General features: G+C 38.2%; 120 protein-coding genes, 3 pseudogenes and 1 riboswitch (2 of these 124 running past the window's edge). Of the genes and pseudogenes, 38 read left to right on the plus strand and 85 right to left on the minus strand.

What is annotated here, in order from left to right:
* The 6 genes from H131_RS14110 to H131_RS14135 all read left to right on the plus strand — a co-directional run.
* Positions 1–217, plus strand: the 3' end of a protein-coding gene (locus H131_RS14110) for a hypothetical protein (protein WP_230491901.1). 269 nt of this gene lie to the left of the window's left edge; only the last 217 of its 486 coding nucleotides appear in the window; the start codon falls outside the window, past its left edge; it ends in the stop codon at positions 215–217.
* 151 nt (positions 218–368) lie between these two features.
* Positions 369–1,559 carry a YbfB/YjiJ family MFS transporter gene (locus H131_RS14115; RefSeq protein ID WP_010859852.1) on the plus strand — a complete coding sequence of 397 codons (1,191 nt, stop codon included), beginning with the start codon at positions 369–371 and terminating at the stop codon, positions 1,557–1,559.
* 257 nt (positions 1,560–1,816) lie between these two features.
* The gene (locus H131_RS14120) at positions 1,817–2,158 is read left to right on the plus strand and encodes a MerR family transcriptional regulator (protein WP_230491902.1); all 342 of its coding nucleotides are present in this window, start codon (positions 1,817–1,819) and stop codon (positions 2,156–2,158) included.
* Positions 2,159–2,190: 32 nt separating this feature from the next.
* Positions 2,191–3,522 carry a hemolysin family protein gene (locus H131_RS14125; RefSeq protein ID WP_010859854.1) on the plus strand — a complete coding sequence of 444 codons (1,332 nt, stop codon included), beginning with the start codon at positions 2,191–2,193 and terminating at the stop codon, positions 3,520–3,522.
* A gap of 158 nt (positions 3,523–3,680) precedes the next feature.
* A complete protein-coding gene (locus H131_RS14130; RefSeq protein WP_010859855.1) occupies positions 3,681–4,085 on the plus strand; it encodes a hypothetical protein in 405 nt (134 codons plus the stop codon).
* Positions 4,086–4,269: 184 nt separating this feature from the next.
* On the plus strand, positions 4,270–4,713 hold the full coding sequence (locus H131_RS14135; RefSeq protein WP_010859856.1) for a helix-turn-helix transcriptional regulator: 444 nt from the start codon (positions 4,270–4,272) through the stop codon (positions 4,711–4,713).
* Positions 4,714–5,250: 537 nt separating this feature from the next.
* Here H131_RS14135 and H131_RS14140 read toward each other — a convergent pair.
* Both H131_RS14140 and H131_RS14145 read right to left on the minus strand, forming a co-directional pair.
* Positions 5,251–6,207: a hypothetical protein gene (locus tag H131_RS14140; RefSeq protein WP_010859857.1), complete on the minus strand. Its 957-nt coding sequence runs from the start codon at positions 6,205–6,207 to the stop codon at positions 5,251–5,253.
* Positions 6,200–6,709, minus strand: a complete 510-nt coding sequence (locus H131_RS14145; protein WP_010859858.1) for an RNA polymerase sigma factor — start codon at positions 6,707–6,709, stop codon at positions 6,200–6,202. The genes H131_RS14140 and H131_RS14145 overlap by 8 nt, the downstream gene beginning before the upstream one ends.
* Positions 6,710–6,993: 284 nt before the next feature.
* Between H131_RS14145 and H131_RS14150 the strand changes: the two genes are divergently transcribed.
* The gene (locus H131_RS14150) at positions 6,994–7,728 is read left to right on the plus strand and encodes a metallophosphoesterase (RefSeq protein WP_010859859.1); all 735 of its coding nucleotides are present in this window, start codon (positions 6,994–6,996) and stop codon (positions 7,726–7,728) included.
* Between the two features lie 38 nt (positions 7,729–7,766).
* Here the strand turns inward: H131_RS14150 and cyoE are convergent, their stop codons facing one another.
* On the minus strand, positions 7,767–8,717 hold the full coding sequence (gene cyoE / locus H131_RS14155) for a heme o synthase (protein WP_010859860.1): 951 nt from the start codon (positions 8,715–8,717) through the stop codon (positions 7,767–7,769).
* A gap of 307 nt (positions 8,718–9,024) precedes the next feature.
* Here cyoE and proC point away from each other — a divergent pair, with 307 nt between their 5' ends.
* Entirely contained in the window at positions 9,025–9,825 is an 801-nt protein-coding gene (proC, locus tag H131_RS14160) for a pyrroline-5-carboxylate reductase (protein WP_010859861.1), read from the plus strand.
* Between the two features lie 548 nt (positions 9,826–10,373).
* Here the strand turns inward: proC and H131_RS14165 are convergent.
* From H131_RS14165 to H131_RS14180, 4 genes are all read right to left on the minus strand, one after another.
* A complete protein-coding gene (locus H131_RS14165) occupies positions 10,374–11,027 on the minus strand; it encodes an alpha/beta hydrolase (RefSeq protein ID WP_010859862.1) in 654 nt (217 codons plus the stop codon).
* A 183-nt stretch (positions 11,028–11,210) separates the two neighbouring features.
* Positions 11,211–11,768: a hypothetical protein gene (locus H131_RS14170; protein WP_010859863.1), complete on the minus strand. Its 558-nt coding sequence runs from the start codon at positions 11,766–11,768 to the stop codon at positions 11,211–11,213.
* Between the two features lie 291 nt (positions 11,769–12,059).
* A complete protein-coding gene (locus H131_RS14175) occupies positions 12,060–12,761 on the minus strand; it encodes a tetratricopeptide repeat protein (RefSeq protein ID WP_010859864.1) in 702 nt (233 codons plus the stop codon).
* Between the two features lie 963 nt (positions 12,762–13,724).
* Entirely contained in the window at positions 13,725–14,204 is a 480-nt protein-coding gene (locus tag H131_RS14180; protein ID WP_010859865.1) for a thioredoxin family protein, read from the minus strand.
* A gap of 197 nt (positions 14,205–14,401) precedes the next feature.
* Between H131_RS14180 and H131_RS14185 the strand changes: the two genes are divergently transcribed.
* Both H131_RS14185 and H131_RS14190 read left to right on the plus strand, forming a co-directional pair.
* A complete protein-coding gene (locus H131_RS14185) occupies positions 14,402–16,714 on the plus strand; it encodes a YhgE/Pip domain-containing protein (protein ID WP_010859866.1) in 2,313 nt (770 codons plus the stop codon).
* A gap of 80 nt (positions 16,715–16,794) precedes the next feature.
* Complete coding sequence (locus H131_RS14190; protein ID WP_010859867.1) at positions 16,795–17,304, plus strand: PCYCGC motif-containing (lipo)protein; 510 nt, start codon at positions 16,795–16,797, stop codon at positions 17,302–17,304.
* A gap of 308 nt (positions 17,305–17,612) precedes the next feature.
* On the opposite strand, the gene H131_RS14195 is transcribed toward H131_RS14190, so the two are convergent.
* Positions 17,613–18,149, minus strand: a complete 537-nt coding sequence (locus H131_RS14195) for an isochorismatase family protein (protein WP_010859868.1) — start codon at positions 18,147–18,149, stop codon at positions 17,613–17,615.
* A 259-nt stretch (positions 18,150–18,408) separates the two neighbouring features.
* Between H131_RS14195 and serC the strand changes: the two genes are divergently transcribed.
* Both serC and H131_RS14205 read left to right on the plus strand, forming a co-directional pair.
* A complete protein-coding gene (gene serC, locus H131_RS14200) occupies positions 18,409–19,497 on the plus strand; it encodes a 3-phosphoserine/phosphohydroxythreonine transaminase (protein ID WP_010859869.1) in 1,089 nt (362 codons plus the stop codon).
* Positions 19,498–19,932: 435 nt separating this feature from the next.
* Entirely contained in the window at positions 19,933–20,304 is a 372-nt protein-coding gene (locus H131_RS14205; protein ID WP_010859870.1) for a hypothetical protein, read from the plus strand.
* Between the two features lie 219 nt (positions 20,305–20,523).
* On the opposite strand, the gene H131_RS14210 is transcribed toward H131_RS14205, so the two are convergent.
* The 3 genes from H131_RS14210 to H131_RS14220 are packed head-to-tail and all read right to left on the minus strand — an operon-like array spanning position 20,524 to position 22,573.
* The gene (locus tag H131_RS14210; protein ID WP_010859871.1) at positions 20,524–20,952 is read right to left on the minus strand and encodes a Fur family transcriptional regulator; all 429 of its coding nucleotides are present in this window, start codon (positions 20,950–20,952) and stop codon (positions 20,524–20,526) included.
* Complete coding sequence (locus tag H131_RS14215) at positions 20,949–21,812, minus strand: metal ABC transporter permease (protein WP_010859872.1); 864 nt, start codon at positions 21,810–21,812, stop codon at positions 20,949–20,951. Before H131_RS14215 ends, H131_RS14210 begins: the two co-directional genes overlap by 4 nt.
* A gap of 14 nt (positions 21,813–21,826) precedes the next feature.
* Complete coding sequence (locus H131_RS14220; protein ID WP_010859873.1) at positions 21,827–22,573, minus strand: metal ABC transporter ATP-binding protein; 747 nt, start codon at positions 22,571–22,573, stop codon at positions 21,827–21,829.
* Positions 22,574–22,678: 105 nt separating this feature from the next.
* Between H131_RS14220 and H131_RS14225 the strand changes: the two genes are divergently transcribed.
* On the plus strand, positions 22,679–22,915 hold the full coding sequence (locus H131_RS14225) for a hypothetical protein (RefSeq protein WP_010859874.1): 237 nt from the start codon (positions 22,679–22,681) through the stop codon (positions 22,913–22,915).
* An 81-nt stretch (positions 22,916–22,996) separates the two neighbouring features.
* Here H131_RS14225 and H131_RS14230 read toward each other — a convergent pair whose 3' ends face one another.
* Complete coding sequence (locus H131_RS14230; protein WP_010859875.1) at positions 22,997–23,890, minus strand: deoxyribonuclease IV; 894 nt, start codon at positions 23,888–23,890, stop codon at positions 22,997–22,999.
* A gap of 12 nt (positions 23,891–23,902) precedes the next feature.
* Entirely contained in the window at positions 23,903–25,204 is a 1,302-nt protein-coding gene (locus tag H131_RS14235; protein WP_010859876.1) for a DEAD/DEAH box helicase, read from the minus strand.
* A 301-nt stretch (positions 25,205–25,505) separates the two neighbouring features.
* On the opposite strand from H131_RS14235, the gene H131_RS14240 reads away from it, so the two are divergent.
* Positions 25,506–26,561, plus strand: a complete 1,056-nt coding sequence (locus H131_RS14240; protein ID WP_010859877.1) for a 2,3-butanediol dehydrogenase — start codon at positions 25,506–25,508, stop codon at positions 26,559–26,561.
* 97 nt (positions 26,562–26,658) lie between these two features.
* Here the strand turns inward: H131_RS14240 and kdpC are convergent, their stop codons facing one another.
* From kdpC to kdpA, 3 genes are read right to left on the minus strand one after another with little or no spacing between them, the layout of a single operon-like run.
* Positions 26,659–27,300, minus strand: coding sequence for a potassium-transporting ATPase subunit KdpC (kdpC, locus tag H131_RS14245; protein WP_010859878.1), 642 nt, complete (start codon positions 27,298–27,300; stop codon positions 26,659–26,661).
* A 12-nt stretch (positions 27,301–27,312) separates the two neighbouring features.
* The gene (kdpB, locus tag H131_RS14250) at positions 27,313–29,376 is read right to left on the minus strand and encodes a potassium-transporting ATPase subunit KdpB (RefSeq protein ID WP_010859879.1); all 2,064 of its coding nucleotides are present in this window, start codon (positions 29,374–29,376) and stop codon (positions 27,313–27,315) included.
* Between the two features lie 15 nt (positions 29,377–29,391).
* A complete protein-coding gene (kdpA, locus tag H131_RS14255; protein WP_010859880.1) occupies positions 29,392–31,086 on the minus strand; it encodes a potassium-transporting ATPase subunit KdpA in 1,695 nt (564 codons plus the stop codon).
* A gap of 371 nt (positions 31,087–31,457) precedes the next feature.
* Between kdpA and H131_RS14260 the strand changes: the two genes are divergently transcribed.
* The 4 genes from H131_RS14260 (at position 31,458) to H131_RS14275 (ending at position 37,010) form a co-directional block, all read left to right on the plus strand.
* Complete coding sequence (locus H131_RS14260) at positions 31,458–34,166, plus strand: sensor histidine kinase (protein ID WP_230491854.1); 2,709 nt, start codon at positions 31,458–31,460, stop codon at positions 34,164–34,166.
* Entirely contained in the window at positions 34,159–34,863 is a 705-nt protein-coding gene (locus H131_RS14265) for a response regulator (RefSeq protein WP_010859882.1), read from the plus strand. Before H131_RS14260 ends, H131_RS14265 begins: the two co-directional genes overlap by 8 nt.
* A 429-nt stretch (positions 34,864–35,292) precedes the next feature.
* Positions 35,293–35,850 carry a VrrA/YqfQ family protein gene (gene vrrA, locus H131_RS14270; protein ID WP_010859883.1) on the plus strand — a complete coding sequence of 186 codons (558 nt, stop codon included), beginning with the start codon at positions 35,293–35,295 and terminating at the stop codon, positions 35,848–35,850.
* A gap of 191 nt (positions 35,851–36,041) precedes the next feature.
* Complete coding sequence (locus H131_RS14275; protein WP_010859884.1) at positions 36,042–37,010, plus strand: 4-hydroxy-3-methylbut-2-enyl diphosphate reductase; 969 nt, start codon at positions 36,042–36,044, stop codon at positions 37,008–37,010.
* A gap of 130 nt (positions 37,011–37,140) precedes the next feature.
* Here H131_RS14275 and H131_RS14280 read toward each other — a convergent pair whose 3' ends face one another.
* The gene (locus H131_RS14280) at positions 37,141–38,229 is read right to left on the minus strand and encodes an IS3 family transposase (RefSeq protein WP_010859885.1); all 1,089 of its coding nucleotides are present in this window, start codon (positions 38,227–38,229) and stop codon (positions 37,141–37,143) included.
* A 418-nt stretch (positions 38,230–38,647) separates the two neighbouring features.
* Between H131_RS14280 and H131_RS25460 the strand changes: the two are divergent.
* Positions 38,648–38,782 (plus strand): annotated as a pseudogene (locus H131_RS25460) (IS5/IS1182 family transposase); the annotation flags it as partial.
* Between the two features lie 25 nt (positions 38,783–38,807).
* Here the strand turns inward: H131_RS25460 and H131_RS14285 are convergent.
* Both H131_RS14285 and H131_RS14290 read right to left on the minus strand, forming a co-directional pair.
* Entirely contained in the window at positions 38,808–39,509 is a 702-nt protein-coding gene (locus H131_RS14285; protein ID WP_010859886.1) for a response regulator, read from the minus strand.
* Positions 39,510–39,552: 43 nt separating this feature from the next.
* Positions 39,553–41,133 (minus strand): ATP-binding protein, encoded by a 1,581-nt coding sequence (locus H131_RS14290; RefSeq protein ID WP_230491903.1) that lies wholly within the window; start codon positions 41,131–41,133, stop codon positions 39,553–39,555.
* A gap of 111 nt (positions 41,134–41,244) precedes the next feature.
* Here H131_RS14290 and H131_RS14295 point away from each other — a divergent pair, with 111 nt between their 5' ends.
* From H131_RS14295 to H131_RS14310, 4 genes are all read left to right on the plus strand, one after another.
* Positions 41,245–42,294, plus strand: a complete 1,050-nt coding sequence (locus tag H131_RS14295) for a TRAP transporter substrate-binding protein (RefSeq protein ID WP_010859888.1) — start codon at positions 41,245–41,247, stop codon at positions 42,292–42,294.
* A 263-nt stretch (positions 42,295–42,557) separates the two neighbouring features.
* Positions 42,558–43,820: a dicarboxylate/amino acid:cation symporter gene (locus H131_RS14300; RefSeq protein WP_010859889.1), complete on the plus strand. Its 1,263-nt coding sequence runs from the start codon at positions 42,558–42,560 to the stop codon at positions 43,818–43,820.
* Positions 43,821–44,195: 375 nt separating this feature from the next.
* Positions 44,196–44,732, plus strand: coding sequence for a tubby C-terminal domain-like protein (locus H131_RS14305; protein WP_010859890.1), 537 nt, complete (start codon positions 44,196–44,198; stop codon positions 44,730–44,732).
* Between the two features lie 51 nt (positions 44,733–44,783).
* Entirely contained in the window at positions 44,784–44,981 is a 198-nt protein-coding gene (locus H131_RS14310; RefSeq protein ID WP_010859891.1) for a YwbE family protein, read from the plus strand.
* A gap of 142 nt (positions 44,982–45,123) precedes the next feature.
* Here the strand turns inward: H131_RS14310 and lepB are convergent, their stop codons facing one another.
* The 13 genes and pseudogenes from lepB to H131_RS14370 all read right to left on the minus strand — a co-directional run bounded on the left by lepB (position 45,124) and on the right by H131_RS14370 (position 56,106).
* On the minus strand, positions 45,124–45,693 hold the full coding sequence (lepB, locus tag H131_RS14315) for a signal peptidase I (RefSeq protein ID WP_010859892.1): 570 nt from the start codon (positions 45,691–45,693) through the stop codon (positions 45,124–45,126).
* 174 nt (positions 45,694–45,867) lie between these two features.
* Entirely contained in the window at positions 45,868–46,467 is a 600-nt protein-coding gene (locus H131_RS14320; RefSeq protein WP_010859893.1) for an NADPH-dependent FMN reductase, read from the minus strand.
* Between the two features lie 324 nt (positions 46,468–46,791).
* Positions 46,792–46,956 (minus strand): DUF2164 family protein, encoded by a 165-nt coding sequence (locus H131_RS14325; protein ID WP_419185167.1) that lies wholly within the window; start codon positions 46,954–46,956, stop codon positions 46,792–46,794.
* A 194-nt stretch (positions 46,957–47,150) separates the two neighbouring features.
* A complete protein-coding gene (locus tag H131_RS14330) occupies positions 47,151–47,375 on the minus strand; it encodes a hypothetical protein (protein WP_010859895.1) in 225 nt (74 codons plus the stop codon).
* Positions 47,376–47,389: 14 nt separating this feature from the next.
* Positions 47,390–48,511 carry a Nif3-like dinuclear metal center hexameric protein gene (locus H131_RS14335; RefSeq protein WP_010859896.1) on the minus strand — a complete coding sequence of 374 codons (1,122 nt, stop codon included), beginning with the start codon at positions 48,509–48,511 and terminating at the stop codon, positions 47,390–47,392.
* Position 48,512: 1 nt separating this feature from the next.
* The gene (locus H131_RS14340; protein WP_010859897.1) at positions 48,513–49,205 is read right to left on the minus strand and encodes a tRNA (adenine(22)-N(1))-methyltransferase; all 693 of its coding nucleotides are present in this window, start codon (positions 49,203–49,205) and stop codon (positions 48,513–48,515) included.
* A gap of 153 nt (positions 49,206–49,358) precedes the next feature.
* Positions 49,359–49,709 (minus strand): cytochrome c550, encoded by a 351-nt coding sequence (gene cccA / locus H131_RS14345; RefSeq protein ID WP_010859898.1) that lies wholly within the window; start codon positions 49,707–49,709, stop codon positions 49,359–49,361.
* 538 nt (positions 49,710–50,247) lie between these two features.
* Positions 50,248–50,811, minus strand: a complete 564-nt coding sequence (locus H131_RS14350; RefSeq protein WP_010859899.1) for a hypothetical protein — start codon at positions 50,809–50,811, stop codon at positions 50,248–50,250.
* A 209-nt stretch (positions 50,812–51,020) separates the two neighbouring features.
* Positions 51,021–51,216: pseudogene (locus tag H131_RS24555) on the minus strand (transposase); the annotation flags it as partial.
* A 228-nt stretch (positions 51,217–51,444) separates the two neighbouring features.
* Positions 51,445–52,572 carry an RNA polymerase sigma factor RpoD gene (gene rpoD / locus H131_RS14355; protein WP_010859900.1) on the minus strand — a complete coding sequence of 376 codons (1,128 nt, stop codon included), beginning with the start codon at positions 52,570–52,572 and terminating at the stop codon, positions 51,445–51,447.
* Positions 52,573–52,604: 32 nt separating this feature from the next.
* A complete protein-coding gene (gene dnaG / locus H131_RS14360) occupies positions 52,605–54,437 on the minus strand; it encodes a DNA primase (protein WP_080647672.1) in 1,833 nt (610 codons plus the stop codon).
* Positions 54,438–54,644: 207 nt separating this feature from the next.
* Positions 54,645–55,457 carry a pyruvate, water dikinase regulatory protein gene (locus tag H131_RS14365; RefSeq protein ID WP_010859902.1) on the minus strand — a complete coding sequence of 271 codons (813 nt, stop codon included), beginning with the start codon at positions 55,455–55,457 and terminating at the stop codon, positions 54,645–54,647.
* A gap of 16 nt (positions 55,458–55,473) precedes the next feature.
* Complete coding sequence (locus H131_RS14370) at positions 55,474–56,106, minus strand: transcriptional regulator CcpN (RefSeq protein ID WP_010859903.1); 633 nt, start codon at positions 56,104–56,106, stop codon at positions 55,474–55,476.
* A gap of 496 nt (positions 56,107–56,602) precedes the next feature.
* On the opposite strand from H131_RS14370, the gene H131_RS14375 reads away from it, so the two are divergent.
* Positions 56,603–57,988, plus strand: a complete 1,386-nt coding sequence (locus H131_RS14375; protein WP_010859904.1) for a glycine--tRNA ligase — start codon at positions 56,603–56,605, stop codon at positions 57,986–57,988.
* Between the two features lie 139 nt (positions 57,989–58,127).
* On the opposite strand, the gene H131_RS14380 is transcribed toward H131_RS14375, so the two are convergent.
* Positions 58,128–59,846: an HD-GYP domain-containing protein gene (locus H131_RS14380; RefSeq protein ID WP_036131529.1), complete on the minus strand. Its 1,719-nt coding sequence runs from the start codon at positions 59,844–59,846 to the stop codon at positions 58,128–58,130.
* Between the two features lie 795 nt (positions 59,847–60,641).
* Between H131_RS14380 and H131_RS14385 the strand changes: the two genes are divergently transcribed.
* Positions 60,642–62,063, plus strand: a complete 1,422-nt coding sequence (locus H131_RS14385) for an S-layer homology domain-containing protein (RefSeq protein ID WP_010859906.1) — start codon at positions 60,642–60,644, stop codon at positions 62,061–62,063.
* Between the two features lie 34 nt (positions 62,064–62,097).
* On the opposite strand, the gene recO is transcribed toward H131_RS14385, so the two are convergent.
* The 13 genes from recO to rpsU all read right to left on the minus strand — a co-directional run bounded on the left by recO (position 62,098) and on the right by rpsU (position 73,825).
* Positions 62,098–62,892 (minus strand): DNA repair protein RecO, encoded by a 795-nt coding sequence (recO, locus tag H131_RS14390; protein WP_010859907.1) that lies wholly within the window; start codon positions 62,890–62,892, stop codon positions 62,098–62,100.
* Between the two features lie 161 nt (positions 62,893–63,053).
* Positions 63,054–63,971: a GTPase Era gene (gene era, locus H131_RS14395; RefSeq protein ID WP_010859908.1), complete on the minus strand. Its 918-nt coding sequence runs from the start codon at positions 63,969–63,971 to the stop codon at positions 63,054–63,056.
* On the minus strand, positions 63,958–64,371 hold the full coding sequence (locus H131_RS14400) for a cytidine deaminase (RefSeq protein WP_010859909.1): 414 nt from the start codon (positions 64,369–64,371) through the stop codon (positions 63,958–63,960). Before H131_RS14400 ends, era begins: the two co-directional genes overlap by 14 nt.
* A 242-nt stretch (positions 64,372–64,613) precedes the next feature.
* Positions 64,614–64,964 (minus strand): diacylglycerol kinase family protein, encoded by a 351-nt coding sequence (locus H131_RS14405; protein WP_010859910.1) that lies wholly within the window; start codon positions 64,962–64,964, stop codon positions 64,614–64,616.
* On the minus strand, positions 64,965–65,438 hold the full coding sequence (gene ybeY, locus H131_RS14410; protein WP_010859911.1) for an rRNA maturation RNase YbeY: 474 nt from the start codon (positions 65,436–65,438) through the stop codon (positions 64,965–64,967).
* An 8-nt stretch (positions 65,439–65,446) separates the two neighbouring features.
* Complete coding sequence (locus H131_RS14415) at positions 65,447–67,567, minus strand: HD family phosphohydrolase (protein ID WP_010859912.1); 2,121 nt, start codon at positions 67,565–67,567, stop codon at positions 65,447–65,449.
* 428 nt (positions 67,568–67,995) lie between these two features.
* Positions 67,996–68,952, minus strand: coding sequence for a PhoH family protein (locus H131_RS14420; protein WP_010859913.1), 957 nt, complete (start codon positions 68,950–68,952; stop codon positions 67,996–67,998).
* Positions 68,953–68,954: 2 nt separating this feature from the next.
* Positions 68,955–70,067, minus strand: coding sequence for a sporulation protein YqfD (locus H131_RS14425; RefSeq protein ID WP_010859914.1), 1,113 nt, complete (start codon positions 70,065–70,067; stop codon positions 68,955–68,957).
* Complete coding sequence (locus H131_RS14430; protein WP_010859915.1) at positions 70,057–70,317, minus strand: hypothetical protein; 261 nt, start codon at positions 70,315–70,317, stop codon at positions 70,057–70,059. The genes H131_RS14425 and H131_RS14430 overlap by 11 nt, the downstream gene beginning before the upstream one ends.
* A gap of 55 nt (positions 70,318–70,372) precedes the next feature.
* Complete coding sequence (locus H131_RS14435; RefSeq protein WP_010859916.1) at positions 70,373–70,873, minus strand: hypothetical protein; 501 nt, start codon at positions 70,871–70,873, stop codon at positions 70,373–70,375.
* 26 nt (positions 70,874–70,899) lie between these two features.
* On the minus strand, positions 70,900–71,904 hold the full coding sequence (gene floA, locus H131_RS14440; RefSeq protein ID WP_010859917.1) for a flotillin-like protein FloA: 1,005 nt from the start codon (positions 71,902–71,904) through the stop codon (positions 70,900–70,902).
* Positions 71,905–73,236, minus strand: coding sequence for an NfeD family protein (locus tag H131_RS14445; protein ID WP_010859918.1), 1,332 nt, complete (start codon positions 73,234–73,236; stop codon positions 71,905–71,907).
* A 415-nt stretch (positions 73,237–73,651) separates the two neighbouring features.
* Positions 73,652–73,825: a 30S ribosomal protein S21 gene (gene rpsU, locus H131_RS14450; protein WP_004227078.1), complete on the minus strand. Its 174-nt coding sequence runs from the start codon at positions 73,823–73,825 to the stop codon at positions 73,652–73,654.
* A gap of 227 nt (positions 73,826–74,052) precedes the next feature.
* A riboswitch (cyclic di-AMP (ydaO/yuaA leader) is annotated at positions 74,053–74,192 on the plus strand.
* A 170-nt stretch (positions 74,193–74,362) separates the two neighbouring features.
* Here rpsU and H131_RS14455 point away from each other — a divergent pair.
* Entirely contained in the window at positions 74,363–75,700 is a 1,338-nt protein-coding gene (locus tag H131_RS14455; RefSeq protein ID WP_010859919.1) for a TrkH family potassium uptake protein, read from the plus strand.
* Between the two features lie 25 nt (positions 75,701–75,725).
* Positions 75,726–76,382 carry a potassium channel family protein gene (locus tag H131_RS14460; RefSeq protein WP_036131533.1) on the plus strand — a complete coding sequence of 219 codons (657 nt, stop codon included), beginning with the start codon at positions 75,726–75,728 and terminating at the stop codon, positions 76,380–76,382.
* Positions 76,383–76,830: 448 nt separating this feature from the next.
* Here the strand turns inward: H131_RS14460 and H131_RS25465 are convergent.
* Positions 76,831–76,992, minus strand: a pseudogene (locus H131_RS25465) (group II intron reverse transcriptase/maturase); the annotation flags it as partial.
* Positions 76,993–77,067: 75 nt separating this feature from the next.
* Here H131_RS25465 and H131_RS14465 point away from each other — a divergent pair.
* Both H131_RS14465 and H131_RS14470 read left to right on the plus strand, forming a co-directional pair.
* A complete protein-coding gene (locus H131_RS14465) occupies positions 77,068–77,577 on the plus strand; it encodes a DUF3231 family protein (protein WP_036131536.1) in 510 nt (169 codons plus the stop codon).
* Positions 77,578–77,606: 29 nt separating this feature from the next.
* Entirely contained in the window at positions 77,607–78,464 is an 858-nt protein-coding gene (locus tag H131_RS14470) for a manganese catalase family protein (protein WP_010859922.1), read from the plus strand.
* A gap of 127 nt (positions 78,465–78,591) precedes the next feature.
* On the opposite strand, the gene H131_RS14475 is transcribed toward H131_RS14470, so the two are convergent.
* Positions 78,592–78,894 carry a hypothetical protein gene (locus tag H131_RS14475; RefSeq protein ID WP_010859923.1) on the minus strand — a complete coding sequence of 101 codons (303 nt, stop codon included), beginning with the start codon at positions 78,892–78,894 and terminating at the stop codon, positions 78,592–78,594.
* A 331-nt stretch (positions 78,895–79,225) separates the two neighbouring features.
* Between H131_RS14475 and H131_RS24560 the strand changes: the two genes are divergently transcribed.
* Positions 79,226–79,378: a hypothetical protein gene (locus tag H131_RS24560; protein WP_155242464.1), complete on the plus strand. Its 153-nt coding sequence runs from the start codon at positions 79,226–79,228 to the stop codon at positions 79,376–79,378.
* Between the two features lie 506 nt (positions 79,379–79,884).
* On the opposite strand, the gene H131_RS14480 is transcribed toward H131_RS24560, so the two are convergent.
* From H131_RS14480 to H131_RS24565, 13 genes are all read right to left on the minus strand, one after another.
* On the minus strand, positions 79,885–80,202 hold the full coding sequence (locus H131_RS14480) for a hypothetical protein (RefSeq protein ID WP_010859924.1): 318 nt from the start codon (positions 80,200–80,202) through the stop codon (positions 79,885–79,887).
* Positions 80,203–80,205: 3 nt separating this feature from the next.
* Entirely contained in the window at positions 80,206–80,424 is a 219-nt protein-coding gene (locus H131_RS14485; RefSeq protein ID WP_010859925.1) for a hypothetical protein, read from the minus strand.
* Positions 80,424–80,621 carry a Holliday junction resolvase RecU gene (locus H131_RS26155; RefSeq protein ID WP_080647673.1) on the minus strand — a complete coding sequence of 66 codons (198 nt, stop codon included), beginning with the start codon at positions 80,619–80,621 and terminating at the stop codon, positions 80,424–80,426. The genes H131_RS14485 and H131_RS26155 overlap by 1 nt, the downstream gene beginning before the upstream one ends.
* A complete protein-coding gene (locus H131_RS14490; protein ID WP_010859926.1) occupies positions 80,621–80,959 on the minus strand; it encodes a Holliday junction resolvase RecU in 339 nt (112 codons plus the stop codon). Before H131_RS14490 ends, H131_RS26155 begins: the two co-directional genes overlap by 1 nt.
* A gap of 22 nt (positions 80,960–80,981) precedes the next feature.
* Positions 80,982–81,227 carry a hypothetical protein gene (locus H131_RS14495; RefSeq protein ID WP_036130361.1) on the minus strand — a complete coding sequence of 82 codons (246 nt, stop codon included), beginning with the start codon at positions 81,225–81,227 and terminating at the stop codon, positions 80,982–80,984.
* Between the two features lie 20 nt (positions 81,228–81,247).
* Positions 81,248–81,508, minus strand: a complete 261-nt coding sequence (locus H131_RS14500) for a hypothetical protein (RefSeq protein ID WP_010859928.1) — start codon at positions 81,506–81,508, stop codon at positions 81,248–81,250.
* A 47-nt stretch (positions 81,509–81,555) separates the two neighbouring features.
* Positions 81,556–82,527 (minus strand): ParB/RepB/Spo0J family partition protein, encoded by a 972-nt coding sequence (locus H131_RS14505; protein ID WP_010859929.1) that lies wholly within the window; start codon positions 82,525–82,527, stop codon positions 81,556–81,558.
* A 36-nt stretch (positions 82,528–82,563) separates the two neighbouring features.
* Positions 82,564–83,325, minus strand: a complete 762-nt coding sequence (locus tag H131_RS14510; protein ID WP_010859930.1) for a ParA family protein — start codon at positions 83,323–83,325, stop codon at positions 82,564–82,566.
* Positions 83,297–84,220: a rolling circle replication-associated protein gene (locus tag H131_RS14515; RefSeq protein ID WP_010859931.1), complete on the minus strand. Its 924-nt coding sequence runs from the start codon at positions 84,218–84,220 to the stop codon at positions 83,297–83,299. The genes H131_RS14510 and H131_RS14515 overlap by 29 nt, the downstream gene beginning before the upstream one ends.
* A 236-nt stretch (positions 84,221–84,456) precedes the next feature.
* Entirely contained in the window at positions 84,457–84,651 is a 195-nt protein-coding gene (locus H131_RS23800; RefSeq protein ID WP_080647674.1) for a DUF6906 family protein, read from the minus strand.
* 91 nt (positions 84,652–84,742) lie between these two features.
* Complete coding sequence (locus H131_RS14520) at positions 84,743–85,093, minus strand: hypothetical protein (RefSeq protein WP_010859932.1); 351 nt, start codon at positions 85,091–85,093, stop codon at positions 84,743–84,745.
* Between the two features lie 265 nt (positions 85,094–85,358).
* Positions 85,359–85,598 (minus strand): helix-turn-helix domain-containing protein, encoded by a 240-nt coding sequence (locus H131_RS14525; RefSeq protein ID WP_010859933.1) that lies wholly within the window; start codon positions 85,596–85,598, stop codon positions 85,359–85,361.
* 34 nt (positions 85,599–85,632) lie between these two features.
* Positions 85,633–85,791 carry a hypothetical protein gene (locus H131_RS24565; RefSeq protein WP_155242465.1) on the minus strand — a complete coding sequence of 53 codons (159 nt, stop codon included), beginning with the start codon at positions 85,789–85,791 and terminating at the stop codon, positions 85,633–85,635.
* Between the two features lie 182 nt (positions 85,792–85,973).
* On the opposite strand from H131_RS24565, the gene H131_RS14530 reads away from it, so the two are divergent.
* The 3 genes from H131_RS14530 to H131_RS14540 all read left to right on the plus strand — a co-directional run bounded on the left by H131_RS14530 (position 85,974) and on the right by H131_RS14540 (position 88,551).
* Positions 85,974–86,468: a helix-turn-helix domain-containing protein gene (locus H131_RS14530; protein WP_010859934.1), complete on the plus strand. Its 495-nt coding sequence runs from the start codon at positions 85,974–85,976 to the stop codon at positions 86,466–86,468.
* Positions 86,469–86,615: 147 nt separating this feature from the next.
* On the plus strand, positions 86,616–87,281 hold the full coding sequence (locus H131_RS14535; RefSeq protein WP_010859935.1) for a Fic family protein: 666 nt from the start codon (positions 86,616–86,618) through the stop codon (positions 87,279–87,281).
* Positions 87,282–87,411: 130 nt separating this feature from the next.
* Positions 87,412–88,551 carry a tyrosine-type recombinase/integrase gene (locus H131_RS14540; RefSeq protein ID WP_010859936.1) on the plus strand — a complete coding sequence of 380 codons (1,140 nt, stop codon included), beginning with the start codon at positions 87,412–87,414 and terminating at the stop codon, positions 88,549–88,551.
* Positions 88,552–88,678: 127 nt separating this feature from the next.
* On the opposite strand, the gene lepA is transcribed toward H131_RS14540, so the two are convergent.
* The 4 genes from lepA to gpr form a co-directional block, all read right to left on the minus strand.
* Positions 88,679–90,505: a translation elongation factor 4 gene (gene lepA / locus H131_RS14545; RefSeq protein ID WP_010859937.1), complete on the minus strand. Its 1,827-nt coding sequence runs from the start codon at positions 90,503–90,505 to the stop codon at positions 88,679–88,681.
* 184 nt (positions 90,506–90,689) lie between these two features.
* Positions 90,690–92,612 carry an acyltransferase family protein gene (locus H131_RS14550; RefSeq protein ID WP_010859938.1) on the minus strand — a complete coding sequence of 641 codons (1,923 nt, stop codon included), beginning with the start codon at positions 92,610–92,612 and terminating at the stop codon, positions 90,690–90,692.
* Positions 92,613–93,303: 691 nt separating this feature from the next.
* Positions 93,304–94,134: a stage II sporulation protein P gene (spoIIP, locus tag H131_RS14555; RefSeq protein ID WP_230491855.1), complete on the minus strand. Its 831-nt coding sequence runs from the start codon at positions 94,132–94,134 to the stop codon at positions 93,304–93,306.
* Between the two features lie 51 nt (positions 94,135–94,185).
* Entirely contained in the window at positions 94,186–95,202 is a 1,017-nt protein-coding gene (gene gpr / locus H131_RS14560; protein ID WP_010859940.1) for a GPR endopeptidase, read from the minus strand.
* Between the two features lie 163 nt (positions 95,203–95,365).
* Here gpr and rpsT point away from each other — a divergent pair, with 163 nt between their 5' ends.
* Positions 95,366–95,614: a 30S ribosomal protein S20 gene (gene rpsT, locus H131_RS14565; protein WP_010859941.1), complete on the plus strand. Its 249-nt coding sequence runs from the start codon at positions 95,366–95,368 to the stop codon at positions 95,612–95,614.
* A 119-nt stretch (positions 95,615–95,733) separates the two neighbouring features.
* On the opposite strand, the gene H131_RS14570 is transcribed toward rpsT, so the two are convergent.
* Both H131_RS14570 and holA read right to left on the minus strand, forming a co-directional pair.
* Complete coding sequence (locus H131_RS14570; RefSeq protein WP_010859942.1) at positions 95,734–96,768, minus strand: acyltransferase; 1,035 nt, start codon at positions 96,766–96,768, stop codon at positions 95,734–95,736.
* Positions 96,769–96,822: 54 nt separating this feature from the next.
* A complete protein-coding gene (gene holA, locus H131_RS14575) occupies positions 96,823–97,833 on the minus strand; it encodes a DNA polymerase III subunit delta (RefSeq protein ID WP_010859943.1) in 1,011 nt (336 codons plus the stop codon).
* 160 nt (positions 97,834–97,993) lie between these two features.
* On the opposite strand from holA, the gene H131_RS23805 reads away from it, so the two are divergent.
* Positions 97,994–98,131, plus strand: coding sequence for a YqzM family protein (locus tag H131_RS23805; protein WP_010859944.1), 138 nt, complete (start codon positions 97,994–97,996; stop codon positions 98,129–98,131).
* A 32-nt stretch (positions 98,132–98,163) separates the two neighbouring features.
* Here the strand turns inward: H131_RS23805 and H131_RS14585 are convergent, their stop codons facing one another.
* The 4 genes from H131_RS14585 to H131_RS14600 all read right to left on the minus strand — a co-directional run bounded on the left by H131_RS14585 (position 98,164) and on the right by H131_RS14600 (position 103,037).
* Positions 98,164–100,377, minus strand: coding sequence for a DNA internalization-related competence protein ComEC/Rec2 (locus H131_RS14585; RefSeq protein WP_010859945.1), 2,214 nt, complete (start codon positions 100,375–100,377; stop codon positions 98,164–98,166).
* Positions 100,378–100,454: 77 nt separating this feature from the next.
* On the minus strand, positions 100,455–101,024 hold the full coding sequence (locus H131_RS14590) for a ComE operon protein 2 (RefSeq protein WP_010859946.1): 570 nt from the start codon (positions 101,022–101,024) through the stop codon (positions 100,455–100,457).
* Positions 101,025–101,137: 113 nt separating this feature from the next.
* A complete protein-coding gene (locus tag H131_RS14595; protein ID WP_010859947.1) occupies positions 101,138–101,785 on the minus strand; it encodes a helix-hairpin-helix domain-containing protein in 648 nt (215 codons plus the stop codon).
* A gap of 85 nt (positions 101,786–101,870) precedes the next feature.
* A complete protein-coding gene (locus tag H131_RS14600) occupies positions 101,871–103,037 on the minus strand; it encodes a DUF4085 family protein (protein ID WP_010859948.1) in 1,167 nt (388 codons plus the stop codon).
* 135 nt (positions 103,038–103,172) lie between these two features.
* Here H131_RS14600 and H131_RS14605 point away from each other — a divergent pair, with 135 nt between their 5' ends.
* A complete protein-coding gene (locus tag H131_RS14605) occupies positions 103,173–103,703 on the plus strand; it encodes a GNAT family N-acetyltransferase (RefSeq protein ID WP_010859949.1) in 531 nt (176 codons plus the stop codon).
* A gap of 77 nt (positions 103,704–103,780) precedes the next feature.
* On the opposite strand, the gene H131_RS14610 is transcribed toward H131_RS14605, so the two are convergent.
* The 10 genes from H131_RS14610 to H131_RS14655 form a co-directional block, all read right to left on the minus strand.
* Positions 103,781–104,311 carry a GNAT family N-acetyltransferase gene (locus tag H131_RS14610; RefSeq protein ID WP_010859950.1) on the minus strand — a complete coding sequence of 177 codons (531 nt, stop codon included), beginning with the start codon at positions 104,309–104,311 and terminating at the stop codon, positions 103,781–103,783.
* Positions 104,312–104,392: 81 nt separating this feature from the next.
* Complete coding sequence (locus H131_RS14615) at positions 104,393–105,133, minus strand: class I SAM-dependent DNA methyltransferase (RefSeq protein WP_010859951.1); 741 nt, start codon at positions 105,131–105,133, stop codon at positions 104,393–104,395.
* Complete coding sequence (gene rsfS, locus H131_RS14620; RefSeq protein WP_010859952.1) at positions 105,134–105,478, minus strand: ribosome silencing factor; 345 nt, start codon at positions 105,476–105,478, stop codon at positions 105,134–105,136.
* Positions 105,475–106,047, minus strand: a complete 573-nt coding sequence (gene yqeK, locus H131_RS14625) for a bis(5'-nucleosyl)-tetraphosphatase (symmetrical) YqeK (RefSeq protein WP_010859953.1) — start codon at positions 106,045–106,047, stop codon at positions 105,475–105,477. Before yqeK ends, rsfS begins: the two co-directional genes overlap by 4 nt.
* Positions 106,037–106,606, minus strand: coding sequence for a nicotinate-nucleotide adenylyltransferase (locus tag H131_RS14630; protein ID WP_010859954.1), 570 nt, complete (start codon positions 106,604–106,606; stop codon positions 106,037–106,039). Before H131_RS14630 ends, yqeK begins: the two co-directional genes overlap by 11 nt.
* A gap of 9 nt (positions 106,607–106,615) precedes the next feature.
* On the minus strand, positions 106,616–106,918 hold the full coding sequence (yhbY, locus tag H131_RS14635; RefSeq protein WP_010859955.1) for a ribosome assembly RNA-binding protein YhbY: 303 nt from the start codon (positions 106,916–106,918) through the stop codon (positions 106,616–106,618).
* A 5-nt stretch (positions 106,919–106,923) separates the two neighbouring features.
* Positions 106,924–107,754 (minus strand): shikimate dehydrogenase, encoded by an 831-nt coding sequence (gene aroE / locus H131_RS14640; protein WP_010859956.1) that lies wholly within the window; start codon positions 107,752–107,754, stop codon positions 106,924–106,926.
* Positions 107,755–107,785: 31 nt separating this feature from the next.
* Positions 107,786–108,889 carry a ribosome biogenesis GTPase YqeH gene (gene yqeH, locus H131_RS14645; RefSeq protein WP_010859957.1) on the minus strand — a complete coding sequence of 368 codons (1,104 nt, stop codon included), beginning with the start codon at positions 108,887–108,889 and terminating at the stop codon, positions 107,786–107,788.
* Positions 108,886–109,407 carry a YqeG family HAD IIIA-type phosphatase gene (locus H131_RS14650; protein ID WP_010859958.1) on the minus strand — a complete coding sequence of 174 codons (522 nt, stop codon included), beginning with the start codon at positions 109,405–109,407 and terminating at the stop codon, positions 108,886–108,888. The genes yqeH and H131_RS14650 overlap by 4 nt, the downstream gene beginning before the upstream one ends.
* Positions 109,408–109,443: 36 nt before the next feature.
* Positions 109,444–110,226, minus strand: a complete 783-nt coding sequence (locus tag H131_RS14655; protein ID WP_010859959.1) for a phosphatidylserine decarboxylase — start codon at positions 110,224–110,226, stop codon at positions 109,444–109,446.
* A gap of 136 nt (positions 110,227–110,362) precedes the next feature.
* Between H131_RS14655 and pssA the strand changes: the two genes are divergently transcribed.
* Entirely contained in the window at positions 110,363–110,863 is a 501-nt protein-coding gene (gene pssA / locus H131_RS14660; RefSeq protein ID WP_051112205.1) for a CDP-diacylglycerol--serine O-phosphatidyltransferase, read from the plus strand.
* Between the two features lie 86 nt (positions 110,864–110,949).
* Positions 110,950–111,657, plus strand: a complete 708-nt coding sequence (sigK, locus tag H131_RS14665) for an RNA polymerase sporulation sigma factor SigK (protein WP_010859961.1) — start codon at positions 110,950–110,952, stop codon at positions 111,655–111,657.
* Between the two features lie 901 nt (positions 111,658–112,558).
* Here the strand turns inward: sigK and mtnN are convergent.
* The 4 genes from mtnN to udk form a co-directional block, all read right to left on the minus strand.
* A complete protein-coding gene (gene mtnN, locus H131_RS14675) occupies positions 112,559–113,251 on the minus strand; it encodes a 5'-methylthioadenosine/S-adenosylhomocysteine nucleosidase (RefSeq protein ID WP_010859962.1) in 693 nt (230 codons plus the stop codon).
* Positions 113,252–113,312: 61 nt separating this feature from the next.
* A complete protein-coding gene (locus H131_RS14680; protein ID WP_010859963.1) occupies positions 113,313–113,960 on the minus strand; it encodes a YrrS family protein in 648 nt (215 codons plus the stop codon).
* Positions 113,961–114,069: 109 nt separating this feature from the next.
* Positions 114,070–114,558, minus strand: coding sequence for a transcription elongation factor GreA (greA, locus tag H131_RS14685; protein ID WP_010859964.1), 489 nt, complete (start codon positions 114,556–114,558; stop codon positions 114,070–114,072).
* A 187-nt stretch (positions 114,559–114,745) separates the two neighbouring features.
* On the minus strand, positions 114,746–115,343 hold the 3' portion of the coding sequence (gene udk / locus H131_RS14690) for a uridine kinase (protein WP_010859965.1). The gene runs 41 nt beyond the window's last position; 598 of the gene's 639 nt are visible here — the last part of the coding sequence; its start codon lies beyond the right edge, outside the window; it ends in the stop codon at positions 114,746–114,748.

The raw sequence follows: 115,343 nt of genomic DNA on the forward strand, positions 1-115,343 counted from the left end.
TTGGCAACCACCATTATTTTCTGAGCAAGGCTGGGACGATACTATACAGAAACAGCTTGCTGAAACTGGTTTGGTCACTGTTACATGCACGATTAAAGGCGATAAAATCGACCGTGCCCTCACCGAGTTAAAGCTTGTCTATAATAATGAAATAATGTACCAAATGAATGGCGAAGAGGCTCTTCATTATCTATATGATACATACTTACAAAAGTAAATTTCTTAGCTTTTCTAGCGATTATTTCGCCTAGAAGAGCTATTTTTATGTAATGGCCTACTACGTAAAGTTTAATTTCAATACCCCTCCCTTCTCATCTCCTATATACTAAAATAATAGCTTTATATTTTTTCACAAAGGGGTTTTGGCTATGAATAAAAAGCATGCTGGCGTTTTACTGGGGGGTGTCCTGTTGCTTGTCATTGCGATGGGCATCAGTCGTTTCGCGTTCACACCGATTTTACCGTTTATGCGGAGAGACGCGGGTTTCACACTAGAAACAGCTGGGTATTTAGCATCTAGCAATTATGTTGGCTATTTTTTGGGGGCTTTATGGGCAGGATTTTTGTTTAGACGTAAAAAATACTTATTATTAGTTAGTGTTATAGTGAATATCCTATCGGTTATTTGGATGGGTCTTACAGAGGCATTTTTTATATGGATGTTGTTGCGCTTTGTTGCAGGTGTTACAGGCGGACTTATTTTTGTCTTAACGTCCAGCATTATTATGGATTACCTAGCGCAGGTGATTTTAACAAAATGGTCTGGCTATTTATTTAGTGGGATTGGGCTTGGTATCGCCATTTCAGGCTTACTTGTGCCTTACTTAGAGCTTTCTTATACATGGAAAGGCGCATGGCTAGGACTTGGGTTTCTTTCACTTGTCTTTTTCTGTATCACCCTTGTCACATGGCGCAAGTTAACCATTCAAGATGGGGTAAAGAAAGTGTCTACGGCTAGCGGAAAGATGACAGCTGGTTTTATGCCATGGCTGATTGCTTCATATGGTTTAGAGGGGCTTGGCTATATTATAACGGGTACATTTTTAGTAGACATTATTCATAATATCCCTACATTATCAGCCTATTCTTCATATAGCTGGGTAGTGGTTGGTTTAGCTGCTGTGCCATCTGCCCCTGTATGGATTATGCTGTTATCGAAATATTCACCTGTAACCATATTATCGGTTGCATATGTGATGCAGGTTGTCGGCATTATTCTGCCAGTCTTTTCACAAACCGTTCCTAGCGTACTCATTTCAGCGTTTTTATTTGGTATGACCTTTGTTGGTATTGTAACGATGACCACATCCTATGCTAGACAAGTATTTCCTAGCCAGAGTAACGCAGTGGTTTCTGTGTTAACAACATTTTATGCATTCGGACAAATTATCGGACCGATTATTGCGGGTAAATTGGCCGCTTATTATGATAGCTATAAAGCAGCCTTACTTTTCGCTGGGATTATGGTTTTTGCAGCCCTTGTGATTATGCTCATCGGCCATTACAAAACACATGTACGTATGGACAGTCACAATAATGGTATATCCATCGAAACATAGAAGCTACGCTGTGCCATGTGCACAGCGTAGCTTCTATGTATTTACATATCAAAATTGGTATGAACCAGCCATGAAATCAGTGCATACTTTCTCAAAAAATCTTACAATTTTGAAATATACGAGCCTATTATTTGAATTCTATTAAACCATCACGTTATAATCAAAGTATCACGTGATGGTTCGGAGGTGTTTGTATTGGGACAGAGAAATTAAGAATTGGCGAATTTGCAGAAAAAACAGGCATTACTAAAAGAACAATTGATTACTATACAAATATTGGTCTGTTAGTAGCTGAACGATCTGCATCGAATTATCGCTACTATGAACCTACTATGATTGACCGGCTCCATTATATCGAGCAACGCAAACTGGAGGGTCTGTCACTTGAAGAAATACAGCACGAACTAAATATCACACCGTATGAAGAAATTGATGTCCAAACGCTTCGCTTAAAAATGCAAGATTTGGAGCATGATGTCACGTCTCTACTTGCGCAGATGGACAAACAAGACCAAAAAAATATACAAACAATCAAAAAAAATGTTTCGCCTGAAAGTATTGCACTTATGCAATCTTTACTACTACTCATTAATAATTAGGAGGTGACGTTCTGTTTTAACAGAACGACTATTTGGAGACCATACTTAACTTATCGATTTTTACCATTTTATTAGCATTAACAGGCTTTTTCGTGGCAACAGAATTCGCTATCGTAAAAGTACGTTCCTCAAGGCTTGACCAACTGATCGCAGAGGGCAATAAAAAAGCCATTTCTGCCAAGCATGTCGTCGATCACTTAGATGAGTACTTATCGGCCTGCCAGCTTGGTATTACGGTTACAGCACTTGGTATCGGGATGGTCGGTGAAAAAACCTTTGAATTTATGCTACATCCACTTTTTGAAATGGTCGGTATTTCCGATAAGTACATGACAATTTTTACAATTGGTTCAGCTTTCGCCATCGCAACATTCCTACATGTTGTTGTCGGAGAATTAGCACCTAAAACAGCTGCCATCCAAAAAGCAGAAACGATTACACTACTTTTTGCAAAACCAATTATGGCTTTCTATAAATTAATGTATCCATTCATTTGGTTTTTAAACGGCTCTGCCCGTGTTCTCGTTGGCTTATTTGGCATGAAGCCCGCTTCTGAGCATGAACTATCACATACAGAGGAAGAATTACGTCTTTTGCTTTCTGAAAGCTTTAAAAGCGGTGAAATCAATAAAAACGAGTTAAAATTCGTTAATAATATCTTTGAATTTGACGAACGCATTGCACGCGAAATTATGGTGCCACGAACGGAAATAGTAGGTATAGAAAAAAACGAATCATTTACAGATATCATTCACTTTATCGCCTCAGAAAAATATACACGATACCCCGTTTATGACGGTGACCGTGATAATATTTTAGGCTCACTCAACTCAAAGGAATTATTCACCCATGGATTGATTGAGCAGTTAACAGACGAATCATTAGTGCTTGAAAATTTTATTAATCCCGTTATTCGTGTTATTGAGACAATCCCAATTCATGAATTACTCGTTCGTATGCAAAAAGATCGTATTCATATGGCGATTTTAATGGATGAATATGGCGGTACTTCTGGTTTAGTAACGGTAGAGGATATTTTAGAGGAAATCGTCGGTGAGATCCGTGATGAATTTGATGGTGATGAAATTGCTGAAATTCGAAAAGTAAGTGAAAATCATTATATATTAAATGCAAAAATGCTTGTAGAAGATGTTGAAAATTTATTGCAAGTCAAACTTGATGCAGAAGAGGTAGAAACACTAGGCGGCTGGTTTTTAACAGTTAATAATGCCAATAAAATAGCCAAAAACATCGAGCTTGCTCCCTATGTATTTAGCGTCTATGAACAACAAGGTCACCAATTACATTATGTAGAGGTTCGACCTTTACGAAAATCAGCAGCAATTGTGACAGAAATTAAATAATCCTGCTACTGTTTTATTGATAGTTTTTATTAAATATGCCTTAAATCACACTATACTAATAGGCTATTCTATCCAAATGTGCTTGTCTTGTTCCATTATTAGCCATCCCCCTATATAATGAAACTATGAATTTGATTTTATTCTCAGGGGGCAATGCTATGAAATTATTCAAGCTTTATCATTCGGACGGTATTCACATTATTACCGACGTAAAAAAACACAAAACAAATATCGAATTAAAAACTATTACAGGTGAAGTATTATATATAATCGTTGTAACTGACGAAAATTATACAGTGTATGATGACCGTTTTGCTGGTGCTTCTAAGCAGTTAAATTCTGTAGAGGCATTTGATATTGACGGTAGCTTCCGAAGCCTAGACTTCGATAATATGCGCACACTATTCAAAGAGGCCTTCACAAAACTGTTACAGGAAATCGCTGAGTGCGTGAATGATAAAGACGAGCTAGTAGATATTGATACACTTCGTCATAAAGTAAGTGCTCAAATTAAAGGCATTCACTTCAGAGTCATCTCTGACACGAAAAAATACGAATATTAATAGCCTTTTCTCATGATTAACATCAAATAGACTGCTCAATGTGGATTATTCCATTGAGCAGTCTATTTATTTTTTTGTGCGTATTCTATCAATCTTAATACATGTTCCATCGGTCATAGCCGCTCCCACTTTTTCAACTTTCATGTATAATGGAGCTTAACAACCTGAAAGAAAGGGTGTTTGGATGAATCGGGAACAACTAATCACACTCGTTACAGAAAAACTAAAATTAATTCGAACAGAAAAAGCGTTAACACAGGATCAGATGAGTGATTTGCTGGGTCTTTCAAAAAAAACACTTGTCCAGATTGAAAAGGGACGTATTCAAACAGGCTGGACAACAGCCGTAGCCATTTGTGCCCTATGCCGTGACAGCTCCATTTTACAACACGAACTCGGAGGTGATCCTCTCGAGGTCATCGATTTAATCGCCAATCACGGGACATTACAACCGAAAGATAAAACAATGGGTGGCTACATATGGTGGAAAAATCTTAGTGAACGCAATGGCTATCGCCTACAGCAAAACGTTATCAGTAATCACTATCGAATTTTAGATACCAACAACTACCGCCTTCTCTCTTCGTTTGACGAGCAAATCACCATGCAAGTATGGGAGAAACTATAAGGTTCCTTTGACTGAGTCAAGATAGTCCATAACAAGGTCTATCTACTAGAACTGTATCTAAAAAGTCCTTCAAACAATAACGCCGTCCGCCTATTATGGTAAAAATCCGCTTCACTTTCCGCAGGCAAGGCATGAGCCGCATTGCGCACTGCTATCTCATGCACTTGCCATACCTTTTCCTGTCGCTATTTTTCACTCACGTTTTCATCGTAAAACCAATTCGTAGGAGTCTACTGGTGATTATTATCCTTTTATCGAAAAATAGCATACTGAATCAATCAATTTCATAATTCACTTTCATATCAATAAAGGCGAAGATGATGAAAGAAAACAAAGCAATTGTTCCTATCACATAAGTATATTCCGCTACAGGCGGACGCTTTCCGCGGAGCACCGATCCTTTGCTTTTTTCTCGCTGGAGTCGCCTCTTTACGCTCCTACCAAAAATGTTCGTGTTTCTTTATAGAAAAAATATTTATGAAATGACTTCTAATAGAAACCTAAAACTTCTTGCTTTACTTTTGGGACAGCCTCATATTAAGAAAGCATGTAAAATAAAATGACAAAAATATATGCAACATATAAATAACGCAATAGTAAATAGCCAGATTGCGGAGTTAGCTTTCGATTAATCCAATACTGCCAATAACATATCATGATTACACCTGGCGTGATGCATCCAATAAATAACGGTTGAGCAAATTTGAATAAATGTAGCATCCCCAATATGAACAAGAGGGTCACCCAAATTATATCCACAGCCACCCATTTTTTTTGTGGGAATAGCTCTGGCTTTTTCGGAAGCTTGTATTTTTTCAATATTAATCGAGTCAACAAAGCGTTTAGTAAAACCGCCACAATTAATATGATAGGTCCCTTAATTGAAATGTGTGAAAAATCTTTCTGGAGCTGCCATATCTCTTCTCTTACTTCTAATGCAGTTGCCTCAGGAATCATGTGAAAAACTTTTGTATCCCAATCCAACATTAATAGTTCGCCGTCAGTAGCAGCATAGTGATACCACTTTAGACGTTGTTGATGCCCATCTTGAAATGTAATGACCAAATCATAAGCTTCGCTGTCAAGATCCTTTACCACATTTGCGGGCAATTGCGTGTTTTGCTGTAAAGCTAAAAGTTTTTCTAGCTGTTGATAGGCTGTTGATGTGAGCTTTTCTACACCAAAATATAATCTTGAGTCCTTGCCATTAAATTGATTGGGTGTATCTGTTTCATAAAAATGAACCGTACGAATAGCATTCGACAAAGGTAGGGTCGCATTTTTATTCGAATAGTTACTTTCAGTTATTAGCATCGTCATAATCAGTACTAACATCGCAAGTACCACTGTAAACACCGTCCGATATTGCCAGTGGTTGGATCTTGTCTTCTTCTGCAATCTCCCCTGTAGTTTTCTCCAGGTTTCCTCCTTTTCTGCATCGTTTCGCTTAACTTCCTGCATTTCCTGTAACAAATGATTTAGCTTTTCATTCATAAGTTAACCCCTCCTCCCCTAAGTGTTTTCTTAGTGTCTGTAAGCCTCTTGCTGTATTATTTTTCACCTTGGCCTCGCTCCACCCAAGTAACTTCGCCGTATCTTTTACTGAAAGTTCTTCTAAATAACGTAAGATAATTGCTTCTCGATATTCGAGCTTAATTTTATAAAGCGCTAGGAATAATGCTGAAAAATCTTCCCCTTTTATTAGAAATTCCTCTGGTAGTACAGTTTCATCTCGAATACATTCGTTATGAACAAACGGGATAAATCGCAAAATTTTCTTGCGCCGAAAATGGTCGTATACTAGGTTTCTTGCTATTTTACGTAGCCACGTATGAACGTTTGATTCTTGTCTGTATGTATGTAAATATTGAAAGGCTTTATAGAACGTTTCCTGCGTTAAATCCTCGGCCATCTCCTTATTGCCTACTAAATAATAAATGTATTTATAAATGGCATCACTATGCATCTTATAGTCCTGTTGAAATTGTTGTAGCACATATTTCCCTCCTTTCCTACCTCAACTCTATAGACGAATGAATAAAGAAATGGCATCACCCCGACATATGATAAAGTGAAACTATTATCAGTAGAGATACACACTGACTATTAGTTAATACATATGGACGGGGTCACTGTTACTTGGATGTCTTACTTACTCATAGTTAAAAATCGTTGATGTAGTAACCGTCAAACATGCTCAAAGTAGAACAGTCGAATTTTGAAGAACATTTCTCTATACTTAATAGTAACCGCGTTTATACTGGAAAGGATGCTGTTTTTATGACACGAATACTAGCAATTAGTGATATCCACGGGGAATTAGACCTTTTTGAAGAATTATTAGTAAAGGTAAAGTATGATGCTACTCAAGATCAGTTATTTTTACTTGGTGATTATATCGACCGAGGACCTTCTTCTAGCGGGGTTTTAAATTTAGTAAGTGAACTACAAGCAAAGGGTGCTCGTGTTTTGCTTGGCAATCATGAAGCTATTATGTTAAAAGCCTGTCGCTCAGGCCTTCCTAAGTCTTGGAAGCATTGGATTAGTCTTTGCGGGGGAGATGCAACACTGTCAAGCTATGGCTTTCAGGCAGAAGACTTTGAAGAGGCCCTTAACAGCGATACATTACCTAGTTTTATTCAAACTTTACCTAAGCTCGAAGAACATTTACAGTTAATTGAAACGTTTGAAACCTATATTGAATTAGAAGATGCTATTTTTGTCCATGCCGGAGTGGTGCCTGGTATAGCTATAGAGGATACTGATCCCTTGCAGTTATTATGGATTCGAGAAGAGTTTCATGCAAACTATGCAGGGGAAAAAACCGTGATTTTTGGGCATACCTCAACTTATAGGCTTCACCACGATCCAACCAATTTCAATGTCTATTTTGGGGAAAATAATATAATAGGAATTGATGGTGGAGCTGTTTTTGGTGGTCAACTACATGCCTTGGAATGGCCGAGTTGCCACATAACCTCCGTGGAAAGGGAAAAGCCAACAAGCGAAGAATAACTTGTTGGCCTGTCCTTTTCTATACAATTTCAATATCCTTAATATAATTTAAATATAACGCCTACCAATGAGTAAATAATAACCGTTGAAAATAGGATTGTCATATGAAATAGAGAGAAGACAAACATTTTCGTCGCCCACTTCACTTGATCCTTATTGCTATGATAGCCGTAAATACTCATCACAAGCCATGCTACACTTAATAATAACGCAACGAGCATGATACCTACGCTCAATGAACCGAATAAAAAACTAGATAAAATGAGTAAAATCAAATAAAAGTTCGTTTGATAGTAAGTGCGACGCATTCCTTTAACAACAGGTAACATCGGTACACTTGCCGCTTCATAATCAACACGCTTACGAATGGCAATGGCGTAAAAATGAGGCATCTGCCATATCACCATCACAAAAAATAAACCCATTAAGGCTGGGTGCGTAATATCAGATGCTACAGCGGACCAACCGATTAACGGAGGTACAGCTCCCGATATACTACCAATTTCCGTATTATAAATTGTGCGACGTTTTGTCCACATTGTGTAAGGCACTACATATAAAAAGAGGCCTAGGAAGCCAAATAGTGCAGCAAGTGGTGAAGCAAGTGCTAGTACTCCTACCCCAACAATGAGCATAGCAATAGCAAGCATCAACGTTGCTTTCGCTGACATTTCCCCTGTTACAGTTGGGCGATTTTTTGTACGTGGCATAATGGCATCAATATCACGATCATACACATTATTAAATGCTCCTGCTGCCCCTATTACGAGAGCAGAACCGATTGTTGCAAAAATTATTTCTGGTATATTACCCATTAATGTCATTTTATTTTTATACATACCTAGCGCCAATCCAGCCCACATGGGAATTAAATTGGACTTAATAATCCCAGTTTTCACTGTCTGCGCCAAAATATCAGAACGCGAATGCTTCTCTAAAGTTGTTTCTACAGATTGTGGATTGTGCTCCGTTTTTAGATTCTGTTCCATTCATCTTAATTCCTTTTCTCTCATAATTTCTACACGCTTTCCTCCCCCGATAGAAAGCGACAAATTTTGCATCAAACATATCAAATTATTATTTTACCTCTTTTGGAACGAGTATGTCTCAAAGTTCACATAAAGTACATGATTTCGTAAATAAACGATGCATGTCCATTTCACAACTCCTTCTATGATACCACCGACTGTCATGAATTTGAACCGTATTGCCTTCATTCCTGCATATTGCTATTCAAGAAAAACTTTCTGTTCTATACTTATATGTATGTTCTACTAAACGAAGGAGTGTTACCCAGTGAAATACGGATTTATTGGCCTAGGAAATATGGCCACTGCCATTATTAAAGGGATGTGCAAAAGCGGTGATTTCCAGTCCAATTTTATATACGGCTATAATCGTACAAAAGCAAAAACAACAAAATTAGCAACCTCTTATGGCATACAAGCAACTGACTCTATAGAAGAGTTAATGTCAACTTGTGATGTTATTATTTTAGGCGTCAAACCACAAATGTTACCCGATGTTTTACCTGAAGTAAGAACGTATTTGCAAGAAAAGCATGTGATTGTTTCTATTGCCGCAGGAAAAAATTTAACGTACTTACAAGGGTATTTATCAGAGGTCACACCCATTATTCGTGTTATGCCAAACATCAATGCTCTGATCGGTGCTTCTACAAGCTGTTATATGGCAAGTGAACAAGTCACAACAACACAGCTTCAATTTGTCACAACTTTATTCGAAACTGTTGGTACCATTATCGAAGTACCAGAACATTTATTTTCGATTTTCACAACCATTGGCGGTGCTTCACCAGCATTTACCTATATGTATATTGATGCTTTAGCTCGAGCGGCAGTACGTGAAGGTATGCCTAAAAATATGGCGCTCGAAATCGCTGCAAATGCAGTACTTGGCAGTGCGAAAATGATATTACAATCACAAGAACACCCCTGGTCACTTGTCGACCAAGTATGTTCACCTGGTGGTACTACTATTCAAGGTGTATCCTCCCTACAAAGTAATCATTTTGAAACAACGATTCATGATGCCGTTGCAGCGGTAACGGATAAAGATCGTAGCTTGTCAAAATAACGCAGAACGTCTTTCTCTGATAGAATTCGGCTCCGTTCGAAGAAAAAGGTCTTGAAAACACTAAGTATTTTCGAGACCTGAGATGCTACAAATGAATAGATAAAATTAAAATCAATAGCAGCTTCCAATTTACGTACTAACTGGTCTTCAGGCACCATTTGGTCCATTGTCAGCATTTCTAATGATATGTCGTTCACTATTACTATTGTTCGTCAACCTATCCATCACCTCCATCATTTATAGACGTACACGAGTTGATTGGCGCGTAGGCGGCGACTTCTGCAAAGAATAGCATGAACTGAATGCCCCGCAGGAGCGTAGCGACGAGGAGTCTGAAGCCATAGTCTGAAGCCATGCCCGCGAAAAGCATCCTCCGTAGCTATAGCAACGGGTTCATTTAGATACTTCTATATTTAAAAGAAGAGAGACTGTAAACAAACTCAGTTTTTTGAGGTTGTCTATTATCCATTAATAAAAAGAACACCACTATCACATAAAAACAGAGTATCTCAAATCATAATCATTTGAGACACCCTGTTTTTTGTCATTTAATGCACGTTGTCTAGTAATTCTTTTGCTAAAAACACACCTAAATCCTGCATATTTTCTGGTGTGACACCGTGCCCATCTGGATACTGCTTGAATGTTACACGTGCACCAAATTGTTCAAACATTTCCTTGCTCTCAACGCCCCACTGAGATGGTATAACGTAATCATAATCACCATGTGAGATAAATATTTGTAGATGATTGATTGGACGAATAGCGTACTCTTCTGTTACAAATTTCGGCATGTATCCACTAAGTGCTACAACACCACGAATTAAATTCCCCATGACGAAAGCCAGGGATTGCGCTAAAACTGCACCTTGACTAAAGCCTACTACGTAAACTTTATGTGGATCGATTTGATATTCTTCAATCGCTTCAAGCATAAAACGTTGTAGAGCCACTAACACCTGATCGAAAATTGCACGATCTGGCTTACCGACTTCTTGTATCGTAAAAAATGCATAGCCTGGCTTTTGTGTAATTGGACCACGTAAGCTAAAAATATGGCACTGCTCTTTGAAATTTTGCACTAATTGCGGCAAGTCATGCTCATTACTGCCCATACCATGCAGTAAAAAGATTGCTGGGTATTTTTTATGTGGGTCCATATTGGACGGTTGTGTATGTTTAAATGTAAATGGTGTATTCATGGGCAAAATTCCTTTCAAATAACATTACTACTATCTTACCATACTCAATTATTGTCCTGCACAAATGTTGGTTTATTTACTTCTTATCTCATCTAAAAACGTAAATCTTACTCCTACTTCAGCATTTGTAAGACTCACTGCAATAAAAAGACTCCACTGCACAAAGGAAGGGAGTCAATATCATTACATTAATTTGGTTTTGTTGATGAGACCATCTGTATGATAAGCAATATAACCATTGATAATACGAATTGTTTCCTGTGGCTCGGCATCAAAAAGTACCTTCGATTGTTCTGGAGTAGATACTAGCACCGTCAATAAATCCATGCGCATTGAATGTCCTGCTGAACTATAGGCATAATCATAAACGATATCTTCTTCTGTTAAGCCTTGCGTTTCATACTGTTGATGGAACAATTCCTTTGCTGTATCCATTTGTTCAGCAACTTGCTGACGAATACGCATTTGGTGCATCAGTAGCTCTTCTTCAAGTACAGTTGGCTTTAACCACTGTTTTTTTACAAGCATTTTTAAAAATTCTTTTTCCCAAATTTGCTCATTTTCTGTGAAATATAGCATATTCATCATCAGCATATCCCAAAAAGCGGTTTGTGATTGCACAGACTCTCGCTGCATTGTAATGGTCTCTTTAAAATGCTGTTCGACCTGGGTAATATTCATGTTTCGAACTAAATGGTTACATACATTTTCTATAAATTTATTCGCCACTTCTTGTGCCATTATAAAAACCCGTCCTTTATATCTACAAATCATTTCACATCTATCATACCATGATTGTAGGACATAAATAAACGGGCAACGTTTAGGCTTGTACACATGGTTGTTGGAATAACAATGAAACTCAAGGACATCCTGGCTCATCTCAACCAAATAGCTGACTCAATAAAAGGTCAACTGCTTAATCGACGGTAATCCTGCTTGTTTCTATTGTCTTACTCGCCTACAAGCGTTTCTATGTACGCATTGTCATGATAACCGTCCAATATTTTTGGACAGTCATGGCGCTTTAATTTATGAAAATACATAGCTATCCATATTGGTAATGGTATTTTGGATAGCCTCTTTTAACGATAGCTGATGCTCAACACAATCAGCAAGTGCTTCCTCTAATGTAATAGCGGCATTCGCTATAAAAGGAGCCATTTGTAAATCTTTTGCTAATTGGATAAGAACGAGTGCCTTATTCCACTTCCAACGTGCATTTGTTGGATCAAGAATAATTGCTTGCTCTAAATAACCGAGTGCATCAAACGGCATCCAGCCAAAGCGATGCATCGTTTGACCCGTTATCCCCCAATATAATCCCTTATTTGGATTCTCCGTCACTGCCTGTTTGAAACAATGCACACTTTCATTATAATGATGGGCAAATAGGAATAGCTCGCCCTGAGTAAAGAAGGATTGCGCCTTTTCGTTCGCTGTGCCCGTTTTCGCCATTTCCTCAAGTTCTTTCACACGCTTCGCAAATGCAGCCTCATCCTTTATAGCACGAATTTCTACGACAACAGCTGATTCAGGATAGCTTTCATCAGCTCGTTCACCATGCTGTATTTCTACTGAAAGTGTTGGCTTTGGATATTTCGCAAAATCATACCCCTCAAGTAAAGCAATATATTTATCAGCTAATGCCTTGTCAGGTCCTTCAGCTACTTGCTTTGCCATTTCATAACATCTCATCAACTCTCCATTGTAAAAATAATCATCCATTGTCATACATCTTTCCCCCATTTTACAATTCATCAGTATGTATAGTATACACTACAAAAAACATGACAAGATAGAATGCTTTTTACAACTAAAAGTCCAAGCAATCTCCACACATTCCACAATCAACAGGTCTATTCTAGCTTACTCTATCATTCTTTAAAGTGACGCCAAAGAAAGAGCCAGCCTTCAAAAGGCATCGACAATGGTACTCTCGTCTTTTGTGGTTAGTTTTTCGAAATTTCCTGGAAATAAAAGGACACATATCCTGCATACACGATTTCTTTTAAGATGCGATAGAAAATCTGTTTAAATATAGCTGAATCTTTAATGCGACGTTCATAATTGTCATCGATAGACCTGCACTAGTTGGTTGGAGCGCAGGTGGAGGAGCGACTAGGAGACTGAAGCCATCATAGCTGTCAACTTAACAAAAATGTGTACTCTTTCGAAAAAGATGGTATGGATAAATACAAATCTTTTTTGGAAGGAGTCATTTTTATGAAGACACCGAAAAATATACAGTTACTCCAAAAGAAATAAAACACACCATTCTTCTTGAAAAATTAAACAAATGAATGGTTGGAAATCTAAAGTTGACAGATATGGACTGAAGCCATGCCCGCGAAAAGCGTTCGCTGTAGCGGAAAGAAACGGGTTCATATAGAGTCTTCAGTCACCATTTGATCAATTGGGCAGCATGTCTAATTGATCAAATGGTGCTATTTTTCATCATCCTATCCATCACCACAATCATTTTTAGACGTACACGAGTTGCTTGGAGCGCAGGCGGCGACTTCTGCGGGAATAGCATGAGCTGAAGGCCCCGCAGGAGCGTAGCGACGAGGAGACTGACGCCATGCCCGCGAAAAGCGTCCGCCGTAGTGAAAAGCAACGGGTTCATATAGATAGTTCTATTTTAAAAGAAAAAAGACTGTCCAAAAGTAAATTTTGGACAGTGACTTTGTAAAGCTATTTTTTTAATACTTCTGAATTAAAGAATGCACGTAAGTCTTCCTCTTGTAACGCACCTTCGAAACGATTTACCTCTTTGCCATCTTCAAAACGGATGAATGTTGGTGTTGCTTTAATGCCGTATTTATCCCATAACTCATCATACTCATAGACATTTATTTGCGCAATATCGACACCAAGCTCATCAGCAATTGGCATTAACTTAGGTGTGAAAGCTTGACAGTGCACACAAATTGGACTGAAGAAATAAGCATTCACATCTTCACCTGCTTCGATTTTTGCTTCTAGCTCGTCAGGGAGCATAATGTTTTGGTAATTTTCATCATCCAATTGGTCAATTGTTTCTTGTTTTAATTTTTTGTCACCGTATGGGTTATTTCCACTCGATAGTTTGTTATTGTTAGACACATTTGTTAGCACAATCACCGCTGCAAATAACACAACAATAATCGATCCGATAATTAATAGCTTTTTCAATGGACAAGCTCCTCCTTTTTCACACTAAAACATCCTAGTTTTAGTGTATCCGGAATTGATTATAAAGTGTTTTGAAATCCTAGTAAACTAATTAGTCTTTGAACTTAAGATTTCTCACTATTCAAACATAATTAAGATGTTTTTTGGAAAACTACTACCTATAAATGCTCAAAATGAATTTGGAGTGAAATGTAGCTATGAAACACACTTTCCATCATGTTTTCAAAATTTATAAAAATGATATCCATAACATATTAACAAACTGGGTAGTTGCTGTCATTATTGGTGGACTCATCTTTTTACCTTCTCTTTATGCCTGGCTTAATATTTACGCCTCGATGGACCCTTATGCTCATACAGCAAATATGAAGATTGCCGTTGTCAATGAAGACACCGGAGCAACTGTAAAGGGAGAAGATATAAATATCGGAAAGGAATTAACCGTTAATTTAAATGCCAATAAAAATTTTGCCTGGCAATTTACTTCAAGGCAAAAGGCTGTCGCTGACTTAAATAACGGCGACTATTTTGCAGTCATCATTGTTCCAACTGATTTTTCCGAAAAGCTGACGTCAATTCTTACTGATAAACCGACAAAAGCGCACATCGATTATTATGTAAATGAAAAAATTAATCCGATTGCGCCCAAAATTACTAGTAAAGGAGCCAGTGTTTTAACCCAACAAGTTTCCAGTGAATTTATATCCACCGTCAATGGAACACTTTTTTCTATTTTCAATACACTTGGCGTTGAAATGGAACAAGACATCCCAGACTTTAGAAAATTTGAAAACTATATTTTCACCATCGAACAACATCTGCCAGATATTGAATCATTTCTAACTCAAACATCCAAAGATGCGCAAAAAGCAGAAAAATTAATGAATCAAGCTACAACGCAAATCCCCGAAGTTCAAAAAATGACAACTGACGGACTTACTACTGTTCAAAAAGGATTACAACTTATTAATGAGGCTGAAGCGGTGTTCAATAAATTATCTCCAATTGTCAAAAAGGATTTACAAACCGTACAAAATATAGCAAATCAATTTACCCAACTTTTTGAAAAACTAGAACATGCCAATTTAGATACATCTGGCTTAACGCAAGCCAAAGAGGACCTTCAAAACCAAGTAAATTTGTCTCTGCAGAAAGTAAATAGCAGCATTCAAACACTCGAGGCATTAAAAAAATTAACCCAAGCGGAGACTGCGACTCGACAACAACTTGAAAAAGATTTACAAAACGTGCTTACTTCACTTCAACAAACTGATTCACAAGATGTCATTCATCCGTTAGCAAGTAAGCAAATTATACAACAGCTTGAAACCCTTCAAGGCAATTTGCAAGTTAATCCTAGTATAAGCGATTATTCCTTCAGCTCACTAACTGCCTTAAATCAGCTAAAATCTAACCTAATAGAGCTATCTGGAAATTTACAGCAGTTGGGTCATGTAGATGAGGAGACCATAAAAAAAGACATAGCTGATGTACAACTAGTCGCACAAAACGCAGCAAATCGAATAAATGAATTTCTTAGTTACTACGTTAATCAGCTAGAGCCACAAATTCAAACGACTTTGACAACTGCAAAAAATACATTAACAAATGCCTCCTCCATGCTGACAAAGGTACAAACAATTATTCCACAGGCCACACAATTATTAACCAATGCGCAAAAAACATTAGCTACCGCAAATAATACCCTTGCTGTTGCACAATCAGATTTTCCTACGTTAAGCAAAAAAATTATCGAACTGGCAAATAAGCTCAGAACACTTGAAAATGAAGCAGATCTATCCGAAATCGTGCAATTATTAAAAAATGATGTTAATGCCGAACGAGATTTCTTTGAAGAACCCATTAAACTAGAAGAACATAGAATGTTCCCCATCGCTAATTACGGAACAGCTATCACACCTTTTTATACAGTGTTATCTATTTGGGTTGGTTGTTTATTATTGATATCACTTCTTGCAGTGAATATCCACCAGACAGAGCTCTATAGTGTGCGTGAAGTATATTTTGGCCGCTTACTAACATTTACTACTCTTTCCTTTATTCAAACACTTATCATTACAATTGGTGATGTTATCATGCTAGACGGTTCAATCAGTGCGCCCTATTATTTTATATTATTTGGTCTTGTTATTAGCATTGTATTTGTCACAGTGGTCTACACGCTTGTGTCTGTATTTGGAAATGTGGGCAAAGCATTAGCGATTGTTATGCTGGTCTTGCAAATTGCAGGTTCAGGTGGCACATACCCTGTTGAATTATTACCAAAGTTTTTTCAATCCCTAAACCCATTTTTACCTTTTACCTACGCAATTGAAATGATGCGTGAGGCAGTTGGTGGCATCATATGGACAAAAGTTTGGATAGATCTCACTTTTTTACTAGGGTTTTGGTTATTCTTTATACTGTTTGGTTTCTTCTTAAAAAAATTATTGAGCGAAAAAATGGAACTTTTAATGAACAAAACACGTGGTTCAGATATATTTCATTGATAATCGTCCTTGTCTTCTATATATGTTCAGTCGAACGATGATATAATGGAAGCATTGTAAACATGTAGGAGGCGCTATCTTTGAAAAAACTTACATCTATTTTTGTTATGGCATTACTCGTTTTAAGTGCATGTGGAGAAGAAAAACAAGTAATTGAACAACAACCAACCGAATCACAAAGTGAAAGCTCACATGACGGGCATGATCATGCTTCTGGAGATATTCAGGAGGAAACTGCCGGTGCTGATGTGCTACCATCTTTTTTAGATAGTCAGTCAGAAAATATTCGACTGGTGTATCAAATTGCTGGTCAATCAACAGAGATTCTAGAATGGATGCCATGTTACTGTGGTTGCGGTGAATCCGCTGGGCATAAAAGTAATTTGAACTGCTTCATTCAAGAAAAACGTGAAGATGGGACAATGGTGTGGGATGATCATGGTACCCGTTGTATGGTATGTTTAGAAATTGCCCTACAATCAGCAAAAATGCATAAAGACGGTATGAGCCTAAAAGAAATTCGTCAAACGATCGATGACACTTATAAAAATGGCTATGCCAAACCAACTCCAACAGAGATGCCCGCTTAAAATACAAAAAACTCATCGTATTGATGAGTTTAAACTATAGACAAACTCAAAAAATTGAGTTGTTTACAGTTTTTTTCTTTTAAACATTGAAGTATATATGAACCCGTTGCTTTCCGCTACGGCGGACGCTTTTGCAGGCATGGCTTCATTTTGGACATCGCAAAGACCAAAAATGGAAGAAAATAGTTATTCGTAGCGTACTACTGTCGTTGCTAATAGGGGTTATTCAAACTACTATTTCTGATAAAATTTCAAAAGGTATTCGGCATGTGATCATTCCGAATACCTTTTGTCATCAATCTAAAAACTTATTTAATGAGTTGTAATACTGTTTTAAAATGTGCATGATCCGCTCTTTGAAGTAGCTCATATAGAATCATTTCTGTACTCGTCGGCAAAATCTCTAGTGCCTTCAATTTTTCAAGGCCAATCTCTTTGTTCGCCTTTGTTCGTGAAGATACGGCATCCACTACAACCTCGACCTCAAAGCCCTGCTCTTTTAACTGTCTTGCTGTTTGGTACACACAAATATGTGTTTCGATACCTGTCACAATAAACTGTGTACGGCCGCTTGCCTTCATTGCATCGACAAAAACATCCTCCTGACATGCACTAAAGGCTATTTTAGCAATCGGTTGCCCCTGTAGGTGCTGTGCAATGTCTAGCGCTGTGCCACCTAAACGACTTGGATTTTGTTCGAGCCATAGAATGGGTACTTCCAGTGCGTTCATAGCCTGTACTAATTTTGCTACATTTTGAATGACAGCCTCACTGTCATCTACAATTGTCGCTAATTTGCCTTGTACATCAACCACAACAAGACAAGCTTCCTCTACTGTAAACATTAAAACACCCCTTATCTCAATATTCACAGTTAATTATACCGAAAATTTTATGTTTATGTTGAGTTTTATGCTATTCCTTCAAGAGTCGGCGAATTGTCCAGAAGTAGCGCAAACCCTAAAAACGTATCGATTGTGTTTGAATTGTGTGCGTGCCTGGCACTATTATGCTCAAATATTGAGAATTTTATTTTTTCTCTTGAAAATTAAGTTATAATCCTATAAAGTGCATTTATCAAACAAAAATAAGGAGTGTACCATTTTGACACAACGTGCATACAATTTTAACGCAGGCCCTTCTGCACTACCGCAAGAAGTATTAGAAAACGCTCAACAACAATTAGTGAACTTCCGTGAATCAGGTATGTCGATCATGGAGATGAGCCACCGTAGTGCAATTTTTGATGATGTACATAACGAAGCAATTGCTCTTTTGAAAAAACTTTATGCCATCCCCGAAAACTATGAAGTACTATTCCTACAAGGTGGGGCAAGCCTTCAATTCACGATGGTGCCAATGAACTTCTTACAGGCTGATCAAAAGGCTAGCTACGTATTATCAGGCTCTTGGTCTGAAAAAGCAATCAAAGAAGCGAAATTTTTCGGTTTAGCTGTTGAAGCAGCAAGTACGAAAGAAAACAAATACCGCAATATTCCTGCATTGGCTGATATTCAATTCAATGAAGATGATGCTTATGTCCATATCACGTCAAACAACACAATTTACGGTACACAGTGGTATGATTTCCCTGAAACTGGTAATGTTCCATTAGTAGCCGATATGTCTAGTGACATCCTTTCTAAACCAGTTGATATCAGCAAATTTGGTATTATCTATGCGGGTGCACAAAAAAATCTTGGTCCCTCTGGTGTTACAGTCGTAATTATTCGCAAAGATTTACTTGAAAAAGCAAACAAAGAGATTCCAACAATGTTAAAATACACAACACATGCTGACAGTAACTCTTTATACAACACACCTCCGACATTTGGTATTTATATGTTAGGTGAAGTGTTGAAATGGGTTGAATCTAAAGGCGGCGTTGAAGCAATCGCGAAGCACAATGAAGTTAAAGCAAAAGTCATTTACGACGCCATTGACAATAGCAATGGCTTCTATACTGGACATGCAACGCCAGAAAGCCGTTCATTAATGAACATCACTTTCCGTGTCGCTGATGAGGAGCTAGAAAAACAATTCTTAGCTGAAGCAAAAGCAGCTGGTTTCGTCGGGTTAAACGGTCACCGTTCAGTTGGAGGCTGCCGCGCATCTACTTATAACGCAGTACCTTTAGAAGCTTGCGAAGCACTACGCGACTTTATGGTAGCATTCCAAAACAAACATCTATAATTTAACCAGCGGCGAATGATTATCTTAAAGAAATCATTCGTCGTTTTTTGGCATTATTATAACAATCAATTACACCTCTATGTCGTTTCTCCATTCGAATTTTGTATCCCCCATTAAATATTAAAAAATCTAAATGCTCCATCTCCCACTTTTAAGATGTGTGAAGCTTCTGTGCCTAGCACCCTATTTTCAGTACAATAATACAATTGCTAAACGAAGGTAAACTTTACAAGGAAGAAAGAGGTAGGAAAACAAATTCATTTTATAGCATCCTTATCAGCTTGGGGATTCATACAACAGAATAATTTTTTAGAAAAATATAGTTTTTTAAATGCTTTATCGGACATATTACCAATCTCCTTTCTTTCATAAATCATAGATTATAAGTGTAAGGCCTTAGCTTTACATTTACTATGGAGAAGGGAGGTCTTGTAAATGGAGGATAGACGATATGGAACACATATGAACTGGGATCGTTGCAAATGCCAAAAACCTAGCAATTGTTGTAAAAAAGAGGAAAAATGTCACTGTAAAAAAGAAGACAAATGTCACTCTCATAAAGAAGACAAATGCTCAGACAGATTTGCTAACAATTGCAGAAGTTGTATTTGCGACCAACTAAGAAAATTAGAGGCTGGAACTCTAGTTGATATCTTCTTGTCAGGCGGTGGTAGCTTCCTTGGCTTGACTTTTATCAGCTTCAGTCCGCAAAATTGTTGCGCTTATTTCCTTGAGAATGGAACAGCAACTTCACCGCTTATTATAGACTGTAAAAAAATTGACGCTCTTCGCAGATTGTCTAATTAGTTTTTGAAGAGGCTGTTTAATTAGTCTTCAAACAACAATGCACGTCTTCCTATATGGTAAAAATCCGCTTCACTTTCCGCGGGAGTCTACGCGGATTTTTACCTTTGTATTAATAACAGATTACGCTTAGCCTATTTTACAGCTCTTTCGACGCTGGCTGACAACATCGATAACTATTTTTTCACAACCCCTTTTCCAAATAAAAAACCCTGTCAAAGTTTATTTTGACAGAGTTTCGTGCTTACAATTTGGACATTTTCCGTAAATCTCAAATTTATGGTTTTCAATTTCATAATTAGGCAGTTTTTCTCCGAGCATTTCCATCGGGCAAAGATGCAGCTCTTTGACATTGCCACAGTCCATACAAATAAAATGATGGTGATGATGTTCCGACTCGCATTGCATACGAAAATTTCGTTCGCCTGATAATTCCGTTTCTTCTAAAATGCCAAGCTTCACAAAAGTCGCCAGATTGCGATAAATCGTATCAAAGCTCATGCCAGGAAATTCTTTTTTCAGCACGTCTAATAAATCACGAGCGGTTAAATATTTATCCGTTGCCGCAAACATGTCTAATATTAATTCACGCTTATCTGTTTTTTTATAGCCGTTTTCTTTTAAAATTTCCCACGCTCTTGAAATATTCACAGTGCTGCCTCCCCTTGTTTTGCAGATAATTTGAATACTACTTTCTTAACTACGATTACCAGTAATAAAATCAAAATCGAAGTGACTACAATTGTACCACCGGGTGCTAAATCCAAATAAAATGCACTCACTAAACCAATTAACACAGCTGTTTCACCAAAAACAATAGCATAGATGATTGTTTGCTTAAAACCTTTTGCCAGGCGCATTGCTGCTGCAACAGGTAATGTCATGAGAGAAGATACCAGTAAAATACCCACGATTCGCATGCTTGCAGCAATAACGAGCGCTGTTACAATCATAAACAATAGATGTACCCAACGTGCAGGCAGGCCGCTAGCTTTCGCATATTCTTCGTCAAACGACAGCACAAATAATTCCTTAAAGAATAAAAATAAAAAGACAATGACAACAACAGCAATCCCCACAACCACCCATAAATCCTGGCGTGATACAGCTGACACCGAGCCGAATAAATAACTCATTAAATCCGTACTAAAGCCACTTGCAAGTGAAATGAATATCGCACTAATCCCAATCCCACCTGACATAATAATCGGAATCGCTAGCTCTTCATAATGCTTATATAACCGTCGCAAGCGTTCTATTAAAATAGAGCCACTTACCGAAGCCAAGATACCTAAATAGATAGGATTAAGCATAGCAAACATTGCAAACGATTGACTTACATACAAGCTACCTGCAATCCCAGCCAGTGTCACATGTGATAAAGCATCTGCAATTAACGATAATCTGCGCACTACAATGAATACACCGAGAAGTGGTGCAATTATGCCAATTAAAAGCCCTGAGAAAAAGGCGTTTTGTAAAAATTCATAGTTTAAAATTGCTTCAATCATTACGCCTTCTCCTTTTAGTGAATCTTTCTCACGGAATGGCCGTACCAAGCATCGAGCGCATCCTGTGAAATTGTATCAAATTCATTTTTATAGCCATGGAAGTGAATCGTTTGATTTAAACACGCTACATGACTGATACGGTTCGAAACTGTATCGACATCATGTGTGACAAGAATCATCGTAATTCCCTGTTCCCGATTCAATTTCGCTAGCATATCATAAAACGACTGCACATTCTCGTGGTCGATGCCAACGGTTGGCTCATCAAGAATTAGTAGACTTGGCTCACTCACCAAAGCTCGTGCAATAAAGACGCGCTGCTGTTGTCCACCCGACAATTCACCAATATTACGATTCATAAAGTCTTCCATCCCTACTGCTTTTAATGCTTCTTGCACTCTATCTTTTGCATCTCGCGCGGAACGCTTAAAAAGCCCTATTTTTTTTGTTAATCCACTTTTAACTACCTCTTGTACAGTTGCCGGAAAACCTGAGTTGAAGGCATTGGATTTTTGTGACACATAACCAATCCATTCTCGGTGCTTGAATGTTGCACTTGGCTCACTAAATAATTTTATTTCACCCGACATTGGCTTCAGTAAACCTAAAATAATTTTTAGTAACGTTGACTTACCTGAACCATTAGGACCAAGTAATGCTAAAAAATCTCCTTCCTCCACTCGAAAAGAAATATTTTTTAATACTTGTGTATAGTCATATTGAAATGACACGTTTTCAATTTCAATTAACGTTTTTTTCATATCTTCGCTTCTTTCTAATTCAAAATCATTACGATTTACAAGTTGTAATTATAAATGATAGTTCAGTTTTTGTAAAGAAAACAAAACTTAAAAGGAGGGTTAGCTTTGAGTATTCAATTTTTACAGCAATTATCTCAAAGTAGTGATAAGGAAATTGTGGCGATTGCACGTGCTGAAGGCTTTGAAATTAGTAGTTCCGAAGTGAAAAAACTTCGTCCTTATTTAGAGCAATTCTCATTTTCTTGGCTTTTTTTAGGTATTCCTAAAGACATACTTGTAGAAGTCGAAGCAGTGTTGGGAAGAAAACGTTCTCGCCAACTTATAGCCCTATTTACAAAGTAATGTGATGTTTACACGCTGACCATTATAGACAAAGCAAAGCCCAAAATCAGTACATCTACTGATTTCGGGCTTTTTCTTTACCTATCCACGTAATACATCGATCAGTTCAGGTTTGAATTCTTCACTTCGCAACATATCAATTTCGTATTTATAAGGTGCTGACTTTGATTTCGCATCACTATTTAATGGGACAAATGGTGTTTCTAAAATTTTTGGTATCGTCATTAATTGAGGGTGATGCACTACATATTTTAATGCATCGAAACCGATATGACCAAAACCAATATTTTCGTGGCGATCTTTACCGGCACCACGAACATTTTTGGAATCGTTAATGTGCAGTACTTTAATGCGATCCACACCGATGATTTTATCGAACTCATTTAACACACCATCAAAATCTTCTACGATATTATAGCCAGCATCATGCGTATGACATGTATCAAAACATACCGAAAGTCGTTCGTTATGTGTGACACCATCAATGATTTTTGCTAGTTCTTCAAAGGAACGACCACATTCTGTACCTTTCCCTGCCATTGTTTCTAAGGCAATTTGCACGGGGAAATCCTGTGCTAATACTTCATTCAAGCCTTCAATAATCTTAGCAATCCCTGCATCTGCCCCTGCGCCAACATGTGCACCAGGATGCAAGACAATTTGTCTAGCTTCCAAAGCTGCAGTACGTTCGATTTCAGATTGCAAGAAATCGACACCAAGGCGAAACGTTTCAGGCTTTTCTGTGTTCGCAATATTAATAATATAGGGAGCATGCACAACGATATTAGACATGCCATTTTCTTTCATATGCAGTAAACCATTCATAATATTAAGATCAGAGATCGGTTTACGACGTGTGTTTTGTGGAGCACCAGTATAAATCATAAAGGTATTGGCTCCATAAGAGAGCGCTTCTTTACTAGAACCGAGTAGCATATCTTTCCCACTCATTGAAACATGTGAGCCAAGTAGCATCAGTATACCTCCTTATTTTTTGCCGCGTGCCTTTATACGACGTTCACGTTTTTTAATTTTATCCATTTCCCATTTCATGTTACGTTTATAGCCAGGCTTCACTTTCTTCGGCTTACGTACCATCGATTTGGCTTTCGCATCAATTTCATTTTCATGCTTGACGCGATTTTTACGGGCATGACGTTCTTTTAGTTCTGTCCATTCCCCATCTTTTACGTCCTTTTGTACGAAAGGAATACCCATTTTTTCGACACGTGCTAATGCATCCTCATCAGACGGCTCAAATAATGTAATGGCTGTTCCTTTATTACCTGCACGCGCTGTACGGCCAACACGGTGGATAAAGAACTCTAAATCTTCCGGAATTTCATAGTTAATAACATGGGAAATCCCTTGAATATCGATTCCTCGAGCAGCAAGGTCAGTGGCTACAATATATTGATAATCTAAATCGCGAATTTGCTTCATCATACGGCTACGTTCACGTGGCGCTAAATCACCATGAATTTGTCCACACCGAATACCATTTTCCGTTAAATAGCCCGCTACGTGCTCAGCTGTTTTACGTGTATTCGTAAAGATAACCGCTAAGAATGGGTTGATGCCTTCAAGAACATCTAGTAAACGTTTGTTACGTGATTTTGAACGAATTGGTACTAATACAAAGTCAATGCCTTCTGCTACAGGGCGTTTATCGTTCATATGCACGTGAACTGGTGCTTCCATATATTTTTTCAAGAATGGTTGCAAACGTTCTGGAATAGTTGCTGAGAATACATACATTTCAAGCTTGTCCGGCATTTGAGAAGCAAACCCATCGATATCTTCTATAAAGCCCATATCGAAAGCTAAGTCTGCTTCATCCACTACTAAAATTGGTGCGGTATGCACAAATAACGCTTGCTCTTTCACAAGATCACGAATACGTCCTGGTGTACCAACAACGATTTGTGGTTGCGTTTTTAACTTATCAATGGAGCGTTGTTTGTCCGTACCCCCAATAAATAATTTCGCTTGAATATCTGTTCCTTCAATTAGTTGAGTTAATGCATCAAAGATTTGTTGCGCTAATTCACGTGTTGGTGAAGTAATAACAGCTTGTACCTCTTGTTTTGCCACATCGACACGTTGCACTATCGGAATTAAGAAACTATGTGTTTTCCCTGTACCTGTGTGGGCTTGGCCAATTGCACTTTTCCCTTTAAGAATAAGTGGAATGATTTCTTTTTGTATCGGCGTTGGTTCTGTGAAGCCAAGTTTTGCTACTGCGTCCTGCAAAAATGGCTGAAAATTATAATCTGTATATTTTGACATATTTCGTACCTCCTAATATCTAACCTATTGTACCATGATTCGTACATTTAGGTATCTTTACGTTCTATAAACACAAGGATTATCATTAATCTCTTGTTTTTATCACCGTTTCAACGCTAACCCTTATCAAACTTACTTTAAATACAGCTATTATGCAATTAAAAATGTGCTGTGTGTAAAATGTAAAAGAGTGTAGGTAAACTTTTAGTAGTTTTTATGTCAATTTTCACATACTAATGATTTGTAGAATTACCACATGTTATGATAGAAAATGTAAGATAATAGAGGAGGTTGATTTTTGATGAAAGCAGCAAGATGGTATAAAGCAAAAGACATCCGAGTAGAAAACATTGAAGAACCAGCTATTGCACCTGGAAAAGTGAAAATCAAAGTACATTGGACTGGTATTTGTGGAAGTGATTTACATGAGTATGCAGCTGGGCCAATATTTATTCCAGTGGAACAACCTCACTATGTAAGTCAAGACATTGCGCCAATTGTTATGGGCCATGAATTTTCTGGCGAAGTTGTAGAAATTGGTGAAGGTGTTACAAAAGTAAAAACAGGTGATCCTGTAGTTGTAGAGCCAATTCTTGCATGTGGCGAATGTGCAGCTTGTAAGAAAGGAAAATATAATATTTGTAAACACTTAGGATTCCACGGTCTTTCTGGCAGTGGTGGTGGTTTTTCTGAATACACGATGGTAGCCGAACACATGGTACACAAAATGCCACAAGGTCTTTCCTATGAACAAGGCGCTTTAGTTGAACCAGCAGCAGTAGCCTTACATGCAGTGCGTCAAAGTAAACTAAAAGCTGGGGACAAAGCGGCGGTTTTTGGCACAGGTCCAATCGGTCTACTTGTTATTGAAGCCCTTCACGCAGCGGGCGCATCTGAAATATATGCAGTAGAGCTTTCAGCAGAGCGTGCAGCAAAAGCCATGGAATTAGGCGCTACGGCAGTCATCAATCCAAAAGATGAAGATGCAGTGGCTCGACTGCATGAGTTAACAAATGGAGGCGTAGATGTTGCATTTGAAGTGACAGGCGTGCCTGTCGTATTACAACAAGCCATTGACGCTACTACATTTGAAGGCGAGACGATTATCGTTTCGATTTGGGAATCGGCGGCTTCCATACTACCTAACAACATCGTTCTGTCTGAGCGAAATGTAAAAGGAATTATTGCGTATCGTGATATTTTCCCAGCAGTAATGGAGTTAATGACACAAGGTTACTTCCCTGCTGACAAGCTTGTGACAAAACGCATCAGCCTTGATGAAGTTGTCACAGAAGGATTTGAAGCATTAATGAAAGAAAAAAACCATATTAAAATACTTGTAAATTCACAAGAGTAGCCGGGCTGAAAACTCGCTTATCCATATAAAAGCCGGTAGAGAAGTGACATATTTTCTCTACTGGCTTTATTTTTGTGGCTTTTTCTACATTAGCTTACTAGTCATTTTGTGTCATTTTTTTATATAGATCCACGTTTGCCTTAAGGAAGTTTACTTTGTCCTCACCAAATACACCTAAATCACGACTTTCGGTATTAGCCTTGACAATTTCTCCTATCTCCTCTAGCGAAAGTCCGCTTGCTCGAGCAATGCGCTCTATTTGAATTTCAGCTGCCTTCACGCTGATATGCGGATCCAGACCTGACCCAGAGGCTGTTAACAGATCAGCAGGAATATCTTCACGTTTGACAGTCGAATTAGCTTGTAAAAATGCTGTAATATCCAACTCCATTCGTTTTTTTAGCTCAGGGTTGGACGGGGCATAGTTAAAAGTCCCAGAGCTGATACCACTATAGGCTGTTTCGCCATTTTCATTTGGAATGGTATCTTCTTCTGTATAAACATTATAGTTAATAGAAGATACTCGACCCCAAAAGTACTCTGGTGATGTAAAGGCCTGACCTAACTTCTCAGAACCAACTACTTTGCTATCGATTTCTACTAAACTACCATTTGCCTGATGATAAAATAGCCCTTGGGCAATTCCAGTTACGGCAAATGGATAAAACAACCCACATAATACGAACATTGTAAAAGTAATCATCAGCGCTTGTTTCGAGTTTTCAATAAATTTATGCATATAACTGCCCTCCTATAAGCCCAATATGTGTAATAGTGGCCCGATTAATAAATCAATCACCTTTATACCAATAAAGGGAGCAATTATGCCACCTAGTCCATAAATAAGTAAGTTCTTGTTTAATAATTTGGATGCACTCGTAGGCTTATACTTTACCCCTTTCATAGCAATAGGGATTAAAAATGGGATAATCACCGCATTAAAAATTAAAGCTGCAATGATTGCACTTGTTGGCGAATTGAGATTCATGATATTTAGTGCATTCATCTCCGGTACCGCTACCATCAACATTGCTGGGATTATGGCAAAGTATTTAGCTACATCATTAGCAATACTAAAAGTAGTCAATGCCCCTCTAGTCATCAGTAATTGCTTGCCTATCTCCACAACTTCGATGATTTTAGTTGGATTGGAGTCTAAATCTACCATATTTGCTGCTTCTTTTGCTGCATTAGTCCCTGAATTCATCGCAAGACCAACATTCGCCTGAGCTAATGCCGGTGCATCATTTGTACCGTCCCCAGTCATGGCTACTACTTTGCCAAGTGCCTGTTCATCCCTTATAACCTTGATCTTGTCTTCCGGCTTACTTTCCGCGATAAAACTATCCACTCCCGCCTCTTTAGCAATAGCAGCCGCCGTGAGTGAGTTATCTCCAGTGCACATGATAGTTTTTATGCCCATTGCTCGAAGCTGATCAAAACGCTCCTTTAAGCCACTCTTTACAACGTCTTTAAGATAGATAACACCTAAGATTTTGTTATTCACTGCCACAACAAGTGGTGTTCCGCCAACAGAAGATACTTGATGAACAAGCTGTTCCAAGTTTGCAGGCATTCTATGACCTGCTTTAATACTTTCTTGTTTGATCGTATCGTAAGCACCTTTACGAAGTATTGTGCCATCCTTCATATTCAGGCCACTCATCCGAGTCTGCGCTGTAAACGGAATATGCTCACTTGATTGAATAACATGCTCTTCCACTTTTGTCTCCACACCTAAATCATAAGCCAATGATACTATCGACTTACCTTCTGGTGTATCATCTGTTAGTGAGCTAAGCCATGCAGCTCGCATCAATTCCCTTTGGTCGACACCTTTCACAGGTAAAAATTCAGATGCCATGCGATTGCCATACGTTATAGTTCCTGTTTTGTCTAATATCAGCGTATCTACATCACCACAAGCTTCCACAGCTCTTCCTGACATAGCAATGACATTAAATTGTGTCACCCGGTCCATTCCTGCAATCCCAATCGCAGACAGCAATCCACCAATCGTTGTCGGTATTAAACACACTGTAAGTGCAATCAACGTAGCAATTGAAATATGCACATTTAAATACGCAGTCATTGGATAAAGTGTAACGACCACTAATAAGAAGATCATCGTTAAACTTACTAAAAGTGTATTCAGGGCAATTTCATTGGGCGTTTTTTTACGACTAGCACCTTCTATGAGCAGAATCATTTTATCTAAAAAGGACTCCCCAGGCAGTGAGCTGATTACAATCATTAGCCAATCACTTGTTACAGTAGTTCCCCCAGTTACAGAACAAAAATCACCACCACGCTCTTTTACAACGGGTGCAGATTCACCTGTGATGGCTGATTCATCAACTGTGGCAATGCCATCAATTACTTCGCCATCATTGGGAATAACTTCACCTGCCTGAACTAACACAATATCTCCTTTTTTAAGTTCGTGAGCCTGTTTCATGATTTCTGAGCCGTCTTCTAAAAGGACACGTGCTTGTGTAACTGTATTTGTCTTTTTTAACGTTTGTACCTGTGCCTTCCCCCTGCCCTCAGCAATAGACTCTGCGAAATTAGCAAAAAGAATCGTAATGAAGAGAATAATCGCGACAATGGCATTATAAAGCCGATCATGTTCTCCTTCCCCGCTTCCTAGAAGGCTAGGGAAAATCGTTAACAATAGAACAAATAAAAAACCAATCTCGACTACGAACATAACAGGATTTTTAATCATATATACTGGATTAAATTTTTTAAATGACTCTATCATAGAGCTTTTCAGCATATCACTCGTAATAAAACTTTTTCTTGCCGTTTCCATAAGTGACTCTCCTCATCAAGAATATATTTGTAAATGTTCTGTAATTGGGCCAAGTGCCAATGCAGGTAAAAATGTTAAAGCGCCGATCATCAGTACAATGGCAACAAGTAAGATTGTAAAGGTCGTATTGTCGGTTTTCAATGTGCCCACCGAATCACCATGCCACATTTTTTTAGCCAAAAGTGATGCAATAGCTAGTTGAATAATAATCGTTAGATAGCGCCCAAAGAACATCGCTAGACCTGTCGTAACATTCCAAAAGGTCGTATTATCAGCTAACCCTTCAAAGCCCGAGCCATTATTGGCAGAAGCTGAAGCAAATTCATATAGTACTTGAGATAATCCATGTGCCCCCGGATTCGTTATGCCTGCCACGCCAGTTGTAGTGGCAACTGCCAGTGCTGAAAATAACAAAATAATGGCAGGATGTATTAAAATACAAAGTGCTATTAACTTCATTTCCTTTTCCTCAATTTTCTTCCCTAAAAACTGAGGTGTTCGACCAATCATTAGGCAGGCAATGAAAATCGTCAATATCACATACATCATCATGTTCATCAGCCCGACTCCTTTGCCTCCAAATACTACGTTTAACATCATGTTAAACATCGGCACAAGTCCACCAATTGGCGTTAACGTGTCATGCATATTATTAACAGATCCTGTTGTAAAAGCAGTTGTTACCGTTGTGAATAACGCAGATTGCGCGATACCAAAGCGCATCTCTTTCCCTTCCATACTGCCAAGTTCCTGTGAAATGCCAAGCTCACTAATGATTGGATTACCCGTGCGCTCGGCTACATAGACAGTAACTAGCCCCATAAGGAACAGCATACTCATGGCAACAAAAATAGATAGCCCTTGCTTGCCAAATATTGTTTTCCTTTTTCTATAAGCAACCATCAAGCTAAAAGCTACAACACAAGCCCCAGGCAACAACATCATAGAAAGCATTTCAATTATGTTAGAAATAACCGTAGGGTTTTCAAAAGGCGTTGTCGAATTAGCACCATTAAAACCACCACCATTTGTACCTACGTGTTTAATAGATTCAAGCGATGCCACAGGCCCTAGCGCAATATCCTGAAACTTTCCTTCAATCGTTTCCACAGTCTTGTTCGAACTTAAAGTTTGAGGCGAGCCTTGCGATACTAAAATGATTGCAACTAGCATTGAAATTGGCATTAGTACACGTGTAATGACACGTACAAAATCTATAAAAAAATTACCTAATGTATCAGTTTTAGCTACTAAACGACGACAGAATGCCATGCAGGCTGCATAGCCAGTAGCAGCAGACGTAAACATCATAAATATAATCACCAGCATCTGAGACAAATAACTAAGTCCTGATTCACCACTATAGTGCTGAAGGTTGGTATTAGTCATAAATGAAATGATTGTATTAAAGGAAAGTGTAGCTTCCATATTGTCAATATCATTTGGGTTTAATAACAAAACCGATTGAATCCGTAATAGAATATAGCCAATAAACACCATAAAAGCATTTGACAGTATTAATGTCAGCACATATTGTTTTCCTGTCATATCGACTTGCTTAATACCACATATTTTATAAATAGCACCATCGACTTTATCCAATACTGGATCAAGCCATGTTTTTTTTTGCATCGTTACTCGAAAAAGATAATGGCCCGCTAATATGACAAGCGGTAAATAAATGATTAAAACAATGGCAATTTGCCACATACCCTACCCCTCCTAAAAGCCTATTAATAGTTATCTGGATACAATAATGCATGCCCCAGATAACCAAAAAGCAATACAATCGTAATTCCCATGACTATCCACATACTGATTCCTCCTTTATTTTTCATTGACTAGCTTATAGCACCAAGCCGTTAACGCATAAAGACTGGCAAAACAAATAATCAGCAAGCCAATCATTAAAAGATCCATCAATCGAAACTCACCCTTCCTGCTATTTGATGTTTTCATCATACTGACTTTCAAATTAATGTAGTGTTAGGAAATAGCCTCTTGGTATTAAGAAATCATAAAGGTGAAATCTTTATACTTTCTTAATGGAAGTTAGCGCTATAATACAAATGAGGTGAAGGATGATGGAAGATGTACGCCCCTCTCCAGAGACGTTTTTAGCGAAGATACGTGAGGAAGACGCCACTGCTGGTAAACTAAAGATATTTCTTGGTTATGCCGCTGGCGTAGGAAAAACTTATGCTATGCTTGACGCTGCACATCAAGCAAAGCAATTAGGAAAAGACGTGGTGATTGGCTATGTGGAGCCACATCCTCGTCCTGAAACATTAGCTTTAATGGAAGGGCTTGAACAAATACCAACCAGAAAAATCAATTACAAAGGGAAAATCTTTCAAGAATTAGATATCGATGCGGTACTTAAACGTAAACCAGAGATTGTCTTAATCGATGAGCTAGCCCATACAAATGTTCCGACTATGCGCCATTTAAAGCGTTTTGGGGATGTAGAAGAATTACTTGCAAAAGGTATTCATGTTTATACAACTGTCAACATTCAACATATTGAAAGTCTCCAGGATATAGTTGAAGAAATTACAGGCGTAAGAGTGCGAGAACGTATACCTGATTACTTAATTGATCACGCAGCACTAATAAAAATTGTAGATATAGAACCAGATGAGTTAATCCAACGTCTAATAGATGGAAAAATTTATCATATCCAACAAGCAAAAAAAGCTATGGAGTCTTTTTTCCGTAAAGAAAATTTAATAGCACTTCGAGAAATTGCTCTTCGAAGAACAGCTGATACCATCAATTACAAACAAGTAATGGATAACCCTTCTTTTAAACAATGTACACACATAGAAGAGCATATTTTAGTTGGTATTAGTAGCTCTCCTACCAATGCCAAAGTGATTAGAACTGCTGCCAGACTCGCACAAGCCTTACATGGTAAATTTACTGCACTTTACGTCCAAAAGGGAAAAGATGACAAGCGGAACGAAGCGAATACCGAACGATTACAACAGCATATCAAGCTAACTGAACAACTTGGTGGGCATGTCGTGATTGTTCAGGAAGACGACGTAGCAGTAGCCCTTGCCAACTATGCACAAATTAGCGGCGTAACAAAATTAGTAATAGGCAGAACTGCTGTGAAAAGGAAATGGTGGCAACCTAATGCTAAAATCAGCGATCGGCTCAATGAGTATGTACCAAACTTAGCCATCCATATTGTACCTGACCATGACAACGAACCAATTTACCTTCCAGAAGTAAGAAATCAACTGACATTTGAATGGTTGGACTTGCTGAAAATGTTTGTAGTATTCAGTTTGGTTTCGCTATTAAGTCTCTATTTCTTCACGATAGGGGTCAGTGATTCAAATATTATCACCATCTACATTTTAGGTGTGTTAATTCTTGCCATCTGGTCGTCTGGATGGATGATAAGCATTATTAGTTCAGTAATAGCAGTGCTCCTTTTTAATTTCTTTTTTACGGAGCCTCGCTTTTCATTTGAAGCTTATCATCGCGATTACCCTATGACTTTTTTAATTATGTTCATTTCAGGAGTCATCACAAGTAGTTTAACGAAAAAGATAAAGAAACAAGCTTCAATTGCAGTTCGAAAATCTTATCGTATGGAAGTACTCCTTGAAACAAATCGAAAGTTACAGCATGCCAAATCAATGGACGATATTATTTACGAGGGTATGTCACAAATTGTTAAATTAGTGGAAAAACCCGTTCAATTTTATGAAATAGAACATAATTTGATAGTCAAATCGATTTTTTATAGAACGGAAAGTATGACAAACAATGAGAATAATGAAATCGCGGCTCTCTTTGAAAATACCAATGAACGAGGTGTCGTAAATTGGGTAGTTAATAATCAGCATGTAGCTGGCGTGACGACAGACATTTTCCCAGAGGTCAATGCTTACTATTTGCCGATTGTTTCTAGTGGTAGTGTAAGAGGGGTAGTTGGTGTAGCTCTTTCAAAAAATTCACCATTACCTGCATTTGAACGCAATATTCTACATGCCATTATGAATGATTTTTCATTTGCTCTAGATAAATGGTATCTACAAAAATTAAATGCAGAAGTTGCAAAAGAAGCGGAACTAGAACAAATGAGAGCCAACCTTTTACGAGCTGTATCCCATGATTTACGAACGCCATTGACGACGATTTCTGGCAACGCAGATATCTTGATGACCAATACAGCTGACATTTCAGAAACTGAAAAGCTTCGATTATATGAAGATATTTATAAAAATTCGAAATGGCTTGTACAAATGGTCGAGAATTTACTGGCCGTTTCTAAGTTAGATGATGGGCAGTTTGCTATAGAGATGCAACTAGAGCTTGTAGAGGATATTATTCAAGAAGCATTTTCACATGTTATTCCCATTAACAACACACATAAAATAGCCTACCATGTCGAACCAGAATTATTATTGGCAGTGATGGATGCACGCCTTATTATTCAAGTAATCATTAATATCATGGATAATGCGTTGACCTATACACCATCGGATAGTCACATAACCTTCATTGCAAAGGAAGTTGGAGAATCCGTACACTTTAGTATCATGGATAATGGACCAGGTATTGATGACGCTTTAAAAGAGACATTATTCGAACCATTTGTAACAGGTAAGGTACAACGAAGTGATAGTCGAAGAGGTCTAGGGTTAGGTTTAGCTTTGTGCCAGACTATATTACGATTACATGGAAGTGAATTAACGGTTTCAGACAATAAACCACAGGGGACGATTTTTAATTTTTCACTTAAAAAAGGAGTAATGAATATCCATGAATAAACGAATTTTAGTAGTGGAAGATGATGTGGCGATTGGTAATTTAATAAAAATGACATTAACAACACAGCATTATGCATTCGACATTGAACGTGATGGTACAAGTGCCGTGCAAAAAGTGCTGTCAATGAAGCCGGATGTCATTATTCTTGATTTGGGTTTACCAGATATGGATGGTGTAGATTTTATTCATAAAGTGAGAAGTTGGACACAAACGCCTATCATCGTGGTTAGTGCTCGAAGTGAAGAACAGGATAAAATTAATGCGCTCGATGCTGGAGCCGATGACTATGTAACGAAGCCATTTAGTGTGGAGGAGTTACTAGCACGTATTCGAGTAGCCTTACGGAGAACTGCAAGCGAGCATCATTTAGGTAGTGAGCAGTCCGTATTTGTGAACGGACATTTAGAAATTCATTATTTAGCAAATACCGTGTTAGTGCATGGTGAAGAAGTGCATTTGACACCCATCGAATATAAGCTATTGGTCGTATTGTCAAAGCATGTTGGCAAAGTGCTAACACATAATTTTCTATTGAAGGAAATTTGGCAAAATGTTCTTCAGTCAGACGTTCCAAGCCTACGCGTGTTTATGGCGACACTACGCAAGAAAATAGAAGATAATCCATCTCACCCACAGTATATCCAAACACACGTACGTGTTGGATACAGGATGCTACGTATTAGTGACGACGGCTAATGTTTCAAAAATTTAATGAAGAGTGGATTTCAAAAAAAGACAATACACTTTCACGAAAAATAGTAGCAGGAGTAAAAACTTCTCCTACTACTTTTTATTTTTGTTTATTTTAATAAAAAGGTCCACATCTTTGCTAGATTTCAAATTTTTTTATGTCTTCTTTCATTGACAATACCTACCACGTTAAGTTCATGTATGATTGCTACGTGTTTAAGACATTTCATGTACAGATGCAGCCACTTCTTCAATACTCCCTCCAAGTCAACACATCACATACATCGCGTTCCTGACGCATGAACTGTGGAAATGAAAACATGACGTTCTATCGTGACTTTAAGTGCATTTGTCGAACGCTAATCTAAGTATCTGCATATCATATCTATAATCAGGTATGTCATCAACGATAAACTTGTATGAAAGGAGATCAACATGGTATTTCGACCACCTTATCCGTTTCAAATGTATCCCGGCGGCATGGGGATGCCCATGCAAATGCCAATGCAAATGCCTACACCTACACCAATGTCACCACAATCCTTTTACCCACCCGGAGGCTTCCCTATTCAACCAAGAATGCCAGGTGGCTTTCAACCAAGAATGCCAGGTGGCTTTCCAATGTCTAATGGGATAGGGTCATTTGGAGGACAAATGCCCATGCCACCTGCGCAGGAGCCTTCAAAAATAGGTTCTTTTTTACAATCAGCGAATAGTTTATTTAACTCTGCCAAAACGTATACCCCTTATATTCAACAAGCAATGCCGATGGTAAAAAATATCCCTTCCCTTTTAAAATTGTATAAAGGGTTTCAGGGTCTCCCGGCTGCCGGTGCTGTTGCAGGGGCCAGTGCCGTTGCAGCCGAGGCAGCTACTGCAGGCGAGAAAGTAAGTTCACCTAGAAGTAGGCGTTCTTCACAGCAGAATGCACCATCATCTACACCACGTGAACCGCTTCCTTCAAAACCTCGTATTTTCCAGCCACCTTTGTAGTTTAGAAGTTTTTAATATTGCAAGATAGTAATAAAACAACCTCATATTCTTTCATATCGGTTGTTTAGTCGATACAAAAACAGTCTTGGTGCAATTGCATCAAGACTTCATTGATAGATAGAACGTTTCTTTGTATTCGCCGTGCCTGTCCGTTATAATGTAGATACGTAAGCTTGAAAGGAGTCACAACCATGCAAGTATTAAAAATTAATCCACGTGGCTATTGCTACGGCGTTGTTGATGCGATGGTAATCGCACGTAATGCCGCACTAGATAAATCATTACCAAGACCTATCTACATTTTAGGGATGATCGTACACAATAAACATGTCACTGATGCCTTTGAAGAGGATGGCATCATCACATTAGACGGCGACAATCGCTTAGAAATTATTGAACAAGTTGAAACAGGCACTGTGATTTTCACTGCGCATGGTGTTTCACCTGAAATTCGTGAGATTGCGAAGCGTAAAGGCTTAGTATCGATTGATGCCACATGTCCTGACGTAACAGTTACCCACGATTTAATTCGTGAAAAATCAGCTGAGGGCTACGATATTATTTATATTGGTAAGAAGGGGCATCCCGAACCTGAAGGAGCAATTGGCGTTGCGCCAGACCATGTCCATTTAGTCCAGTCGTCCACTGATATTGATTCTTTAAACTTAACGAATGATAAATTACTTGTCACGAACCAAACAACAATGAGTCAATGGGATGTTGTACATTTAATGGATGGTTTAAAAGAGAAGTTTCCTCATATAGAAGTGCACAAAGAGATTTGTTTAGCTACACAGGTACGTCAAGAGGCTGTTGCTAAACAAGCAGGAGAAGCCGATTTACTAATTGTTGTTGGCGACCCAAAATCAAATAATTCGAACCGTTTAACGCAAGTGTCAGTTGAGATTGCTGGAACACCATCTTATCGTATCGCAGACGTTTCTGAGCTGAAAATCGAGTGGTTAAAAGGGATAAATAACGTAGCGGTTACCGCTGGAGCATCTACACCAACACCTATTGTGAAAGAGGTTATTAATTTCCTTGAGCAGTATGATGATAATGACGAAACAACACATACCATTAATCGGACAGTCACACTTGATAAAATCTTACCAAAAATCAAAACACCAAAGCCTGTTGAGAAAATAATGCCCTACTAAATTTCTCCAACTAAACTTTAAAAAGAAGCTGTCTAAAAAGTGACAAGACATACTTTTTAGACAGCTTTTTTTTCTGGAAAAAAGTTATTTATAGTTAGTTGATCTGACCCAAAAAAGTTAGACAAATATTTTAAGCAGCTTCTAAGATTTGAGTCCGGTATTGTACCGGACTCAGATCTTTTAATTTTGCCTTCATACGATTGTGATTATAGTAATGAATATAGGCATCCAATTCTTTTTCAAAGTGCTCCATACTTTCAAATTCTTGCAAGTAAAGCAACTCAGACTTTAATAAGCCAAAGAAATTTTCCATGACAGCGTTGTCTAAACAATTTCCCTTACGGGACATACTTTGTATGATGGCATGCTCCTTTAATGTCCTTTGATATTTTTTCATTTGATAATGCCAGCCTTGATCGGAGTGAAGGATGACTTGATCTTCAGGTTTTAAACGCTTAACTGCTTGTTCTAACATATCACCTACAAGTTGATAAACCGGTCGTTTCATTACTTTATAGGCAATGATTTCCCCATTGCATAAATCAATGATTGGTGATAAATAGCGCTTCTCTCCGAATAAATGAAATTCGGTTACATCGGTTACCCATTTTTGATGCATCTTCTTTGCTTTAAAATCTCGCTGGATTACATTTGGGGCAATGCGTCCAACATTCCCTTTGTAAGAGCGATACTTTTTCAATCGAACGAGGCACTTTAAGCCCATTTCATTCATTAAACGGTTGATGGTCTTGGGATCATGAGAAAATCCAAGTTTCTTTAATTCTTTTGTGATACGACGATAACCATAACGTCCTTTATGTTCATGATAAATGGATTGGATAGTTGTCTTCACTGCAGAATATTTATCTTTTCGGTTCAAACGCTTTTCCCAATAATAATAGGTGCTACGTGGAATACCAGCGACTTTGATAAGGGCCACGACATCATAGGTTACCTTTAGTTCATAAATTACTTGCGCTTTGATTTTGGATGTAATTTTTCCTGCATTTGAATTAAGTACATCCATTTTAAACTCCGCAGAATAACTTGTATAGGATTTCTTAAATCCCTCTTCTCCTTGTACTTGATATAAACAGACCCATCCTTGAATCATTTGATAAGAAACCTTATATAAATCTTGAAGTTCCAAATAACTATGTTTCCCCTCAAGGTAAAGACGAGCCATGAATACTTTCTCTTCGGCAGTAAAGTTTGCCATAAAAAAACACCCCTAAATCGTTAGATTTGGTGTCTAACAATTTAGGGGCAGTTCATATAGAAGTATCTATATGAACCCATTGCTTTCCGCTACGGCGGACGCTTTTCGTGGGCATGGCTTCAGTCCATAGCTGTCAACTTAACAAAAATGTGTACTCTTTCGAAAAAGATGGTATGGATAAATACAAATCTTTTTTGGAAGGAGTCATTTTTATGAAGACACCGAAAAATACTAGTACCCTTTTTCAAAAGAAATAAAACACACCATTCTTCTTGAAAAATTAAACAAATGAATGGTTGGAAATCTAAAGTTGACAGATATGATGGCTTCAGTCTCCTCGTCGCTAAGCTCCTGCGGGGCCTTTTCACTCATACTATTCTTTGCAGAAGTTGCCGCCTGCGCTCAAATCAACTAGTGTACTTCTATCGGTGACAATTATGAACGTCGCTTTCAAGACTCAGTTATATTTGAATAGATTTTCTATCGCATCTTAAAAGAAATTGCGGATCAAGGATTATTGAGCGCTGACCATGTCTTCATTGATACGATACATAATGACAGGTGTGCAACTCCTTTTACTATTTACTAAAGTAATAATTTATAGGTCGTCCGATGCCTCCATAGTGCACATCCATTGTTATTTCTTCTTGCTTATCTAGATAATCTAAATAACGCCTTGCCGTTACACGTGCGATACCGACGCCACTGGCGACTTCTTCTGCCGAAGCACCGTCCACTGATTGTAAATAATGTAAAACCTTTTCAAGGGTTGAGCGATTAAAACCCTTCGGCAAATTCTTTTCATATTTCAAGACATTTGTATGCTCTCCCTCTTCATAGCCACCATGATAATGGAATAATTGATCGAGCTCCCCTTGTGTTAACGCCCTTTCCGTCTGTATCCTCTGCTTAAAACGCTTATAATTTTCGAGTGTTCCATGCACGCGCTCAAACGAAAATGGTTTCATAATATAATCAAAGACACCGAGATGCAATACCTGTTTCACCGTTTCCATATCATTAGCCGCAGTTACAGTAATGACATCGACATGCATCTTTTGTTCACGAATTTTATGCAAGCTTGTAATCCCATCCTGCTCCGGCATGAATATATCCATAAATACTAAATCTGGCTTGAGGGTACAAATTTGCTGTAAACCTGTAACTCCATTTGCCGCTTGTCCAATGACCTCAAACCCCTCAACCTTTTCAATAAACTGGCGATTGACCTCACGTACCATGGGATCATCTTCTATTAATAATACTTTTATAAGTGTCACTGTCAGCCCTCCTTACACTACGCTTTCACGAAAAAACCTTTTGTTAATGCAGATAGAATGTTATTAAAAAACTTGTGCCTTTATTTGACTCACTAATCACTTCAATATCGCCATGTCCTTTTTGAACAATTTCTTTTATCAAATAGAGTCCAATGCCTCTACCCTTCTTTTCCTTCGTTGAAAAACCATTATCAAAAATTCGAGCTTTTACTTTTTCTACCATGCCAACGCCATTATCTGTGACTAATATCGCAAGTACATCGTCTTCCTCAGCAACTGAAACATGCACAGTTTTTTCTCCAACAGGCATGTCTCTTAATGCATCAAAGGCATTTTCTATTAAGTTGCCAAATAAAATGACAAAATCATGATGATCTAAATTTTTCGGAAATGTTGAGAGATGACTCGCTCGATCAATTTCCAACGTAATCCCCTGTTCTTTTGCATAAGAAATTTTACTAAGCAGCAGTCCAGAAATATTTTCGTTTTTAATACGTTCATTTAGAAAATTGGTGATTTCATCATGTTCTTCCTTCACTTGCGTTAAATAGGAAAGCGCTTGTGCATGATGACCAAGCTGTAAAAGCCCCGCAATGGTATGCAGTTTATTTTTATGCTCATGTGTTTGCACACGAAGAGCTTGTACAAACGCCTTTACGCCCGTTAATTCCTCTGCAAGTTGTTTCACTTCAGTACGGTCCTTAAACATAGCGACAGCTCCAACCGTGTCGCCGTTTACCTGTATCGGAATTCGATTACTCATAATACTATGATCATTAATATATAGCTCACGATTGTAAATTGGACGATCTAATTCTAAAATTTCGGGTAACCGTGTGTCGGGTAACACCTCAAAAATTTTCTTGCCAATTAGCGTAGTATGTCGCCCAGATACCCCTAAAATATCACAGGCCTTTTCATTGAAAATTGTAATAGTCAAATCATTATCAATAGCAATAATTCCTTCATGCATGGCGTTAAATGTTTCCGTTCGTTCCACATACATTTTGGCAATTTCATGCGGCTCTAAGCCAAACATTTGCTTTTTCATGTGAAGTCCTAAAGTATGTGCACCCCAGGCACTAAATAACAATGACAATAGTATTGTAATGAACAGCTCTTTTTGGATAGATTGAAGTAACTCAGCGACCGTTAAAACACTATAACCAACAACGACTACGCCAATTTGGTGGCCATCATTGCTCATAATCGGTACGAAAGCACGTACCATCTCTCCGTATTGTCCATGTGCGATTGATGTATAATAATGTTCAGAAAACGCGGCGTTTAAATCGCCCGACTGAGAGATACCACCAATCTCTTCGGCACTTGGATGCGTGTATTTGCGTCTTTGCATATCGAGCACAACAATATACTGTGCCCCATTTATATCTCGAATTTCTTCCACAACAGGATTAATATACTGTGTTGCCTTTACAAAATCATCATTGGAAATATTGCTTTTCAGTTCTGGCAACTGCGATACTGTTTTTGCCACAAGTAAAGCTTGATTTTCAAGCTTATCTTTCTGCTCATTCATTACAAATCCTAACAAAAAAGTACCACCTATACTAAAGGAAACAATGAGGATAAAAAAAGTAAGAGACATGATTTTTCTCTGCATTGATAACTTATGAAATTTCAAGATCATCGCCTCCCCCTACTATATTTTAGCTTACTCCATATGTTAGAATAACAAAAACATAAGAAAATACGAATCAATCGGGTGTAATATATGAAAAAATTTATTATTGGAACAATAACCACTGCATTACTGTTAACAATTGCAATAAGCATACAGCAAGGTTTACTATTTGCAAAACCTCTCCCCTATGACGATGAACAAAAGGGCTTAGATACACAAATCACGATTCACTTAAGTCATGTTGTTGCTGAAAACACACCGAAAGGGTTAGCAGCAAGTAAATTTGCTGAGCTCGTCGAAGAAAAAACAAATGGTGAAGTCAAGGTACATGTCTATCCAAACGCCTCGCTCTTTAATGATGAAAATGAGTTTAATGCACTACAAAACGGTGAAGTTGAGATGATTATCCCCACGTTTTCTAAAATGACCTCATATGTACCAGATTGGCAAGTGCTCGATTTACCCTATCTTTTCAATACGGATGATGAGGTGCAAAAGGTACTAACAGGCGCAATTGGTGAGCAATTATTAGAAGAGCTTGAGCCCTTACATGTCAGGGGTCTTAGTTTTTGGCATAATGGCTTCAAGCATTTAACAGCAGTCGATTATCCTATTCAAACTTTTGAAGACTTAAAAGGTTTACGCGTACGTACAATGCCTAGCAAAGCCCTTGAAAAACAATTCGAGGCAGTCGGTGCGACCCCCATTCCGATTTCCTTTAGTGAGGTCTTTACTGATTTAGAAGCACACGCTATTGATGCACAAGAAAATACGGCGTCCAATATTTTCTCAAAAGGTTTTTACAAAGTACAGCAACATATGACTTTAACAAAGCATGGTATTTTAGGATACGCTGTGTTAATAAACGAAAAATTTTGGAAGTCACTACCAATAAAAATCCAAAAGGAAATTGAGGAAGCTATGGAAGAAACGACGGATTGGCAATTTGAGCAAGCTGTTCTGATGAATGACACCGATTTACATAAACTAGAGCAGCAGCAAGGCTTTGATATTTATGATATGTCTGAACAGGAGCGTAAACGTTTTAAAGAAAAACTATCTCCTGTCTATGACTATTACCGCGCAAATGTCGAAAATAATCATATACTCGCTGAAATCCAAAAGATTGTTTCTCCTTAATACTTTTGGTCATTTATGATAAAACCTCACTTTGAAGTGGGGTTTTTTCTTTTGTATTATAATAGCTCCCCTAAAAAACCTCTACTATAAAACAGCCTCAAACCCTTGCTATTCTTTGTTTTTAATAGCTATTCTCAAAAAATGAACAAAATGAACAATAGAAACTTTTCGGTCATAAAAACTATTGTCGGAAAATTTCAGCTATGATAACGACATGAAAACGTTCACAAAATATTCATCGACTTTTTAAGGGGGAGAGTTTAATGCGTATAAATTTTAAAAATTTAACTGTACAAGTACTGATTGCAATCGTGCTCGGTATTGTTGTCGGTGCTATGTTCCCAGAATTCGGAGCTAGTTTAAAAATATTAGCAGATATTTTCATCAAATTAATTAAAATGTTAATTGCACCTATCATTTTCTTAACAGTTGTTATTGGGATTGGTAGTATGGGTGACTTAAAAAAGGTTGGTAAAATCGGCGGAAAGGCACTTATTTATTTTGAAATTGTGTCTACGTTTGCACTCGCAATCGGCTTACTCGTTGTTAATATTGTCCAACCAGGTAAAGGCTTTGATACAGATGCTGCAAATGGTGCAGATGTATCACAATACACGGAGCAGGCCGCTGCTGCAGAGCATGGTTTTGGTGCATTCATTATGCAGATTATTCCTGATAATGTTGTTGGAGCACTTGCTAATGGTGAGTTATTACCGGTGTTATTCTCGGCTGTATTATTCGGTTTAGCGGCAGCTGCTATTGGCGAACCTGCCAAACCAGTCATTAAATTTTTTGAACAAGTAGCCGATATCTTCTTTAAAATTGTCAACATGGTGATGAGAATTTCACCAATTGGTGCATTCGGTGCCATGAGTTATACGATAGGAAATTTTGGGATAAAATCACTTGGTAATTTAGGTTTCTTAATGTTATCTGTATACATTACCATGTTCCTATTTATTACGTTAATCATCGGTGTGATCACACGTTACTTTGGCTTTAGCATTTTTAAATTTATTAAATATATTAAAGATGAAATTTTCATCGTCATTGGGACATCCTCTTCTGAATCGGCGCTGCCTTCTATGATGCGTAAGTTAGAAAATTACGGCTGTTCTAAACAAGTAGTTGGACTGGTTGTACCAACAGGGTACTCATTTAACCTAGACGGTACATCCATATACTTATCAATGGCGGCTATTTTTATCGCACAGGCGTATGGTGTCGATTTGGATATTTGGCATCAGATTACGTTGCTTGCTATTCTCATGTTGACTTCTAAAGGAGCTGCAGGTGTAACAGGTTCTGGATTCATCACACTTGCTGCTACACTTGCTGCATTCCCTATGATTCCAGTTGAAGGTATTGCACTATTAATTGGTGTAGACCGCTTTATGTCAGAAGCCCGCGCCGTAACAAACTTAATCGGGAATGGCGTCGCTGCAGTAGTCGTTTCTAAGATGGAAAAAGAGTTTGACCCCGAACAGGAAAAACGCGCGTTATCTGGCGAGGTAATGATAAAGTGAAACTTCAATCAGTGGGGGGTCTTCCCTACTGATTGTTAGTTGAACCAATCGGGCTTTTACGGTCAGTTGGTCGTCCACCTCTTATCTTTCAACTTGAGGTGGCGGCTTACTGACCATTCAAAAAATGTTACATTAAGGCTGTCCAAAAGAGCCATTTTAGCTTGATTGGACAGCTTTTTTTATGTAGAAATAGTCCTTCGTTGTCGTATTAGCTACTGTTAAATAATCGACTTATAAAATTCTCTTTTATCGTTTGTATCATTGAACCAGTTGGTACTGCGATCCTTATCTTTAATGGTAAAAAAATAAATGAAAATAAAGCGAAACCTCCAATCTAGGTTAGCCGTATATAGTAAGTAGATTGGAGGCTTTTCCATGGCTACATTTTCACTTACATATCCAAAATCATTTGATAGACTTTCTAATTTGCCGATTGTTAATGAGCACGACGAAGCAGTTTGCGTACTTCAAAAAATCGAACGTTCAACTATAGGGAAAGTGCTTAATACAATGCTCTTGATTGCAACGCAGGATTCACTACCACAACATTATGAAACACGTACTACACAAGGAACTCCACTTTTTCGAGTGCAATCTACACTATTCACTAAAGGCATAAGTCACCAGCTAATTATGCCTGATGGTAGCATTTTGCCCATCCAACGGAAAACTGTTCAACTTTTAGAATCTTCCTATTCTTTTACGATGGATAGTCTTATCTTCCGCTTTGAAAAGGACTTCACTTCAACTGCTTATTTATATTGCAATGATGAAAAAATTGCGAGTGCATGTTATGTAGAAAATAGCATTGTACGGGAAGGTATCGTCTATAAACTCTTCCATTCAGACGATACTTTATTCGTGGCATTATTGGCTTCACTTTACCAATCTCTATTTGTAGGGAGTAACTAACTTCACTTTATGTTATAATTCAAATCATTCTACAGAGTTGTGAGGCGTAATATGAACGGACAACATCGAAAAGACATCCACCCTGGTCTTGAGGTCAACATTATCCTCAAAAAAGATCAGCGGTCAGGTGTAAAAACAAAGGGCATTGTAAAGGATTTATTAACAAACGCTGCTTTCCATCCACATGGAATCAAGGTCCGCTTAACTGATGGACAAATCGGCCGTGTTTGTGACATTCTGCAAAAATAAGATAGCTGGTTATCTCTTATCGAGGTAGCCAGCTTTTTTACTTACTAATGGCTACTTAGCGATGAACGATAAATATTTTCATAAGCTTCCCTACCTTTTCATTATGTTAAATGATAAATTATTGCAGGCTTAGCCTGAACTCTTAACTATCTGAACAGACACTTCCCAGTTTTACAAAAGGCCACAATGTGACTGTTCCTACTATGGAATCTTGAGAAATAAAACCAACATTTTGGTGCCGACTGTCTATACTTCTACGACGATTATCGCCTAGTACGAAAAAATGTCCTTCTGGTACAGTCATTTCACCTAATTGCTCTTCTAAAGTGAAATCATATGTAAAATCCCCTTTATCTTGTAGGGCTTCTTTGTATTTCATTAAATATGGCTCTTCATACTTCTCACCATTTATATATAAATCATCATCTTTATACGAGATATGATCTCCAGGTAAACCTATTATTCGTTTAATATAATTCGTATCTTCATTTTCTTCAAAGACAATAATGTCAAATCGGTTATAGTCCGTTAATCGAGGGCCTATTTTGTTGATTAATACTTTTTCTCCATCTTTAAAAGTAGGCATCATGGAAGCACCATCTACAATTACGGGCGACAGGATGAAATAACGTACTCCCATCATAAAAATTACCGTCAGACCTATGATCTTTACCCATGCCCATACTTCATGTTGATCTTTCTTCTTTGTCAAAGTAAACACTCCCATCCTTTAATGAGGATATCCCATTATACGTCAATAGTGTATACGATTTACTAAGCAAAAAGTTCCGGTAAGTCTTCGCTTGAAATACCCCATTAGCAATTGCATGTCACAAAATAAAAAAGCAATATGTACAAATTGAAATATACATATTGCTTTTTGTTATTAGCGAATTGTTTTTAAAGCTGTTGTCCATGGAATGACTTGATCTAACATTTGGTTTACTGAATCAGCTTGCACATCTTTTGGCTTAAATACTGAGCCGTTTTCGAAGTCAGTAAATAAAGATAGTGCTGGATGTACACGAACATCAGCTACTAATAACTCTCCAAGGATACCTCGTAAGTGTTCTGCAGCACGCGCTCCACCAACAGAACCATATGAAACAATACCGGCTGCTTTGTTATTCCATTCTTCACGTAAGTAATCTAAAGCATTTTTAAGTGCCCCTGAGATGGAATGGTTATATTCTTGAACAATGAAGACAAAGCCGTCACATGCAGCAACTCGTTGAGACCATGCTGCTGCTCCAGAAGCATCTCCACCCGGCTCACCTAGCAAAGGTAATTTAAATTCAGCAATATCGATAATTTCATATTCTGCATCACGACGTTTTTCTGCTAATTCTTTAACCCATTGACCTACTTGTGGGCTTAAACGTCCTTCACGTGTACTACCTAAAATAATCCCAATTTTCAACATTTCTTTTCCTCCTTGTTGTTCATCCGTTGAACTGAAACCGAATAATTTTTTTATAAAATTCAAGCTCGTTGCCTCCCTATCCTCCTTGAATTTTAAGGAAAACAGCTCTCTAAGCCATGGTGTACAGGAATAAGTTCCTTTATACACAATTGACTCATAATTTATCGAGAGCACGTAATAATCAATATCTTGAATTCGAGATATTAATAAAAAAAATATAAATTCATTGTTATGAATTTACTTCGAATCCCTCTACTATCTTGAATTCGAGATAAATTTAACATACCATAATCATCATTGTCAATTGTTTCGTTTCAGATTTTTCTTTTCTCACTAAAAAAACAAGAGACACAACGCTTTGCATAATTGAGTCTCTTTAAAATCCATTTATTTTATTTTGAGTGGACGCTCTAATGCAGCTAGTTCATCTTCAATCGAAGCGAACTGTCTTTCCATTACATATTTGGCATCTGCAATGGCTGCATTATAAATGTGCGGTGCTACATATTCCTTCACAAAATCGAATATTCTTTCAGCCTCAAATTCCGTTATATCCTCGTCTCGATTGTTATAAAAAAACGTTGAATGTCTGCGATTATTAACTCTTGTTGATCCTTTGTTAAACGAATAAACAAAAAAATCTCCTCCTCTCTATTAGTACACAACCGATTATCACTTCAAACTGCATCTATTTTTTCACAAAAAGACTGAATTATCATCATCGTATAATTCAGTCTTTTGTTTCTTTATTGTTTACATTCAAATGAATAGCTTGTTGATAAAAAATTTTTTTCCTTGGCGACAATGGCTTTACCACCATCATCCTCACATTGCTGTGTCATCGCTTCAATTTTCTTTTCATTCATATTATTGGTCATCAGCGTCATGCCTCCCCCAAATACAGCAATCATCAGACCAATAATAATCCATAACTTGCCAGCTTTATTACCGGCAGGTCGCCCATTTCCCACACTAATTCCCCTCTCTAAACAAATAAAAACGGTTCTGTATCAATGGTAGATTGTACAAATTCCACTGTTAATTTTTTATCTTCACACATCGCTGCCATTTTTTTAGCTACACCCGCGATCATCACTTTTTCTACATGATGGCCAGGATCCACGATTTGCAGACCAATAGATTGTGCATCTTGTGCTGTATGGAAATACATATCGCCTGTTAAAAACACATCTGCCCCCGCACGTTTAGCTGTATAAATATACTTATTGCCGTCACCACCAACAAGTGCTATCTTTTTAATCTTCGACTGTAAATCACCAACGACACGTACTGTTGGAACATCTAGCTGCTGCTTTACAAATTCTGCAAACTCATGCAGCGTCATTTCCTTTTGCAAATAACCAATACGTCCTAGGCCCATGACATTTGTTCGCTGGTCTAAGCGAACCACATCATATGCAGGTTCCTCGTAGGGATGCACATTTAACATCGCCTTTAATAGACGATTTTTGATAGAGGCTGGGAATACGACTTCCACTTTCACTTCTTCCTCGACATGTAACTTACCAATCGATCCCACATGCGGATTTGCTCCTTCTAACGCACGGAAACGTCCTTCTCCGATTGTGGTGTAGCTACATGCTTCATAAGATCCTAAGCGCCCTGCCCCAGCCTTTGCTAGCGACTCCCGTAGTTCCTCTGCATTGACAGAGGGAATAAAAACAGACAGTTTGAGTACATCCTCTGCATATGTTTCTTCTAATATAGCACGATTTTCAAGCTGTAGAGCATCAGCCAGTAAATCATTGACACCGCCTTCAGCTACATCTAAATTTGTATGTGCTGCATAGACAGCTATATCATGCTTTATAAGCTTTTCATATAATTGTCCCGCTGGATTATCCGTGCGAATGTTCGCAAGACGTCTAAAAATGGGTGGGTGATGCGCTATAATAAGCTCACATCCTTGCGCAATGGCTTCATCTGCTACTGTTTCGTTGACATCCAATGTGACTAAAACTTTTTTTACAGGTTTATTTAACGTGCCGATTGCGAGTCCAATGGGGTCGTTCTCCATGCATGCTAGTTTTTTAGGTGACCATGATTCAAACAATTGGATAATTTCTTGACCGTTTACTGTTTTCATCTCATAAAACCCCTTCCACTAACTTAAGTTGAGCTATTAACTCTGCGCGTTTACCTTCAATTTCAGGTGTTTGCTCTGCTCCTTCAATAGATTGTAAAACACGCTGCCAATTTTCTTTTTCACGCGTCCATTTTTTTATGAATGCTGGCGCTTTACGTAGCATTAATTTTGGACCATATAAAATTTCTGATGCAGTTAGCTCCATCGTCCCTCTTTGCAATACAAGAATTTCATAAATTTTATCATCTTCTTCTAAAATTTCTTCATCCAGAATCGCCCAATTATTCGCTAATGCCCATTCACGAATTACTTTTGCATGAATATTTGGCTGCAAAATAAGTCGTGTAACACCTTGTAGGCTTTGAGGATGTTTTTCTAAAATCGACACAATTAGCGGTCCGCCCATACCTGCAATTGTAACTGTATCGACATGATCAGTCACTTCCACTGCTGCTAAGCCATCAGCTATTCTCACTGTAATTTTATCTGTTAAGCCTTCTTTTTGCACTTGTCCCACAGCTGATTCAAACGGACCTTTGACCACCTCACCCGCTACTGCGTAAGAAGCAATCCCTTTATGAATTAAATAGCAAGGCAAATAGGCATGGTCACTGCCTATATCAGCAACTACCGCACCTGTTGGAACAAATTTAGCCACTGTTTCTAATCTTTTTGATAATTTTTGTGCGTTCATTTTTTACCGCCTACCTTATATAGAGTCCACTCTAGTATGTATGATGTCGTACAAAAAAACAAATGGAGCTGTCTCAAATTTTGAGCAACTCCATCAAAATAATAGAGGCTGTACCAAAAGCGTTCAAACACTTTTAGTACAGCCATAGTCAAACTATTTTAGAGTAGAAATGTATTCAGCGATTGCTTTTGCTTCCGCTTCATTTTTCATTCCTGGTGTCATTGGTGTGCCTTCAATACCGTTAGTTAATACATCTACGATATGAGCTTCATCTAATCCGTGTAGGTTTGGACCAACACCACCAGTTAAGTCACCACCGTGACAACCGATACAAGATTGTACTAATGCAGAACCATCATCAGTAGCTTCTGTAGTTTCGCCACCACCCTCATGTTCTGCAGCAATTTCTTTCTTGTTATCTGCTCCTTGTATAGACATGAAGAAAATAAGACCAATACCAAATGCCAGAATTAAGATGTAAGGAACGACTGGATTGTTTTTCATGTGTTTCCCCTCCTCATTTTTAAATCTACTTCTATTATAATATAGAATCAGTCAACATCTAATATTGTACTGCATTAAACAAGAAACGAAAAGCCCTATTCGCTAAGTTTTCCTATGTTTGTAACAAATTCGACGTTTCTGTATCAATTGGATAAAATATGTCTTGATATCCCCAAGATTTGGACTTCTAAAATACCTTTTCCAATCGTTAATAGTTTTTCTTCTCGAAACTATCTTTCCACTTCAAGCGCTTTCATATACCTAAATTCATCATGATTTTTATTATTTCATGCTAAAGCATATCTTTATGTTAGAAACACAATTATTAAGTAAAATATCATTTTCTGTCTTTTGAATCACTTTGACGCAAATATCTAATTACTATTTCACTAAATAAGCCATACTATTATTTTAATATATCATTATCCCTTGTTTTCATTGTTATCTTCTTTTAAGAATACACATAAAAAAAGCTATACTACTATTTTAGAAAAATAAAAGTCCCTCCTTTGAGCTTTCGATCAAAGGAGGGATACCTTTATGTTAAGTTTATGATATAATAGCCAATCAGTGCAATTAACCCCAGAACACCTGAGACTGTGAAATAAAGCAGTTTCATTTTTATGCCTGACCACAGCCACACGCCACAATTTGCCGCAATCAAACCAAATAATACAATATTATTCCCACTAAAATATGTAGTACAAATGCGAATTGAAACACTAAATAACAAAATAGCTGCAATAATATGGAGTATAGGAGCCAGTAAGTTATTTTTCTTTACAACTCGGAACGCTGTTATGAATAATGTAATCGCAGCAATAGCCACAATAACTGTTAGAATCATTGTTAAAGAAGGTACTGTAAAATAGACATATAAGAGTGCAATTACGCTAATACATAGAGCCCCTAATAGGAATATCATTTTTCGTTTTTCTGAGGGCAAGATCGCCTGTTTATGAGTCGCATACTCAAGCTCCTCTACGTCTGTTCCTTCTGCATAGAGCGTTGCTAAAAAATCGCAATAGTGCTCAGGTAATAGTTTGTTTTGTTTCCAAAACAAGATTTCATTTAAAATAATTTTTTTTCGAGGATTTGTCATAGTGTATTCTCCAAACATTGCTTAATAATGGTTGTATTACAATTTTATCTCACAACCTGGGAAAGGGCATCTGTAAAAAGTCGCAATATGGAGAACTTATGACCCGTTCTTATTAGGCATTTTTATTTCAACTGCTTTTCATAAGTAACGCTATCATTTATATTTTCAGGTAGATTGTCTTCATAAGGACGATGTTTCTTGTGCAAAACGATAGATGAGTCTTGAAAGCCGCATTTATAATTTTTACCGAATGTTAGGAAAATATGGCACTTCGGTAGGAAAACCAAATCCTAAAAACCAACGATACGCCATGTTCGTTTGGATTTCTTTAATCGCACAGAACAAATACCAAATACATATTGAATAAATGTATTTTACTAGAACAATCGGATCAATACTTGATTGGAGCGCAGGCGGCGACTTCTGCGGGAAAAGCATGAACTGAAGTCCCCACAAAAGCGTAGCGACGAGGAGACTGAAATCATGCCCGCGAAAAGCGTCCGCCGTAGCGGAAAACAACGGGTTCCTATAGATACTTCTATTTGAAAAGAAAAAAGACTGTAAACAAACTCAATTTTTTGAGCAGTTTACAGTCTGAAATACCTCCAATAGAAGGTATCTTTTTATAAGGAATTATTCTAAGAAATCTTTTAATCGTTTACTGCGAGAAGGGTGGCGTAATTTACGAAGCGCTTTAGCTTCAATTTGACGAATACGTTCACGTGTTACACCAAATACTTTCCCAACTTCTTCTAGAGTGCGTGTGCGTCCATCATCTAAACCAAAACGTAAACGTAGTACGTTTTCTTCACGGTCAGTTAATGTATCTAAAACATCTTCTAATTGTTCTTTTAACAGTTCATATGCTGCATGGTCAGAAGGAGATTGCGCTTCTGAATCCTCAATGAAGTCACCTAAGTGTGAATCGTCTTCTTCCCCGATTGGGGTTTCAAGAGATACTGGTTCTTGCGCAATTTTTAAAATCTCACGTACTTTTTCAGGAGTTAAATCCATTTCTTCACCAATTTCTTCTGGAGAAGGTTCACGACCTAAGTCCTGTAGTAATTGGCGTTGTACACGAATTAATTTGTTAATTGTTTCTACCATATGCACAGGAATACGGATTGTTCGTGCTTGGTCAGCAATAGCACGTGTAATGGCTTGACGAATCCACCACGTTGCGTATGTCGAAAATTTAAAGCCTTTACGATAGTCGAACTTTTCAACTGCCTTAATAAGCCCCATATTCCCTTCTTGGATTAAATCAAGGAATAGCATTCCACGACCAACATAACGCTTCGCAATCGAAACAACAAGACGTAAGTTTGCTTCTGCTAGACGTTTACGTGCTTCCTCATCACCTTGTTCAATACGTTCAGCTAGCTTAATTTCTTGATCTGCAGAAAGTAAATCAACGCGACCAATTTCTTTTAAATACATACGTACAGGATCATTTATCTTCACGCCAGGTGGCACGCTCAAATCATTTAAGTCGAAAGTTTCTTCACTTGCTTCTTCTTTCATTAAACTTTCTTCTTCAAATTCTTCTTTACCAATGATTTGAATGTCTTTATGTTTTTCAAGATCTTCAGCGAAGTGAAAAACCTCTTCGTTTTCCAATTCATAAGGTGATAATTTCTCTGAAATTTCTTTCATCGAAATTTCACCTTCTGTTTTCGCCTTTTCTTGAAGCAATTTTTTTGCTTCATCTAATGTAATTTCCACTTCTACCTCTTTTGAACGTTCAGACTTGTCCGCCATAAACCTTCCTCCTTCTAAACAACCGAATCGGGTTAAATCGCCGATAACGATTTTCTTAAATGAATAATCTGTTGGGCGATTTCAAGTGCACGCGCATACTCATGCATCTTCTCCGCTTCCTTTGACTCATGCATCTTTTGATGTATTTCTTGCTCAATTCGATATTTCTGCAGCTGGCGAATAGAATCTGTAACCTCTGCTTCCGCGTGATCAGGGTCTCTTTCTACCAAAGCCGCCTCCATAACAATTTTTCGTAATTCAAGGTCATCTAAAATCTCTACAAAGCGTTGATAATCCGAATGACCGTATTCCTCGTAAAATCCTACTAAGCGAACAAAAACAGCCATATACGCATCTCGTACAAAAGGCTCTCTTTGTTCATTACGTAATACCCTGTCCACTACATCTATATTATGAAGCATATGAGCCAGTAATAAACGTTCGGCACGTTCGGCTGCGTCCATAGGCTTTTGTTGCTGCGTGACTGGCATCGAAGGCACCTGTATTGGTAGCTCTACTTTTGCAGAGCGTACCTGACTTGCCTCTATTTTTCGAAATTGAGCATAAATCGCTTCTTCCGAAATATTTGTTTCATTTGATAGCTGTCGTATATACAAATCTCGTTCGACTGGTGAGGATCTACCTACTAGTTGTTCGAGTACTTCTTGAATATATTGAAGCGTATCGTTTTCAAACTGAAAATTCTTATTGCGTCTAGCATGCATCATCATAAAAGCAATATACGCATGTGGATTTTCCAAAATTTGTTCTTTAAAGGCTTGTCCACCTAGACTCCGAATATATTCATCAGGGTCTTGTTTGTCAGGTAATACTGCAATATCAACTTTCATGCGTTCAGTTTGTAGTAACTGGGCCGCCCGTTTTGCCGCATCAAATCCAGCATTATCACCGTCATAGCAAATCGTAACTTGCTCTACTAAGCGCTTTAGCTTTGTGATATGCTGATTCGTAAGCGAAGTACCCATTGTAGCGACGGCATTCGTTACACCCACTGAATTAGCTGCTAAAACATCCATAAAACCTTCCATCAATACTACTTGACGATTTTTTCGAATGGAGGTTCGTGCCTTGTCTAGGTTATAAAGCACTTCACTCTTATGGAAAATCGGTGATTCTGGACTATTTAAATATTTTGCCTCTTCACCAGTCGATGAAAGTATTCGCCCTGAGAAAGCAATGATTTTACCATTCTCATCACGAATTGGAAACATAATACGCCCTCTAAAACGATCAAAATAGCGTTCTTCCCCTTCACGCTTGATAATTAAACCACTATCCGCTATTTCTTGTAAGTTATAACCTTTTCTTTCAAGCAATATCGTTAATGCATCAAAGCTTGGGAGAGACCATCCAATGCTATTAGATTCTATAAGTTCCCTTGTAAATCCTCTTTCTAGCAAATAATTTAAAGGCTCTTCACCGTCTTCTGTGTTCAACAGTAAGTGATGAAAAAAATCCGCTGCAAAAGTATGCGCTTCTTTCATGCGCTCTTCTGCTTTAGAGACTGTTTTCGTCACTTCAGGTAAACTTGGGCCAACATCTAAATGTATGCCCGTACGTTCACCAAGTTTCACGACTGCGTCTGGGAAAGATATACCTTCTATGTCCATGACAAAAGTAATGGCATTACCGCCTGCCCCGCAACCAAAGCAATGAAAAATCTGCTTATCTGTTGACACAGAAAAGGATGGTGTTTGTTCTCCATGAAATGGACAGAGTCCAAACCAATTACGCCCACGTTTTGTGAGTTGCATGTATTCACTAATGACATCCACAATATCAGATTGTGTCCGAATCTGTTCAATCACTTCTTCTGGAATCTTCCCTGCCAATTTCATCACCATCTTTAAGTTACGTTCTAAACACAATTCGCTATCCGTTTTAAAAATCCTTTATTTCTCGACAAAAAAATAGGAATTTTCTCTTTTTAAATATTTTTACCACAATTTTATTATTATAAAACAAAAATTAGTTTTTATCTATACTATTTTCAATACCGACCCAAAAAAACCGCCTCTAACAACCCGAGGTGGTTTACTGAACTTTGTTTCTTATTGACAATTTGTAATATGTTCGATAATTTCATTTGCTGTTTCTTCTACAGCTTTGTTCGTCACATCGATAACTTTGCAACCAATTTTACCGACAATTTTTTCAAAATGTTGAATTTCTTCTAAAATACGCGTATGTTGCGCATAGATGGCATCATCATTCAATCCTAAAGACATTAATCTTTCTTTTCTTATATAGTTTAATTTATCAGGAGAAATAATTAAGCCAAAACATTTTTTTTGATCGATTTGTAATAACTCTTCTGGCGGCTCCACTTCTGGTACTAAAGGTACATTTGCCACCTTATAACGTTTATGTGCTAAATATTGTGAAAGTGGTGTTTTCGATGTTCGTGATACCCCTACCAGTACAATATCAGCTTGCAATAAACCACGCGGGTCTCTACCGTCGTCATATTTCACCGCAAATTCAATTGCTTCAATTTTTTTGAAGTAATCATCATCAAGCTGATGTACAATACCTGGTGTTTCAAGTGGATATTCTTCCATAAACGTAGCCATTGATTTCAGCGCAGTCCCCAATATATCCACGGCGTGCACTTTTTCTTTCTCACATAAATCATGTAACAACGCACGCATCTCATGTCGAACAAGCGTATAAATAATGAATGCCTTCTGTTTTACTGCTAGACATACAATTTTTCGTACTAGTTCTTCAGATTGGATATGTGGAAAACGACGAATAATCGTTTTTTCTAAACCTGGTCGGAATTGACTAATAACGGCCTTTGCTACTTGGTCACCCGTTTCACCGACTGAATCGGAAACGACAAAAACTCGAAGTTTCTTCATACTGTTCCCCTCAATTTTAGACATTTTGTGCAAGTGATAAGAAAGCACGTGTAATCGTCGTCTTCGTGAGACGCCCAACAATTGATAAGCCACCCTCTTGTGGTTCTATTACCGGTAACGAATCTACTTCACGTTCGATTAGTTTATTCGCTGCAACAATCAACGAATCCGATCTTTCACAGTACGAAATATTTGGCATTCTCGTCATAATGATATGTACAGGAATTTTATTTAAATCTTGCGTGCCAATACTTGTACGCAGTAAATCCTTGCGAGACAGTACTCCTGTCAAAAATTCGTTCTTATCTACGACAAAGAGGGTCCCCACATCCTCCGAAAACATGAAGCAAATCGCATCATACACCGTCATTGTTTCTGGTACAACGACTGGTCCGGAGTGAAAATCTTTCACTTTTAAATTGTTGATGCTATCTGTCATTGTAACAGACGTTTTTTTACCTGAATAGAAGTAGCCAACTCGTGGTCTAGCATCTAAAAATCCCGCCATCGTAAGGATAGCTAAATCTGGTCTTAAAGTCGCTCTTGTCAGATTAAGACGTTCTGCAATATGTTCGCCTGTAATCGGGCCGTTTTCTTTCACAATTTGTAAAATGTCTTCCTGACGTTTATTGAGTTCGATTGGACTCACCGCCTCAAATCTAATAGTGTTATACTCATGCTCAATTATTATATACTATTTTAATGGTTATTGCGAAGAAAAGAACTACATGCTACAATATTGACACAGACGCTTGCTCTACATGTATTTTCGAGCGATATTGCGTTATACAAGCGATGATAGGAAAAAAGTATCTGTTCTATTTAATAGCGAGTAGAAGATGGTGAAAGTCTACACAGTAACAGAGAAAAGGCACTCCTTGAGCTAACTTTTTGAAAAGAGGTTTTAAACAAGTCGTTTAAAACAATCAGGGTGGAACCGCGGGTATTAGCACTCGTCCCTGGGCATTATTTGTGCCCGGAGACGGGTGCTATTTTTAGTTTAACTAGGATTACGGCAAATGTCTGATTTTGAAAAATTTTCAAAGTCTAAATCAAGCGAAGCGTCAGCAACAACAAATCCGCCAAAGTAAATCTGATTAAACGACTCACTTATTTTATGAAAAACAATGAAGGAGGCTATTTTAATGGCTAACAAATCAATGGAAACTATTGTATCTTTAGCGAAACATCGAGGCTTTGTCTTCCCTGGATCTGAAATCTACGGAGGCTTAGCAAACACGTGGGATTACGGTCCCCTTGGTGTTGAATTAAAAAACAATGTAAAAAAAGCATGGTGGCAAAAATTCGTCCAAGAATCAGAACATAATGTAGGTATCGACGCTGCAATCCTTATGAACCCAAAAGCATGGGTTGCTTCTGGACACGTAGGTAACTTCAATGACCCGATGGTTGACTGTAAAGCGTGTAAAGCGCGACACCGTGCTGATAAAATCATTGAAGACGCTGCGTTAGCAAAAGGTGATGAAATCATTGTAGACGGTATGACGTTCGACCAAATGAAAGAAACAATGGTGAAATACGATGTTGTTTGCCCTGATTGTGGCAAGGCTGATTTCACAGATATTCGTCAATTTAACTTAATGTTCAAAACATTCCAAGGTGTAACTGAATCTTCTACAAACGAGATCTACCTTCGTCCAGAAACAGCACAAGGGATTTTTGTAAACTTCAAGAACGTCCAACGCTCTATGCGTAAACGTACACCATTTGGTATTGCACAAATCGGTAAATCGTTCCGTAACGAAATTACACCAGGTAACTTCACATTCCGCACACGTGAATTTGAGCAAATGGAGCTTGAATTCTTCTGTAAACCAGGTGAAGATCTTGAATGGCATGCTTATTGGAAAGAATTCTGTAAAAACTGGTTACTAAACTTAGGCATGAAAGAAGATTCAATGCGCCTTCGTGACCATGAGGACGATGAATTATCTCACTATTCAAATGCGACAACGGATATTGAATTTAAATTCCCATTCGGTTGGGGCGAACTTTGGGGAGTAGCTGACCGTACAGACTTCGACTTAAAACAACATATGGAGCATTCTGGTGAAGATTTCACGTATATTGATCCAGTTACAAATGAACGCTATGTACCATATTGTATCGAGCCATCTTTAGGTGCAGACCGTGTAACATTAGCTTTCTTATGCGATGCCTATGATGAAGAGGAGCTTGAAGGAGATGATAAACGTACAGTATTACGTTTCCACCCTGCTCTTGCACCATTTAAAGCAGCAGTGTTACCACTTTCTAAAAAGTTATCAGATGAAGCTGCAGATGTGTGGTCGGAGCTTCGTAAAGCATTCCCAGTAGACTATGATGAATCACAATCAATTGGTAAACGCTATCGTCGCCAAGATGAGATTGGTACACCATTCTGTATCACATACGATTTCGATTCAAAAGAAGATGGTCAAGTAACAGTACGTCACCGCGACTCTATGGACCAAGTTCGCATGCCTATCGCTGATGTTAAGGCATATATCGAAAAACATCTTCAATTCTAATTAGATATGTCGTGCTTTAGCCTACTGCACCGAAAGTGTAACGACAGGTGCAATTGCTTCTCGCACACTTATCTCGGATATTAAACCTTAAATTGAACTATAAAAATAGAGGGAGTCACTTGATGCGACTCCCTCTTTGTTATATTTTTAACTTTGTAAATATACGTTCCTGCATTTTTTCTTCAAATGAAAACTTTTTCATACTCATTCCTACTAAACTAACCAGCAACTCTTCAATATCATTTAATGAGTAATAAAGAAATGTGCCTTCACGCATCGGGCGCACTCGTTTTTCCATTGTTAATTCATCATCAATAAAGTAGGCCACATTAACCTCACAGTGCTCCATAAGCTGTGTAATGCGCTGATCGTCACCTGGATTGATAAAGAATGGCACTATTTTATCTATATACAAAATACTCTGAACTAATTTGATGAAAAAATTTTCGCGAAGTGATGTCTCCACCACTAACACAGTCGTTTGATCATGCTGATAATCCATGTACAAAACATTTAGTTGTTCTTCCAATAATTTCTTTAAGATAGTAATAGAATTTCTATATTTCGTCATATCGGTTTGGATTTCTCTTGTCAATAGTCTTAAAATTCTGAAAGCAGGTAAAAAGATTTTCAACACAATTTCTTTTGGATGCAAATGATCAATTAATTTATTAAAATGCCCTCTTAAGTTTTCCTCATCACAGCGAATTAATTGTTCTACAAATAAGTTAAATATTTCTTCAAAACTATTAGCGCGATAGTCAATCATTTCCGCAATTTTCACACTATAATTCAAAGGCAAATTCATAGACATTTGCTCATCTAATAGTTTAACTTTCGGTAGCGTCGGAAATAAGTCATAGACAAGTTCTACTTGCGCACGCCGAAAATCAGAAAGTAACACAACCGAGTTCACAGGATAAATTCCTAGACACTCCACAAATTTATGCATGAATTTTTCGTTATAGAGCTGACGATCACGATATAGAACAGCAAGCGCATCTGTCGCACCATACCCTGTATGATACACACGTTTCGATGTCATAGCGGAGTAAACATCTATTATCTGTAATAACTGCACACCCTCGCTCATTTCATCTGCACAAAGCTGATTCGGATATCCTCTCCCAGCAAATCGTTCATGATGGTCCCGAGCCAAATAGGCAATATCCTCTTCACCATTCTCCATAAGTAGCTCAAAACCTTTTGTGGTATGCATTTTGACAATTTCAAACTCATCTTCAGATAGCTTTCGTTTTAAATTCAAGATTTCTTGTGGAATAAATACCTTTCCAATATCATGGAACAAATAGCCCCTTGCAAGTGCTTCGATATCTGTTAAACCTAAATGACGGGCAAAGATTGTACCTAGTACAAATACATCAAACGAATGAACAAATGAATACTCATCCCATTCTCTTAAGCGCATAAGCAAGTCGTAGCGATGCTTTTCTTGCAAAATCTGTTCAAAAATAGTTCTCACATACGACGTATCCTGTATACTCTTTAAAATTTGACCATAACGCAATTCATGAACAACATTTTCTAAAGTGGTCATAAAAAGATTGTTTACCGCTTCTTTATATTCATCAATCTCTCCCTTTTCCTCTAAGAGCGGTGCAAATACATCCTCATACTCCTTCGTACGTTGCGCACCTATGTCATGGACAATTCGTACCGAATCAGAAGGTAAAAAAACTGATAATTCTTCTACTTTTCTTAGCTTAAGTAATGCAATAATTCGCTCGGTTAACACTAAATCTCTTTTAGCTAATAAGCGATACTCAGAAAAAATATCTTCTGCTAAAATATCATCTGCTTCCACTTCGTCAATACTTAAAGTCACTTTTCTTAGCACATTTTTTGCCACATTCGCAATTTTCCAGCATAATGTGACCTCCCTCCCTTTTCCATAGGACTGCGTTATTCTAATAAACGTGGTTTTACTACGTTTTGCTGATAGAGGCATGTTTTACAGTTTTTATATGCATGTCAGATATATAAATATTGAACTAATTTCCGATTGGTACAATACGTACAAATTATACAAGAATAGTATAAACATAATTATCTATACCCCTTACAATATCATAGGTTAAAATACCTTTTCAACTAGTATATGGTACTCAAATGATTAGTTAATACTATACTTATATTAAAAACCATTACCATATCAAGTTCTTTAGACTCATAAATTAGCTATACACTGTAATCCATTCCCTAGATACAATAAATACTTATACCTATTGTTTAAAACTACTTAATGTATATTTATTAATAAAAAAAGTTTTTTTCTTATAAAGATTTTCCTAAGAAAAATATTTTTTTTCGTTTATCGTTCCTTTGTACAGTTAATTGTATTTTCAGAACATATGATTTTGCGTTCGGCACTATTGAAATTTTTTCAGTTATAACTCATCTTCGCTCCCACTTCATATTGATAGAGGATAAAATTCCCTCTATTCTCACCTTCAACAATTTGATATAAATAAAGTATTATAGTTAATGTTTAATGTTGAAAAACAATAATTTAACATTTTTATGGTATACCGCCGTACTTTTCAGGCGTCTGGAAGTTTGAATTTGTTGTAGGAATGGTTTTACTATCACAAGCAGTGCTATAATTTACATCTATTTTTTTGGAGGAAATCAAGTGAATACACATCGTTTTTATCAAATGGCAATGGCCGCAACTCTAGCAACAAGCGCTATAGTCATAGCTACTCCAGCATATGCTGCTACATCATTCCCCGATATCAATAAATCTACAGAGGAAGGCAAAGCTATTCTTAACTTAGCACAACGCGGTATCATTTCTGGCTACCCAGATGGCACATTCAAACCAGCAAATTCGATTACTCGTACACAAGCAGCCAAAATTTTGGCTGGCATTCTACATCTTGATACTGACAATGTGACGAATCCACAATTTAAGGATATTCAACCTGGCGATGAGAACTATGGAGCGATTGCAGCATTAGCAAATGCAGGCATAATCAGTGGCTCAAATGGCTATTTCTACCCAACTAAAAATATTACACGTGGTCAAATGTCAAAAATGATTGTAAAAGGTTTTGATTTACCAATTGCTGACATAACAGATATTCCTTTTACTGATGTCATAGTAGGCAGCGAATACGAACCTTATATTCAAACGCTCTATGCCAATCACATAACAAAAGGAACTACACCTACTACATTCGGACCTCAAAACAATGTAAAACGTTCTCAATTGGCTACTTTTGTTGTTCGTGCTGAAAACACTCTAAACAATACGACTATTTATGCAAACAGCTATAACCAAGATTATATCTTTGCCTCTTACGGTGGCATCGAGCCAGCAGATGATCTATTCACTTGGGACGAAGAGCAAGATATGACAGAATCTATTACTATTAAGCCTCTAAAAGAAGGAACTGGTAAATTAGTTATTACTGGTTTTACTGAAGATACCGAGGAATTTATGGATGTCTTTTTCTTAGTTCATGTTAAAAATGTGAATGGAAAATTACAAACAACTTTGGAAGAAGTTCATGAAGCGGACCATATAGAAAACATGCCTCTAAACTTAGAGGAAAGTGACTTAGATTTCGTACCAACGGAAGTAAGCATTCAAACTGCTGATGGTCAAACCTTGTCTTCGGCGTTATATGCTTTAGAAACCAAAAATAATGCTACAACTTTATCCATCTTTGAAAACGGACAATATCTTTTGACATTTACCGATGGTACACAACAACAAACAATGGCTGCCGATGTGGATACGTATGATTTTGTTCGCAGAATCGATCTTTACGAGCTTTCAAATGATTTATCTTTTACAAGCGAAGATTTATCGTTTGAACCAACAAATGTCGTATTCGAAGATTTAAACGATGGTTCCGATCCAGCATACAAGGTTCCAGTAAAAGCGACAATCGAGGGAAGTACACTGAAAGTTACTCCTCTAGCAGAAGGGACAGCCATTTTACATATAACTGGTAAAAATGGCGAAACGACTTATCTGTACATTGAATTTCTAAAAATCGCAGGTAAATGGGCTGCTTACTACGATATTGACAAAGATGCATATTAATAACTTGTAGATTATAAAAAATGCCAGAGGAATGTTAATCTTCCTCTGGCATTTCTGTATTTGTACTAGTTGCTCTCGGTTGTAATTCAGGTGTTCTTTCCAGTTGTTCGATAAATTTCTTTGTCTTAAAGCGAATTCCAGTTTGTTCCTCATAAATCGTTGTTATAATTTTTTTGATAAAATATTTAGTTTCCTTCTTCAATTCTAGTTTTCCAATTTGATCAATTGGTACAGAATAAAACATTCGTATAAGCTTTAGTTGCGTAGGTGTTAAACGAATAATATAGGGATCATGCTGATAACAGCGATGACATAAAAAACCTCCCTGCGCAAAGGAAAAGGCGAATTCACCATCTACCGCACTACACGAGGCACAGGCATGTAAGATAGGTTGCACGCCAGTATAAGGTAGCATTTTCCATTCAACAAACAGCGTAATTGCTTCTGGATCATAGCCATCCTCAATGGCCTGTAATGCCTGTAACAGTACTTCAAAAGCAAACGGCTCCGGCTTCCCTTCTTCCACTACACGCTCAACAAGCTCCATTATATAGCTGGCATATGCAGTCGCCATAATATCCTCACGAATATGGCGCATTGAATTCAAATGTTCTCCTTGTTGCAGTGTTCCCATACCTGTATGGTGTTGTACCATAAACATGCCATGTGCGAATGGCTGCGTCACTGCCGCTAACCTACTCGAAGGCTTCTTTGCACCACGTGCCATGGTTGCCACCTTGCCAGCTTCACGCGTTAGTAGCGTGACAATTTTGTTGGATTCACCATATGCACGCACCTTTAGAACAATACCTTCCCATTTATATAGCAACCAGGTCACCCTCCTTTCCTTTAAGTGTATCCATAAGAAAATAGAGCTCTCCAAAACATCATTTGGACAGCCCCTTTTCACACTATAATTCATTACACTTAAAAACAGTGTTACGCGCAACTTCTATGGTGATGAGAGAACTCTACTGAATCTAACAACCGTTAATATTCATCATCACGGAAGCCAAAATCACGTAGATGTGTTGATTTATTACGCCAATCCTTTTGCACCTTAACCCATAGTTCTAGATATACTTTAGAACCGAGAAGCATTTCGATATCTTTACGCGCACGAATACCAACTTCTTTTAATAATGCGCCTCTTTTACCGATGACAATCCCTTTTTGTGAATCACGTTCGACGATAATTGTCGCGGCCACATGGATTTTGTCTTCATTTTCTTCATCACGACGTATTTTTTCGATAACCACAGCAATCGAATGTGGTATTTCTTCACGAGTTAAATGTAACACTTTTTCTCGAATAAGCTCTGAAATAATAAATCGCTCTGGGTGGTCTGTTACTTGGTCAGCTGGATAATATTGCGGACCTTCTGGCAAATATTTCGTTAGTGTAGCCAATAGGTTTTCAACATTATTTCCTTGTAATGCTGAAATCGGCACTATTTCTGCGAAGTCGTAGCGTTCCTTATAGCTATCTATTATACCCATTAAAGCATCAGGGTGAACCTGATCAATCTTATTAATCACTAGGAATACCGGAGTAGGGTTACCTTCTAGCAACTCTAAGATGAACTCGTCTCCCTTTCCAAGCTTTTGCTCTGCGTTAACCATGAACATAATTACGTCCACTTCACGCAACGTGTTTTTAGACACCTTTAACATGAAGTCGCCTAACTTGTGCTTTGGTTTATGAATCCCAGGTGTATCGATAAAAACCATTTGGCTATCGTCTGTTGTTAGTACACCTTGTACTTTGTTTCGTGTTGTTTGTGGCTTATCACTCATAATGGCAATTTTTTGACCTATTACTCGGTTTAAAAATGTAGACTTCCCTACATTTGGTCGTCCAATAATTGAGATAAAGCCTGACTTGTAGCCAGTTTTAGTTTCCAGCATTCTCTAAATCCTCCGTTGTGAATGCAAACGGTAGTAATTCGCCAACAGACGTTACCGTAACATCACCTTTTAAATTTGTTAAATAAACAGGCATAGTTGGCGCGCAAAACTCCATCATCACTTGACGGCAAGCTCCACATGGCGCACAAGGGCCATCTGTATCAGCGACAATTGCGATTGCTTCAAAATCATAAATACCCTCTGACACTGCTTTAAAAAATGCCGTACGCTCTGCACAATTGGTCATACTATAGCCTGCATTTTCAATATTACAGCCGTGAATGACATCGCCGTTTATCGTTAAAAGAGCCGCCCCTACTTTAAATTTCGAATATGGAACATACGCCTTTTCACGAGCTAACTTTGACTCCTCTAATAAAGCATGCATATCAATTGTCATCTACGCTAATTCTCCTCTACATAAAAATCAATTTCGCCTCGACATAATCGTGGCTGACGCTCCGCTTCCAATGGTCTAGTTTTAAATCAGCATAAAGTATGCAACCAGTACTCTATAGCTAACATCCTTATTTTGCATTCTCAAAACGCCATTCTTCGAAGCTTTTACCAACACAATGTTGGTCACACAGGCGAAGCGACGTCCTGTCGCTTCGCCTGTGTTTCTTTCAATACGGAATGAAGTTAAAACCATTTCGGTATAAAGATTAGTAAACCGATTATAGCACTGAATACAGCAAATACAAGTACTGCACCTGCTGCAATATCCTTTGCTTGCTTAGCAAGAGGATGTATAGCCGGTGACGCCAAATCCACCACTCGTTCAATGGCGGTATTTATCATTTCAAGAGCAAACATCAGTGCTATTAATAATAACACAACGTACCATTCTACACGTGATAAACCAGTAAAATAGCCAACAATCAAGACAATGCCAGCACTAAGCACATGCGATTGGAAATTTTGCTCCTTACATGCTGTTAGAATACCTTGAAAGGCAAAGACGAACGAGCGAATATATTTGCGTCCATCCATTTAGTCACGTCCTAATCCGTAAGACTGTAAAATTTCATCTTGCTTCCCGAACATCTTTTTTTCATCCGCTGGTGCCATATGATCATAGCCAAGTAGATGCAAGAAGCCATGCACCGCTAAAAAGCCTAATTCCCGTTCAAACGTATGACCGTATTCCTCAGCCTGCTCTTTCGTACGATCTGTTGAAATGATAATATCTCCTAAAATTCGCGGCATCCCTTCAAATGTCACTTCCATTTCGCCCTCGCCTAATTCTTCTAACGCAAACGAGATAACATCTGTCGGTTGGTCCTTACCACGGTATTCACGATTAATCTCACGAATAGCTTCATTTGTTACAAATGTAACAGATACTTCCGTTTCTGGTTCAATATTTTCAGTTTTCGCCGCATGCTGTAAAAGCTTCTCAACAAGTTCCATATGTTCCGCTGTTACTTCATTTGTTTCATCTGTAAAATCAATTGTTAAAATCATAGATCCTCCTACTTATCTGCCTTTGGGTATTCGATTCGTGAGTGGAAAATCCCATTCAACGTTTCGCAAAGAACTCTCTCTATACATTTTAACTCTTTTATTGAAATATCGCATTCATCAAACTGATTGTCCTGTACACGATCATCAATAATAGCCTTCACTAGCTTGTGAATTTTTTCTGCATTCGGTTCCTTCATCGAACGAACAGCTGCTTCTACACTATCAGCAACACTAATAACCGCTGCTTCCTTCGTTTGTGGCTTAGGACCTGGATATCGGAACTTCGCTTCATCAATGACTTTGCCTTCTTCCTTCGCTTTAAACAGGAAGAACTTTAACAGACTCGTCCCATGATGTTGCAAGGCAATATCAATAATTTCCTGTGGCATTTTGTAGCGTTTTAACATCTCTGCTCCATCCGTCGTATGCGCAATAATAATTTCAGCACTTGTTTCTGGTGGCATCGAATCATGCGGGTTGATACCGGACATTTGATTTTCAATGAAAAAAGATGGTCTTTTCGTTTTTCCGATATCATGATAATAACATCCAACACGCGCAAGTAAGCCATCTGCACCTATTTCTTCACATGCAGCCTCAGCTAAGTTTGCAACCATGACACTATGATGATATGTTCCTGGCGTTTCCATTAGTAATTTTTTCAGTAACGGATGATTTGGATTAGACAGTTCGATTAAACGCAAGGTCGATAATAAGCTAAATGCTGATTCAAAGAATGGCAATAAGCCCATTGTGAGCGCACCAGATAGCAGGGCAGATAATATTGCCGCGCTAAAGTAAAACAATAGCTCAGAAAATCCATATGACGACTGTGTCATGAGTAAATAAAATGCAATAAAAGCCATATTTACAAGTGAAATGACACCGACTGCCTGTAAAATATGCGAGCGTTTTTCGACACTACGCATAAAGAATAGACTCGCAAAGCCTCCGAAGATAATATACAGAGTAATTTCCATTTGCATCACGGATGAATAACCTTCTTGGAAAATGACGCCTGCTGAAGCGGCTGTCATAACTGTAATCAGTATTGCGGCCCGATCATCAGCCAACAATCGCACTAGCATCGTTGCTAATGCTGTCGGGAATAAAAATGCTATGGTCACATCAAAACCACTTGCCACTAAGCTAATAAACTTCATTAAGAGAATCGATAAACTATAGACAATTACTGTAACCAGTAGTGCATTGCGCTTTTTTTGTTCATCTGCTTCCCAGCGTTCAAATAAAATATACATGAATATTAATTGTAGGAAGGTTAAAATGATTAGTCCTGCAATGGGCTTGAAAGAAGCTTTATTACTTACCATTCCGAGAAGTTCGAGTTGTCGATAAGCCTCCGTATCAATTATTTGGCCTTCTTGTACGATGATTTGTCCTTGCAAAATACGAGTAGGCTCAATGGATTCTTTCGCCTGCTCTATTCTGACTTTTGTTTGCTCCTCGTTTATCGTTTCATTCTCTACAATACTTGCACGCCCGATTAAAACGACTGCATTTAATATTTTATCGGGATAGCCTCGCTGCCCACGAATTTTTGTTTCAAGATCATTTTGAGCAGCTAACACATTTTCCGTACGAATTGATTTTTGCAAATAATCTTGCACAAGTTTTGATAGCATTGTGCTCGTTCTCTTTAAATCTGTATCGCTTTGTAGTAATAAACTTTCTAGCTGTCCATCTGTAAAAGTTACTGGCATTTGATCCACATCAATGGATTCTATTTTTTTTTGAAGTTGCGCTACTTGGTCAACTATTGCAACAGGTTCTTTACTGCTCTCAACATCCTTTTTTACTTCAAGGACATAGTCAAATAAAGACGTCACAATAGCGGCGCGTTGTTTGGCGACGTCCTCTGAAAACTGATAGACGGGCGTAACTGCATCTGCTGCTTTTTCTCGCTCTTGTTGTGTCTTAACTGTATCTTCGATTGTTTTAGTAGACCGAACAGTTTCTGGTGCAAGCTGTAATGGTTTAAAATCATATGTAACACCTTTAACATTGCCATACATAAATGCAAACTGTAAGGCTCCGGTTAAGATGAGAACGGCAATCAAAAAATAGCGAAAACCAATAAGCTCAGTAATTTTTCGAAGTTGTTTCTCCATCTGGCACCTCCTCTATCTATGTACTATCATACCAATTCAAAAAACATTTTTCTCGAAAATTGTATAAGAAAGCAAAAAAACAGCTATACATTTTTGCATAGCTGTCACATTTTTTTCCAAATTATAACTTAATTCTCTTAGAAAGCATTTGCCTGCTAACATGATTTTCCTCTTCGCCTTTCGCGAAAACTTAGGTGTACATACCGCTTCGCTTCCGGTACTAAAAATCGGTGCTACTGTCGTGCAGACTTTAGAATTGCGCTTTTGCGCAATCTTTTAATAACGTTGCACCTGCCGTTTCGTTTTACTTCACTTTCGGTGCAGACTTTAGAATTGCGCTTTTGCGCAATCTTTTAATAACGTTGCACCTGCCGTTTCGTTTCACTTCACTTTCGGTGCAGACTTTAGAATTGCGCTTTTGCGCAATTCTAAAGTTGCTGTTCTTCGTAGGCTTGAATGATTTTTGCTACTACTGGGTGGCGAACAACATCGCCTTGCTCTAAAATTTGGAAATAAATCGACTTGACATACTTTAACGTTCGCTCTGCCACGATTAGACCCGAATCCGTATTTTTTGGTAAGTCGATTTGCGTTTTATCGCCTGTGATGACCATTTTTGAACCGAAGCCTAAACGTGTTAAAAACATCTTCATTTGCGGATGCGTTGTGTTTTGAGCTTCATCTAATATCACGAAGGCATCGTCCAATGTACGTCCACGCATATAGGCTAAAGGCGCAATTTCGATCGTACCCCGTTCAATAAGACGTTGTGTTTGCTCCGAACCATAAATGTCATTTAATGCATCATATAGAGGGCGTAAATAGGGATCCACCTTTTCTTTTAAGTCACCCGGAAGAAAGCCTAGAGACTCTCCTGCTTCTACTGCAGGACGCGTTAAAATAATACGCTTTACATGTCCATTTTTTAGCGCTTGTGTAGCCATTACCACCGCTAGATACGTCTTACCTGTTCCAGCTGGCCCAATACCGAAAACAACGTCTTTGTGACGGATCGCTTGTATGTATTCACGTTGACCAATTGTTTTCGCACGAATTGGTTTGCCTTTCGTCGTGCGAGCAATTTCTTCATCGTATAGTTCTGCAAAATATTCAATTGTACCTTTTTGTGTCATTTCAATTGCTGTCGCTACATCACGCTGATCAATATTAATGCCTTTACGAATAACTTTTAAGAGTGCCTGTAAAAGAAATGTCGCTTGTTCTTTAGCGTCTTCCTCACCAGCGAGTTGAATTTGTTCACCACGCGTAATTATATGGACATGTAGTGCCTCTTCAATTAATTTCATATTGGCATCAGAAATACCGAGTAGCATCACCGCTTCGTTTGGATTATCCACTTGTAATACAGTTAAATGTTCAGACATAATCATTCTCCTTGTGAGCCATGTATTGGACTTGCAATGTTTTCATTGACTAAAAATAGAACTTTCCCTTCAACTGTACCATTCACCCACTTCGCCTGTAAAAGGTTTTCTTTCTTGATAATCGTTTTCGGAGGAAGAGATCGTAACATTTTTTCATGGAGTAGCGGCATGAGTAATGAATCTATTTTTGATTCATCCAGTACTACTTGGATCGTCTTTGTTTGTTGCTCTTCAACAATTGAAACGTACGGATCTAGCCAGTTTGGTAATTCTTTTTTTTGAACATAATCAACTTCTTCTTTATGAATGCCCTTTACTATTACACGCCACTGTTTTTGTTGTAACGTTTCCATAGTTAGTTTTGTCGGAATTTTAAATGAACATTCAAGCCAATAATCTGCAAAGACTTCTCCTTTTGCACCGACAAAGACATGGTCATCCCCACTCTCAAGGACTCCACTTACAAGGACATCACCGTCATAAGCAGTATCATTTACTGAAATTTTCCGTTCTCCATTTTGAACATTAAAATGTGTAATAACACCACTTTTCGTAGCTACCAAGTGTGTCGCTAATTTTTCGTTCGTCTGCTCCGTTTGCTTTGGAGATTCCTGAGGTCGTAAAATAACACGCCCCCCATGTTTTTCAATATGAACCCACGCTAGCTGTCGATGCTTTTCTAAGAGCTCCTGCCGTATCTTTGCATCTGTTGGTAATACTTTTTTAGATATAGGCGTTTCTAATTTGAAAGTCTCTTTGAATGTCTTCTCCACCTGCTGCTGTAATTCAGGAGAAGCCGCCTCAATGTCCACACGCCAAATAACCTGTGCACATATTAGTGGTATTAAAATCATTACAAATAAGCCTAGCAGCGTCCAAATCTGCGCTCGAAAAACCAGTAGCTCATCTGCATAATGTACAGTCATTTTGAGTCGATAACGGCTACGTATGCGACGAATCTTTGTTAAATAACGCATATTTGTTTCAAATGTTACTTCTTGCTCTCGAAATACAACACGCTTTAACGGAACATGTTGTGCATGCAATGTTTGAATAAAAGGATGAACATTTTCATGGCGCTTTATACGTATGATGATTGGCCGATTATTCCACATTGTCGCTCACACCCATATCTTTTGTCATTTTTACATGTAGTTCTTGTAAATCATCAATTGAAAGATGGAGCATTTCTTCTTTGATGGCGTTTATATCCACGGATTTTCCACGCACAGTAATATGATAATCTGCATAGATAAAGGAACAGGATGTAGCATCTGCATGTAAGAAACGATATGGACCGATTATTTTTAATGTTTCAAACTGTGATAATTCAAGTAGTGGCGTTAATTGAAATAATTTTTTCATAAAAAAATGCCTCCTTCTTCGGCAATATATGCGCCAAAAAAGGAGGACATGCTAGTTATTTTCTTTTTGCTTTTGGCGGACCTAACACTTCTGCCATTACCACAGCCTGCATAAATGCCTTTTTAGAAGTTGGTAACTGAAAATTCTTTTCCGTCCCCGCTACATGTACTTCTTTTTTCCCAGCGGCCAATCGACCAATACTTGATCGATTAGAGGTACGACTTGATGGCTCAGTCGGAATAAGCGGAGGCGCCACATAGCTTGGCATTTGTTCTCTCACTTTTTCTTCCGCTGGCTTTACATGTACTTCACGCGCTTCTACCTTAGGACGTTCCGCCTCCGTATTTCCTAAAAACTCACGAGCGAAATCCTCAAAACTCTGCCTTTTCATAGTTGGACGTTGTGGTTTCGTCTCCTCTGATTTCATAATGACAGGCGGTTGTGGCTGCTCATCCTTATTAAAAGGAGGCATTTGCTTTTGTTCTTTGTTATTTTTTGATTTACTGAAAAGAGAGCTGACTATGGCAATAATCGCAAATATTATTAATTGTTCCATTTGGTAGTACTGCTCCTTTCCGTATTTTATGCTTTCGGTTCATTTGTCTCCGGTTTATCCGAACTCACCTTAGAAATGGAGTCACGCATAGCTGTGTCTGCTTGAATATTGCGGTAGTTCATGTAGTCCATAATACCAAGGTTACCTGAGCGCAAAGCTTCTGCCATCGCTTGTGGTACCTCTGCCTCCGCTTCTACTACTTTTGCCTTCATCTCTTGAACGCGCGCAATCATTTCTTGCTCATTTGCTACAGCCATTGCCCGACGTTCCTCAGCCTTCGCTTGGGCGATGTTTTTATCGGCCTGCGCTTGCTCAATTTGTAGTTCCGCACCAATATTTTTACCTATATCAACATCCGCAATATCAATCGATAAGATTTCAAAAGCTGTTCCAGAGTCTAAGCCTTTTGAAAGTACTGTTTGTGAAATCATATCTGGATTTTCTAATACTTCTGTATGATGTGTAGCAGAACCAATTGTCGATACAATCCCTTCACCAACACGTGCAACAATTGTTTCCTCACCAGCACCACCGACTAAACGTTCAATGTTAGCTCGCACAGTAATACGTGCTTTTGCTTTTACTTCGATACCATTCATAGCAACACCCGAGATAAATGGCGTTTCAATTACTTTTGGGTTAACAGACATTTGTACTGCTTCTAATACATCTCGCCCTGCTAAGTCAATGGCTGCACAACGTTCAAATGATAACTCAATATTTGCACGATGCGCTGCAATTAATGCATTAACAACACGGTCAACATTACCACCTGCTAAATAGTGACTTTCTAGTTGATTAATCGTAACAGGTAAACCTGCTTTATGTGCTTTAATTAACGGATTAACAATACGTGATGGAATTACCCGACGTAAACGCATCCCGATTAATGTGAAAATACTAACACGTACGCCTGCTGCTAGTGCAGAAATCCATAGTGCCACTGGTACAAAAGTAAAAAATACCGCTAGAACTATGAATAATAATACTAGCCCGACTACTGGCCCAATTAGAGCTAAATCAAAACCCATTTATAATTCCTCCATCTCTTTGTCTGTTGGTCTCACGACAATGCGTGAGCCTTCTACTTTAATGATTTCTACATACTTACTAGCATCGACATAGCCACCTTCTGATACTACATCAATACGCTCACTACCAAACTGCATCGTACCTGCTGGACGGAGTGGTGTCATCGTTTTACCCACTTTCCCAAGCAATTCTGTGCGATTAACGTTAGACACATAACCTTCTTCCGTCGTTGTCGCATCCTTCAGGACAAGTTTGTTAAAAACATGCATTTTTTTTCCGAAAAATTTCATCAGGATCACCATTCCTATTATTGCTACTACAAGCGCAATGCAAATCGCCACGACCATTTGCATCATGTTTGCACCTGCCAGTAACAAACTAAGTAATATAAGCACGCCACCTAAAATACCAACAATGCCTCCGGGGACAAAAAACTCCGCAATGACAAGCGCTAATCCAGCAATAAATACAAGTAATGTTTCATAGCCCGCAAATCCTGCCACCATATGACCGAAGAAAAATAATCCCAGTGCCGATAATCCCATTATACCTGGAACACCGAACCCTGGCGAATACAGCTCCATAATAAGACCCAAGCTCGCAATCGACAGTAAAATTGGTACAATGATTGGGTTCGTAATAAAACGAGCTATCTTTTCAGCGAAGGTTGGCTCAATAGGTACAATATCATTACCTTTTAAATCTACTTTCACTAGCAGCTCTTGAAAATTCGAAACAGTGCCTTCGGAATAGCCAACTTCTCGCGCTTCTGCAGCTGATAATGTTAATAAATTTTCGCCACCTGCTCGAAACTCTGGTAAATCAATAGTTGCATCCGCCATAGCTAGGGCATATTGCGGATTACGATTGGATGTTTCTGCTGCCGCTTGCATTTGTGCTAGCCACGCACTATGCGCCTTTAAATCCGCCGCATTCCCTGCTGAGTCAATAACCGCCGCTGCTCCAATCGTACCATTTGGCACCATATAGATTTCATCTGCATGTAAGGCTAAAAAAGCACCGGCTGAATGCGCATCTTTGTTAATGTAAGCAATCGTGCGAATAGACGTTGCATCCATAAGCATGGCGATGTCACTTGCTGCATTGACGAATCCCCCAGGCGTATGTATGTCGAGTATGATCGCTTCCGCATAATTTTCCTCTGCCTCTTTAAAAGCTCGTTCTAAAAATGCGTGAAGACCTCGTTCGACTTCATCATGAATAGGTACGTGGTACACTTTGCTACTCGCAAAAGCCGATGTCAATGGAAACGCTACCAAAAAAGTCATCCATATAACAATTAAATAGCTAAGAATCCTCCTTTTTCGCATCTTTTTCCCTCCCTTCTAACATGCTTCTCTTCTGTATATACGTCTGACTTTGTAAATAGTTTCACAAATTTTTATTTTTATTATACAGTGAAACGTTTATGAGTGGGAGGTTTTTCAATTCCTTGCGATTTCCAAGAACTTAAGCTAAAAACCCAATGTCGTTAGGTGAATCACTACCTTTTTTGGGGTTATACTTTCGGAGGTCGTAGCAATCGGTCGACTATGATAAATAAAAAGCCGAATGAAATCAAAGATGACTTCATTCGGCTTCAGCAATATGTACTGCAAAATAGAGCAACATGTAAAATACCTGGAATTAATCATCGTTAAGATTAACTCCAGGTATATCATTGTCTGCTCAGTGAACCATAAGATTGCGTGTTATGAACGTAGGGATTTTTAATGGGAAATTAAATTACCACTTACGTTTACGTGCAGCTTCTGATTTCTTTTTACGTTTTACACTAGGTTTTTCGTAGAACTCGCGCTTTCTAACTTCTTGAATTGTACCACTTTTTGATACAGTACGTTTGAAGCGGCGAAGAGCATCTTCAAGCGATTCGTTTTTGCGAACGACAGTTTTTGACATCTCTCTTTCCCTCCCTCCGAACACACGTCAATACACAAATAGGCAAATAACCAACTGTTGTGTACTAAAGAATTATACCGTATTGTCTAATAATGGTCAATAGAAAGAATTCGAATTATTTTCGAGAATTTATAATCAGTGTTTGGACAAGAATAAATACATATGCTTTAGCTAAACACTTAGGGGTTTACAAAAAATAGAATATGGGCGTAGAATAATCACATTCAATTTCATATCGGCCTAATCTCAGTATTGGGAACGGAGGAACCATTTTTTGGGGGTTAATTCTGCAAATTGTAGAAGGGATGAGAAACTCTTTCGCCATCCTACCCGTCAGCTAACTTCGTCGGCTAAAGCGAAGGAGGTCATGAAGACCACCAGTATTTAGTTTGCTTATTTGTTATGCCTAAATTATCCGTATTCTAAAATACATAGACGATGGTCTTTTCTTATGCCTATAAACAACTAAATAATAATAATTTTACAGATTACTGAGTGGATATCCGCTTTTTAGTGTCCATTAATGAGGAGATAACCATGAAAAAAATTAAGGACTATCTGAATCCGCCCAAAGTTCTTGTGCTAGGCTTTGCAACGATTATTTTTATCGGGGCACTCTTACTAACTCTTCCTCTAGCTACTGAAGACGGAAAGGGTCTGTCATTTTTAGATGCTTTATTCACAGCTACCTCTGCAACATGTGTAACGGGGCTTATCGTTGTAGACACTGGTGATACCTTTTCTACGTTTGGTGAGTTGGTTATTCTAGCCCTCATACAAATTGGCGGCTTAGGTTTTATGACATTTGCAACGTTTTTATTTTTATTATTAGGAAAAAAGATTTCTCTAAAAGAAAGACTGCTGTTAAAAGAGGCGTTTAATAACATCTCGATAGCTGGACTTGTAAAATTAGTTAAAAGAATACTAATTTTCACTGTAGTTATTGAATTAATTGGTGGGATTATTTTATCCATTCGCTTTTCATTTGATATGGAATTAACTACAGCTATTTATTTTGGTTTCTTCCACTCTATATCTAACTTTAATAATGCTGGTTTTGATTTAATGGGAGGTTTTAAAGGTCTGACTGCTTATGTAGATGACCCATTTGTTGTTTTGACTATTTGTGCGCTTATTACCATTGGTGGGTTAGGATTTATCGTTATGAATGAATTGTATGAATATCGCGATACTCGACGTTTATCCGTTCATTCCAAGATCGTTTTGTTTACGACGATGGTTTTAACAGTAGGGTCTACCCTGTTAATCTGCTTGTTTGAATATGATAATAGCAAAACAATTGGTCCTTTAACTGAATGGGGGAAAATATTAGGTTCGTTTTACCAGGCGGTTACACCAAGAACGGCAGGATCAAATACTCTTTCTATCGGTGATTTAACGCATTCTACGCTATTTTTAATAATTTTGCTCATGTTTATCGGAGGAGGTTCTGGTTCTACTGCAGGGGGTATTAAAATTACAACCTTTGCCGTTTTAGTAGCCACGCTCTGGTCACAAATTAGGGGTAAGGAAGATGTGGTCTTATTTAGACGTAGAATTGTAGTGGAGACGATTCTAAAAGCACTGACGGTAACCATGTGTGGGATGATTATCGTTGTACTTGTCACCATATTACTTAGTATCACAGAACAAGGTCACAACTTTATCCTGTATTTATTTGAAGCAACTTCAGCATTCGGTACAGTTGGACTTTCTATGGGATTAACTCCTGAATTAACTCCCTTTGGTCGAATACTCATCATACTTACCATGTTTGCAGGTAGATTAGGGCCATTGACTATTGCTTTCGCTATTACAAAACGGAGAAAATCACAAGCTTATCGACATCCAAAAGGAAATATCATGATTGGTTAATTACATGCAAGGAGCGCTGACTATTATGACCATAAAACAATATGCTGTAATCGGTTTAGGAAGATTTGGAACAAGTGTAGCACGGAGATTACATGAAGCAGGACAGGAAGTTCTAGGGATTGATGTTAATGAAGAAAGGGTCGAGGATGCTGAATTCTTTGTGACACATGCAGTCGTAGCTGATACAACTGAAGAAAAGGCTTTAACCTCCATAGGAATTACAAATTTCGATTGTGTCATCGTCGCCATAGGTAACGATATGCAATCTAGTATTTTGACAGTTTCATTACTAAAAGAGCTTGGCATAAAAAAAGTAATTGCTAAGGCACTTGGGAAAAGACATGGGCAAGTGTTAGACAAAGTCGGAGCTGACTGGATTATCTACCCTGAGAGGGATATGGGTGAACGGGTTGCCAATCAACTCCTCTCCCCTAATATGTTAAATTATATTGAATTGTCTAAGGAATATAGTGTAGAAGAAATCATGATTCCTTCTAAGATGGCCGGAAGAAACTTACGTGATTTAGACATTCGGGCTAAATACAATGTTAGTGTCATCGCCATTGTTCGAAAAGGAACAATCATCATTTCTCCATCTCCCGAACAGATTATCGAAGAGGAAGATTTATTAGTGATGATTGGTCATAGATCCGATCTCGCATTATTTGCAAATATAGAATAAAGAAAAATAGAAATATCTATATGAACCGTTGATTTCCACTACGGCGGACTCTTTTCGCGGGCATTGCTTCAGTCTCCTCGTCGCTATGCTCCTGCGGGGTCTTTCGCTCATGCTATTCTATGCAGAAGTTGCCGCCTGCGCTCCAATCAACTCGTGTACGTAAAGTTGGGCGACTAAGACTATGCGTCAGACGAAAATCTAAACGAACATGGCTTATCATGTGGAAGAACTCGATCATTTACGTCATCAAAGTGACATGAAACAAATCTATGTACGTCGAAATGAAATTAATAGGGGCTATTTGTAACGAATATTTCTGATAAAATTTCAAAAGATATTCGGGATGTGATCATTATGAATACCTTTTGTCGTCAATCGAGTAGGAGGGAGTGATTAACTCCCGACCTCTCACACCACCGTACGTACGGTTCCGTATACGGCGGTTCAATTAAGATGAATAACGCAAAGTTTCGTAACGAACTTGCAGACTTTTCAGCCCTTGGCCATTCCAATAGGAATTGCCGAGGGTTCTGTGTAATATGGGGCTTTTTGAGATGCGCCAGTATCCTTTTCGGGTATTACCCCATTCGTACGCTTTTCCGTATGGAACTTTTTTATGAATTATATTTCTGATTTCACACATACTATCCTTGAAAATGGCGAAAAAAAGGAAGGAAGTGCAAGTATGGGTATATTAGGTGGAAATCCTAAAGATGAACCATTACATTATGGTGAAGTGTTTAGTGTCTGGACAAATTTAGCTACAAATAACGGCTTAATCGCTGGATATCAAACATTTTATAATCACGCTGGTGATGAAGATTTGAGAAAAGTCATTGAAGATATCATCCAAGTCTTAAGAGACGAAGTGAAACCGTTAGAAAAGATATTAAAAACTAACGGAGTTGGATTACCTCCTGCACCACCCGAGCGTCCGGTAGCAAGAATTGAAGACATTCCTCCTGGAGCAAAGTTTAATGATCCAGAAATTAGTGCTGCACTGTCAGTAGACCTTGCTGCTGGATTAGTTGCATGTAGTCAAGCAATGGGTATGTCTACAAGAGAAGATGTTGCTTTAATGTATGGTCAATTCCATGCAGCAAAAGCTCTACTAGGTGCTAAACTACTTCGTCTTAATAAAAATAAAGGTTGGTTAGTTCCACCACCATTACATGTTGATTATCCTGAAAAATAAAGTCTGTTTCCCCGAATCGAGGAATGTAAATGTATTATTACAAAGAAGAATTGATTAACATTATTAAACCTGACAAACCGGATCCACAAGCAGCACGTGTGATGCAAGAAATACTAGGTGGACATTATGGTGAAATGAGAACCATGATGCAATACTTTTTCCAAAGCTCTAATTTTAGAGGAAAAGAAACACAATATCGTGATTTACTTCGTGGCGTTTTCTTAGAAGAAATAGCTCACGTAGAACTTGTACAAAATACAATTAACCAACTACTTAATGATTCTGGCGAATCATCTTCACCAGGCAATAACGGTATGGATCAAGCACCATTGGATGATGCCGTAAGACATGCAAATCCACACCATTATATTGTGGGAGCACAATCATCTTTACCTGTAGATGCTGCAGGTAATCCATGGAATGGCTCGTGGGTGTATGCACATGGAAACCTTATTGCAGATTTATTGGACAATTTAGTACTTGAGTCAACTGGTGTACTTCAAAAGACACGTATTTATGAAATGAGTTCTAATCAGACATTCAGGGAAACACTCGCATTTCTAATAGTTCGTGACAATGCTCACCAAAATGCATTTGCCAAAGCGTTAGAAACTTTAGGTGTAGATTGGGGAAAGCTATTCCCTGTACCGAACTACGATATCAACAAATATCCTGAATGTAAAAAGTTCATTGAAATGGGTTATCATAATGCTCAGTTTAACTTTAGATTAGATCCAACACGTATCGGTGAAATCTTCCAAGGACAAACTCCAAGTAGAAATGGCGGAGAACTAAATGTGACTCCTCCACCAGAAGGATTCCCAGTACCAGTTATGCCAGAAATGCCAAATGAACATAGTCCTGGTATTAAAGATATGAATAATTAATTAACACATTTTAAGCTGTGGCGTGCGACGACGTTGCAGCTTTTTCAGTGTATAAGTAACCCTAATTTGTACACATCATTATTGAGTATATCGCACACACTTATTAGGTTGTGGCGTTAGTTGACCGTTAAGGGGAATTTTTCTTCCCTGGTGCTTTCCCTTTCCCTTCATCCAGCTCTCCATATTCGATCTCCAAATCCATATCATAACGGTTACAGATTGCTTGAATCCCCTTGGCAATGAAGTACTGTTTATTCTCAGATGCCTTTTGTTCATTTGCGTTATCAAGACATTTACATATAAGTTCTACAAATTTATCTTGTTCAGCCGAAATCTGCTCGTTCTCTCGATTCAACTTATCGTATCTATCTGCTTTGTCTTTAATGGATTGGAAACTTTCGTAATTAATTGTTACTGTAGCGTTCTTCATTTCCACGCTCCCTTCGTATTGAACAATTTCTTTCATTTTTTTCAGTAAATTCTTTCAGCTTCATAGACAAACGCCCAAACAAAAATACATATCACATCATAATAATAGTAGTGTATAAAGCTAATCCATTTAGCCTTATACCTCCATTTTATTGGGTCACTGATGCCGCAGTGGCCCTTTTATAATTTCTTCAAAGTGTTCAGTTACTAAAACTTCCTATCTAAAATTAGATGCTTTAGACATTACAGCAAAAAACTGTACATTTATTTTCCGAACCCTACACCTCTTTCCTTTGGATGAATAAAATAATGTGGAAAGGAGGTGTTTTTTTATGAATCGTTGCGGTTCCTGTTGCCCACCAGGAAGAATTAAATGTACAAGATTTGGACCTTTTGTTGCTATTCCTATCGCATGTATTAGACAAAACGGCGGTGGAGGAAACAATGGTGGCGGCGGAAATAACGGTGGCGGCGGAAACAATTAGGCCCATCCTATTTTTAATTCGCCTTAAAACCGTACCAACCAAAGCTAGTGAGGAGTGAGTAACTCCTCATTCCTTACTGAACACTTTCTTTCAGACACGACCCTTAAAGTGTGCAGTATTAATGTTGATTAACTATCGACTTCCTTTGTCCAATTCATCACAAATCCATTAGTTTCATATATCTTTTTAGCTGAATTTTCAGCACGTTTTTTACTTTTATATCGCTTTGTTTTATCCGAAAGACGGCTCTCGCATATTAGAAAAATCTCACCTTGGTGAGTATAAGTATTTCCAGTCCAGTAACCTAAATCATTACTAATAGATGACGAAGATCCATCAGATAAATAAATTACGAAATTAGTATTTTTTCACCATACTTACTGCACAATATTTTCGATTACTACTTAATTTCATCGTTTAACTATTCCAGTTGTATTAATTGCGTTGCTAATTACCAGCAATCGTTTTTTCAGAGGTAATGACAACCATTTTCTAAATTTCATCGGTCATATCTCCGCTCTATTGTTGAATTTCATTGCAAGAAACGGTAGTTCTTCATTTGGTATAAAATTAATACTGCTTACCTCTTCACGCTGATTCTCGGCATCTTTGATACACCCTTTATAAAGACCGCTTCCAGAAAACCGTTTATCCTTTACAATCTTCTTATTGCAATCCTCATGCAAATGAAATCGCTTGTGCTGCTCATCTTCTTTAGCCGTAACATAGACTGCGCTTGCACCTTTGTTTATTGCCTCCGTACAACCAAAACAGGGATGTTCCTTTCGTGTTGTTACGACTTTCTTGCTTGTAATATCTATCATTAGCTAATTTCCTCCTTCCACCCTTTTCATTTTTTCAATTTGTTTACGATTGAGCTTAGACACACCTTTAGGAAACCCATATTGCTTGTTTACTTCTTCGCGAGTCATTCCATGCACTATGCGACAATGTGCTTTCGTAATAACGATACCTATATGATTACATTCCTTCACAGGACACTTGAGATACCCACCGTGTTTAGCATTCCAATATGGTTCAGTCATCACGCACCCCCTACCGCTTCTAAATAATGCACCGCATATATGCCCGATTTGATTCGGACGCAATGATCTCTGAAAAATTGAAGCGGTATAGATTTAGCACCACCATTGTTTTGACCTATCCAAGCCACTTCTAACTGCTCGAATTTGAGGTAATAAATCTCCGGTTCGTTTTTCCCCTCAATCCGAAAACAAACTATTAAAAATGCGTTCGCTCCCTTGTAATGCCAAACCTAAGTAACTCGTACTGACCTTTAGTTAGATTTTTCAAAGGGAAATTTTTAATCTTGGTTTCTTTAGCATCAAATACAATAGCTTGTCCCTTAAAAACCCCGCTATAATCTACCCACGTAGGGCGTTCTAAATTACCTTTCACCACATTCCCTATCACTTCTAGAATCTTCACTGGCGTAGGTATTTTACGAACATCAGCATAATCACTATTGCGGTATTGATTGTTGGTCCCTTCAATTAGATTTTCTAAAAACTTACCTCTGTTAGCATGACTTCTTGAATACTGGCGTTTTTGTGTTCTCATTCTCTTTCAACCCCTTTATTTTTTAAGCAATCCACTCTAATTCCTGTGCATCAAAAATTATGGATTCATCCCCAATTCGCACTAGCACCGATTGACCATCAACTTTTTGAACAACACCTTTTTTACCCATCACATGACTAAAATAATGTTTCCGATATTCATAGATTTCTGAATCGTTCTTAACCTCAATGACCTTCACTGTCTCATGCACTCTAAAAAATGCACGAGACGACTGTGAATAATCATCAAACATACTTAACTGTCGCAAAAAATCACCTCAATATTGCTTTAGATTCTCAGAAAGTGCTTTTCTAATGCTTGTTCATCAATCTCAAGCCATAAAATTTCTTCGTTTACTTTGCCTGATAAGTTAAGCAAGTGCACGGTACTTAGACCGTGCGTTTGCTCATTATCCCGACGCCATTTGGAGCCGCCTTTCACGACCGCTTCTTTTCCAGTAAGCGTCTTGTTATCGCAAATGTTTATAACCAACGGTGTGTTGCATATATACATTGATACTTGTTCACATGGTTCGTACATTCGTATCAACTAAGTCACCTCTTATACATTGCCTTCTTTTAATTTTCCGTAGTTATCTACCTGATTTTTTTAATACTCATGATGATGTAGTTTTCGGGTATGTCATTTTTTCCGCCCTCTTGGATATAAATGACCTTCATTTCTGTAAATCTCCCCGTGTACAAGATTGTTTCAGGATTAAATTCATTTATTTTCAACTTATCACCCACTCGGAAACTCTGATTATCGAAACCACACATAAAGGTTTTCAAGCCTTGTACTATCGCTTCAAACTGTTCAGGATAGCTGTCTAATTCATGTGTCATCGGCTTTTCTTTTTGCTCCGACTCAATGACTTCTATCCGCTTCTCTTTAGCAACAGATGGTGTTAATGCTTTTCCTTCTTTGTATTCTTGGATAACCTCTTGTTGCTTTTCCTCTGGCAACCTCGACATTTCGTAAGCTGTGGTGATATTTATGTCTTCCTTGCTAAATGCTTCTTTTAGTTCAGGAGTTAGCTTTTTATTAATGCTATCCATACGTTGCACTTGTGCAGATGACACACCCATAAGCTGTGCAACAATCTCACGTTTACGTCCTGTTAGTTGATAGCCTTTTTCTTGCAACCTTTGTAACAGTTCATGTAGTCGTGCTGCCTGTTGCGTTTTTTCTGCATCTGTTAATACACGAGTTGTTGAATTTGCTAATATGAGCTGTAACTCTGCTTGTATGTCGTCTGTCGATTTAACAATTTTGCAAGGTGCTTTTTCAAAATCATTGTTTCCTCCACTGCGAAGCTCCTGCATTGCTTTCAAACGTCTGTGCCCACTTATCAACTCATATGTGCCATCGTCCGTAATACGCACTACTAAGTTTTGTTGTAGCCCTAACAACTCAATACTTGCTTTAAGCTCTGATACATCATCCACACTGTAGTTATTCTTTGGTGACGGTTGTATGCGGTCTAAAATGATGTGCTCAATCTTAAATGCAACACTTTGCTTTTTCGATTCTGTGTTCATAAGTTGCGATAAATTGAATTTTGACATTTAGCAAGCTCCTTTCTTAAAATGTGCCCGAATCTATCACAACCCCAAATATTCATTTACTAGCGCTACATAGTCCGCGCAAGCCGTTGACCGTTTCGCATACTTTAACAATGGTTTTCCCGTGAACGTCATTTCATCGACCTTCACTGTTTTTCTAATACGCGTTGAGAACATTGGATAATCTTTCTGTTCTAATAGTTCTGCTCCTTGCTGATTGACACTTGTTCGTTGATACATCGTTATAAAACACCCTGCAAAACGAATATCACTATTAAACTCGCTTACATCGTCAATCTGCTCTAAAATCTGCTCAAATCCATCGAAACTAAATTGGTCTACTTTGATTGGTACTAGCACATCATCAGAAGCTACCAATGCATTTACTACCGTCATATTGATATCTGGTGCATTGTCGATAATGCAGTAATCGTATTGTTCTTTTACTTTTTCTAGTTTTTTACGTAGTCGTGTTTGTTGTGGTCGTGATACATCCATCAAGATTTCTTTATTCGCTCGCAACAAATTCATATTCGCGGTGATAATGTCTAGCCCTTCATAAGCTGTTTGTTGAATGACATTATCCACATCCATCTTTTTATCTGTTAATAACTCTGTTAACCCATCACTCTCAGGATCGTACAACCCGAAAAACTTTGATGTGTTACCTTGCTTGTCGTTATCAATGAGCAATACACGCTTTCCATGCATAGCCACCAGTGTATAAGCTATATTGATAGCCGAAACTGTTTTAGCTACCCCGCCTTTTAAATTAATAATGCTGATCGTCTTCATCGTCATTTATTATTCTCCTTTTACGATTTATTGGTGTGTCAATCCGCTTCATTTGCACATATAAATATGCTCCACTTACGTAATCTGAAAATGACACATTCATTTGTTTGAGCTGATAATTTTTATACATTTTTTCAAAGATTTCTTGCGCTCCAATTTCTTCTGTTGCAATTTTGGTAGCACGTCTACGAGTTAACTTTGTGTCTGATACTGTCACTTTTGGTTGCTTTAAATTACGTGAAGGCGTATAACCTTTCGCTGTTTTCGGTCCTTTCTCCTTAACCAGATACTCACCTAATTTTTTAAACCCAAGATCGGAATCTTCCAAACGTTCTGACCTAGCTCGCCCCCTATTCCACAGTTCTTCCGCTACTTCTCTATCTGGAAAGTTGGTTACCATGTGATGATGTGCACGGACTTTTTCACCGTTTCTTGTATGTTCCGTTGAATAAATATATTTCAACTCAAAACCTTCATACTTTTCCTGTTTCTTTAACCAATGTTTCATGCGTCTGATGAGATTGACCATATCCCTTTTGGCTTGCTCATAATCTTTCGGTACATACTTGTCCGAATATGTGTAAGTCATGTATAAATCATGGAACGGACGAAAATTCGTATTAATTAATCTGACTACATGTTTCTGCCTGTTCTTTTCATTTAATCTTTCTTGTGCCTTACTACTGTTTTTATCTTTCTTCACACGTTTCCCTTGAGGTATCTTCCAATACGGGTATGCTTCCACCTCTAAAACAGACCCACTCCAAATACTTTTCACACGATACCCAGCAATAGCTTTATCTAGTAAGCTATCTTCATGCATTTTCGTAAGTTCTGACTCACCAAATGCTTCTTCGTATGTCTCTAAAACATGTCTCATCTTATGCTTTTTATTCTTCATGGCTACTCTCTCCCGATGTGTTAATAATCTAGTATCCTTGTTAATTTTGGAGCATGGTCGTAAACCTAATATCCATTACAAGGACGTAATTGACTATCTGCCATGAAGGTTGCTATACTAGCAATAAGATGTTTGGCAATAGTCAAATGAGCCGTTCTCACTGGTCAGAGTGTGTACGGCATTTTTTATTGGTTTTTAATATCAAAGCCTTTGCGACTTCTCACAAAGGCTTTTCTTTATGGCGCTGGAATTGTGCGTGATCTACCTGTTAAACGATGAATAATCAACCACTCATCTGCCAATTTTTTACTAATCATCCAGTTATCCGGATTTAAACGATAACTTGCTATGTGTATCTTTTGCTGTCTTGTTAAATTGCGGCCCTGTTTCTTGGAATCCCCCTTTTTTATTGAATGATAGGAACTAGACACTTGTCCCGCTTCTTGATATAATTCCAGTAAGTCAAATTTCGTTTTAGATGCTGTTTAATCGTTCGAGCGATTAAGCAGTTTTTTTATGGTCTTAATTTGGTTTTGCATTAACCTTCACTACTTTCGTTGAGTTTCCTTGCATGTCTAGTTGACTGGCAATTTCAAAAAATTTATTACGACGTTGTTCTTTAATCTGTTTCTCCAAGCGATCAATGTAATTAAATCTGCTTGTTAAAACAGCCATTCGCTCCTTCACCAAATCAAAATCCCCCTCTAGAAAATGCCGATTAATCGCTATTATTAAGTCGTGGCAGCAGCCTTTTTCTTTCGAAAGTTCCAACCCCAATTTGTCACTGCCCCCTATAACTTTCTTACTTTCAAAATCTACGAACACTAGATTTTTCAATGCTTGTCCATAGGCATGTTGTAAATGTTCTATCATCCTTTTTCCTCCAATATTTTTTCTAACGTCGCTACCGTCATATCAGCTACAAGTTACGTCTATACCGTCATTGGCTCGGTATCACAGCGCTTTGTTTTTTAGTTATGTATAAAGATGACTTCACATCAAGCAGCTTGTAAATTCATCACTAGAGGATATGGCTAACCCACCCTTTACAAACTGCTTGACGCGAGCGAGCTTTGTACTCGCAAACGTCTGTTTTGTGCTTGTACTTCACCATTTTCTTATTTACCGCTTCACACCTTCATACACTGATTTCAGTACCTTTCCCGACTTCTGTTGCAATATCTATCACTTTAGGATTAAAAGGATCTGTAATATCCATTCCAGTATTTCGGTTAATGAATGATACTAACTCCGCTTCACTTACCTTTAATCGCCCTAATTTCAAAGGGCGAATCAATCCCGCATTTATCAATGTATAGACAGTATTTGGATTGGTTTTTAAACGCCCGGCAACTTCTTTTATTGTGTATAGTTCCATTTTTGCTTTCCTTTCTAAAATATTAATATTGCCATCAAGCTGGTTCGTTCTGTTGTTTAAACTGCTTTAAGAACAATGCGCCTTCAACAAAACCGAATACCCGCTCTTTTTCATGCGGTTCTAATTGTTTCAGCAAAACCTCTAATTGTTCCCAATCAGATTTTTCTTCAATGTTATATAAGATGTCTGCCATGTTCATCACCACCTTTAATAAATGATTTAGAGCGTCGCTACCGTCTCATTTAGCTATAAGTCTGAATTATTATTGCCTGTAGTCAAAATATAAATGACTAAAGTCAAAATGTCAATTTATTTTTATGGAAAAATTGCCTATAGTCAATTTAATGTGTTATCTTTTATTTGGAGGTGATAAATTTGACTATAGGCAATAGAGTAAAGAAAGTACGCACTAGTATGTCATTGAATCAATCAGACTTTGCTTCTCGATTAGGTGTTATCTCTGCGACAATATCACGAATAGAAAAAGGCAATCGTAATATTACAGAACAAATGCTCCTTTCTATATGCAGAGAATTCAATGTCAACGAAACATGGCTACGCACAGGCGAAGGTGAAATGTTTATCCAGCCTGCTACCTTTTCATTTGACGAGCAAATTAAAAAAAGCAATCTCAGCGAATTAGAGATTGCTATCATGCGTGGTTATATGGAACTTGATTCAGACGTGCGAAAAGCGATTGTGCAAAAAGTAGAGAGTATTATTCAACAACGCTCTGAAATAGCTGCTACTACTGAGGAAGCTGGCATTGAAGCAGAAATTGATGAAGAACTAGATATTTTTCGCCAGGAATTAAGAGATGGGAAAAAAGCACAATCGTTATCAGCCTCGCAAAAGCAAGATATAATTTAAGAGGATTCCTGTATTGGAAACAAGAAAACGGTACAAACCAAGTCAAAACTTTACTTCAAAGCGAAAATGTCATTTACTTCACAAAGAACCGAGATAAATGAGGGAAATTCAAAAATCGCAATTAAGGAAGGAGTTGAATAGAAATCAATGTTTATAACAAACAACAAATATCGTCTAACCGAACGTGAATCAAGATTTTTATTAAAGAAGTCACTTGTCGAATTAATTCATGCAAATTCACGTTTAGAAAAAGTGAATACTACCTTCCCACAAACTAAAACGATTGTGGAAGGTATGAGTGTTAGCGGCGTAAGCATAGACGACATTCAGATTATTTTGAATCTAAAAAATGCTTACCAATATATTTTAAAAGAAACAGTCCCATTTACACTAGAAGTTGCAAAGAAGATTAATTCTTTTGTGTCCTACAATGAATCACTCGCATGGGGTGTTGTACGGAATGGGAATGTCGGTATTCATGGTGTTAATTATCAACCCTGTATTCCTGTAGAAGATGAAGTGGCAGCACAGATTCAAGCAATTTTAACTGACGAGAGCTTTTCCACTACTTATCGCGCATTGAAATACATGTATTATGCTATGCGTACACAAATTTTCTGGGATGGTAACAAACGAACAGCACTTATTTCAGCAAACTATATCTTGCTACTTAATGGAAATGGCATTCTCCATATTGAAGAAAAAAAACTAGAACACTGGAACGAACTCTTATCGGAATTCTACGAAAGTAACGAAGATGAAAAGATCATTGACTGGACATATAACAACTGTATTTTCGGCATTGATTATTAAGTGAAAGAACAGTTACATCTCTCCTATATAGGGAGAGTGGATTGAAAGATTATTGATTAATTTGCAAATTAAATTAAAAAAGAGCAAGATTGCTGTCTTGCTCTTTTTCCTTAGAAGAAAGGAGATCTATATGAGAGGATCAGTAAGAAAACGCGGTAATCGGTGGTATTACTCATTTGAACTACCTACCAGGAACGGCAAACGGAAAAGAATTGAGCGTGTTGGTGGCGATACAAAGCCCGAAGCTGAAAAAGCTTTAACAACCGCGCTCAACGAACTAAACGAAACAGGTCGCTTTTTCGAATCTTCAAAATCGCCCCTGGAGGATTATATGTGGTATTGGTTTGCCGAATATGCATTACTCAATTTAAAAGAAAATACACAGGAAAACTATCGCATGGTTATTAAAAAACATATCGCCCCTCCAATAGGTGACATAGCGCTGCGCGATCTAACACCAACGATATTGCAAACTTGGATCAACGATAAGCGTCGCGAAGGATATTCCGACAAATCTATGTCAATTTTCCGTTGCGTCATTAACAGTGCTTTACGCCATGCAGTTTATCCGTGGGGTTTATTGAAGGAGAATCCTATGCAATATGTAACTATGCCAAAACGCCAACGTAAAAAAGTATCTAAAGAAGAATTTAAAATTATAAAGCGCGATGATCTCATTAGAATTATGGAATATTTAAAGTCTGATATGCCACTATATATGCCGTTTCATATCGGTTTACATACTGGATTACGTGTAAGCGAGGTTTGCGGCTTATTATGGCGAGATATTGATCTCAATGAAGGCACACTCACGGTCGAGCGTGCAATGGTAAATTCTAAAGGGGAATGGGTATTAAGTTCAACAAAGACTGCATCCAGTGAGCGAACTATACCGCTCGGTCCAACAATCATTAAATTGTTGAAAGAGCATCGCCTTTGGATTAAGAAAAATAAATTATTTTATGGACCACACTATATAGATAGCGAACATGTTTGTGTAAAAGAAAGTGGTGAACCTATTACTCCTAGTAGCATGAAATATAACACTAACAAATTAAAAAAAGAACTCCAAATTCCATTCAACTTTCACTCGCTGCGTCATACACACGCAACAATGTTGATGGAAAATGGAGCTAAAATAAAAGACATCCAAGCTCGGTTAGGTCATAGCCGATCTGCTATTACCATAGACACTTATTCGCATCTTACCGAAAAAATGCAAAAAGAATCAGTCGATATTTTCGAACGAGCATTGGATGACATCAAATAAAAACTTGCCGATCAGTTGCCGCTGGTCGGCAAGTTCTTTTAGTAGGAAAAATACATTGCGTCGGCAAAATGTCGGCAAATTCAATATTGGTCTTTTTTACCATACGTTCAAACCATTGATATATCAGCTATTTCGTATCATCCATTTTCAGAACAGCCATGAATGCTTCTTGTGGTACTTCGACCGAACCTACTTGTTTCATACGTTTCTTACCCGCTTTTTGTTTTTCAAGTAATTTACGTTTACGCGAAATGTCACCACCGTAACATTTTGCAAGTACGTTTTTACCCATTGATTTAATTGTTGAACGTGCTACAATTTTTTGACCAATTGCTGCTTGAATTGGTACTTCGAATTGTTGACGTGGGATTAATTCTTTTAGTTTTTCTACGATCACTTTACCACGCTCGTAAGCAAAGTCACGGTGAACGATGAAGCTAAGTGCATCGACTTGTTCACTATTAAGAAGGATATCCATTTTTACAAGTTTCGATGGTTTGTAACCAATTAACTCATAGTCAAACGATGCATAACCTTTTGTGTTCGATTTTAGGTAATCGAAGAAATCATAGACAATTTCTGATAGTGGCATTTCATAAATAATGCTAACACGTGTAGTATCAATATAATCCATTGTCATGAAATTACCGCGTTTGATTTGGCAAAGCTCCATAACAGCCCCAACATAATCATTTGGCACCATAATCGTCGCTTTGACATATGGTTCTGCTACGCGGTCAATTTTTTGTGGATCTGGCATCATTGACGGGTTATCGACCTTCACTGACGAGCCATCTGTCATATGCACATCGTAAATTACAGATGGTGCCGTTGTAATTAGGTCAATATTGAATTCACGCTCGATACGTTCCTGAATGATTTCCATGTGTAGAAGTCCTAAGAATCCACAGCGGAAACCGAAGCCAAGTGCTTGTGATGTTTCAGGCTCATATTGAAGCGCAGAGTCATTTAACTCTAATTTTTCTAAAGCATCACGTAAGTCATTATATTTCGCTGTGTCAATAGGATATAAACCGCAATATACCATTGGATTTAAGCGACGGTAACCAGCCAATGCTTCAGCCGCTGGACGATTTGCAAATGTTACGGTATCCCCGACACGAGTATCCCCTACATTTTTAATAGATGCTGTTAAATAACCTACGTCACCTACTGTTAATTCAGCTTGTGGTGAACTTTTCGGTGTATGTACGCCAACTTCAATGACTTCAAATTCAGCGCCAGTTGCCATCATGCGGATTTTATCGCCCGGTTTTACAGTACCGTGTACAACTCGAATAGAAATAATAACACCTTTATATGCATCGTAGACAGAGTCAAAAATTAGTGCTTGTAATGGTGCTTCAGGATCACCTGTTGGAGCAGGTACCTTCTCTACAATCTGTTCTAAAATGTCCTCAATCCCGATACCAGCTTTTGCTGACGCTAAAACTGCTTCAGAAGCATCTAGACCGATGACATCTTCTACTTCTTGACGAACGCGCTCTGGATCTGCTGCTGGTAAATCAATTTTATTGATGACTGGTAAAATTTCAAGGTCATTATCTAGTGCTAAGTAAACGTTTGCTAGCGTTTGCGCTTCGATGCCTTGCGCTGCATCGACAACCAAAATAGCGCCTTCACAAGCTGCTAAACTACGTGATACTTCATATGTGAAATCGACGTGTCCTGGGGTGTCGATTAAATGAAATGTATACACTTCGCCATTTTTTGCTTCATATTTTAATTGCACTGCATTTAATTTAATCGTAATGCCTCGCTCACGCTCTAAATCCATTGAGTCGAGTAGCTGTGCTTTCATTTCACGGGAAGTCAGTGATTTCGTTTGCTCAAGAATACGGTCTGCAAGCGTTGATTTCCCGTGGTCAATATGTGCGATAATAGAGAAATTTCGAATATTCTCTTGTCTTTTTAAACGTGCTTCTCGGTTCATATCTTCCACTCCTAATTAAACTATAATGAATTATACTATGAACTTCATACAAACCACAACATTAGAACGGCATAAATGCTGTTAAATCAATGATTACTCTAAATTTCGTGTCATTTCCTCTACAATAGCAAGCAATGTAAAATAGCCAGCCACACCCATCGCATGGTGTATGCTGGCTATTTTATTAGGAGTTTATTTCACTTGCATCATGAACTTTTATGGATTGCTGAATAAGATTTGTTAACGTGTCAATCCCTTTTTGCTCTAAATGGACACCGTCTGGTGCGAAAAACTCTGGATGATTACTAGCAGCAGCGTGCCAATCAATCAAAGTGATATTGTCATGCTCTTGTGCTTTTTGAAGTAAAGCCTTATTCACTTTACCTTCCCATGAACGTGGTACACGCGTATTCACTAAATAAATATCAGCATTGGAGAAAGCCCCAAGAAGTGTCTCCATCTGATCATTTGAAAAGTAACCATTTGTACCTAGTTGAATAATAACTGCATTATTTGGCTGATTAAAACTAGCATAATTCGGTGACAGCTTGACAGCTTGAGAAACTTGTCGACCTATTTTCCCATCGATTGTAATGTTTGGATAAACCTTATGTAAGCTTGTCGCAATATCGATCATTACAGAATCTCCAATCGCTAATATGCCATTATAAGATTCATTTTCAGGTTTAGCGCTTGTTTCATTTTCCTCTTGCTCAGGTGATTCTCTGTTCTGAACACCCCCTGTTTCTGTTTCTTCATCTGCAACATGTGAAGAGTCGTTTTCAGATGTTTGTTGTTGCTTCACATCATCGTTAAGATTTGAAGATTGGTCTGCGCCCTTTATTTTAATGGAAGTTGGATAGGACTCTGATGAATCCTGTTGCCCCTCTCCAACTACACCCGTGATTCCAGTGAGAAATACGAGAAGGCATAGAGGAATAAGCACTGTTGAAAATTTTCTAGCAAACGTAAAGCTACCCCATTGATTTTTATTAAATACGAGATATTTTTGAAAATAAGCTCGGAATCCTACTTTACGGATAGGCATTTCGATAAAGCGATAGGATAGTTCCGCAATGGTAAATATAAGAACTAGCTGTAAAGCAACTCGCCCATATGCTGGATTACCAATTTCATGGACGGGGGTACCCAACACCATGATTGGATAATGCCAAAGATAAATGCCATAAGATCTTGAGCCAATCCATCTAAGTGGCTTCAAAGACAGTAACTTCCCTAAAATGCTAACTGGATGACAAACACATGCTATTAAAACAGCTGCGTTCAAACAAAAAAGAAACATACCGCCTCTATATAAGAACGCTTGGTATTCATCTATAAAAATAACACTTAACATAAAAATACTAAAAGAAAGCAAACTTATACTATTTAGTTTAGTGACATGCTCCTTAGCTAGTTTTTGTGACGAGAGTCTTTTCATTGGCCAGACGAGAGCTAGCCAGCATCCTATTAATAACTCAAATGAGCGCGTATCTGTTCCATAATAGATACGACTCGGATCAGCTCCTGGCTGATACAGTATGCTCATTAATGCAGCTGAACATAGTGCGCCGAAAAACACGAAGATGGCCAATTTACTTCGTTTGTTAAAAACATAGAGTCCAAGCAGCAACAGAATCGGCCAAAGAAGATAAAATTGTTCTTCAATGGCTAAAGACCATAAATTTTTTAAAGGGGAAGGGGAACCAAAACTATCAAAATAAGAGAGTTTATGAAAAATGAACCACCAATTACTTGAATAAAAAATAGAGGATATGACATCTCCTCGCAACGTATGGATTAGTTCCTTATGAAATAGCATCGCCCATACGAATGATGTAATAATCATCACATAGGCAGCTGGAACTAAACGTCGAAACCGGCTAATCCAAAATTCCCCTAAACTTACTGTCAATCGATTCCCTTTTAAGGGTAAAATGGTAGAGGTTATTAAATAACCCGATAATACAAAAAAGATATCAACTCCTAGGAACCCACCACTGGCCCAATTAAAGTCAAAATGGTAAGCGATGACTGCTAGTACTGCTAATGCTCTAATCCCATCTAGTCCAGGGATATAACGATGATTAAATGTCTTGCCTAACATACTATTCCTTCCTTCAATAAACTATAAACTCTATTTCCACGTTATTTATAATGCAAAATATTTGTCTGAAGCCAAACATCGTCTCCTTTTCCCTATTTCTCATTAGTTCGTTCACTTATATTAAGGACGTTTGAGAGGAGGATAAAAGTTTAGAAAAAACATCCTAAAAAATTCTTTATAAAGAATTTCATCATCCCAAAATATAAATAAGTTTATCTTAAAAAGCACATTTTCATATGTATAGTTGTGATAGATCTAAAAAAAGCATCCCCATAAATGGTAGATGCTTCAAAAGCGTATTTCGCCCTATTGCATATGCCATTAAAACGCTTCATTCATAAAACTCCGTGAGCCAACTCAAAAATTATAAGACAAGAAATGTACAAATTAAAGGCTAAAAAATGTTTTTATAAAAAATTTTTCTGGTAAATTTACTAATAGTAGTTTATTCACCGTAATTTATATAAAACTCCTTATTTCACCATGTCGAATGCTCATTGATTGGGCGTTTGGGCAATCCTTGAAATATCAGCTTTATTAGAGTGTGAAAATACCAGATTAAAAAAATGTCAACAAAACCGTCTCTTGACGACTTTGTTGACACTTCGGGAGGCTTACTACTGTAGCCTCAACTTTTACCCTTTTAAAATTATAGTAATCTCTACTAGCTTTTAATAAGACTAGATGAGATTTAACCTTTTTTCTCAGTAATGAAGGTTTTTGAGATTGCTTTCCCTATTATGGCAATTGTACGATTTAATTCTTCTTCTGAATTATCAATTCCACCTAGTTCGATTATCATCATTTCCTTTGCTAAATCTTGATTGTAGCGACCATCTACATTATCACCACTTTTAGATATAACACCTCTAGAAACCTTTGGCACAATCTCATTCATCGCAGCAGACAAGCTTTCCGCATAAGCAGTATTCCAACGATAATTTTTATGTTCTGCACCAACGACAATGGCAATACGTGCATAATTCTCATTGTTGTGTGTAATCGTTGTCGCATCTTTTTTAGCAGAATCTCGATGCAAATCAATGACTAAATCATAGGACTGTTCTTGTAATCGTTTCGCTAAATGTGGACGTACAGAGTTGTAAGCATCAGCAAAACCTTTCCCCTCAAGTTTCATTTCCTTCATGACATCCACATCTAAAATATCAGTTTGTATACCGTTCATGCTAAAGTGCTTGGAAACAACATCTTGTAAATTATAGATATTTGTTTTCTCGTCATAAACGGCTACTTTCCCGCTGACAGCCTTCACCATCGGTTGATAGGCTTCATGTGAATGCGTGAATAATAACAAGACTTTAAATGGATCAGGATCTTTCGTCTGCTCTAGCGCACTTTGTTCAGCTAAATTAGTAGCGGCAAACACGACTTGTTTATCCTCTGGTTGCTTTAACGGAGTCGATGCTTGCTTATTGAACGGAAGTTGCCCAGCAATGACAGGTAATACGAAGAAGAACAATAATAGACCAGTTGACCATTGTAGTTTTTTTAGCAAAGTCACACCCTCCTCCCCTTATCGTATGGAGGGGATGTGTCTTTTAGAACGATGAAATTATAGATCGCCTGCCCATTTCATTAGCATAGACGAAATGAGTGTTGCATACTTATCAATCCAATAATCAGCTTCCTTTGGCGTGACCATCAGCTGTGAATGGGAGGCCGCAAATGTTTCTTCAAACAACTGCTGCCGCTCCTCCTTTGACCATGTTGCCCATTCCCCAAAAATCGGTGTTATCAGTGACATATCTAACTCTTTATTAATATCTGGCTGCCAAGAAGACAATGATAATTTTGACGAAGGTTTACCACGTTCCGCTACACGTGCCGCTATCGAGCGTAGCATGAGCTCTACAGCATCTGCGATTAAAACGGGTGCATCAACCACTGTTGGGATACCAATTGCTGTCACAGGGACGCCAAGCATTTCAAATGAAATTTCCTTGCGCTGATTCCCTACACCAGAACCAGGATGGATGCCCGTATCTGTAAGCTGAATGGTTTTACATAAACGACTACTTGCTCTTGTTGCGAGTGCATCGACTACGATAATTAGTTTTGGTTTGATACGTTCTGCCAATGCCGCAACAAATTCACCTGTTTCATAGCCAGTCTGTCCAGTTACACCTGGAGCGTACATCACAAATTTGTCGTCAATTTGCTCAAGACTATGCAAATGATCTATCAAATAAGGTCCAATGGCATCAGGTGTAATTGTACGATTCCCTAAACCAATGATTAAAATTTTGTCTTCATCTTGCCAGGAAATAGACTCATGTAATTTTTTAAAATTCGTCAAGAGTGCTTCCTCAAGCTGTTGAAAACCATCCTTATCTTCTATCGTAAGGGTAGGTACGGACAGTGTGATATACTGCCCTTTCTTTTTACCAATTTGCTGTTCACCCTCAGGATTGACTTGGACATCTGTAATTTTCACTCGTCCAGCATTTCGATCTTCAACTTGAATACCACTCGACTGCTCTAACGTTTCTTTCTGTTCCCTCGTTTGATGTAAAACAACCTCATCAGATTCGTCAATTAAGTCCGTACGTTGCCAATTTAAATTTTGCATATAGTTCACCTCAATCGATAGTTTGTTCAAACTGTCAAGTAAATATTCTTTGCATTTATCTATTGCAATTTAGCCTAGCGTTTGTTAAAATGATTTTTGTTGTATTAACACAAGAAATCAATGAGAAGTTATCATCTCGTACCTAATTTAGGAGGTGAAAGATATGCCAAACATTAAATCTGCGATTAAACGCGTAAAAGTTAACGCAAAAGCTAACGCTGCTAACTCTCAAGCTAAATCTGCAATGCGTACTACAGTGAAAAAAGCTGAAAACGCTGTTGTTGCTAACGCTGAAAACGCACAAGAACTTTTACAAGCAGCTTACAAATCTTTAGATAAAGCAGCTTCAAAAGGACTTATCCACAAAAACGCGGCGGCTCGTAAAAAGTCTCGCCTAGCTAAAAAAGCATAAGTGTTATATAAAGGATCAGTTTACTCTCTCTTGAGGTAACTGATCTTTTTTCGTTTCTCAATGAAAAAATGCTGCCTTTTTGGACAGCATTTTTTATAAATTCTTATAATACACCATTACTAGACAATTCGTTTTAATAGTGGTATTTTTTGAATGATCCACACAATGATTGTTGACAGCACTAAAATAATGAACACTTGCATGGGAATAGCTATAAACGGCTTAAAAAAGAGCTCATTGCCTTCAAAAAAGTAAGGACGCACTTTATCAAGAATCATCGCATGAATTAAATACACACCAAAACTGGTTTGCCCTATTAGCTTGATAATCCCGCTTGTCACATAGGTTCCACGTGCTACCTTTCGATTGACCCAATATTTCACAAAAACAAAGAGTGCAACACTCATCGCAATAACATTAGGACTGGTGTACGAAAAAGCATAGCTTGTAAATTGCCCCTGCTCCTCCGTTAAGACATTTGTACGAAATACCGTTTCGATTGCTCCTACCATCCCTAAAACATATATCCCAATACGCCATTTCTGTGCTATCTCAAATGCGGCTATATAATAGCCGAGTAAAAAGAAGCCAATATATTCACTCAGCGGGAAAAACAGCGTAAATTCATTACTCACTAGATAGGAATAATAGCGGAAACCTCCATAAAATAATAGCCAAAGAACGATTACATAGCCAATCATTTGTCTTGATGCATGATTGACAAAAATATTAAAAATTGGCACTAGTAAATAAATACCAATGAGTGCATAAAAATACCATAAATGATAATATACCTGATTATTGAAAAGCATAATAAAAAATTCTTTCAACGAATAGCCAGGGCTCCACATATATGTTGCCCATGCATAATAGATGACGGACCAAGCAATAAACGGCAGTAAAATTTTATTGGCACGTTTTTTGAAAAAAACACCTAGGGGTTCTTCCTTACGCCCAAGTAATAGTGCCCCACTAATCATTAAAAAAATTGGCACACACCATCGAGATAAGGCGTTATAAATAATGCCGATTTGCCAATCAATCTCATTAATTTCATCATAAAGTACGACATAAGGTGTCGCAGCATGTAATAATAGCACGCCTAAAATTGCCATAGCACGTAAGCTGTCCATATACTGAATTCGTTTTTGCACGTTCAAAACCCCCCACGACATTATACAACCATCGTTGTCTACCTAAAATTAATTTTACAGTTGTCGTAGTAAAAACAGTTCTAAGTAACGCTCACGATTACCACCGGTCGTTTTTAGCTGTAAATCCACTTCAGCTAATTGGTACAGAGCCTTTAGTAAACTCTCCTCAGATGGACGGTTACGTTGCTCAACCATTAACTTAACACGATAAGGATGGATTTTTAAATTTTTTGCAATTTGCTGCGGATGATAACCCTTTTTCAATAAATAAAAAACATTCGACATTGTACGGACATTGGATGCAAGAAGGCCTACAAGCATGATGGGTTCTTGTTTTTGGCGCAGTAAATCGTGGTAAATAGTCAGTGCCGCAACCGGTTCATTGGCAAAATATGCATTCAACATTTTGAAGGCATCCTGTTCCAATGTTTTCGCCACTAAATCCTCAACTAAAGTAGTCGTTATTTCCCCACCCTCACCTAAATATAAGGACAATTTTTCGATTTCCATTTGAAGTTGAAGCATGTTTGAACCGACCATCGTAACAAGCTGCTCGATGGCATTTTGTGTAATAGTGTTTCCTTCTGCCTTGACAAGCCCTTGAATCCACACAGCTAAATCTTGCTCTTTTGGTGTTTCCGCTTGTACTAAAAAGGCATGTTCTTTCATCATTTTCGTTACTTTTTTTCGTTCATCCAACTTTTCATAGGGTGCAATAAAAACCGTTACAGAAAAATCTGAAGGATTTCCGAGCCATGCCTCTAACCGTTTCACATCGTGATCAATTTTTTCTTTACCTTTTTCTGTCGCTTTTAAAAAGGAAGCATTTTTGGCAATAATAAGTTTACGTTCTGAGAAAAAAGGGATGGTATCTGCTTCATCAATCACTACATCAACGGGCATCTCTTCTAAATCAAATGTACTCATTTCTATCTCTTCATCGGGGCCTATTGCTTCTTTTAAACGTTTTACAGTCTCATCTATAAAATAGCTTTCCTCCCCAACGAGCAAATAAACTGGCGAAAGCTCACCTTTTTTTATGTTGTTCCAAACGTTTGAAATCATTGTTTCCCCTCCATATAGCAATAGAAATAGTATACATGATTTACGGCCCTTTGTGACTTTGACTGATTTGTGTCCCTTGCAGCACGGTTAATTCACGTTTTCGATATAGCTTTTATGAAAATGTTGTCTTATAATAAATAACAGAATTGGAGGGATAACAATGAATCCATTTGAAGGTAAAAATATACAATGCAGACGTAACGATGCAATCGACTCAGGCATTGGTTTCGGCGTATCTTTTGCAGTCTTTGCTATTATGTTCGTCATCGCAATAGTAGTAGACTATGTTGCAATGTAAACCTACCTCTTACACAGGTAAAAAGACCTTGTTCAATATTGGACAAGGTCTTTTTCTGTATGCATCGTCCATTGATTACCCTTTATTCGGATTTCAATTGTGCCATCTATTGCGGTTGTCCTTGTCATTAATTGGCGTTTTCTAAAACGCTCTACGACCATCTCATGTGGGTGTTTGTAGCGATTATTGAGCCCTGCACTAAAAATCGTCAATTCAGGCTGTAAGAGCTCAACAAAGGGCTCGATGCTTGACGTTTTACTGCCATGATGCCCTGCCTTTAAAAGCGTCATATTCGCTATGTGGCTTCCATAAAGCTTGATGAGCTCTCTTTCCCCTTTCTCCTCTAAATCACCTGTTAAAAGCGCCCTAAACGCCCCTTGATGCATATATAAGACAATTGAATCGTCATTGCCCTCGTAATTCGTATCATGGGGCCATAAATAATGAAAGCTTGTCTCGCCCACTTGCCATGCAGTTCCTTGCATCTTTTCTTTAACAGGCACCTTTTGTTGCTTTGCTTCTACTAACAAATCTTGCATCACAGGTTTATCTATTGAGTCTGGTGTCACATGAATTTCTTCCATGCGAATTTCTTTTAATACTTCCTCTGCTCCCTCTACATGGTCAGCATCAGCATGTGTCACTAAGAAAATATCTATTGTTCGTATACCCTTGCCCTTTAAAAAAGGCACAACAACCTGTTTTCCAACCTCATAGGGGCTAGTAGGCGTCTTCCATGGCTCCTGCTCAAAACGAAGAAGCCCACCGGCATCCACAACATACACAGCCTGCCTAAAAGGTAGTTCAATAACCGTACAATCTCCCTGCCCTACATTTAAAAACGTAAGCTTTGTCTCGCTATACAACAATGGCGCTACGTGAATACAAATAACGGGAAAGCAGAGCACAATAACGAACTTACCATAGTGTCTAGCCTCTAAAAAATATAAACCTACTAACACACTGACAAATGCCATACAGACAAGCCAAATGGCAGGCTTACCAGGTGTCCAAAGCTGAAACGGCAATGCTTGTAAATATATTATTGCCTCGGTCAACCAAACACGTAATGGCTCATATATACTGAACATGAATTTTGCCATAGGTATGGATATAGCCGTCATACCAAGCAGTACAATATTAGCTGGTAAAATGATAAATGAAAACAGTGGTACGAATACTATATTCGTTAAAAAAGAAGAAATTGAAACTTCATAGAAATGATGGAGCAATAACGGATATACAAGAAGTTGGCATACAACTGTTACTAAAAATGACTGCATCAACCAGCCCTTTGATTGCTTAAAAATCATTCCTGAATAGACAATACCCAGCGTTGCTAAATACGACAATTGAAAACCTACCTGAAAAATCACACCAGGTTCAAGCAGTACAAATCCTATAAAGCTAATTGCTAGTGCATCATCAATGGGCACTTGCCACTTCACATAGCGCATCAGCATGACAAATTCAACGACCGAAACTGCACGCCATACCGAAGGGGCACCACCAGCCAAAATTCCATATACAGGTAAAACAACGAGTAAAATACCCCTCGCTAGTTCTTTACGTACGCCAATGCGCAATAGACCTTCGTAAAACAACCATGACACGAGTGCCACATGTAGACCTGAAATGGCAAACAAATGCGTAATGCCGAGCTTTTGATAAGCACGCTCCAGTTCATCGTCGACATGGTCTTGCAAGCCTATGAGAAGCGCCTGGGCCTCTGCAACGAGTGACTGTGGAAACGTAGCCTCAATATGTTGTTTCAAGTACCATCTTTGCTTGGCCAGAAAGGCTCGAATTGATTTTTCTGCGGATACATATGACCAGCTTGTCACTTCGACTATGCCATTTGCACCTTTACTCACTAAATAATCGTGCATCGAAAAAGCGTATTTATGTGCGGGTGGATTTGGTGCTACAAGTTCACCTTGCACATGATACCTAAAGCCTGTAATCGGTGTATTTTCATAAAAACTTTTCTCCTGCTCAGAGGAGAAGGTATACACGATATATAGTTTCTCACCTGTCTCAGTTTTCGCAAAACCACGTAGTTTTTGTCCATTGATTTTATAGTCGTTTGTCCATGTTAGTTGAAAGGATGACGGTAAAGGGGAAGGTTCCGTCAAGTGAACGATTGATAAGAAGAGAAATGAAAGAAGTCCAGCACCCACAACGAACGCTGAATTTACATGTGGCTCACCTTTAAAGGTAAGCCACATTGCTAATAGTAGTAGCATGATAAGTAGCCACGCGGACTTGTGTACCGCTAATGATGCTACAAGTAATGCCAGTGCTACGTATATCCATTTATGCTTTACAGTGTTTTTCCAAATAATGCACTCACCTTCTGTTCGTAGGGGAGTAATTTTTCTGCAGGGAGGCCACTCTCACGTAACTCGTGCAGCATGTCTATGTACAAGGCTAATTTTTCATTGCTTAAGAAGTCAATTTTACGTTCATCAAATGGGACGTGTAAGACTTCCACACCAGCTTTTTTGAATAATTCTTGTGCATACGGATTGTTTTTATAATCTGTTGCATAATATACGCGCTCAATGCCCGCTTGAATAATTGACTTTGTACATGGCAGACAGGGGAAATGCGTAACATAAAGGTCTGCTCCCTTCGTCGGTGTACCGTACTTTGCACATTGTAGGAGTGCATTCATTTCTGCATGTATTGTACGCACACAATGATTATCAACGACATAGCAGCCTGCTTCTATACAATGTTCATCACCAGTAATCGAGCCGTTATAGCCCCCTGCAATAATCCGTTTATCACGTACAACCGTTGCACCTACTGCTAGTCTTGTACACGTGCTTCGTAAAGCGAGTAAATGGCTTTGTGCCATGAAAAATTGATCCCAAGTAATACGCTCCATATGACTACCTCCAAAAATTTTAGGCAATCGATACTTACTGTCAACGATCGCTTTTATACTATAGTGTAGCCCTTTTTGAAATGAGTCGTCAATATCACATACTATTGAAGAGTTTAGTTTACCGTAATTGAATCTTTTAGTTTTTCAAATGTCTTATCGCCTATACCGGTAATCTTTTTTAAATCTTCTATTGACTGAAAGCTACCATTTTCCTGTCGATAAGCAATGATGCTTTGCGCCTTAGACGGACCAATTCCTGATAAAGTTGTTAGCGCCGCCTCATCTGCCTTATTTATATTAATCTTTCCATCTTTCACGCCTTCACTGCCTGTAGATGCTTCACCAGCCGGCACAGCTATAAAACTAGATGATACATGATCTAGTTCTTCACCCTTCATAGGAATATAAATGACCATTTCATCTAACACTTTTTGTGCATGATTAATAAACTGCGTATCTGCATCCTCTGTATAGCCACCTGCTAGCTGTACCGCATCTATGATCCGTTGCTCAGGTTTAAGCTCATAGACACCAGGATGAAAGACAGCACCTTTTACATCCACAATCACCTGTTGTGAGACCGCTTCTTGGACAGGCTCTATTGATGCAGTTTGGTCAGTAAGTTGGATTGTTTCGATGAGCTCTTCTTGGGGAGGTGAAGAGTCAGAACCCGAAAAATAGAAGTAACAAAGTCCACTGATGACAAGCATGCCGGGGAGCAACATACTTTTTCTATACTTTTGCCATAAAGATTGGATCATTAAAAACATCCTTTCTATGCAAAAGGCACATCATATGGAGCTCCCTTTATCATACAATACTGCCCTATAATTGAAAAGTATTCTATCAATCTATTATCGATTTATATTTTAATTGAAGTTCTTTCGTTAACACACGTTCCTTATTGAAATGGTTAACATAGACACACTGCATCATATCTTCCTCGTCAAGTAACATATCCGTAAAAATACGCTGAATAATAGGTGCTAACTCTTCCGGATTTGCATACATCGTATTCCAAGCTCGAACTTTCAACTCTAAATCATTGCCAAGTGCTGCTTCTTCTAAAACCTCTATGGGTACAGGCTCACTAAAATGTGCGTAAGGGTCCTCATAGACGGCTGTATGTATAAAGTGAATACAGTCCCCTAATTGATCTGCAACACGTCTATCACCCACGAAAACGCCATTTTCATTTACATATAAATTGCCCTCTTCCAATTGTAAAAATGGAGATTGCTTGTGAATTGCCATTATTTTTGATTTTACCTGCGGAGCAAAAAATAATAAACCATGCTCTAACTGCAAGGTTTGCATATACAATTCGAAATCATTTTCCATAAAATCATAATAAGCTTTAGGTCGATAATAATAATCCGCATCGATGTCCTTTGCTTCAATCGTCCACTCCGTCTCAGGGCAATCGACCGTAACACGTAAGGCTACTCCATTGGCTGTCTTTTGCAACTCATCATAAACATAATACTGACCTGCTACGAGCTCGCCAGCCTCCATCACAATATTCGTAAACGTTAAGAATATGATTGATTTAGTTGTAAAGCCCCCTGTTGTATCAATAGTTAGCTTAATATGATGATCCAAACGCTCAACATCAACTATTCTCGTATCATGTAAGGATTGCTCAAAAACCTCACGTACTGTGTTTTTTAAATAAGGTAAGGTCTGCACTTTTTGATGGTAAGCCGCTTCTAAAACAGCATCAAATTTAGCAATATGTTGTTGCTGCCATTTTATATAATCTTCTCGGACAGCTTTTGCAAGTTGTGGTGTATTCATCGTACCATCTAACACATACGTATGAAAACGCTGTGGTAGAAAGCTTAGTAAATAATCCCGTAGTTCCATTATTTCCCTGTTTTTTTCCTGCAGTAAATTAAGTCCCTGCTCTTGAGCATACGCTATTTCATCCGCCCAGGCGGCATCGTTTTCAACAAGCGTTAGCACATGCGCTTGCTCATAAGCCTTTTTATACTGTAGCGATAAATTCCACATACAATCACCTCATTTCTATTATATTAGCGTATATATCGTAAAAATGTCATAAGCTTTATGCCACTTTTGATAATTCTGTTCCATAAATTATATAATTTATGAATCTAATGGAGTTATTATAAGGGAGGAATCATTATGAAGGTGAGAACTGCCTCTATTGAAGATGCACAAGCAATAGCAAGAGTACATGTAGATAGTTGGAAAAGTACATACGTAAATATTATTCCACAAAGCTATCTTGAACATTTATCTTATGAAAAAAGAGAAAATTTGTGGCAACAAAATATCCTGAACGAATATGTATTTGTTGCAGAAAATGATAGTGGCGAAATTATTGGTTTTTGTAGTGGAGGTAAAAATCAAAACGACGAATATAGTGATTTTGAAGGGGCATTAAGTTCAATATATTTAATAGAAAATTATCAAGGTAAAGGCATTGGAAAACAGCTAGTACAAACAATTATTCAATGTTTAAGAAATTCTGGTATGAATTCAATGCTTGTATTTGCGTTAGCAGATAATCCATCAAAATACTTTTACGAAAAATTAGGAGCTTCTTTTATAAATAGCATTGACATAAAAATTGCTAATAGGAAGTTAATAGAACATGTTTATGGATGGGAAGATTTAAAATCCTCAAGTACTTATTTCAAGGATTTACGATAAGATAGCAAATACAAAAAAATACCTGCTCCTCCATATGATAGAGACAAGTATTTTTAAATATTAATTTTTACTGGTAGCTAACTAAAAAAGGCAGTTGAATATTCAACGATTCCTGAAACATTCCGAAGACCATTCTCTGTTAATTCTACTGCCATAAATGCATTATCTGGCACTTCAAATGGTGATTGGATACCCCAAAGGGAGGCAGGCTTAAAACCAAATTTCGGATAGTAAGTTGGATGACCTAATACAATGACAGAATCATATGCCAGTTCTTTCGCTTTGCTTAAACTTTGCGTTATTAATAATTTACCAATCCCGTTATGTTGAAATTCAGGTAGCACGGAAACAGGTGCAAGTGCCAAAGAATCGATTACTTGCTGGTCATTTACTATTGTTATTTTTGTTAATAAAACATGACCAACAATTCGTTTATTTTCAACGGCAACTAAAGACAATTGTGGTTGAAAAGCAGCTGAATTTCGCAATCGTGCTACTAATTCATGCTCTGTTTGGTCACTCATTTCTTCATGTGCAAACGCAGCTCTCACTACGTCTTCTGTTTCCTTATAATCTGATACTTTTTCTTGTCTAATGACTATTTCCAAAAAGAACAGCTCCTTCCTAACAACCATATTGAATTAAAAAACAGCCCGATAAAGTTTAGAACTTCAACCGGGCTGTGTCTATTATTTCACCGCACGTATAAAAATGCGTTCGCTTTCGTTTTCAGGTGCTTCCTCTGTAAAATCAGCCGTTACCTCAACATCCTTAAAACCGATTGTACGAAGCCATGTCATATACTGTTCAAGCGGGAATGTGCGTTGTATATGCTCCTCGTCGAAGCGCTCGTACAAGTCACTTGCCCCATCACGCACATAAAACGTCATTTGATGGACAACAGCATGTTCAAAGTCACCAGGTTCGGTATGCCATACATAACTTATATCACCGTCATCATACGTAAAGGGACCATCTAAAAAGATTTCATCCATTTTAAATAATGAATGGACATCAAAGAATAGCTGTCCACCTTCTCGTAAAGCCTCAAAAATACGCTCTAGTGTTGCATATACTTCTGCTTCCTCAACGACATAATTGAGTGAGTCAATGGCAATTGTGACAACATCAAGTTCCGCAAAACCGTCTAATTCATGCATTGACATGCAATAAAGTGGTATCTGCAATCTTACAGCTGCAAAACGCTCCGCTGCAATCGCCAGCATCTCCTCAGATAAATCGACGCCACTCACCTTGTAGCCAGCATCTGCAAGTAAGAGACCAAGCACACCCGTACCACAGCCAATATCTAAAAGATTCGGGTATTGTTTACTCGGTGCATGCCGCATAACCCATTCCACATAGCGACTATAAGGAATATCAATTTGCAGCTCATCATACACCTGAGCAAAACGCTCATAACTACTCACTTACGCCTCAGCAATGTCTAGCTGAGGTGCATCGCCCCATAGACGCTCTAAGTTATAATAAGCACGCTCATCTTTGTGGAAGACGTGTGCCACAACATCACCTAAGTCTACAAGAATCCAACGTGCGCCATCGAAGCCTTCCACACGACGAATCTCATGGCCCTCTTTCACTGCCACATCTTGTAATTCACGTGCAATAGCTTGCACTTGGCGGTCTGAGTTACCATGAGCAATGATGAAGTAATCTGCTAATAGTGAAATACCCTGCATATTTAACACGACAATATCCTCACCATGTTTGTCGTCAATTGCTTTGTAAGCTGCCTGTAATAAAGTTGAAGTCATCCTTCACTGTCCTCTCTTTTCATCAAATCGTTATAACAATCTATTGATAGTGGATAAATCGGTTGCCTCGTGTCAATTAAAAACGCCAATGTATGACGCACACAAGCACTCACGGCCTTATCCAAATTCTTTTGTGCTTTTTTGCGCAGACGTTCTACTCCGTCAAATTGACGATTTGGTTCAATCATATCTGCAACAAAAAGTATTTTTTCTAAACGGCTCATGCCCACACGTCCTGTCGTATGAAAACGAATAGCATTTAATAAATCCTCATCCGCAATGCCAAATTCATGTTCTGCAATATACGCACCGACTGGCCCATGTAGTAATTCACTACCCCATCCAATAAGACGTTGATCTAGTTGTTGTTCGCGAACAATTTTTTCCATCCAAGCAATATCTGCATACTTTGCAATATCGTGAAGTATGGCCGCTGTTTCAGCTCTTTTCTCGTCCTCGCCATACACTTTCGCTAAGGCAATCGCTGTTTCCATTACACCTATCGTATGAATATAGCGCTTTTCAGGCATTCGTGGCTTAATCGCCGCTAAATACTGTTCACGTTCCATACAGACCTTCCTCTCGTATGAACGTCTCTACCACTTCTGGCAATAAAAATGTTACCGTTCCACCAGTAGCAAGGCGTTCGCGAATCAAGGTTGACGATAAATCGATTTGTGGCACTTCCACCATTAATACAGGGTACTCTGTTTGTGCCTCCGTACTTGGACGTTTCACACCTACAAATTGCACAAGCTTTACTAATTCGTCGATACGATACCATGTATGGAGAGAATCAATCATATCTCCACCAATAATAAAGTAAAACTGAACATCAGGCTCTCTTCCACATAATGCAGCAAGTGTTTCATACGAATAGGATACGCCACCTTTGACTACCTCATACGACTCTACACGAAAATGCGGATATGGAGTTATTGCACGCTTTACCATTTCAAGTCGAGCTGTATCACTTGCATCATGACGTGCCAGCTTATGCGGTGGTAGTGCATTCGGCATAAAACGAATCTCATCTAATGCCAAGGCATGAAATACTTCATTTGCCATCATTAAATGCCCGATATGAGGTGGATTAAACGTCCCTCCGAGTAAACCGACTTTCTTCATTGCCTCACCTTATTTCGCTACTTTGGGTAATACAATCTTTTTGTTATTGCGTGATTCTTTATATAAAACAACTGTTAGACCTATTAATTGTACAAGCTGCGCATGCGTACCCTTTGCTAGAGCATCTGCCACATCTTGCTTGTCCTCTTCACAGTTATCTAAAATACGTACCTTAATAAGCTCACGTACCTCTAATGCTTCTCGAATTTGCTTTGTCATTTCGTCACTAACGCCGCCTTTCCCTACTTGGAAAATCGGTGTTAAATGATGTGCTTCTGCACGTAAAAAACGCTTTTGTTTACCTGTTAACATAAAAATTATTGTCCTCCTAATTGCGCCTTCAATTGCGCAATCATTGAATTTGTATTTGGATATTCGCCAAGCCAGTAATTGAAAGCAATCGCTCCTTGATGCACGAACATCCCAAGACCTGTTACGACGGTTGCCCCTTTTTCCACAGCCGCTTGTAAAAAAGGCGTCATTAATGGATTATACACAATATCTGCAACAATTGCGCCTTTTGCAAGTCGATCTAGTGAAAATGGCATTGAAAAATTGCCCGTAGCAAGCCCAGCCGACGTCATTTGCACTAAAATGCTGAAGTCAGCCAATGTTTCCTCTGCTTGTGCCAATGTAATGGCACGGCCAATACCCAATTCATCAACAATAGTCTGCGCATTCGCCACTGTCCGATTAGCAATGGTTAAATTCGTATAACCTTGCTGTTGCATCGCAAATGCAATCCCACGTGCTGCACCACCAGCTCCAATAAGAAGCACAGGCTTTTCCTTGTGCGATTTGCCAACAGCTTCTTCAAGTGAATGAACAAATCCAACGCCGTCTGTATTATACCCTCTTAATTTGCCTTCTTTTGTACGTACTACGGTATTTACTGCTCCCATTTTTTCTGCTAACTCATCTAGCTCATCTAAATAAGGAATGATCGTTGTTTTATGTGGGATTGTGACGTTCCAGCCACTTGCACCCAATATTTTAAAACCAGCAACGGCTGCCTCTAAACTTTCAGATGTTACATGCACTGGAATATACGCCGCATCGATCATCATTTCTTCAAACCATGCATTTTGCATTGCTGGTGATTTAGAATGCTCGATTGGATCGCCAATAACCGCAAACCACTTCTTCATTTTCTAGTGCCTCTTCTCTCCTGTTTGTTTATTAAATGAGTGACGGACGAATCGATACTTGTACACCTTTTGGCGCATGTGCTGCAACGACAACATTTGCATGCTGTATCGTAATCCAACCGAGACCAGAAAACACCACATCGGTTTTCGCTTCTTTTATCGAAAACTCATGACGTACCAAATCTGGTAGCTGGTCGATAAAGTCTGAAGTTGGTGGTGCCAGTAACTCCCCTTTATGCTCAGCATATAATGCATCCGCCTTTTCAAGCTTCGTTCTGTGAATCGGCAAATCATTTGCCACATGTACCGTAAATGCTGAACGCTCCCCTTGGATAAAGTCAAAACGAGCAAGGGCCCCAATAAATAATGTTTGACCAGCATTTTGCTGATAAACTTTTGGCTTAATTTCTTTTTTGGGCATAATATATTTCAATTCACTTGCGTCAATATGGTGTGCCATCTGATGGTGATTAATAATTCCTGGCGTATCATACAATGCACTACCATCATCAAGTGGTATTTCAATCATATCTAATGTTGTTCCTGGGAAATGAGAGGTTGTAATTACTTCTCCTTCACCAGTTGCTTGTTTAATAATGCGGTTAATGAAAGTCGATTTCCCAACATTGGTACAACCTACAACGTAAACATTTTGTCCGTTACGGTATTCGTCGATAGCTTCCATTGCTTCAGCCATCCCGTTGCCCTTATGCGCACTGACTAAAAGTACATCAATTGGTTGTAAGCCAAGAGCCTTTGCTTCACGTTTTAACCAATTAATGACTTTTTTAGGCTTGACAGACTTGGGTAGTAAATCGGCTTTGTTTGCTACTAGTAACACTGGATTTTTGCCAACGAAGCGGTGAAGCCCTGGCAACCAGCTCCCATTGAAGTCAAAAATGTCAACAATTTTTACGATTAAGCCTTGCTGTGTTCCTAGACCATTTAAAATACGTAAAAAATCATCATCCGTTAATGACACTGGTTGAATTTCATTGTAATTTTTCAAACGGAAGCAACGTTGGCATATGACCACGTCTTTTTCTAATGATGATGGGGGTGCATACCCAACTGCTGTTTTATCTTCTGTTTGAATTGTCGTACCACAACCAATACAATTTGGCATTTCGTTCATTCTTTTTCCTCCCAAGTAAGTATTCCTTTTCGTTTTAAATCACTGAACACTCGGCGCTCAATGAAACGATTAAATTTTGTAACGAGTCCATCTGATTGTGCAACTGGTTTTACTAAAACCGTATGCAAGCCTAATCGATTGGCACCCATTACGTCTGTTAGTAGTTGATCTCCTACCATTACTACTTCATTTGGACGTAACCCTAGTTGAATAATGGCACTATAAAATGCATTACGGAATGGCTTTTTTGCTTTATGAATATACGGAATCCCCAGTGGTTCAGCAAAATGTTTAACACGCGCCTCGTTGTTATTCGATGCGATGATAATACGAATACCCGACTCTTTCATAATACGTAGCCAAATAATTAGCTCTTCCGTTGCATCTGCACGGTCCCACTCCACAAGCGTATTATCTAAATCCGTAATAATGCCTTTAATGCCTAGTTCTTGAAGCTTTTCTGGTGTTATTTCAAAAATACTCGTCACAAATTCATCTGGTAATAAAAAATTATACAAAATAGCGACCCCTAATCTAAATGTATTATTCGACCATTATAGCATATTTGCGAAGGCTTCACCCATTCGAATTGGGCTTCCCTGCACTACATTATCAGTAAATGCAATGGCATCTTTTTCAAATAGCATAACCACTGTTGAACCAAATGAAAAATAACCGACTTCCTCACCCTTACGCCAATGGGCTGTCGTATTTGTCAGCACGATGGAGTTTACAAAGGTAGCACCAACTTTAATGAATGCGACTTGCTGGTCATTTGCCACTTTCAACTCTGTCACAAGGCGATAATTATGCGAAATCGGTTTTTTACCATATGTGAGACCAAGTTGATTTACAGGGTAGGATGTTTGACCTAGCGTATATTGTCGTAGTACATGGCCATCAATCGGGCTATGCATTCGGTGATAATCTGCTGGGCTTAAGTAAAACACGATGTAATGTCCATCTGCATATTGAGCAGCCCGCTCTGCATTACCTAGTAAATCCTGTAAAGAATAGGGCTTGCCTTTTACAAGAAAAGTCATATCCCATTCAATACGTCCAAAAGATTCCACTTTCGCATCAACTGGACTTGCATAGATTGTAGGACTTTGTTCGATTGGTCGTGCTTCTTCTAATAACTCTCTCGTAAAAAAGTCGTGCAAACTTGAAAATTGTTGTGTTTTTTTTGAAACTTCTTCAAGGTTAATATCGTATATTTTCATATAGCTCGGAATAATACGTCTACTCCACTTTGCTTTTGCAATTGTTTGCAAAATATGGGAGGACTGCTTGCCATTTGTTAATTCTATCAAGCGTTGATACAGTTTCTCTTTCATAAAGCAAAACTCCTATCGATTAAATTAGACTGTCAATTTTTTCGCATCCGAAGTATAATGGTACAATATCTTAAGTGCAAAGGAGTGATCCCCCTTGTTTTTTTATCACAAGTTGGTGGATACCACGGTTAAGAAAATGAAATCGCACGCAGCAAACTTCATTACAATTAGTAATATGTCCTTTGGTGGCGCGGCCATTATGGCCACTTTACATGAATATTATAGCTACAGTGTCCTGTTTATCTTTATTGCAGCCCTTCTTGATCGCTACGACGGAAAAGTAGCGCGCGCGCTCGGACAAGAATCTGCGTTAGGTAAGCAATTAGATTCTATGAGTGATATTATATCATTTGGTGTAGCGCCTGCATTATTAATGTACGAAGTTGTCTTGGTCGACTTTGGTTTTGTCGGCATGATGATGACTGTTCTATACATCGTCTGCGGTGCGATGCGATTAGCTCGCTTCAATATTAGTGAAGCTAATGGCTTTTTCACAGGGTTACCGATTACAGCTGCTGGTACGTTATTAACATTAACGTATTTTGCATCTAATACGTTCCACCCTGCGTTTTATCTTTTCTTGTTTCCAATACTAGCGTTATTAATGATTAGTACTATCACGCTAAAAAAAGTGTAACAGCAACTTGCTGTTGCACTTTTTTTCATTGAACGCCGTTTCTTAACATATACTGTCGAAAAATGGGGAAAGGATGAAATCATTCAATGAGCGGAATTTTTACTTCTATGCTTCAATTATGGCTTGAGATCCCTGCTTTATTAGGTTACTTAAAAGGGCAAACATTCCATAAACCCTTTTCAAAGGAAGAGGAAGCTGCTTGTATTGAACGATTTTTAGGTGGCGATGAGCAAGCACGTCTAGATTTGATTGAACGCAATATGAGACTCGTCGCACATGTCGTAAAAAAATTCCATCCAAAACATGAGCAGCTCGATGACTATATTTCCATCGGTACAATTGGTCTTATGAAAGCCGTAGAAAGCTATACCCCTGACAAGAAAACCCGATTAGCAACGTACGCAGCACGCTGTATCGAAAATGAAATTTTAATGCACCTGCGCACCCAAAAGAAAGTTCAAAAGGATGTATCCTTATTTGAACCAATCGGTACAGACAAAGATGGCAATGCTTTGCAAATTCGTGATCTCCTGCAATGTGATGAAGAGAGCGCGACAGAAAAAATCGAACACAAGGAGCATGTTGCACAGCTGTATCGCTATTTGCACATGCTCGATGAAAGAGAGCTTGAAATTGTGACACTTCGTTATGGCTTAAATCATCAGGATGCACTGACACAAAAAGAAATTGCTGCCCGCTTGAACATTTCTCGTAGCTATGTATCTCGCATTGAAAAGCGAGCACTCATTAAACTCTATCAATTTTACAAAAGAGATCAAAAGTCTATTGAGTAGTTTATTGTAAATTGTTAAAGACAAAAATTCAACATATCGTTTCGTCTCCATGTATCCTTCTGCCTTGGCTTGTGCGCTTTTGGACAAAAATCACTTACTGTTGAACATGTAAAAATGTCGAGGAATTTTGAATGGTGCGGCACCAATATAACACATACCCACTTTACGTAATTATTTGTATCCATTTCATAATTCACTTTCATATCAATAAAGGCGAATATTATGAATGAAATAAAGTAATTATTCCTATCACATAGGTATATTCCGCTGGATTAGCTCCCTAACACTCCTAACAAAATATACGTGTTTCTTTATAGAAAAACTATTTATGAAATGAATTACCTTAAATAACATTTAGCCCACTCTAAATAATTCATGAGCTGTATACTCCTGGTGCATATAAGAAAAAGCTCCTTTGTGGCTTTCACAGCCTCAAAGGAGCTTTCTACACAGTTTAATGAGTGGATTCACTAAGTTCAGCTGAAATAAGTGAACCGATTAACGTCGTAAGAATGACTACGCCTGCTGTCAAAAATAACATCATTCATGCCTCCCAACCGAATGCAAAAAAATTAATCCCATATGATGTGGTACTCAGACGCCCACTTCAAATGAAGAGTAGGTGGGCCATTTGAGAGGGCTAATAGGAACACAAATGATACACATACAAAATTCACAGCAGTTTGTGGAATCGTATGTGGAATGCGTTCCTGCCGGTCAACTAAATCGTTGGATACGAAGGACAGGACATTCTGTATCATGGCTTGCACAACATGTCCAGTACATCGAAAGTTTCCATCGATTAAAGTTTATTTTATTAATGACAGTGTAGCATTTGTTTACACAGAAAACTGTGATTTTTCTCACTCGCTGGTCACTCATTTTGTCCATTTTGTGTAGATTATAGCGAAGAAATCGCTTTTAATACTACCTGTGTCGAATGTTTTGCTGCTACTGGTAAAAACTCATCAAAGCTGATGTTTGATTCTTTTCCTGCAATATCTGATAATGCACGAATCACAACGAATGGCGTGTCAAATTGATAACAAACTTGCGCAACAGCTGCCGCTTCCATTTCGACCGCTTTCATTTGTGGGAAATGATGACGTACAGCTTCCACACGTACTGAATCATTCATAAAGGCATCACCTGAACAAATTAAACCAATATCATATTGATGTTCGCCTACTGCCTTCACAGCCTCTTCAGCGACTTTCATAAGCTTTGCATCCGACTTATATGCAGCAGGCATACCAGCCATTTGTCCAATCTCATAACCAAAAATCGTCACATCCACGTCATGATGACGCACTTCATCTGAAATGACAACTGCACCTACTTCTAATGCTTCGTCATAGCCTCCAGCTGAGCCAGTATTAATGACCACATCTGGTTTAAATTCATGTAATAAAATGGTTGTTGACATCGCTGCATTGACTTTACCAATACCGCTCTTTAATAAAATAACTTCTTTGCCCTCATATGTTCCTGTTGTATATTCACTACCTGCAATTGTTGTGCTAGTAGCACTTTCTAAAGATGCACGTAATAATTCTACTTCTTCTTCCATTGCACCGATTACAGCGATTTTCATGTGTATGTTACTTCCCTTCTATATTCAACTCTATTAAAAATAATCAATAGAGTTACTTTCGTCAATAGGCACCTTCCAATGTATTCAGTTGCTCAAGCTTTACAGGCAACCAGCCCTCATTGTTAACCCATTCCATGCTCACACGATATATTTCTGTCTTGTCATTCGTAGATATCGTGGCTATGGCTGTATCAGCACTACCATTATTTTTTAGACGCCAAATAATCATATTGTCTTCGGCGATGCCTGTGGCAGCTGTAATGGTCGCTACTTTTTCAGCCCAGTCTACAGACTTGGCATCATACGATGATACATGCTCACCTGTTTGTGTTGTAGGTGTAGGTTGCCAGCTCTTATCTGTCACTACACGGTCAACAATTGGATTATCCGATGGTGTTTCTTCAGTTGTGTCCTGCTCAGGCTGTATTGATTCCTCTATAGGCTTGTCATCTTCAGATACTTCCTCGTCGACTTCGTCTTCGACGTCTTGCTCTTTCGGATATTCTTTCGTCGCATCATCGTTCTTTTGTTCTTGAATTGGGTCCTCTTTTACGGTTTCTTCTGTGTCGTCTTGCCATTTAAACACATACATTGCCGTTATCACAATTAGTATAAGGACAATGCCAATTAAAACATTTAAAAGTTTATCGAACTTTTTTTTGCGAGATGGCTGCAGATGACGATTGCTTCGCGTTTGTCGTTCACTCATGAAGACTCCCCCTCTCTAGCCAATATTTTAACAAGTTCCTGACCACTTGCAAAATAAAAACAGCTAGCTTCTCTTAAATTAAGAAAAGCTAACTGCTTGTACACATCGATTATTTAATCGAAATAATTTTAACTTTCATCTCGCCACCAGGTGTTTGGACAACTACTTCTTCACCTTCTGCTCGTCCTAGTAAGCCTTTAGCAATTGGAGATTCATTTGAGATGCGGAATTCCATTGGATCCGCTTCTGCTGAGCCAACGATTGTGTATGATTCTTTATCTGTTGATGGTTTGCCATCAATAATCTCTACAAATGTAACCGTTTTCCCAAGTGAAACTACACTGTTATCTGTTTGATCTTCTGTGATAATAACCGCGTTACGAATCATAGATTTTAAAGTAGAGATTCGTCCTTCTAAAAAGGCTTGTTCTTCTTTAGCAGAATCATACTCAGCATTTTCAGAAAGGTCCCCGAAGTCACGTGCAATTTTTATACGTTCCACGATTTCCTTACGTGTTTCTGTTTCTAATTTCACTAATTCTTCTTCTAATTTTTTCTTACCCTCTGCTGTCATTGGGTACTGTTTTTCATTTGACAAAGTTATTCACTCCTTATTTCTTCAATATAAAAACATAAAACTCGACCAAATGCATGCAATGATGCAGTTAATCGAATTTTATTATTTTTAATCCATTTCAAAATGCTCTTTGACCTCATAGTATGCATGCTTTACAAAAATATGCTTTTGATAAGCATGTAAATATTGTCAATACCACTCTATCTTATTACAATACGTGGTCAGTTTCAAGAATAGTTTTAATTTTCGTTACCATCAAATCGATTGCCACCTCATTATCCCCACCTTCAGGAATAATAATATCAGCATAACGTTTTGTTGGTTCAATAAACAAATTATGCATTGGACGCACCGCAGATAGATACTGATCAATCACGGAATCCGTCGTACGTCCACGCTCTTTAATATCACGCAGTATACGACGAATAATACGTAAATCAGAGTCTGTGTCCACAAATAATTTAATGTCCATAAGATTACGTAAGTCCGCATCTTCTAGCACTAAAATACCTTCTAATATAATAACATCTACCGGAGCTACAGGAATTACTTCTTTTGCCCTTGTATGTTGTACGTAGTCATATACAGGTTTTTCAATCGGCTGACGCTTTAATAGCTTATTTATATGCTCAATCAGTAAATCGTTATCAAACGCAAGTGGATGGTCGTAGTTTGTCTCTAAACGCTCCTCAAACGTTAAATGACTCTGATCTTTGTAGTAATAATCTTGTTCGATTACCACTACAGAATGCTCTCGGAAAACATCATAGATAGCACGTGTCACACTCGTTTTACCCGAGCATGAG

This window comes from Lysinibacillus sphaericus OT4b.31 (genome assembly GCF_000392615.1).
GTDB classification, from domain to species: domain Bacteria; phylum Bacillota; class Bacilli; order Bacillales_A; family Planococcaceae; genus Lysinibacillus; species Lysinibacillus sphaericus_B.

Excerpts from the sequence above, each read along its gene's own strand:
- H131_RS24560 (WP_155242464.1), top strand. The coding sequence starts at position 79,226 with ATGAATCGTTGCGGTTCCTGTTGCCCACCAGGAAGAATTAAATGTACA.
- H131_RS14485 (WP_010859925.1), bottom strand. The coding sequence starts at position 80,424 with ATGACTGAACCATATTGGAATGCTAAACACGGTGGGTATCTCAAGTGT.
- H131_RS14150 (WP_010859859.1), top strand. The coding sequence starts at position 6,994 with ATGACACGAATACTAGCAATTAGTGATATCCACGGGGAATTAGACCTT.
- H131_RS14220 (WP_010859873.1), bottom strand. The coding sequence starts at position 22,573 with ATGAAAAAAACGTTAATTGAAATTGAAAACGTGTCATTTCAATATGAC.
- H131_RS14430 (WP_010859915.1), bottom strand. The coding sequence starts at position 70,317 with ATGAAAAAATTATTTCAATTAACGCCACTACTTGAATTATCACAGTTT.
- sigK (WP_010859961.1), top strand. The coding sequence starts at position 110,950 with ATGAGCGGAATTTTTACTTCTATGCTTCAATTATGGCTTGAGATCCCT.
- H131_RS14535 (WP_010859935.1), top strand. The coding sequence starts at position 86,616 with ATGTTTATAACAAACAACAAATATCGTCTAACCGAACGTGAATCAAGA.
- yhbY (WP_010859955.1), bottom strand. The coding sequence starts at position 106,918 with ATGTTAACAGGTAAACAAAAGCGTTTTTTACGTGCAGAAGCACATCAT.
- cccA (WP_010859898.1), bottom strand. The coding sequence starts at position 49,709 with ATGAAAAACAATCCAGTCGTTCCTTACATCTTAATTCTGGCATTTGGT.
- H131_RS14170 (WP_010859863.1), bottom strand. The coding sequence starts at position 11,768 with ATGGCACAAGAAGTGGCGAATAAATTTATAGAAAATGTATGTAACCAT.
- pssA (WP_051112205.1), top strand. The coding sequence starts at position 110,363 with ATGAAATCGCACGCAGCAAACTTCATTACAATTAGTAATATGTCCTTT.
- rpsU (WP_004227078.1), bottom strand. The coding sequence starts at position 73,825 with ATGTCAAAAACTGTCGTTCGCAAAAACGAATCGCTTGAAGATGCTCTT.
- kdpC (WP_010859878.1), bottom strand. The coding sequence starts at position 27,300 with ATGCATAAATTTATTGAAAACTCGAAACAAGCGCTGATGATTACTTTT.
- H131_RS14265 (WP_010859882.1), top strand. The coding sequence starts at position 34,159 with ATGAATAAACGAATTTTAGTAGTGGAAGATGATGTGGCGATTGGTAAT.
- kdpA (WP_010859880.1), bottom strand. The coding sequence starts at position 31,086 with ATGTGGCAAATTGCCATTGTTTTAATCATTTATTTACCGCTTGTCATA.
- H131_RS14185 (WP_010859866.1), top strand. The coding sequence starts at position 14,402 with ATGAAACACACTTTCCATCATGTTTTCAAAATTTATAAAAATGATATC.
- H131_RS14420 (WP_010859913.1), bottom strand. The coding sequence starts at position 68,952 with ATGTCTGAACATTTAACTGTATTACAAGTGGATAATCCAAACGAAGCG.
- aroE (WP_010859956.1), bottom strand. The coding sequence starts at position 107,754 with ATGAAGAAGTGGTTTGCGGTTATTGGCGATCCAATCGAGCATTCTAAA.
- H131_RS14510 (WP_010859930.1), bottom strand. The coding sequence starts at position 83,325 with ATGACGATGAAGACGATCAGCATTATTAATTTAAAAGGCGGGGTAGCT.
- H131_RS14230 (WP_010859875.1), bottom strand. The coding sequence starts at position 23,890 with ATGCTACTTGGCTCACATGTTTCAATGAGTGGGAAAGATATGCTACTC.
- H131_RS14425 (WP_010859914.1), bottom strand. The coding sequence starts at position 70,067 with ATGTGGAATAATCGGCCAATCATCATACGTATAAAGCGCCATGAAAAT.
- H131_RS14260 (WP_230491854.1), top strand. The coding sequence starts at position 31,458 with ATGATGGAAGATGTACGCCCCTCTCCAGAGACGTTTTTAGCGAAGATA.
- gpr (WP_010859940.1), bottom strand. The coding sequence starts at position 95,202 with ATGCAAAATTTAAATTGGCAACGTACGGACTTAATTGACGAATCTGAT.
- ybeY (WP_010859911.1), bottom strand. The coding sequence starts at position 65,438 with ATGATTTTAACAATTGATTTTACAGATGAAACAAATGAAGTAACAGCG.
- H131_RS14540 (WP_010859936.1), top strand. The coding sequence starts at position 87,412 with ATGAGAGGATCAGTAAGAAAACGCGGTAATCGGTGGTATTACTCATTT.
- H131_RS14550 (WP_010859938.1), bottom strand. The coding sequence starts at position 92,612 with ATGTTAGGCAAGACATTTAATCATCGTTATATCCCTGGACTAGATGGG.
- H131_RS14205 (WP_010859870.1), top strand. The coding sequence starts at position 19,933 with ATGGAGGATAGACGATATGGAACACATATGAACTGGGATCGTTGCAAA.
- H131_RS14680 (WP_010859963.1), bottom strand. The coding sequence starts at position 113,960 with ATGAGTGAACGACAAACGCGAAGCAATCGTCATCTGCAGCCATCTCGC.
- H131_RS14460 (WP_036131533.1), top strand. The coding sequence starts at position 75,726 with ATGACCATAAAACAATATGCTGTAATCGGTTTAGGAAGATTTGGAACA.
- lepA (WP_010859937.1), bottom strand. The coding sequence starts at position 90,505 with ATGAACCGAGAAGCACGTTTAAAAAGACAAGAGAATATTCGAAATTTC.
- era (WP_010859908.1), bottom strand. The coding sequence starts at position 63,971 with ATGCTGGAAACTAAAACTGGCTACAAGTCAGGCTTTATCTCAATTATT.
- H131_RS14365 (WP_010859902.1), bottom strand. The coding sequence starts at position 55,457 with ATGAAGAAACTTCGAGTTTTTGTCGTTTCCGATTCAGTCGGTGAAACG.
- H131_RS14520 (WP_010859932.1), bottom strand. The coding sequence starts at position 85,093 with ATGATAGAACATTTACAACATGCCTATGGACAAGCATTGAAAAATCTA.
- H131_RS14465 (WP_036131536.1), top strand. The coding sequence starts at position 77,068 with ATGGGTATATTAGGTGGAAATCCTAAAGATGAACCATTACATTATGGT.
- H131_RS14475 (WP_010859923.1), bottom strand. The coding sequence starts at position 78,894 with ATGAAGAACGCTACAGTAACAATTAATTACGAAAGTTTCCAATCCATT.
- rpoD (WP_010859900.1), bottom strand. The coding sequence starts at position 52,572 with ATGGCGGACAAGTCTGAACGTTCAAAAGAGGTAGAAGTGGAAATTACA.
- H131_RS14590 (WP_010859946.1), bottom strand. The coding sequence starts at position 101,024 with ATGGAGCGTATTACTTGGGATCAATTTTTCATGGCACAAAGCCATTTA.
- H131_RS23805 (WP_010859944.1), top strand. The coding sequence starts at position 97,994 with ATGAATCCATTTGAAGGTAAAAATATACAATGCAGACGTAACGATGCA.
- H131_RS14600 (WP_010859948.1), bottom strand. The coding sequence starts at position 103,037 with ATGTGGAATTTATCGCTACAGTATAAAAAGGCTTATGAGCAAGCGCAT.
- H131_RS14505 (WP_010859929.1), bottom strand. The coding sequence starts at position 82,527 with ATGTCAAAATTCAATTTATCGCAACTTATGAACACAGAATCGAAAAAG.
- H131_RS14165 (WP_010859862.1), bottom strand. The coding sequence starts at position 11,027 with ATGAATACACCATTTACATTTAAACATACACAACCGTCCAATATGGAC.
- H131_RS24565 (WP_155242465.1), bottom strand. The coding sequence starts at position 85,791 with ATGGCAGACATCTTATATAACATTGAAGAAAAATCTGATTGGGAACAA.
- H131_RS14335 (WP_010859896.1), bottom strand. The coding sequence starts at position 48,511 with ATGAAAACAGTAAACGGTCAAGAAATTATCCAATTGTTTGAATCATGG.
- H131_RS14630 (WP_010859954.1), bottom strand. The coding sequence starts at position 106,606 with ATGAAGAAAGTCGGTTTACTCGGAGGGACGTTTAATCCACCTCATATC.
- dnaG (WP_080647672.1), bottom strand. The coding sequence starts at position 54,437 with ATGGTGATGAAATTGGCAGGGAAGATTCCAGAAGAAGTGATTGAACAG.
- H131_RS14435 (WP_010859916.1), bottom strand. The coding sequence starts at position 70,873 with ATGGAACAATTAATAATATTTGCGATTATTGCCATAGTCAGCTCTCTT.
- H131_RS14405 (WP_010859910.1), bottom strand. The coding sequence starts at position 64,964 with ATGGATGGACGCAAATATATTCGCTCGTTCGTCTTTGCCTTTCAAGGT.
- H131_RS14300 (WP_010859889.1), top strand. The coding sequence starts at position 42,558 with ATGCGTATAAATTTTAAAAATTTAACTGTACAAGTACTGATTGCAATC.
- H131_RS14340 (WP_010859897.1), bottom strand. The coding sequence starts at position 49,205 with ATGAACGCACAAAAATTATCAAAAAGATTAGAAACAGTGGCTAAATTT.
- floA (WP_010859917.1), bottom strand. The coding sequence starts at position 71,904 with ATGGGTTTTGATTTAGCTCTAATTGGGCCAGTAGTCGGGCTAGTATTA.
- H131_RS14605 (WP_010859949.1), top strand. The coding sequence starts at position 103,173 with ATGAAGGTGAGAACTGCCTCTATTGAAGATGCACAAGCAATAGCAAGA.
- H131_RS14115 (WP_010859852.1), top strand. The coding sequence starts at position 369 with ATGAATAAAAAGCATGCTGGCGTTTTACTGGGGGGTGTCCTGTTGCTT.
- H131_RS14445 (WP_010859918.1), bottom strand. The coding sequence starts at position 73,236 with ATGCGAAAAAGGAGGATTCTTAGCTATTTAATTGTTATATGGATGACT.
- H131_RS14235 (WP_010859876.1), bottom strand. The coding sequence starts at position 25,204 with ATGTCAAAATATACAGATTATAATTTTCAGCCATTTTTGCAGGACGCA.
- H131_RS14470 (WP_010859922.1), top strand. The coding sequence starts at position 77,607 with ATGTATTATTACAAAGAAGAATTGATTAACATTATTAAACCTGACAAA.
- H131_RS14215 (WP_010859872.1), bottom strand. The coding sequence starts at position 21,812 with ATGATTGAAGCAATTTTAAACTATGAATTTTTACAAAACGCCTTTTTC.
- cyoE (WP_010859860.1), bottom strand. The coding sequence starts at position 8,717 with ATGGAACAGAATCTAAAAACGGAGCACAATCCACAATCTGTAGAAACA.
- H131_RS14655 (WP_010859959.1), bottom strand. The coding sequence starts at position 110,226 with ATGAAAGAGAAACTGTATCAACGCTTGATAGAATTAACAAATGGCAAG.
- H131_RS14275 (WP_010859884.1), top strand. The coding sequence starts at position 36,042 with ATGCAAGTATTAAAAATTAATCCACGTGGCTATTGCTACGGCGTTGTT.
- vrrA (WP_010859883.1), top strand. The coding sequence starts at position 35,293 with ATGGTATTTCGACCACCTTATCCGTTTCAAATGTATCCCGGCGGCATG.
- H131_RS14310 (WP_010859891.1), top strand. The coding sequence starts at position 44,784 with ATGAACGGACAACATCGAAAAGACATCCACCCTGGTCTTGAGGTCAAC.
- rpsT (WP_010859941.1), top strand. The coding sequence starts at position 95,366 with ATGCCAAACATTAAATCTGCGATTAAACGCGTAAAAGTTAACGCAAAA.
- H131_RS14415 (WP_010859912.1), bottom strand. The coding sequence starts at position 67,567 with ATGGAGAAACAACTTCGAAAAATTACTGAGCTTATTGGTTTTCGCTAT.
- yqeH (WP_010859957.1), bottom strand. The coding sequence starts at position 108,889 with ATGAACGAAATGCCAAATTGTATTGGTTGTGGTACGACAATTCAAACA.
- H131_RS14305 (WP_010859890.1), top strand. The coding sequence starts at position 44,196 with ATGGCTACATTTTCACTTACATATCCAAAATCATTTGATAGACTTTCT.
- H131_RS14490 (WP_010859926.1), bottom strand. The coding sequence starts at position 80,959 with ATGAGAACACAAAAACGCCAGTATTCAAGAAGTCATGCTAACAGAGGT.
- H131_RS14140 (WP_010859857.1), bottom strand. The coding sequence starts at position 6,207 with ATGAATGAAAAGCTAAATCATTTGTTACAGGAAATGCAGGAAGTTAAG.
- H131_RS14280 (WP_010859885.1), bottom strand. The coding sequence starts at position 38,229 with ATGGCAAACTTTACTGCCGAAGAGAAAGTATTCATGGCTCGTCTTTAC.
- holA (WP_010859943.1), bottom strand. The coding sequence starts at position 97,833 with ATGATTTCAAACGTTTGGAACAACATAAAAAAAGGTGAGCTTTCGCCA.
- H131_RS14375 (WP_010859904.1), top strand. The coding sequence starts at position 56,603 with ATGGCTAACAAATCAATGGAAACTATTGTATCTTTAGCGAAACATCGA.
- H131_RS14295 (WP_010859888.1), top strand. The coding sequence starts at position 41,245 with ATGAAAAAATTTATTATTGGAACAATAACCACTGCATTACTGTTAACA.
- H131_RS14400 (WP_010859909.1), bottom strand. The coding sequence starts at position 64,371 with ATGACAATTGATATGCATGCTTTATTAGAGGAGTCAAAGTTAGCTCGT.
- H131_RS14595 (WP_010859947.1), bottom strand. The coding sequence starts at position 101,785 with ATGATCCAATCTTTATGGCAAAAGTATAGAAAAAGTATGTTGCTCCCC.
- H131_RS14195 (WP_010859868.1), bottom strand. The coding sequence starts at position 18,149 with ATGTTTACAGTAGAGGAAGCTTGTCTTGTTGTGGTTGATGTACAAGGC.
- rsfS (WP_010859952.1), bottom strand. The coding sequence starts at position 105,478 with ATGACTTCAACTTTATTACAGGCAGCTTACAAAGCAATTGACGACAAA.
- H131_RS14130 (WP_010859855.1), top strand. The coding sequence starts at position 3,681 with ATGAAATTATTCAAGCTTTATCATTCGGACGGTATTCACATTATTACC.
- mtnN (WP_010859962.1), bottom strand. The coding sequence starts at position 113,251 with ATGAAAATCGCTGTAATCGGTGCAATGGAAGAAGAAGTAGAATTATTA.
- H131_RS14175 (WP_010859864.1), bottom strand. The coding sequence starts at position 12,761 with ATGACAATGGATGATTATTTTTACAATGGAGAGTTGATGAGATGTTAT.
- H131_RS14290 (WP_230491903.1), bottom strand. The coding sequence starts at position 41,133 with ATGCAGAGAAAAATCATGTCTCTTACTTTTTTTATCCTCATTGTTTCC.
- H131_RS14515 (WP_010859931.1), bottom strand. The coding sequence starts at position 84,220 with ATGAAGAATAAAAAGCATAAGATGAGACATGTTTTAGAGACATACGAA.
- H131_RS14480 (WP_010859924.1), bottom strand. The coding sequence starts at position 80,202 with ATGATAGATATTACAAGCAAGAAAGTCGTAACAACACGAAAGGAACAT.
- H131_RS14585 (WP_010859945.1), bottom strand. The coding sequence starts at position 100,377 with ATGCTACTACTATTAGCAATGTGGCTTACCTTTAAAGGTGAGCCACAT.
- H131_RS14135 (WP_010859856.1), top strand. The coding sequence starts at position 4,270 with ATGAATCGGGAACAACTAATCACACTCGTTACAGAAAAACTAAAATTA.
- H131_RS14525 (WP_010859933.1), bottom strand. The coding sequence starts at position 85,598 with ATGGAACTATACACAATAAAAGAAGTTGCCGGGCGTTTAAAAACCAAT.
- H131_RS14240 (WP_010859877.1), top strand. The coding sequence starts at position 25,506 with ATGAAAGCAGCAAGATGGTATAAAGCAAAAGACATCCGAGTAGAAAAC.
- H131_RS14350 (WP_010859899.1), bottom strand. The coding sequence starts at position 50,811 with ATGACAAATCCTCGAAAAAAAATTATTTTAAATGAAATCTTGTTTTGG.
- kdpB (WP_010859879.1), bottom strand. The coding sequence starts at position 29,376 with ATGGAAACGGCAAGAAAAAGTTTTATTACGAGTGATATGCTGAAAAGC.
- yqeK (WP_010859953.1), bottom strand. The coding sequence starts at position 106,047 with ATGGAACGTGAACAGTATTTAGCGGCGATTAAGCCACGAATGCCTGAA.
- H131_RS14455 (WP_010859919.1), top strand. The coding sequence starts at position 74,363 with ATGAAAAAAATTAAGGACTATCTGAATCCGCCCAAAGTTCTTGTGCTA.